Source organism: Delftia sp. PE138 (assembly GCF_018320755.1).
GTDB classification, from domain to species: Bacteria; Pseudomonadota; Gammaproteobacteria; order Burkholderiales; family Burkholderiaceae_C; genus Comamonas; species Comamonas tsuruhatensis.
The window spans coordinates 164,723-278,195 of record NZ_JABEPN010000004.1 but is presented as its reverse complement, the minus strand read 5'-3'; the positions used below and the strand labels follow the sequence as shown (position 1 = coordinate 278,195).

The window sequence follows — 113,473 nt, the reverse complement described above, 5'->3', positions numbered from 1 at the left end:
GTGGCCACGGCCATCGCCATTTTGGACATCGATGCGGAACGGCGGGCGCTGGACATGTTGCGCCAGAGCGAGGAAAGGCTGGATGCGCTGGTGCGCTCCTCCTCGGAGGTGCGCTACTCCATCAGTGCGGACTGGAGCGAGCTGCACCAGCTGGCAGGCGGCGGGTTCATCCCCGACACGCAGGCGTCCAACACGAACTGGCTGGAAGACTACATCCCCCCGGAGGACCGCGACCTGGTGCGCGCGGAGATCGCGCGGGCCATCCGCACGAAGACGGACTACGTGATCGAGCACCGGGTGAACCAAGTCGATGGCAGCGTGGGCTGGGCGTTCTCGCGCGCCGTGCCGCTGTTCGATGCCGCAGGCGCCATCACCGGCTGGCTGGGAGCGGCCTCCGACATCACCGAGCGCAAGCAGGCCCAGGCCGCGCTGGAGCGCTTGAATGCCACGCTGGAGGAACAGGTGGCAGAGCGCACGGCCGACCGCAACGCGCTGTGGCAGTTGTCTTCCGACATCATGATGCGCTGCACGTTCGAGGGCATCATCACTGCGGTCAACCCGGCCTGGACCGAGGTATTGGGCTGGCGTGAAGACGAGCTGCTGGGCACCACGCTTTTTCATCTCATCCATCCGGAGGATCTGGCGCGCACCATCCAGGACACGCAGGAGCTGGCCACAGGCATGGCGCATGCCCGGTTCGACAACCGGTACCGCCATCGGGACGGGAGCTACCGCTGGATCTCCTGGTCCACCCGTTCGGCGGCAGGCCGCATCAATGCGGTGGGCCGCGACATCACCTCCGAAATGGCCAAGGCCGAAGCGCTGGCCAAGGTGCAGGAGCAACTGCGCCAGTCGCAGAAGATGGAGGCCGTGGGCCAGCTGACGGGTGGCCTTGCGCACGACTTCAACAACCTGCTGGCGGCCGTCATGGGCAATCTGGAGCTGCTGCAGCGGATGCTGGCGCGCGGCCAGGTGGACAACCTCACACGCTTCATCCATGGAGCGCAGGGGGCGGTGCGGCGCGCCGCCACGCTCACGCAGCGGCTGCTTGCGTTCTCGCGCCGGCAGATCCTGGACTCCAAGCCCACCGATATGGCCGCGCTCCTGGCCGATTGGGAGGACCTGCTGCGCAGGACGGTGGGCGCCAGCGTGGACATCGACATCGTGCCGGCAGCCCATCTCTGGCACGCGCAAATCGATGGAACGCAGCTGGAGAACGCCATCCTGAACCTGTGCATCAACGCCCGCGATGCCATGCCCGAAGGCGGCCGGCTGACCATCAGGACAGCCAATATCGAGCTTGAAGAGGCGGCAGCCCGGGAGTGGGACCTTCCGCCGGGCAGCTATGTGTCGCTGTGCGTCACCGATACGGGCACCGGCATGTCGGAGCAGACCATTGCGCGCGCCTTCGAGCCGTTCTACACCACCAAGCCGGTGGGCCATGGAACAGGGTTGGGGCTGTCGATGATCTACGGCTTCGCGCGGCAATCGGGAGGAGCGGTCAGGATCTTCTCCCAGCCGGGCCAGGGCACCACGGTCTGCCTGTATCTGCCCAGGTGCGACGCCGCGCCCGTTGCAGAACGCGCGGTCGATGCGGCACGGCAGGTAGTCGTTCCTGCCCAAAGGACCTTGCTGGTCGTGGATGACGAAGCCCCGATCCGCCATCTCATCGACGAGGCGCTTGTCGACCTGGGCTACACGGTGCTTGCCGTGGCCGATGCAGCCGCCGCGCTGCAGGTGCTGCGTGCCGGAACCCGGGTGGACATGCTGATCACGGACATGCGGCTGCGCGGCGGAATGAACGGCAAGCAGCTTGCCGACGAGGCACGCCTGGCCCGTTCCGACCTGCCGGTGCTCTTCATCACCGGGTTCACCGAGGCATCGCCCCTCAGCCAGGAAAACCTGCACCCCGGGACGCAGCTTCTGACCAAGCCGTTCACATTGGAGGCGCTGGCGCTCAAGGTGGCGGAGATTCTGGGCAGTACCGACGCTGTGCCATCGGACTGACTTGTGCGGCTGGCGCTGGCGAAATGGGGCCTGTAGAGTCCGGGCGCCTGTCTCTCAGCGCGAGCCCTGTCCTGCCATAACCCTCACCCTCTCAATAAACGCCTGCAGCACCGCCGCAGGCTGGTCCGCCCGCCAGGCCATAACGGCGGGCGTCATGGCCTGCTGCGGACCGCGCAGGGGCACGAACACCACGCCGTTCATGCCCACGCGCTGCATGCAGCTGGGCACCAGGGCCACGCCCTGCTCTGCCGAGACCAGGGCCATGACGGTGAGCCACTGGCGCGCGGCGTGGCGTGTGTGGGGGTGGATGCCGGCCTGCTGCAGGCAGGCGATGACGTTGTCGTAGTTGGCCGGGGCCACTTCGCGGGCGAACATGACGAAGGTGTCGCGGGCCAGTTCGCGCAGGTCGATGTCGGGCTGCTGCGCCAGCACATGCGTGGCGGGCAGGCAGCAGACAAAGGGTTCCTCGCCGATCGACAGGGTCTGCAGGCCGTCTGGCGGGGTGCCTATGTTGAGAAAGCCGCAGTCGATCTGGCCGCTGGCAATGGCCTGCAGTTGCTCGCGCGTGGACATTTCGTGCAGGCAGACTTCGACCAGGGGGCGCTCTGCGCGGAAGGCGCGGCAGAAGTCGGGCACCTGGCGGTAGACCATGGAGCCGGTGATGCCCACGTCCAGCCGGCCCTGCATGCCTTCGGCCACGCCACGCACCACGTCGGCCGCGTGCTGCAGCTGGGCGAGCACCTTGCGTGCCTCGACCAGAAAGGCCTCGCCCGCAGGGGTGAGGCGCACGTTCTTGGCGTCGCGGTCCATGAGGCTGGCGCCCAGGTCCTGCTCCAGGGTCTTGAGCGCCATGCTCAGCGGCGGCTGGGTGATGCACAGCCGCTGGGCCGCGCGGCCGAAATGGCGTTCCTCGGCCAGGGCGACGAAATAGCGCAGCAGATGGGTCTTCATGAGAGGCGGCGGATGGGGAGCTAGCGAGATGGCATCTTGCACCATGGCTACCTCTGAAATACAGATTGATAAATCATGGGACTTCAGATGGTTCGCAGCCACAAAACCCGCGCACCTCAACTTTGAGACACCGAGGAAGGGCCGCCCCGCACCGAGGGTGTCGTCCCCCTCCGCGCAGCGAGAAGGGGGAAGGCGCGAAACGACTCAGGGGGTCAATACGATTTAGGCAAGCCCAATACCTTTTCGGCGATGAAGCACATGATGAGTTGCGGGCTGACGGGCGCCAGGCGGGGGATCCAGGATTCGCGCATGTAGCGCTCCACGTGGTATTCCTTGGCGTAGCCCATGCCGCCGTGCGTGAAGATGGCGGTTTCGCAGGCCTTGGCGCAGGCTTCGGCTGCCAGGTACTTGGCGGCGTTGGCCTCGGCGCCGCAGGGCAGGCCCCTGTCGTAGAGGAAGGCGGCCTTTTGCACCATGAGGTGGGCCGCCTCAAGCCCCATCCAGGCCTGGGCCAGCGGGTGCTGTATGCCCTGGTTCTGGCCGATGGGGCGGTCGAAGACCACGCGCTCCTTGGCGTACTGGGTGGCGCGCGCCAGGGCAGCGCGGCCCAGGCCCACGGCCTCGGCGGCGATGAGGATGCGCTCGGGGTTGAGGCCGTGCAGGATGTACGAAAAGCCCTTGCCCTCTTCGCCGATGCGGTCCTCGGCGGGGATGCGCAGGCCGTCGATGAACAGCTGGTTGGTGTCCACGCATTTGCGGCCCAGCTTGTCGATCTCGCGCACTTCGATGCGTTCGCGGTCCAGGTCGGTGTAGAACAGGCTCAGGCCTTCCGTGCCCTTGCACTCTTCCACGGGCTTGGTGCGTACCAGCAGCAGGATCTTGTTGGCGACCTGGGCGGTGGAGATGAAGACTTTCTGGCCATGAACCACGTAGACGTCGCCATCGCGCACGGCGCGGGTCTGCAGCTTGAGGGTGTTGAGGCCCGCATTGGGCTCGGTGACGCCGAAGCAGGCCTTGTCCGTGCCCGCGATCAGCGGGGGCAGCCAGCGGCGCTTTTGCTCGTCCGTGCCGAAGACGACGACGGGGTGCAGGCCGAAGATGTTCATGTGCACGGCCGAGGCGCCCGACAGGCCCGCGCCCGTGGCCGAGATGGTGTGCATCATGAGCGCTGCCTCGCTGATGCCCAGGCCTGCGCCGCCGAACTCTTCAGGCATGGCAATGCCCAGCCAGCCCGCGTCGGCCAGGGCCTTGTGGAAGTCGTGCGGGAAGCCGCCTTCATGGTCCTTGCGCAGCCAGTAGTCGGCATCGAAGGGTGCGCAGGCGCGCTCGACGGCGTCGCGTATCTGTTCCTGTTCTTCGTTCCACAGAAAGTCCATGGTGTGTTCTCCGTTGCTTGTAGCTGTTCGCTTGTTGTGTCTGTGGGGTGACGGCGCTCAGGCTGCCGGCCGGCGCACGCGCTCCGGGTTCTCGCCGTACGGCGGGCTGTAGAAGACCAGCAGGCGCACGGGCTCGGCGCTGGTCACGCGGAAGATGTGCATGCAGTCCTCGGGGAAGAAGCAGGTGTCGCCGGGCTGCATGGCAAAGCGTTCCTTGCCGTCCGGGGTGTCGATTTCCACTTCGGCCGTTCCGGCCAGCAGGTAGCAGGCCTGCTCCATGCCGGGGTGGGCATGGGGCAGCGCACCGCCGCCCTGCTCCAGCGTGCCCAGCACCAGCTCCATGTGGCGCGCGCCCACGTTGGCGGCACTGACCAGGCGCCGGTTGACGGTGCCGTGGTGGTTGGCGGGGCTGTAGCCGGGCACGTCTTGTTCACGGATCAGGTAGCGGGGCATGGGCGGTTTCCTTCTGTTTGTGTTTGTGTTTGTGCTTGTGTTTGTGGTGGGGCGTCTTGCAGCGCGGCAGCCTGGCTGCAGGCGCGGCTGGCCTGCAGGGCGGCCAGTTCGGCCTCGGTCAGGCCCGCGTCGCGCAGCACCTGCAGGGTGTGTTCGCCCAGGCGCGGCGCGGGGGCGGCGCGTTCTGCGGGCGGCGTGGCGCTCCAGCGCGTGGGGCTGGCCGTGGTGCGCAGCCGGCCTTCGCTGGGGTGGTCTATCTCGTGCACGAAGCCGGTGGCCTGGTGCTGGGGATCGGCAATCAGGTCCTCGGGCGAGGCCATGGGCATGTTGGGCACATCGGCCGCGTCCAGCAGCGTGCGCCATTCGGCGGTGGTGCGCCCTGCCATCAGCCGCGAGACTTCGGCATAGACGGCATCGATGTGCAGCGCGCGCTGGCTGTGGGTGGCGAAGATGGGCTCGGCCATGCGCTCGGGCTGGCCTATGGCGTTGAAGAAGCTGTGCCAGTGCTTGTCGTTGTAGATGAGAACGCACAGGTGGCCGTCGCTGGTGCGATAGGGCCTGCGGTGGGCCGTGAGCAGGCGCGCATAGCCTGGGCCGCCCAGCTGCGGCTCGAACGACAGGCCCGCCATGTGGTCGCCCAGGATGAACTGGGTCATGGCCTCGAACATGGGCACGACCACGGCCTGGCCCTTGCCGGTCTTCTCGCGCGCATAGAGGGCGGCAGTGACGGCGTAGACCGCGTGCAGGCCGGTGACGCGGTCGCCCAGGGTCATGGGGGCATAGGCCGGTTCGCCGCCGCCGTATTGCTGCGCCAGCCAGGGCACGCCGGTGGCGCCCTGGATGAGGTCGTCATAGGCGGGCCGGGCCGCGTAGGGGCCGCGCTGGTCGAAGCCGCAGCAGCTCACGTGGATGATGCGCGGGTTGCGCGCCGCCACGTCCTCGTAGGCCAGGCCCAGGCGCGCCATGGCCTGGGGCCGCACGTTGCTGACCAGCACGTCGCAGCCTTCGGCCAGGCGCAGCAGCGCCTCGCGCGCGGCGCCCTGCTTGAGGTCCAGCACCACAGAGCGCTTGCCCTGGTTGGCCTGCAGGAAGATGTGGCCCATGGCGGGGTTGCGCATGGGGCCGACGTGGCGCATGTTGTCGCCCTCGGGCGATTCGACCTTGATCACCTCGGCCCCCAGGCCCGCAAGGATCTGGGTGGCAAAGGGGCCCATGACCACCGAGGTCATGTCCAGCACCTTCACCCCTGCAAGAGGGCCTTGCTGCCCTTGCTGCGCTTGTTCCATGCGGCTCTCCTTCACTGCGCCTCGATGCCCGCCTGCTTGACCAGTTGCCCCCAGCGGGCCATCTGGTCCTTCACATAGGTGGCGAACTCGGCAGGCGTGGCCGTGGGCCAGACCTCGAAGCCGACCTGGGCCAGTTGCTCCTGCACGGCCTTGTCCTTGAGGATGGCCTGCAGCTCGGTGTTCAGCCGCTCGGTGATCTCGACCGGCATCCCGGCCGGGCCGAAGATGCCGTTCCACGACGTAATGTCGAAGCCCGGCAGCGTCTTGCCGATGGCCGGCACATTGGGCAGCAGGGTGGAACCCTTGGCCGCCGTCACGGCCAGGGTTCGCACGCGGTCGGTCTTGATCGTGCCCCAGGCCGAGCCCAGGTCGGCCACGTAGACCTGGATCTGGTTGCCCATGAGGTCGGTCAACGCCTGCGGGCTGGACTTGTAGGGCACCGAGGTGATCTGGGCGTGCGTGACGTACTTGAAGGTTTCCGAGGCCACCAGCGAGGTGCTGTTGGGCGTGCCGTAGGACAGGCGGTCGGGATTCGCCTTGGCGTAGTCGATCAGTTCCTGCACGGTCTTGGCAGGAACGGAGGGGTGGACCAGCAGCGCAAACGGCAGCTCGCCCACGCGCGCCACGGGCGTGAAGTCTTTTACCGGGTCGTACTTCAGGCCCTTGACCAGCCAGGGGTTGGCCGAGTGCGAGGTGTTGGTGGTCATGAACAGCGTGTAGCCGTCCGGCTTGGCCTTGGCCACATGGTTGGCGGCAATCTGGGCATTGGCGCCGGCCTTGTTGTCCACGATCACGGGCTGCTTGAGCCGCTCGCCCAGCCGGGTAGCCACCACGCGCGCCACGGCATCGGTTCCACTGCCGGCCGCGAACGGCACGACCAGGGTGATGGGGTTGGAGGGATAGCTGCCCTGGGCCTGCGCAGCGGGCGCTGCAACGACGGCCATGGCACTGAGAGCGCCAAGGGCCAGGGCCCTGCGCAACGGGGAATGCTTCATTTGCTTGTCTCCTGTTTCCTATGGAAGGCGGCGCTGTGTATCCAGCGCTCGCCGCCATGGTGCGGGCGTCAATGATTCAAGTCCAATTCTTTGAAACCAAGCAAGGATTCGATTTATGAATCATTGAATCCCTCTTCAGCCTCCAGATCCCGCCTCTTGCACACGGACTGCATCGGTGCGAGGCTGGCAGCCCTGCACGACACCACGCCAAGGAGTTCCGCATGTCACACACCGTCCACACCATCCGGCTGCACCGCGTCCTCAAGGCGCCGCCGCAGCGCGTGTACCAGGCCTTCACCACGGCCGCTGCCCTTGCAAAATGGCTGCCGCCCCACGGCTACATCTGCGAGGTGCCCGAGTTCGACGCCCGGGTCGGCGGGCGCTACCGCATGGTCTTCGTCAATCTGTCCACGGGCGGGCGCAGCGGCTTCGGCGGGGAGTTCCTGGACCTGGAGCCTGGCCGGCTGGTACGCCATACCGACCGCTTCGACGACCCGCAACTGCCTGGCGAGATGATCACCACCATCACGCTGCGCGAGGTGTTCTGCGGCACTGAAATGGATGTGACCCAGGAAGGCGTGCCCGCCGTCATTCCCGCCGAGGCCTGCCACCTGGGCTGGCAGGAGTCGCTGCAGTTGCTGACCCTGCTGGTGGAGGCCAGCGTGCCGGGCTGAGACCCTGCACAAGCCCCTGCTGTCACACAGCTGCGGTTGATGGATTGCGGTGCTTCGGAGGACAATGGCAGTATTGCCCGCCAACGCCTGGAGGTCCGCCATGGCCACCCCCTTTGCACTGACCGCTCAAGCCATCGATGTCCTGCCGTTTGGTGCGCGACTGGCGGGTGCTCGGACCTGTGCCCTGTTCAAGTCCCAGGACATGGAGGTCATCCGCGTGGTGCTGCGCGCCAGCCAGTCGCTGCCGCCGCACAAGGTGCCTGGCAGCGTCAGCCTGCATTGCCTGGAAGGCGAGCTGGAGGTGATGCTCGGCGAAAGCCGCCAGTCCCTGCAGGCCGGCCAGCTGATGCACCTGCCGGCCAACATGGCGCATGCGGTACGCGCCATCGAAGACACCTCCGCTCTGGTCACCATCGTTCTGTGTGACGAGTCCTGACGCCTGCCGCCTCAGCGCACGGGCAGGAACTGCATGAAGGGTCCCGCCACCAGTCCCTGCCCGTAGCCGATGAAGGAGCGCCTGTAGCGCTCGGTGGTGTAGTTGGCGATCAGGTCCAGCCGGCCGATGATCTTGCCCATCTCGCGCTCGAAGCTCAGGTTGCGCGCGTCGTCGCCCAGGTGGTTGGACAGCAGCAGCGGCCCGCCTGCGGCATTGCGCCGTGAGTTGAGTATCCAGTTGGCCACTTCCACGTTGCGCGCAGCGTTGTAGATCAGCTGCGGGTCCAGCCCATGGACCAGGGTGAAGCTGGTGCGCCCGCCGTGGGCCGTGATGATGGTGTCGGCCAGCGCATGGACGAAGGCGGCCACGCGGTCGCCCTTGAAGTCGGGCTGCAGCGCCAGCGAGAGCGCGGCCACGTCCTGGGCGCCGCGCAGGTCGGCCCAGGGCTGGCGCTCGGTGATGGCGATGCGCACGTAGGCGGATGCGGCCTCGCGGCTTTCGGCGGTTTTCTTCCACTCGGCGGGGTTGCGCAGGTAGAGCTTGTCCATGATGCGCATCAGGCTGTCCAGGTTCTCCTTCATGGCCAGCGTGGCCATGCGGTTGCTGTCGGACTGCACGATTTCGCTGGGCTCGAACGAGGCGCCCTCCACCTTGCCGCGCGGCGCGGGCGTGTCGGCGCAGCCCGCTGTCAGCAGCAGCGCCAGCACGGGCGCCAGGCGGCGCGCAGCGCCACCTCCCGGCCGGGGCTGGCTGTCGTTCACCCCGGCTCTGCGGCCGGCCTCCCCTGGCAAGACAAGCTCAATAGTCATCCCGGAACGATAGCAGCGCGCTACCGGGGCGCCGAGGCCCGATGCCGTGTCTTACATGCCCTGGCGCCGGCAGCGTCAACCTCCCGTCAGGCAGCGTTGCTGCACCATCCGGTCATCCACCACCGCCCCGGTGCTGCGCCAGCAGGTGGCCAAGGATCTTCCAGGTCTGGGGCTGTTCCACCATGGGCACGGGAATGCGCAGCATGCTGCCCGCGGCCTGCCTGGGCGAAAACAGCAGGCCCGGTGCCAGCAGCAGGCCCTGCGGCGCGGCATGGCGGGCCAGCACCTCCGAGTCCACGCCGCAATCCACCCAGGCGAACATGCCGGCCTGCGGCTCGTGCGGCGCGCGGCAGTCCAGGGCCTCGAGCATGCGCAGGCAGCGGTTGCGCGCGCGGTCCACGCGCTCGCGCAGGCGGTCCACATGCTTGCGGTACTGGCCATCGGCCAGCACGCGGTGCACCACCTGCTCGCCCGGCAGCGCCGTGGTCAGGCCGCCCAGCAGCTTGAGGTCGGTCAACCGCCGTATCAGGTCGGTGTGTGCCGCGACATAGCCCACGCGCAGGCTGCCGGCCAGGGTCTTGGAGTAGCCGCCCACCAGGAGCACGCGCTGCAGCCGGTCCATGGCGGCCAGGCGCACGGGCACGCCGGGCAGGAAGTCGGAGTAGGTGTCGTCCTCGGCCAGGTAGAAGTCGTGGCGCTCGGCAATGCGCAGCACCTCATGGGCCACGCCGGCCGACAGGGTCTGGCCCGTGGGGTTGTGCACGGCCGTGTTCAGGATGAAAAGCCGGGGCTGGTGCTGGCGGGCCAGCCGCTCCAGCGCCTCCACGTCGGGGCCGCCGGGCAGGCGGGGCACGCCGACCACGTTCACCCCCAGGGCGTTGAGCCGGCCGAAGATGAGAAACCAGCCGGGGTCTTCCACCAGCACGGTATCGCCAGGGCGCACCAGGCTGCGCACGATGAGGTCCAGCCCCTGCGTGACACCGGCCACGGTCATCAGGTGGGCCTCGGGGTGGGCTGGCACGTCCTGGGCCTGCAGCACCGAGGCGATCTGCTGGCGCAGCGGCAGATAGCCCTGGGGCACGCCATAGGTCAGCAGGCTGGTGCCCGTGCTGCGGCCGACGGCGCGCAGGGCCGAGGCCAGCATCTCCTGATCCAGCCATTCCGGCGGCAGCATGCCGGCGTCGCCCGAATGCTCCGTGCCTTCGCGGAACATGCTGCGTAACAGAAAGGCGGTATCGAAGGCTGCACCCTGCTCCAGCGTGGGCAGGCCCTGGCTGGCGCGCGGCAAGGCCTGGGCCGCGCGCCGGGCGCTGACGAAGACGCCCGAGCCGCGCCGCGAATGCACCAGGCCCTGGGCGGCCAGCCGGTCGTAGGCCTGGACCACGGTATCGCGGCTGACGCCGGCCTGCTGCGCCAGCGCGCGCACCGAGGGCAGCCGCGAGCCCGCGCGCAGGCCATGGTGGCGGATGAGGCTGCCGTAGTGGTCCACGAGCTGCTCGACCAGCGAGAGATCGGAGGAGCGCAGCGGACGCCAGGGCGCAGCGGCCTGGAAAGCCGTATCTGAGGATGCGCGCGGTGCCTGCGGTGTCTGCTGTGCCTGCGCTTGCTTCGGCGTGGCTGCGGGATCAAGTGTCAGGGTCATGTGGGCAGGCCAGTTGGCAAATTGTTCTGGCAAAGTGTACTGCTACTGTACCGAACACTGCCATTAGCATGGCCTGACGGCGCCGCGGCCTGCGGCATGCGCAGACAGGGCGCCGGATGCCCTGTCATGCCTGTTGCCACCATGCCCTTCGATACCGCCCACACCTCGTTCCTGCTGCCACTGGCCATGTTCTCCTTCGTCAGCTCCGTCACGCCCGGCCCCAACAATGTGATGTTGACGGCCTCGGGCGCCACCTTCGGCTACCGCCGCACGGTGCCCCACATGCTGGGCATCACCGTGGGCGTGGTGGTCATGGTGCTGCTGGTGGGCGCGGGCCTGGGCGCGGTTTTCGAGCGCCTGCCGGTGATCTACACCGCGCTCAAGTACCTGGGCGCGGCCTACCTGGTCTGGCTGGCCTGGAAGATCGCGGGCAGCGGCGGCATCGACGGCGGCAACGCGGGTGCCCGGCCCTTCGGGTTCTGGCAGGCGGCGGCCTTCCAGTGGGTCAACCCCAAGGCCTGGATCATGGCCATCGGCGTGATTGCCACCTACACGCCGCGCGAGGATTTCTTCATCAACCTGGTGCTGGCCGCCCTGGTGCTGGGCATCGTGAACTATCCCAGCGTCAGCGTCTGGACGCTGTTCGGCAGCGCCGTGGGGCGCGCGCTGCGCTCGCCGCAGGCACTGCGTCGCTTCAACTGGTGCATGGCGGCCCTGCTGCTGCTGTCGCTGTATCCGGTACTGGCAGATTCACACGCCTGATTCAAACGCCTGATCCACGCGGCTGCTTCATGCGGCTGCTTCATGCGGCCGATGCCCCATCCAGCGCCAGTATCTGGCGCGCCAGCGCGGTGATGCCGGCCTCGCTGAGGTCGTCGGCCTGCACCCTGCGGCGCGTGCGCCACTGCGTGAAATGCCGCTCCTGCGAGCGCTCGTAGTGCGGGTCGTAGTGCTGGGCCATGAGCTCGGAGAACAGCGGCGAGAGGCTGCGCTCATGCGCCCAGGCCTGCCAGCGCGAGATGGTCTCCTTGCCCTGCAGCTCCTTGAGCCAGCCCAGCTTGTCGGCCAGCATCTGCGGATCGTCGCCCAGGTAGGCGTAGTCGCGCAGCAGGTAGGCCAGGCGCGCCTCGGGCGTGGCATCGAGCGCAATCACGGGCGACTGGCGCATGTGCTCGACCAGCACCAGCGGCAGGGACACGCGGCCGATCTTGGCGCTCTCGCCTTCCACGTACACGGTGCGTGCGGTGTCGAAACTCTCCAGCTGCTGGGCCAGCAGCGTCTCGAAGTATTTCTGGCTGGGCTGCTCCACGCCGGGCAGGTTGCCCAGCAAGGAGCCCTTGTGGCTGGCATAGCCCTCCAGGTCCAGCACCTGCTCGCCGGCCTCGGCCAGGGCATGCAGCACGCGGGTCTTGGCGCTGCCGGTGGCGCCGCACAGCACCTGCAGGCGCAGCTGGGGCACCAGGCGGTCGATCAGCTCGATCACATGGCCGCGATAGGACTTGTAGCCGTTGGCCAGTTGCTGGGCATCCCAGCCGACCAGGCGCAGCCAGGTGACCATGGAACCACTGCGCAGGCCACCGCGCCAGCAGTAGACCAGCGGCTTCCAGTTGGCCGGTTTGTCGGCGAAGGTTTCCTGCAGATGGCGCGCCAGATTGGCCGAGACCATGGCCGCGCCCAGGCGTTTGGCCTCGAAGGGGCTGACCTGCTTGTAGATGGTGCCGATCCGGGCGCGCTCCTCGTTGTCGAGCACGGGGCAGTTGATGGCGCCGGGAATGTGGTCCTGCGCGAATTCGGCAGGCGAACGGGCGTCGATCAGGGTGTCGAACTGGTGACGGTCGGCGATGCGGATGGGCTGGCGGTGGGACACGGGCAAACGGTGATCTGGCGATCATGCGGGAGGCAAAAACAACCGGCGCCATGGCCTCTGGGGCTCATGGGCCGGCACCGGAACCAGGAAAGTGGATCGAGCCTCGACACGCACCGGCCCGCCCCGCTTCGCGCCCTGCTTGCGCGAGCCGGGCATGCGGCCGACCTTGGAAGCGGGGATTCTCGCACGCCCGCCGTGCCCGCGCACGGCTGTCAGGGCAAGGCTGTCAACGCAAGGCAGCGGCGACCAGGCCCTGCACGGCCGCCACGCGCTGCACCTGCTGGGGGCTGTCGTAGTTGCCCATGAAGACGGCATACACCAGCGAATGCTGGGGCACGATCACCAGCCGCTGGCCTCCCAGGCCGATGGCCATGTAGTACGCCAGGCCGGCGCGGGTCTGCCCCACGTACCAGTGGTGGCCGTAGCGCAGGCCGGGCCAGGCGTCCACGCGCGGCTGTATGGATTGCACAATCCAATGCCGGGCCACCAGCGCCCGGCCTTGCCATTCGCCCTGCTGCAGCACCAGCTGGCCGATGCGGGCCAGGTCCCGCGCCCGCAGGCGCAGGCCGGAGGCGGCGGCCGCCTCGCCGTTGGTGCCAGGCGTCCACTCGGCCTTGTCGATGCCCAGCGGAGCAAACAGCTTGTGCCGCGCATAGTCCAACAGGGGCATGCCGCTGCCCTGCGCGATCAGATGGCCCAGCAGGGCCGTCGCCCCGCCGCTGTAGCACCAGCGTTCGCCGGGCGGGGCGACGACGGGCTGCTCCAGCACGTAGCGGTAGCGGTCGCTGCTGCGCTCCATGGCGATTTCGCTGTTGCGCGGGTCGGAATACGGAAGGTCCTCGTCCCATTGCAGGCCCATGGTCATGCCCAGGGCATGGGAGATGAGGATGGCGCGCCGGCGCCCATCGGCCGCCAGATCGCCGTAGGCGGGAAAAGCCTGGACAAGGGGCGTGTCCAGCGCGGGCACCTTGCCCTCGGCCAAGGCCATGCCGTACAGCAGGCCGACGATGCTCTTGCTGACCGAGCGCACATCGTGCAGGGAGTCGGCGTTGAAGGCCACCTTGCCCAGCGGCTCCCCCCAGCGTTCGTCCTCGCCCTCGAAATAGCGCTCCAGCGCCAGCCGGCCGTGGCGCATCACGACGACAGCGTGCAGGTTCGCCAGTTCTCCGCTCTGCACGCCCTGGTCCAGGCGTTCGCCCAGGTCCTCGGCCAGGCCGGTGCCGGTGCCGGTGGAAAATGCACCGCCCTGCCCCACGCTGGCACAGGCCGTGCAGCCCAGCGTCGCCAGGGCTGCGCCCGTCTGCAGCCACCTGCGCCTGTCGGTGCGAAAGCCGTTGTTTGTCATGTCCCTCTCCCTTGCTTAGCTAGTTAGCTACTTAGTTGCTTACGTACTTACTGCCTGGGCGAAGACCCGCTGCCGCGCGGATGGATCAGCATGCGGTCGCCGCGTATTTCCACATCGAACTGGCGCAGGAAGTTCTGGCCCAGCAGCGCATCCCTGTCCGTGCTGCCCGTATAGCCCGTACCCACGCGCAGGCCGCTGACCACCAGGGAGGCCACGCGCACCTGCTCGGCCACCACCATGCGGCCGTCGCGCTCGCCATTGGCGGTGCGAAAGCGAACCGGCTCGCCGCCGTCCAGGCCTGCGCGCTCGGCCAGCGGCTCGGTCACGCCGACCATGCTGGCGCCCGTGTCCACCAGAAACAGCACGGGCTGCCCGTTGACGGCCCCTTCCACGCGGAAATGCCCGTCACGGTCACGCGCAATGGCCACCGTGCCATCGGCCTGGACCTTGACGCCGGCCGGCTTCAGGTACATCTGCATGGCCCAGTACAGCACTCCCATGACCAGCAGCCAGAACAGCAGAAAACCCAGCATGCCGCGCCGGGCGACGGACTGGACACTGGGCTCGGCGGCCGGTGCAGAGGAAGCGGACGGGTCGGACGGATCGGACGGAGGCGGCGTGGACTTGAGGCGCATGGCAATGCAGACGGGATCGACGATGGCAGCACGGTGGCTGCACGGCGGCAGTCGCCCATTCTGCCTGCGGCCCTGTCCCGTCACGGGCAAGCCAATAGCCGCTACAGTGGGCGCCTTCATCACAGCCCGCTCCTGCCATGACCACGACCGCGCAGCCGCCCTTTGTCCTTCACTACATCTTCGACCCGCTGTGCGGCTGGTGCTATGCCGCCGCGCCCCTGGTCAAGGCCGCGCGCAGCGTGCCCGGCGTCACGCTGCGATGGCATGGCGGCGGCATGCTCACGGGCGCCCACACCCGCACCATCACGGCCGACTGGCGCGGCCATGTGATGCCGCACGACCAGCGCATTGCCGAGATGACGGGCCAGCCGTTCGGCCCTGCCTACTTCGATGGCCTGCTCAACGACCTGGGCGCCGTGCTGGACTCGGAGCCGCCCACCACGGCCCTGCTGGCCGCCGAGGAACTGGCGGGCCGGGGCCTGGACATGCTGGCGCGCCAGCAGCAGGCCCACTACGTGGAAGGCCGCCGCATCAGCGACCCCGCCGTGCTGCAGGAACTGGCCCGTGACCTGGGACTGGACGGCGAGGCCTTTGCCCAGGCCTTCCAGCGCTTGTCCGGCGCTGCCACCCAGGCGCATATCACCCAGGCGCGCGAATGGCTGAACCTGGCACAGGGCCAGGGTTTCCCGACCTTCGCGCTGGAGTTCGACCACCCCGAGGCCGAGCAGCCGGGCCAGCGCGCCATCCAGCGCATCGACATCGGTCCCTGGCTGGGAGATGCACAGGGCTGGGCAACGCAGCTGGGCGAGTGGGTGCAGCAGGTGGCGGCCATCACCACCGGCGAGCAGACCGCGCCCCAAGGCGAGGACTGCGGGCCCGATGGCTGTGCGCTGCCCAAGAGCTGACCCGTCAACGCCCGTCAAAGAAAAACCGCGCCCTGGCGCGGTTTTTTCATGGAGCGCGGGCTCCCGTCAATCCATCTTGGAGATCATCACCTCGCCAAAGCCGGAGCATGACACCTGGGTGGCGCCGTCCATCAGGCGGGCGAAGTCGTAGGTCACCTGCTTGCTCTGGATGGCCTTTTCCAGCGCGCTGATGACCAGATCGGCCGCCTCGCGCCAGCCCATGTGGCGCAGCATCATCTCGGCCGAGAGGATTTCGGAGCCCGGGTTCACATAGTCCTTGCCCGCGTACTTGGGGGCCGTGCCGTGCGTGGCCTCGAAGCAGGCCACGGAGTCGGACATGTTGGCGCCGGGCGCAATGCCGATGCCGCCGACCTGGGCCGCCAGCGCGTCCGAGATGTAGTCGCCGTTGAGGTTGAGCGTGGCCACCACCGAGTACTCGGCCGGGCGCAGCAGGATCTGCTGCAGGAAGGCGTCGGCAATCGAGTCCTTGATGACGATGTCGCGGCCCGTGCGCGGGTTCTTGAACTTGAGCCAGGGTCCGCCGTCGATGGGCTGGGCGCCGAACTCGCGCGCGGCCAGCGCGTAGCCCCAGTCGCGGAAGCCCCCTTCGGTGAACTTCATGATGTTGCCCTTGTGGACCAGGGTCACGCTGGGCTTGTCATTGTCGATGGCGTACTGGATGGCCTTGCGCACCAGGCGCTCCGTGCCCTCGATGGACACGGGCTTGACGCCGATGCCCGAGGTCTCGGGGAAGCGGATCTTCTTGACGCCCATTTCCTTGACCAGGAAGTCGATGAGCTTCTTGGCGTTGTCGCTGCGGGCCTCGTACTCGATGCCCGCGTAGATGTCCTCGGAGTTCTCGCGGAAGATGACCATGTTGGTCTTCTCGGGCTCCTTCAGCGGCGAGGGCACGCCCTTGAAATACTGCACGGGGCGCAGGCAGACGTAGAGGTCCAGCTCCTGGCGCAGCGCCACGTTCAGCGAGCGGATGCCGCCGCCCACGGGCGTGGTCAGCGGGCCCTTGATGGAGACCACGTACTCGCGCAGGGCCTGCATGGTTTCCTCGGGCAGCCAGACATCGGGGCCGTAGATGCGCGTGGATTTCTCGCCCGCGAAGACCTCCATCCACTGGATCTTGCGCTTGCCGCCATAGGCCCTGGCCACGGCGGCATCCACCACCTTGATCATCACGGGCGTGATGTCCACGCCGGTGCCGTCGCCTTCGATGAAAGGAATGATGGGCTGGTCTGGCACGTTCAACGACATGTCGGCGTTGACAGTGATCTTCTGGCCCTCGGCCGGCACCTGGATGTGCTGGAAGCGGTTCATGGGGACGGGTCTCCGTTGGCTGGTGCACGAGGCAAGAGTGAATGCCCGGAATGGGCACAAATTTGGTGCAGAAAATTCTAACGACAATCGGGTCGCCTTCCTGTCAACGGCGATACAGTCAGTGCGTTGAGCATCTGCGGTGCATCAACAATGTCGCACCGCTGTCTGGTTCAACTTGGCTTCTACCGCTTTTCTAGGAAATGGCATATATGAAAAAACTCCTCGCTGTCCTGGTCGCCGGTTCGTTTGCCGCAGGCGCCTTCGCACAGGCCGCCGCAGCACCCGAAACGCCGATGTCGGCTCCCACGGCCGCTTCCGCAGCTGCTCCCGCTCACACAGCCAAGAAGGCCAAGGTTGCCAAGAGCGGCAAGCATTCCGGCAAGAAGCACGCCAAGCGTTCCACCAAGAAGGCACACAAGGCCGTGGCCTGATCCAGGCGCCGGGATGCCCGCTGACATCCCCTCAAAAAAAGCCCGCAAGTCAGCAATGCACTGCGGGCTTTTTGCCGCCCGCCCGGCCATGATGGCCCGGCCAGGCCGATTTTTGCGTCCGGCCACGCGCCCCCTGCGACAGAATGTGCAAGATGACGAAGCCTTCGACACCCCTCCACACATCCCTTTCCCGCCGCGCGCTGCAGCGGTTGCTCATGGCTGCCTGCTTGGCCGGCGCCGCCGTATCGGCAGGCGCACAGCCCCAGGGCAGCCCCCAGATGAACCTGCGCCGCGTGGAGTTGACGGCCGGAATCCACCGCATCGATGCCCAGGTGGCCGCCTCGGACCGCGAGCGCGCCATCGGCCTGATGTTCCGCCAGGACATGCCCCAGCAGGAGGGCATGATCTTCGTCTTCGAGGTGCCTGCCGTGCAGTGCTTTTGGATGCGCAACACCCTGCTGCCGCTGACCGCCGCCTTCGTGGCCGATGACGGCACCATCGTGAACCTGGCCGACATGAAGCCCATGACCGAGGACTCGCACTGCTCGGCCAAGCCCGTGCGCTATGTGCTGGAGATGAACCAGGGCTGGTTCGCCAAGCGCGGCCTGAAGGCCGGCGTCAAGCTGGGCGGCAGCCTGTTCACGCCCGCGCCCGCCAAGCCATAATCACGGCCCATGCAAGCGCTTCGCTCCTCGTTCTGGCTCACCCGGCTGATATTGGCCTGGTTTGCCGTGACGCTGGGCGTTGCCGTGGCTTCGCCCCTGGTCCATCCCCAGGGATTCGAGCTGGTCTGCACGGCCAGCGGCGACGTCAAGCTGGTGGCGCTGGGCGACAGCGCAGCCCCGGGCATGGGCCACCACCAGCTCGACTGCCCCATGTGCCTGCCCGCTGGCGCACCGCCGCCGGCCCTGCCGCAGATGGCCGTGCCCCACCAGCAGCCGCTGGCCCACGCGCTGCTGCCGCTGGTGGCGGCGCACATTGCCTCCGTCACACGCGCGCCGCTGCCGGCGCGCGGCCCTCCTCCGCTGACTGCCGTGTTCTCTTGAATCGCCGCCGGGCCTGCTGATGCGCGCCCGGCCCGCCTGCGCCGCATGCGCGGCGCAAGACCCGGAGTCAGTTCGTGAATTCCCTCCCCTTCCCCGCGATGGCAGCGCCGCTGCGCCTGCCTGAAACCCTTTTTCACCCCCATCCCCTGGCCGTAGCGCTGTGCTGCGCGCTGGGCACGGCCTGGACGCCTGGCGTGCAAGCGCAAGCGCAGGCACAGGCCGATATCCCGCTGGCTCCCGTCGAGGTCTCTGACCAGGCCACGGCCGACGCCAACGGCCTGCTGCCGCTGAACAAGACCGTGGGCACGGCCAGCCGCCTGGGCCTGACGGCGCGCGAGACGCCGGCCTCGGTGCACATCGTGGACCGCGCAGCCATCGAGGCGCGTGGCGCCCAGGACACGCAGGAGATCCTGCGCTCCATTCCGGGCGTCACGGCCTACAGCCCGCCCGGCAACATCGGCATCAGCTACCGGGGCTTCGGCACGGGGTCGGTCAGCCAGCTGTTCAACGGCATCAACCTGCAGTACTCCATTGCGGCCCGGCCCGTGGACAGCTGGATTTACGACCGGGTGGAGGCCGTGGGCGGCGCCTCCGGCTTTCTCTATGGCGCAGGCGGCGTGGGCGGCACGCTGAACTACATCACCAAGCTGGCCCAGCGCGACAGCTTCACCGAAGGCCAGCTGCGCCTGGGCAGCTACGGGCTGAAGGAAGCCTCCGTCGGGCTGAACCGCCGCCTGGGCGATGCCACTGACAGCCAGGGCACGACCCATTACCTGCGCCTGGACCTCAACCACCGCGACGCCGGCAGCTGGGTGGGCGGCACGCAGTCGCGCTCCACGCAGCTGGCGACCTCGCTGCTGTCCGACCTGGGTGGCGGCCTGACGCACACCCTTGCCTACGAGGCCCAGCATGAGCGCGTGGACCGCCCCTACTGGGGCACGCCGCTGCTCAACCCGCTGCGCGGCCAGGCGCGCATTGACGAGGCGACCCTAGGCAAGAACTACAACAGCGCCGACGGCCTGTATGCCCAGCGCGTGCAGTGGCTGCGCTCCATCACCGAATGGCGGGCCAGCGACCGGCTCAAGCTGAGCAACACCTTCTACGCCTATGACGCGCTGCGCGACTACCGCAACGTGGAGACCTACCGCTTCACGCCCGACAACACCGCGGTGGTGCGCTCGGCGGCGCTGCTCCAGCGCCATGACCAGCGCATGGTGGGTGACCGCATCGAAGGCAGCTACCTGGGCGAGCTGGCCGGCCGGCGCAGCGAATGGGCTTTTGGGCTGGATGTGAGCGTGAACCGGCAGACACGCTTTCCGAACAGCCTGTCGGGCACGGTGAGCACGGTCAATCCCTACGATTTCACGACAGAGAACTTCTACGACATTCCCGGCATGGCACCCGGCTTCAGGCCTGACCGCGACAACAAGGTCACCACCACCGCGCTCTACCTGGAAAACCGCACGGCCCTCACTCCTGCCCTGCACTTGCTGACGGCGCTGCGCCATGAACGCATCGAGGTGGACCTGACCAACCGGCGCGATGTGACGCCCGCGCTGCCCGCCAGCTACAGCCGCAGCTATAGCCCGACGACCGGGCGCGTGGGCCTGGTCTGGGATGCCACGCCCGAGGCCAATCTCTACGCGCAGTTCTCCACGGCGGCCGATCCGCCGTCGGGCATGCTGATGGGCGCCTCGTTTGCCGACGCCATCAACAACACCGGGCTGACCACGGGCCGCCAGGTGGAGGCGGGCAGCAAGCTGTCGTTCTGGCAGGGCAAGGGAACGGCGGCGCTGGCGGTCTATCGCATCACGCGCCGCAACATCTCCACCCAGGACCCGCAGGACAGCACGCGCACGGTGCTGGTGGGCCAGCAGTCCTCGCGCGGGGTGGAGCTGTCCATGGGCCTGGCGCCCACGCCGCGATGGTCCATCCAGGGCAACTGGAGCCATGTGGACGCGCGCTATGACAACTACCAGCAAGGCGGCGTATCCCTGGCGGGCAAGCGACCCACGAACACGCCCGCCAGCGTGCTCAACCTCTGGACCAGCTACCGCATCACGCCGGCGCTGGAGGTCAACGCCGGGCTGCGCCGCGTGGGAGGCATCTATGCCGATGCGGCCAACACGCTGTCCTGGCCCGCCTACACCCTGCTGGACCTGGGCCTGAGCTACCGCATCGACCCGCGCATGACCGTGGTTGCACGGCTGCGCAATGCCACGGACCGCGTCTACGCCGCCAGCCTGACCAGCACCATGGCCTACCTGGGCGCGCCGCGCACGGCAGACATTTCGCTGCGCGTGGCCTTCTGAGCAGGAGACGCACCATGCGCCTTCACCTCAAACGCTGGCTGTTCCTGCTGCACCGCTGGCTGGGCATTGCCCTGTGCCTGTTCTTTGCGCTGTGGTTTGTCTCGGGCATGGTGATGATGTACGTGGGCTACCCCAAGCTCACGCAGGCCGAGCGGCTGCGCCACCTGCCGGCGCTCAATGGCAACGCCGCCCTGCTCGCGCCCGCCGAGGCGCTGCGCGCGGCCGGCATCGACGGCCCGCTCAAGGACCTGCGCCTGCATGCCGGCAGCGCCGGCCGTGCCAGCTACCTGGTCACGCCCGAGGGGCGGCGCCAGCCCGTGGCCATCGATGCGGCCAGCGGCCAGGTGTTGGGTGCCACCAGCCAGGCGCAGGCCCTGGCCAGTGCCCGCGCCTTCGCGGGGGACGGCACGGGCCTGCACTACCTGGGCACGGTGGATGAGGATGCCTTCAGCCACTCGCGCGCGCTGGACATCCACCGCCCCCTGCACCGCGTGCAGATGGACGATGCCCAGGGCACGCTGCTCTACATCTCCGGCCGGACGGCCGAGGTGGTGCGCGATGCCACGCGCACCGAGCGCGGCTGGAACTACCTGGGCGCCTGGCTGCACTGGCTGTACATGTTCCGGGGCAATGCCTTTGATGGCGCCTGGGCCGACATCGTCAACGTGCTGTCGCTGGTCGGCATTGCCGTGGCCATCACCGGCACCGTGGTCGGGGTGATGCGCTGGCGGTTCAGGCAGCCCTACCGCAGCGGCCTGCGCACGCCCTACCCGGGCCGCGCCATGCGCTGGCACCATGTGGCGGGCCTGCTGTTCGCGCTGACCACGCTGGCCTGGATCTTCAGCGGCCTGATGTCCATGAACCCCTGGCGCCTGTTCGACACGGGCACGCCGCCACTGCACATGGCCCGGTGGCAACAGGGCCCGCTGCGCCTGACCGGGGACGACGCCACGCCGCAGTCGCTGATCGCCGCGGCGGGCGGTCCCGTGCGCGAACTGCGCTGGCTGCGCACCGCAGGCCGCACCGAGGTGCTGGCCCAGCCCGCAGCCGGCACGCCCCTGGTGCTGGACAGCGCCAGCGCCGCGCCCGCAGCCCATTCGCGCGAGGCCCTGCTGGACCGCGCGGCCGTGCTGATCGACGCACCCGTGCTGCGCAGTGAATGGCTGACCGCGCACGACCTGTACTGGTACGAGCGCGCCGAGCACACCATGATGGGCGGCCATGACAAGCCCCTGCCCGTTCTGCGCGTGGTCTTTGGCGATGCCGCGGCCAGCTGGGTGCACATCGACCCGCACACGGGCCAGGTGCTGGGCCGGCTGGACGGCATCCAGCGCCTCAAGCGCTGGCTGTTCGCCATGCTGCACAGCTGGGACTGGCTGCCGCTGCTGCAGCGCCGGCCGCTGTGGGATGCGCTGCTGCTGGCCTTCAGCCTGGGCGGCCTGCTGATGAGCGCCACGGGCGTGGTCATCGGCCTGCGCCGGCTGCGCAAAAAGCGCAGCCACGGAGCCCGGATGCCGGCAACGGCCAAGGCGGGCGCACATGGTTAGCCACCATACTGTATGCTTGCCACATGCAACTCGAACAGAAATACCAGGCCCTGCTGGCCGAGGCCGAGCGCCGCAAGCTGGACGACGTGGACAGCATGCGGCTGTGCTTCCAGACCCTGTCCCTGGCTGCGCGCATCGACCGTGACTGCGCCGCGCTGCTGGCGCCCCATGGCCTGTCCGAAGGGCGCTTCGTGCTGCTGTTCCTGCTGGAATCCGCCAGCGAAGGGCTGGCCCCCAACCACCTGGCCGAGCAGGCCGGCATCACCCGCGCCACCGTGACCGGCCTGCTGGACGGCCTGGAACGCGAGGCCCTGGCCGAGCGCCTGCCCGACCCGGCCGACCGCCGCGCGCTGCGCGTGCAGCTCACCGCCAAGGGCCGCCAGCTGGCGCGCAAGCTGTTTGCCCGGCACAGCCAATGGATCGCCGGCCTGTTTTCCAACCTGTCGCCCGCCGAACGCGGCCAGTTGGGAAAGCTGCTGGCCAAGGCCGCCGCAGGCTTGGAGGCCAGCGCATGAAGGCGCCCGCCCCCCGGCGCAAGGGCGCCAACCGCAAGGTCGATATCACTCCCGAACTGCTGCAGGCCCTGTCCCTGGGCGAGATCGAGACCGCCACGCTGACCGAAAGCCTGGCCGTGGACCAGGCCCGGCTGCTGCAGGCCGTCTTTCCCGACGCGTGGCCGCAACTGGAGGACACGGCGCAGGCGCTGGGCCAGCTTGGCATTCTCAAGCGCATGGAGTGCATTGGCGGCCTGCTGTGGCAGGCGCTGGGCCAGGCCGGCTGGCAGCGCTGCCTCACGCACCGCTCTGACACGGTGCGCGGCTGGGCCTGCTTCATGGCCGGTGCGCAGCCGGGCCTGACCCTGAGCCAACGCCTGGAGCTGGTGCAGCCGCTGGCCGATGACCCGCATTTCGGCGTGCGCGAATGGTCGTGGATGGGCGTGCGCCCGCATCTGGCCAGCGATCTGCCGCAGGCTGTGGCCGAGTTGTCCCGGTGGACAAGGCGGCCCTCCGACCGCCTGCGCCGCTTCGCCAGCGAGGCCCTGCGGCCGCGCGGCGTCTGGTGCAGCCATATCGCGGCGCTCAAGCAGCAGCCGGAGATCGCCCTGCCCCTTTTGCAGCGGCTGCGCGCCGATGCCTCGCCCTATGTGCAGGACTCGGTGGCCAACTGGCTCAACGACGCGGCCAAGAGCCGGCCTGACTGGGTGCGCGCCCTGTGTGCGCAATGGCTCCAGGAATCGCCCGTGCCCGCCACGCGCCGCATCTGCGAGCGTGCGCAGCGCAGCCTCAAGGAGCGGTAGGTGCCTGCCGGCCCGCCAGCCGCTCGCAGTCCGGCTTGACGCAGCGCCCGTAGAGGATGTGGGAGTGCTCCACGATGGCAAAGCCATGCGAGCGCGCCAGCAGCTTCTGGCGCTGCTCGATCACCGCATCGTGGAACTCCTGCACCAGGCCGCAGCGTGTGCAGATCAGGTGGTCATGGTGCTCGCCGTCATCGAGTTCATAGACCGCCTTGCCCGCCGCAAAGCGCTGGTGCCGCAGCAGCCCGGCCTGCTCCAGCTGCGCCAGCACGCGGTAGACCGTGGCCAGGCTGGTGCCCCGGCCCTGGTCATGCAGCTGGCGATAGACCTCCTCCGCCGCCAGATGCCGCTGGTCCCCGTGGCGAAAGATGTCCAGCACCCACAGTCGCGCCAGCGTGGCCTTCAGCCCCAGGTTCTTGAGGTCAGCGGAATCGGACATGCAGCCCTCCCGGCCGGTCAGAACTCATTGTGGATGGCCTTGTAGCCGCGCACCAGTTCGTTGTTGGTGCGGACCACGTCCTCGGAGAAATCGCTGGCGTCGGCGGGCACCTGGGCCAGCGTGGACAGGTCGGTCTCCGGGCCTATGCGCGCGGTGGACGGCACATAAAAGCCTGGCGGCAGGTGGCATCCATCGACCACGGCGTTGTAGCGCACCACGCAGCCGTCATCGACCACGCAGTTGAACAGCACGCTGTTGAAGCCGATGAACACGCCATTGCCCACGGTGCAGGGTCCGTGGACGATGGCGCGATGGGCGATCGAGGTGTGCTGCCCCACGCTGACGCGCGCGCCCGACTTGGAGTGGATCACCACCCCGTCCTGGATGTTGGAGTGGGCACCGATCACGATGGGATCGATGTGGCCGTCCGCATCCATCTCGTCGGCACGGATCACCGCATAGGGGCCGATGAAGACGTTCTCCTCCACGATCACCAGTCCGCACAGGATGGCCGTGGGGTCCACGAAGGCGCTGGCATGGATGCGCGGCAGGTCGCCGCGCGGGTTCTTGCGGATCATCCCTTGCGCCTGTTCTTTGCGCCGCCCTGGCGGGCCTTGAAGCGCGGGTTGCTCTTGCAGATGACGTAGATGCGGCCGCGGCGGCGCACCACCTGGCAGTCTCGATGGCGCAGCTTGGCTTCCTTGAGGGACGAGAGCACTTGCATGGGAAACTCCTTGGGTTGTAGACAAACGGGGGCCGGCTCGCCGGTCATGCCCAGGACACGGCGTCGTGCGGATGCAGGCTCTCCATGTGGCGCACATGCACGCGCGGCTGGGCGTAGCTGCCTTCCAGCGCGGCCTGTATGCGGCGCGCCGCATCCTCGACAAACATCAGGTTGCGGCCGTTGAGCGCGGCAAAGGCCTGCTCGTCGGCGCGCTTGACGGCGGTCTGCACGGGCGTGCCCAGCGCCTGCTCCACGCGGGCGATCAGGGGCAGGATGCCCAGGTCGGGCGCATCACAGGCCAGGTCCACGCTGACCTGGGCCTCGCTGCGCTGGCTGTGTGCCGTGGCCAGCGTGCCGTGCCGGCGCAGCCAGGAAGCCACCTGGTCCGGCTCAACCAGCGGCTCGCCCGCAAAGGCCTGCAAAAATCCCTGCTCCAGCAACTGGCGCGACAGTGCCGCCGAGCAGGGGCAGGTCGAGGAATAGCCCACGCCCACCTGCAGCCGCAGCTGGAACACGCCCTGCGCCAGCGTGGCGTCCAGGCGCACGGGATAGGACTTCCAGCCCGACAGATCGTGGGTGACCAGGGCGGGCCGCTGGGTCAGCAGGTCCAGCGACAGGCGCAGCCGGGCGCTGCGGCTTTGGCAGTCCAGGTGGCTGTCGATCATGGCCTGCAGCGCATGGCGCAGCGCCAGGGCAGACAGCGCGGATTCCTCGGCCAGGCTGTCCAGTTGCCGGTACAGCCGGGACATGTGTATGCCCTTGACATGGGCCGCAGGAAGATCGACCTGCACATCGGCGCGCGCATGCAGCTCGCGCCAGTAGCCGGGCTCGGCCACGGTCACGGGCAGGTCTATGCCCTGCATGCCCACCCATTGCAGCGGGCTGAGGCTGGGCGCGGGATCGGTCAGGGAAACATCGGGAAGAGGTGCAAGCATTCGGGGCTCCAGGGGCCACGCCCGCGAGGGCGGCGCGGCAAGCGTTCAATGTCGGCTCAGGGCCGACTCAGGGCCGGCTCGGTACCGGCCGGGCATCAGTTCCATCCGGGAAAGGGGTTGTCCCACTGCGTCCAGGCCTGCGGGCCCATGGCCATTTCCGCATCGGTCAGCAGGCATTCGTCCAGGAGTGCGCGCAGCGCCTGCTCGTCCATGCCCATGCCGATCAGCACCAGTTCCTGGCGCGCGTCGCCCACGCCATCGACCCATTTGTCCAGGATGCGCTGCACGCTTTCGGGGTCGCGCGGCCAGCGCTCGGCCTCCACGGCGGCCCACCAGTGCCCGGCCGGGCCATGGCGGGCCACGGCGCCGGCCTGCGACCAGGAGCCGGCCAGCGCCGGATGGCTGGCCAGCCAGAAAAACCCCTTGGAGCGCACCACGCCCGGCCATTCGCTTTGCACCAGGCCGAAGAAGCGCCGGGGATGAAAGGGGCGGCGGGCGCGGTAGACAAAGCTGGCAACGCCATAGGCCTCGGTCTCGGGCTGGTGCGTGCCACGCAACTGCTGCAGCCAGCCCGGCGCCCTGGAGGCCTCCTCGAAATCGAACAGCCCCGTATCGAGCACGCGATCCAGCGGCAGCTGGCCGAAGGACGCGATCTCCAGCCTGGCACGCGGGTTGAGCCCGCGCAGGATGGCCATGAGCCGGCTGCAGTCCTCGTCGGTGACCAGGTCGATCTTGTTGAGCACGATCACATCGCAGAACTCCACCTGCTCGATCAGCAGATCGACCACGGTGCGGCGGTCCTCCTCGCCCAGCGATTCGCCGCGCGAGCGCAGGCTGTCACGCGAGCCATAGTCGTGCAGGAAGTTGAAGGCATCGACCACGGTCACCATGGTGTCCAGCCGCGCCACATCGCCCAGGCTGCGTCCGTCCTCGCCCGCGAAGGTGAAGGTCTCGGCCACCGGCAGCGGCTCGGAGATGCCCGTGGACTCGATGACCAGCTGGTCGAAGCGGCCCTCGCCCGCCAGCCGCGCCACCTCCACCAGCAGGTCCTCGCGCAGCGTGCAGCAGATGCAGCCGTTGCTCATCTCCACCAGTTTTTCGTCGGTGCGCGACAGGTCGGCCCCGCCATCACGCACCAGGGCAGCGTCGATGTTGACCTCGGACATGTCGTTGACGATGACGGCCACGCGCCGACCTTCGCGGTTGTGCAGGATGTGGTTGAGCAAGGTGGTCTTGCCCGCGCCCAGAAAGCCCGACAGTACGGTCACCGGCAATCGGGCATGCGGCGGCTGAACCGGCGCTACGGTATGCATCATGGAATCTCTCAAGCAGGGAAAGGGAGCACGCTGCTGGCACTGCAGCCGCGTGCGGCAGGCAGGGCCTCAGGCATGCAGCGCAGTGCAGGCAGAGCACTTGCCATGCAGCTCGATGTTCGAATGGGCCAGCGCAAATGCATGGCCATGCGCCCAGCTGCCCAGGCAGCGGTTGAGCGCGTCGTCGACAAACTCGTCCACCTGCCCGCAGCTGTCGCAGATCGCAAAGGCCGAGAAGTCATGGCTGCCCTCATCCGGGTGCGAGCAGCACACATAGGCGTTCAACGACTCCAGGCGGTGCACCACGCCCTGCTCGGCCAGCTTGTCCAGCGCGCGGTAGACCTGCGTGGGGGCGCTCAGCCCGTGGTCACGCAGCTGGTCGAGCAGTGCATAGGCCGTGCGCGGTGCACCGGCCTGGCGCAGGGCGTCGAGCACCCGTTGCTGGTTGGCGGTCAAAGGGGTGGGCATGGTGATTTCCTGTTCCAGAAAACGGTTGGCGATGTTGCGCCACATCAGAATTGTGACGTTATAACATAACAAAACAACGGCTGTCAGGCAGGTTTTTACAATTAAAAAGAATATTAAGTTGCGTTTAAATATTCAACAGGATATAGTCAGCACCGTTGTCGAGACCCGTACCCAGTACCTGAGTCGGCAACCACATCTCCCGCGCAACGGCTTGCCAGCCGCTTCCTGCAGGATGTGTTTCGCGACCTTTGTCGCCCAGTTGGTCTGTAGAGCTGCAGCCAACCGAGTTCCTAGATGCTCACGCAGGCCTTTTCAAGGCTGCGAACCTGACTGAACCACATTTCAAACACCGGCATTCCCATGGGCAAGTACGTCGTCTCGCCCTCGACACACCCGACCGACTGCGGCCGCTTCCGTGCCTCCTTCTCGGTCCATCGCTCCCAGGGCAACGGCAGCTACTGCCGCGTATTCCGTTTCGACAAGGCATTCGCCTCCAGCGAAGCGGCACGGCTGTTTGCCGTCACCCAAGGCTGGCTTCAGACCTGCATGCAGCACCCGCCTGCGTGCTGATGGCCCGCTTGCTGCGAACCCCTATCCATTTCCTGCGGCGGATTGCACAGTCCTCCGCCTGCATTCCAACGGTGCGCCCGTTTGCGCACATCTAAGCAAAGAGGTTTTCCTATGACCACCAAAATCTACGTGGGCAATCTGCCCTACTCCGTGACCGACTCCAGCCTGGAAAGCAACTTCGCCGAATTCGGCAGCGTGGCTTCCGCCAAGGTCATGATGGACCGCGAAACCGGCCGCTCCAAGGGCTTCGGTTTTGTGGAGATGGCTTCTGCCGAAGTCGCCCAGGCCGCCATCACCGGCCTGCACGGCATGTCCGTGGACGGACGCTCGATTGTCGTGAACCTGGCGCGTCCTCGCGAAGAAGGCCGCAGCTCGGGTGGCTACAGCCCGCAAGGCTATGCAGGCAAGCGTGCCGACGTCGGCTATGGAAATGGCGGCCACGGCGGCGGTCGCTACTGATAGCGTCCAATTCCAAGAAAACCGGCTCTCTGGGCCGGTTTTTTTTCGCCTGCGGTTTTCTGCCGATGTCGGCATGAAAAAACCGGCCGCCCTTGCGGGCCGGCCGGTCATGCTTCAAGCCTGCCGGGGTCTGGCCCCGGCAAAGGCGAAGTGGCTTACCGCAGCGCGTCGATGGCGGCGTTGAAGGTGGCGCTGGGGCGCATCACGGCGTCCATCTTGGCCACGTCGGGCTGGTAGTAGCCGCCAATGTCCACGGCCTTGCCCTGCACGGCGCGCAGCTCTTCGATGATCTTGGACTCGTTGTCCGCCAGCTGCTTGGCCAGGGGAGCGAACTTGGCGGCCAGCTCGGCGTTCTCGGTCTGGGCAGCCAGGGCCTGCGCCCAGTACAGGGCGATGTAGAACTGGCTGCCGCGGTTGTCCAGCTCGCCGGTGCGGCGCGAAGGCGACTTGTCCTCGTCCAGCAGCCTGCCGGTGGCTTCGTCCAGGGTCTTGGCCAGCAGCTTGGCGCTGTCGTTGCCGTTCTTGATGCCCAGGTCTTCCAGCGACACGGCCAGTGCCAGGAACTCGCCCAGCGAATCCCAGCGCAGGTGGTTTTCTTCCACCAGCTGCTGCACGTGCTTGGGAGCGGAGCCGCCGGCACCGGTTTCGTACATGCCGCCACCGGCCATCAGCGGCACGATGGACAGCATCTTGGCGGACGTGCCCAGTTCCATGATGGGGAACAGGTCGGTCAGGTAGTCGCGCAGGATGTTGCCGGTCACCGAGATGGTGTCCAGGCCACGGGCCACGCGCTCCAGCGTGTAGCGCATGGCGCGGACCTGCGACAGGATGTGGATTTCCAGGCCCGTGGTGTCGTAGTCCTTGAGGTAGGTGTTGACCTTCTTGATCAGCTCGGCCTCATGCGGACGGTAGGGGTCCAGCCAGAACACGGCAGGCATGCCGGAGTTGCGGGCACGCGTGACGGCCAGCTTGACCCAGTCGCGGATGGGCGCATCCTTGACCTGGCACATGCGCCAGATGTCGCCCTGCTCCACGTTCTGGCTCATCAGCACTTCACCGGTGGCCAGGTCGACGATGTTGGCAACGCCGTCTTCCTCGATCTCGAAGGTCTTGTCGTGCGAGCCGTACTCTTCGGCCTTTTGCGCCATCAGACCCACGTTGGGCACGGTGCCCATGGTCTTGGGGTCGAAGTTGCCATGCCACTTGCAGAAGTTGATCATCTCCTGGTAGATGCGGGCAAAGGTGGACTCGGGCATCACGGCCTTGCAGTCGTAGGGCTTGCCGTCGGCGCCCCACATCTTGCCGCCCTGGCGGATCATGGCGGGCATGGACGCATCGACGATCACGTCGTTGGGCGAGTGGAAGTTGGTGATGCCCTTGGCGGAGTCCACCATGGCCAGCGCGGGACGGTGTTCCTGGCAGGCGTGCAGGTCACGGATGATCTCTTCGCGCAGCGAGGCGGGCAGCGTCTCGATCTTCTCGTACAGCGTGGACATGCCGTTGTTGACGTTGACGCCCAGCTCGTCGAACAGCTTGCCGTGCTTCTCGAAGGCTTCCTTGTAGTAGATCTTCACGCAGTGGCCGAACACGATGGGGTGCGAGACCTTCATCATCGTGGCCTTGACGTGCAGCGAGAACAGGATGCCGGCGTCGCGGCAGTCGTCCAGTTCCTTTTCGTAGAAGTCGCACAGCGCCTTCTTGCTCATGAACATGGAGTCGATGATCTCGCCGGCCTGCAGCGCGACCTTGGGCTTGAGCACCACGGTCTTGCCGCTCTTGGTGGTCAGCTCCATCTTGACGTCGCGGGCCTTGTCCAGGGTCATGGACTTTTCGCCGTGGTAGAAGTCGCCGTGCTCCATGTGCGAGACATGGGTTTGCGACCACTGCTTCCACTCGCCCATGGAGTGCGGGTGCTTCTTGGCGTAGTTCTTGACGGCGGCGGGAGCGCGGCGGTCGGAGTTGCCTTCACGCAGCACGGGGTTCACGGCCGAGCCCAGGCACTTGCCGTAGCGCGCCTTGATGTCCTTTTCCTGGTCGTTGGACGGGTTCTCGGGGTAGTCGGGCAGTGCGTAGCCCTTGCCCTGCAGCTCCTTGATGGCAGCCGTCAGCTGGGCCACGGAGGCGCTGATGTTGGGCAGCTTGATGATGTTGACATCGGGCTCCAGCGTCTTCTTGCCGAGCTCGGACAGGGTGTGGGCCACGCGCTGGTCTTCGGCCAGGAATTCGGAGAACTCACCCAGGATGCGGTGGGCCACGGAGATGTCGGCGGTCTCGACATTCACGCCGGCGGGTGCTGCAAAGGCGCGCACCACAGGCAGGAAGGCACTGGTGGCCAGGCGCGGGGCCTCATCGGTCAGGGTGTAGATGATGGTGGGTTGCTGCGTGCTCATCTCTTGTCTCAGGTAGTGAAAAAGGTAGGGGTCGCGCCGCAGGCCGTCGAACCGGGCATCCGCTAGGGGAAACTGGCCGGTGCAGCCTGACGCTGTAGGACCGTCACGCAATGCCCCGTCGCGCCAGCATGCTGCCCCGGCGTTTTCTGCAATGCGATCCCACAATACAAAATTCTAAGCGGAACCTGCCGGATTTTTTAAGTCTTGTAGAAGACTTAGGGTTTTACAGCGGCATTCAGGCCCTGTTTTCACAGGGAAACGGCTTGGAGCCCCTGCGTTTTCTGCCATGCAAAAAATGCTGTGGCGTGACGAACACGCAAGCATGGCAGAGCACCGGGCCACACCCAGAGCCGATACATCCACAACGATTCATCGTGCGCGAAGCGGCGGGCAAACACCCCCGGCGAAAACCCCGTGATCAGGCGCTGATCAAGCGCTGTTCACGGCACACACAGGCCGGGTCGGAAACGCCCCCGGCCAGCACCGGCGTCTGGGGCAGCAATCGCACGCCAATGCCCGGGAACACGGGTAAACGTGGCGACATATTGCGCCAAGTCATCTACAAAGCACGCCAATTACGCCAAATTGTCATCCATCCGCCTTTATTCTGTCTTTTTGACTAGAACTACTGGACTGGAGACGATTTGAGTACCCTGGCAATCGTGATTTCACTGGCGGGACTGATGTTCCTGGCCTACCGAGGCATCTCCGTGCTGCTGCTGGCCCCCCTGATGGCCGCCGTGGCCGTGCTGCTGTCCGGCGACCTGGGCCATATGCTGCCGCTGTACACCAGCACCTTCATGGGCGCACTGGGCAACTACATGCTGCAGTTCTTCCCCGTGTTCCTGCTGGGCGCGCTGTTCGGCCAGTTGATGGCCGACTCGGGCGCGGCCACCGCGATATCGCACTGGATCATGCGCGTGCTGGGCGAGAAGCACGCCATCCTCACGGTGGTTCTGGCCTGCGCCGTGCTCACCTATGGCGGCGTGTCGCTGTTCGTGGTGGCCTTTGCCATCTATCCGATTGCCAAGTCGCTGTTCCGCGCGGCCCATGTGCCCAAGCGGCTGATACCGCCCACCATCGCGCTGGGCTCGTTCACCTTCACCATGACGGCGCTGCCGGGCACGCCGTCCATCCAGAACGCCATTCCCATTCCCTACTACGGCACGAACGTGTTCGCGGCGCCGGGCCTGGGCATCATCGGCGGCATGACCATGCTGGCCCTGGGCCTGTGGTGGCTGCAGTCGCGCGCGGCCAAGGCGCGCGTGGCCGGCGAAGGCTACGGCGACCATGACGATGCCGTCGAGCAGGGCCTGCATGACGAAAGCGGCCCCCCCCTGCACAGCCGCCGGGACCTGCCGCTGCTGCTGGCCCTGCTGCCGCTGGTGCTGGTGATCGCGGTCAACGCGCTGCTGACCTACGGCGTGTTCCCGCAAATGGATTTGGGCTTCCTCAAGGACCGTTTTCCTGCCGTGAACCCGGCCAAGCAGACGGGCCTGTGGGCGCTGATCCTGTCCCTGGCCGTGGCCTGCGCCGCACTGGTGCTGCTGGGCCTGGGCCGCTGGCGCAATCTCAAGGAATCGGTGAACAAGGGCGTGCTGGGCTCCATGCTGCCCATCTTCAACACCGCCTCGGAAGTGGGCTACGGCGCCGTCATCGCGAGCCTGGCCGGTTTTGCCATCATCCGCGAGGCCGTGCTCAACGTGGCGCCCCACAACCCGCTGATCTCCGAGGCCGTGGCCATGAACGTGCTGGCAGGCATCACGGGGTCGTCGTCCGGCGGCCTGTCGATTGCACTGTCCACGCTGGGCAAGGACTACCTGGCCATGGCCGCCCAGCTGGGCATCAGCCCCGAGCTGCTGCACCGCGTGGCCGTGATGGCGGCCGGCTGCTTCGACACCCTGCCGCACAGCGGCGCCATCATCACGCTGCTGTCCATCTGCGGCCTCACGCACCGCCAGTCGTACGGCAACATCGCCATCATGACCATAGGCGCGCCCCTGCTGGCCCTGGTGCTGGTGATCACGCTCGGCACCATGTTCGGGTCCTTCTGAGGGACCAGGGCGCAGAGCGCGCGCGGGAAATACCACGGCATCGCGCCCGCCACAACCGGCATATGACGTATATGCGCGGGGCGGGTGCATGGCAACAATGCATGCACGGCGATAAGGCATCGCCCCGCTTCATTCCCGCATCACCGACAAGACGACATCCGCTGCCAAAGCTGCCAGCGCCGATGTCGGGCAACAAGGCCCGAACCGCTCCCTGACCTGGAGCGGTTCGGGCCTTTTTTTGTTGGCCGGGAATCGAAGGGGCAGCGATGCCGCACGCCGCCCCCTCAACCCCTTCAGGAGCAGCAGCATGAGACACGGAGATATTTCCAGCAGCAACGATTGCGTCGGCGTGGCAGTGGTCAACTACAAGATGCCGCGCCTGCACACCAAGGCCGAGGTGCTGGACAACTGCCGCAAGATCGCGGACATGCTGGTAGGCATGAAGCGCGGCCTGCCGGGCATGGACCTGGTGATCTTTCCCGAGTACTCCACGCACGGCATCATGTACGACGCCAAGGAGATGTACGACACGGCCAGCGCCATCCCGGGCGAAGAGACCGAAATCTTTGCCGACGCCTGCCGCAGGGCCAATGTCTGGGGCGTGTTCTCGCTGACCGGCGAGCGCCATGAGGAGCACCCCAACAAGGCGCCCTACAACACCCTGATCCTCATGAACAACCAGGGCGAGATCGTGCAGAAGTACCGCAAGATCATGCCCTGGGTGCCCATCGAGGGCTGGTACCCGGGCGACTGCACCTATGTGAGCGAAGGCCCCAAGGGCCTGAAGATCAGCCTCATCATCTGCGACGACGGCAACTACCCCGAGATCTGGCGCGACTGCGCCATGCGCGGCGCCGAGCTCGTCGTGCGCTGCCAGGGCTACATGTACCCGGCCAAGGAGCAGCAGATCATGGTCTCCAAGGCCATGGCCTTCATGAACAACTGCTACGTGGCCGTGGCCAATGCGGCGGGATTCGACGGCGTGTACTCGTACTTCGGGCACTCGGCCATCATCGGCTTCGACGGCCGCACCCTGGGCGAGACCGGCGAGGAGGAAATGGGCATCCAGTACGCCGAGTTGTCCAAGCACCTGATCCGCGATGCGCGCAAGAACGGCCAGTCTCAGAACCACCTGTTCAAGCTGGTGCACCGGGGCTACACCGGTACCATCAACTCCGGCGACGGGGACAAGGGCGTGGCCGCCTGCCCCTACAACTTCTACAGCCAGTGGGTCAACGATCCCGAGGGCACGCGCGAGATGGTGGAGTCCTTCACGCGCACCACCGTAGGCACGCCCGAATGCCCCATCGAAGGCATTCCGCACGAGGCGCCCAGGCACCGCTGACAGCGTCCTGCCTCCGAGCCTGCAGGCCTGGGGGCAGGCCCGCATATGAACACGGAAAGGTGAAGAGTGAAGATGAGCACGACAACAACCACAGGCCCGCTGCACGCTCCTGCCAACCAGGCCGCCGACCCGCTGGCGGCCTACCGCATCGAGGAAGAGCCCTTCTACCGCCCCTCGGGCCGCGAGGTGCAGCTGTACCGCCAGGCCTACCAGCACCGCATGCCGCTCATCCTCAAGGGCCCCACGGGCTGCGGCAAGACGCGCTTTGTGGAGTACATGGCCTGGGCGCTCAAGCGCCCCCTGGTCACGCTGGCCTGCAACGAGGACATGACGGCCTCCGACCTGGTGGGCCGCTACCTGCTGGATGCCGACGGCACGGCCTGGCACGACGGCCCGCTGACCCTGGCCGTGCGCCACGGCGGCATCTGCTACCTGGACGAGGTGGTGGAGGCCCGCCAGGACACCACGGTCGTCATTCACCCGCTGACCGATGCGCGCCGTGCCCTGCCGCTGGACAAGAAGGGCGAGGTGGTGCATGCCCATCCCGACTTCCAGCTGGTGGTCTCCTACAACCCCGGCTACCAGAGCAGCGCCAAGGACATGAAGCCATCGACCCGCCAGCGCTTCGCGGCCCTGGACTTCGACTACCCGGCGCCCGAGATCGAGGCGGACATCGTGGCCCACGAGACCGGCATTGCCCCGGCCACCGCTCGCAGCCTGGTCAGCCTGGCGCGCAGCACGCGCGAACTGCGCCACCGGGGCCTGGACGAAGGCGCCTCCACCCGCATGCTGATCTACGCGGGCCTGCTGATCCGCGACGGCGTCTCGGTGCATGACAGCTGCGACATGACCATCACCAGCGCCCTGACCGACGACCCCGACACCGCCGCCGCGCTGCGCCAGCTGGTCGAAGCCGAGTTCGGCGCCTGAGGGCCGCGCGCCATGGCCATCGTCTCCGCTGCCTTGCCCGAAGAGTCCCGTCTGCTGCACACGCTGGGCCTGCTGGCCAGCGGCCTCGCGCGCCAGCCTGTCGCCGTGCAGGCGCTGGCCAGGGCGCCGGCCAGTGCCCCGGCGCCGGGCCAGGCCCACGCCCTGCCGCCGCGCGCCGTGCTGATCAGCCAGCCTGCCCGGCTGCTGATTCCCGCCAACTTGCCCATTCAGGCACACCTGCACGCAGCGACGATGGCCCATGCCGCAGCCCACCTGCGCTTTTCGCCCGCCCGCCAGGACAGCAGCGCCCTCAAGCCCATGGGCCAGGCCGTGGTGGCCGCACTGGAAGATGCGCGCGTGGAACGGCTGCTGTGCCTGCAGCACCCCGGCGTGCGCCGCTGGTTCGAGGCCTGCATCGCCCCCGAGCCCGACCCATCGGACCTGGGCTTTGCCTCCTTCATGGCCCGGCTGGACCGCATCCTGCTGTGGCCAGAGCGCATGGACGGCAACCACTGGATCCACAAGGCCCGTGACCTGTTCGAGGACACCGCCACGCGCCATGGCCTGGAGGACTACGCCGCATTCCGGGCCATTGCCTCCATCCTGGCCAACGACCTGGGCCAGATGCGCGTGCGCATGGACCCGCAGCACCATGCCGTGCCCAGCACCTACCGTGATGACAACAGCTATCTCTGGCAGCATCCGGAGTCGCCCCAGGGCGAGGAAGACACACTCGCGCTGCAGCAGTCCGCTGCGCGTGCGGCCCCTCCTCCATCGGCCGGCGCAGGACAGCAGTCCGATGCACAGGAAGGCCAGTCGCTGGACCTGGACCCAGGCCTGGAACTGTCCCGCCACAGCTACCCCGAATGGGATCGCAGGCTGGAGCGCCTGAAGACGGACTGGTGCACCGTCATCGACACCCTGCCCGCATGGCAGGCCGAGGCTCTGGCCGGCAAAGGCTCCCAGGCCGGCAGACAGACACTGCCGCCCCTGCCGCTGCCGCCCGCACGCCAGCTGGACCGGCGCCAGCGCCTGCGCCGCCAGTGGGAAGGCGACGACCTGGACTTCAACGCCGCCATCGAGGTCCAGGTGGACCGCCGCCTGAACCTGCGCCCGGAACCACGCCTTTTCATGCGGGCCGGCAAAGGCCCGCGCCCCACCAGCGTGCTGGTGCTGATGGACGCTTCCGAATCGGTCAACACGCCCGGCCTCCACGGCGCCAGCCTGCTGGAGCTGGAGAAACAGGCGGCCCTCATGCTGGCCGAGTCGCGCGCAGGCCGCAGGACCGGCGTGGACCGCCTGGCCATCCACGCCTTCTCGTCCAACACGCGCGCCGAAGTCCGCTACCTGCGCCTGCTGGACTTCGGCCAACCCTTTGCCGCAGCAGCGGCCACCCGGTTGCAGGCACTGCAGGGGCGCCATTCCACACGCCTGGGCGCCGCCCTGCGCCACGCCAGCAGCCTGCTGGCGGCCGAGCCTGCCGGCCAGCGCCATCTGCTGGTGATCACCGATGGAGCACCCGCCGACATCGACGTGCATGACGACCGCTACCTGATCGAAGACGCGCGCTGCGCCGTGCAGCAGGCCCGCGCCGCAGGCATACGCATCAGTTGCCTGGCCGTGGACAGCCAGGCCGACGGCTATGTGCGCCACATCTTTGGCGGGCGCAACTACGGCATTGCCGACGACGCGCGGCATCTGCCAAGGCGGCTGTCCCAGATGGGCGCAAGGCTCGCAGCCGGCCGCTGACCACGGCAAGCGCCACGGAAATCTCGATTAACCTGAAGCCTGCAAAGAACGCACGCCAGCACTTGGCACAGAAGGAACCCATGAACGACCCCGTCAGAGTCGGCATTCTTTACTCGGCCACCGGCACCACATCGACCATCGGCCAGTCCCAGCTGCAGGGCGCGCAGCTGGCCATCGACGAAATCAACGAGGCGGGCGGCCTGCTGGGGCGTGAACTGGTCGCAGTGCGCTACGACCCGGCCTCCACGCCGGCCCGCTATGCGGCCCTGGCCGAGCAGCTCATCGTGCGCGACGGCATCAACGTCATCTTCGGCTGCTACATGTCCAGCAGCCGCAAGGCCGTCATCCCCATCGTCGAGAAGTGGAACCGGCTGCTGTTCTATCCGACGCTCTACGAAGGCTTCGAGTTCTCGGGCAATGTCATCTACACCGGCGCCGCGCCCAACCAGAACAGCGTGCAGCTGGCCGACTACATGACCAGCAGCTTCGGCGCGCGGGTCTACCTCATCGGCTCGGACTACATCTATCCCTACGAGTCCAACCGCATCATGGGCGAGCTGGTCATGCAGCACCCGGGCAGCGACAAACTCGGTGAACACTACCTGCCGCTGGATGCCACCGAGCGCGACTACGCGGCCATCATGCAGGACATCCGCGCAAGGCAGCCGGACTTCATCTTCTCCACCGTGGTCGGCGACTCCACGGCCAGCCTCTACCGCGCCTATGCAGAGGCGGGCTTCAATCCGCAGACCATGCCGATTGCCAGCCTCACCACCTCCGAGGCCGAGATCGCCCAGATGGGTGCCGACGTGGCGGCCGGCCACTTCACGGCCGCGCCCTACTTCCAGTCCATCGATTCACCGGCCAATGCGCGCTGCCTGGCCCGGCTGCGCCAGCGCCTGGGCGACGACTGCCGGCCCAACCTGTGCTGGGAAGCCGCCTACTTTCAGATGCACCTGTTCGCCAACGCCTTCCGCCAGGCCGGCAGCGACCGCATCGGCGAGCTGCTGCCCCATCTGCTGGGCAGCGAGTTCGACGCGCCCCAGGGCCGCATCCGACTCGATCCCGGCAACCACCACACCTGGCTGTACCCGCGCGTGGGCCGCGCCAATGCCCAAGGCGGCTTCACCATCGTGCGCCAGGCCACCCGGGCCGTCTCGCCCGACCCCTATCTGGTCACCCATTCACTGGGCGACTGGACCGCCAGCCTCGGTGCCCTGGAGAACTGAGCGTGGATGCCGAACCGAACAAGGAAACCGGCAGCGCTGCCACAGGCCGGCCGCTGCTGGAAAGAAAGCCGCTGCTGCGCGCCACCTCGCCCCAGCTCAAGGAACTGCGCCAGCTGCGCATTGCCATCGTCCACCCCGACGACGCGGACGGCCGACTGCTGGCCCAGCAACTGCAGCGCATAGGCTGCCAGGTCCAGGCCATCTGGCCGCCCCAGCCCAGCCTGCCCGAAGGCACGGACGTGGTCTTCCTGGCCGTTCGCCCCGACCACCTGCAGTTGAACTACACCTGGACCCAGGGCGAGGGAGAGAGCCCGCCCACCGCCATCGCCGTGGTCAACTACGAGAACCCCACCATCGTCTCCGCCGTGCTGGAACTGCAAGTGCAGGCCATCCTGCCCACGCCCATCCGCTCCTTCGGCCTGCTGTCCACCCTGGTGCTGGCGCGCAGAAACCACAAGGAATCACGCCAGCAGCAGCAGCGCATCGCCAAGCTCCAGGCCAAGCTGCTGGGCCAGCGCCGCGTGGCCGAAGCCAAGGCCATCCTCATGCAGACCCACCAGATCAACGAAGACCAGGCCTACGACATGATCCGCGCCCAGGCCATGAGCCGGCGCAGCTCGGTGGAGGAGATTGCCCAAGCCATCGTGCATGCGAGCGAAATACTGTCGCTGGGCAAGGGCGTGGGCGGGTAAATCACGCAGGACTCCTGCCGCCAGCAGCCATGGTTTGGCCCCGGGGAACCAGGGTCCTCTTTCTTTTGAACGCATGCAGCGTGTCAAGAAAAGTGCCCCCGACGCCGAGGCTGTCGGGCTCGGCACGACGTGCTGATGCTCGCTAACTGAGGCTTCACATGGTCGGTTGATAGCAGAGTGCTTTCGCCTACAAGAGAAGCCTCTCAGCAACCTTACTTTGTCGCGGCCAGTTGGCTGATTCTCTGCATTGCGTTGTAGATTTCGCCAGCCATATACGAAGAAATCTCTTCACTGCTCAAACCAGGAACGATGGCAGCGCTTCCCTTGTCAGCGGAGGCAATCCAATGCAGTTTAAACAAAAGCTCCTTCAGATCGGCAGTTTCCATTACATCGGACATCCACCCGTGAAACTCCAGGATGACCTCCGTACGTTTATCGCCATCCTTCGCCAGCTTGCAAAGCTGCTGAAACCAAGACGCATCACGCAGGCATTCTAAGAATTCAAGCACTTCCGGTTGATATACACCCTCCTGTCCATCAGCCAAGAACTCTTTCGTCGGCGCAAATGTATCACGGTAGCGGAGGAGCGCCTGCAATTCACCAGCATTGATGTCAAAATCCAACGCTGCTAACTTCTTACGCGGCCCTTTTAACCAGCGCAGTTTCACCTCATGCAAGTCGCTTGCAATGAGCCGCGGAATCTGACTCACATCCTTCTCATACATCTGAATATCCTGAACGAGCAAAGGACGCGTCCCCAGTAAAGTGGTTCTGGCGGCCTCACCAGCGCGGATGATCCAATAAGCTTGTTCCTTATCTTTGGCACTGAAGCTCTTGGAACTCTGAGCAATGAACTGAATGTACTCAGCCATTTTCCAGGCCATCACCGCCCAATAGCGGTGATCTGTCAGCTTTTCTCGGGAAGGCGATTCGTCATGAATATACTCATTCCATGGACCGCTGGGCACAGTTCCGATGGCGGCAACCACTGCGGTCTTTTCACGGGTTCCCAGCCATCCATAGCCATGAGCCTTGCCCCCCTCGAAAACACATAGAGCGTAGTCTTTACTGCTCTCCTCTGATTCAAAACGGACGAAGCTTCCATCTCGCACAAAAGCAGCCAGCGCCTCAAACTGTTCGGATACCTGTTTGGTTATTTTTTCAACATCAATCTCATCAATTATCAGCAGAGTTTTTTGATATTTTCCATGCCAGCCAATAGCTGCCATTGCGGCATCCAACGGCATATCCTCGGCAATCCATCCCTTGTCCTGCAGAAGCTTGGAAATCTCCTTGCCTTGCTTCTTGGCAATCTTGATGTTGATTTCAGTCTGACGAAAAGCGATACCCATTGCCAATTTCCTCTGAATATTTATCGCAAGCCTTGACACAGCTTCAGGCGCACGCATGAAACCCCCTCCCAGGCGCATGCGTTCAAGTTACGAACGCAGCTTCCCGCAGACGGAATATAGCCTCAGAGCACCCTCCGGAAGTTGACGCTTTGTCCAGTCATCACCACCTGCGGATCTATTCTCAAGCGAAGCCTGCCATTCAGAAACGATCATTCCTCGGGCACCGAAGAGTTCGAATAATGGCTCTCAGTCCTGCCGTATTTCTTGGCAGTCGCAGTGAGCGCACAAGGGCCGTGGGCCGCTCGGACGCCCTGCGTTCCGCGCAGACCTCGCTGCGTACCGCCTCCTTGCGTACCGACTGCTCGGCCTTGTCCTGGATGCGACCCGACAGCATCCAGCTCCAGTCATCACTCTCAGCGCGCTTGCGGATCGCCCCCCTGGCTGATGTTCTGCTCTGCTGCGATCTGCCTCAGGCCCTTGATGCCGGCCCTGTAGTCCAGCTTGATGCGTTCCCACTGCGGAAACTGCCTGTATTCCGTGCTCATCCCTCGAAGCTGGCAGGCTTGGGACGACCACCGCAGGGCCAGGCCGCCTAGCCGGAGTAACTACCAAGTTTCAGTGATAGACACAATATACACAAATTCATACAATTTGCAGCGCGTTTGGTCATCAAACAAAAGTTCAGCAAACAGAGCTAGAGAGATTGCGCCGATCTCCAAAGTAAGGGAACAACATGTCTTCTGGGGTTTTCCGCACATGGGTGCTAGGCGGCATCTTTGCTCTTGTCACCTACACCGGCTCTGCAAGCGCACAGCTGACCTTGTCCGTGTCCCACACCGATGCCTCTTGTAACGGGGCAAACAACGGCACGGCCACTGCCCAAATCACCCAGAACGGTGTTGCGCCCTTCAGCTACGCATGGAGCCCCTCTGGAGGCACAAACGCTACCGCAACAGGGCTCACAGCAGGCACCTATACAGTTACGGTTACTGACAATAACGGCCTGCAAGGAACAGCTTCTACGACCGTTGGACAGCCTGAAACATTGTCAGGCACGCAGTCGCAGATCAATCCCGTTGGAGGCAACAACGGTAGCGCAACAGTTGTCGCGACAGGGGGGACTCCTGGCTACGCTTACTCATGGACCCCCTCCGGTGGCGCAGCGGCAACCGCGACAGGACTGGCTCCCGGTCAATATTCGGTGACCATCACAGACTCCAAAGCGTGCCAAACCACGCTGAGCTACACGCTTGTAGCTCCTGCCGCCTCAGTGCAATCAGTAAGCGTCCCCCCCGACGGAACCTATAGTGCTGGACAGAACCTGCAGTTCACTGTGACCTACAGCGCTCCCGTGACCGTAACAGCTGGCGGCACGCCCTCAATTCTTTTGACGATTGGTTCAACTCTGCGGCAAGCGAACTTCGTCGGTGGCAGCAACAGCTCCGCCCTGACCTTCATATATACCGTGCAGCCAGGTGATGTTGACGCAAATGGAGTGTCGTTAGGAACCGCTATCGATCTCAACGGGAGCACGATGACGAGCGGTGGCGCCAACGTTGTGCTGAATTTGGCGAACGTAGGCGCCACGACCGGCGTACTGGTGAATGGACAGCAAAACCAGAACATCACGTTCCCAAACCCCGGCGACCAAACTTTCGGCACAACGCCAACACTGACCGCGACGGCCAGCTCCAGCCTGCCGGTGGCCTTCAGCGCAAACACAACTGCGGTGTGCACGGTCACCACGGGCGGCACGCTGACTTTTGTGAACACAGGCTCTTGCACCGTTGATGCGAACCAAAGTGGTAGCGCAAGCTACCTGCCTGCATCACAGGTGTCTCAAACCTTCATGGTGAATGCAGCGGCACCCGGAGCCCCCACCATCGGCAACATCGCTGCAGACGACGGGCAGGCTGCGGTGACTTTCACTGCACCTGCTTCCAATGGCGGCGCGCCCATCACAGGCTATACCGTGATCGCGACCCCCGTGGCCGTGCCCGGTGCGCCTGGTGTGATCACTCAGCAAGGAACGACATCCCCCATCGTCGTGGCTGGCCTGAGCAATGGCTTCACCTATAACTTCACGGTCGCAGCCTCCAACGGGACAACCGGTGCAGCCTCTGCAAGCACACAAGCCACGCCACGCAAACTGCAACTGGTGAGCGCGCCCGGCAGCGTGCCTGGCATGACCGGCATACCGTCTGCCACGATGTCCGGCGGCGGCACCACTTGCACGCTGCAACCTGGCGGCGGCTTCGGACCTGTGACCTCCACCCCTCCGAACCTGCAAGCACCCAGCGGACAATTCGCTTTCAGCGCCGAAAACTGCACCGGATCTGTGACGATGACTCTCACCTATCCCAGCGCTCTCCCCGAAGGCGTGCAGTTCCGCAAGCCCGATGGTGTCGGCGGCTGGTTTGACCCTGCGACCGCGCTGAACGTGATCGTGGACAGCGCGCGCACCACGGTGACCTACACCATCACGGACAACGGCCCTGGTGACACCAACCCTGCCGTGGGCGTGATCGCCGATCCGCTCGTGCCCGTGCTGGCAGCAGCCCCAGCAGGCGGCGCAGCAGCCGTTCCCACGCTCAGCGAATGGGGCGCCATCCTGATGTCTGCCCTGCTGGCAATATTCGGCCTGCGCCGCATGCGCCGCCAGCGCTGATGCAGGCCTGACCTGAAAAAGCAAGGCCCGCAACTGCGGGCCTTTCCTTTGTCCGGGCGTCTACAGGCGGCGCGCGGCGATCAGCAGGCGCTCGGCCAGCGTGGGCTTTGCAGCCAATCGTCCTGCCGTTCCCAATACACCGTCGCGGCCCGTGGCTGCGCGCGCTATCAGTGCCGTGCCCAGCGCACCACTCACAAGGCGGCCCATGCCACTTTCCGCGCGCCGGGCATGGCGCAGCGCCAAGAGGCCGGCACCGAGCACAAGCCAATGCTCTCCCGTGAATCCCTTGCGAGAGTCATCCCACTTGCGCAGGTCCTGGATCTTTTCTGAAATCGCCATTCATTGCTCCTGTTGCTTCAGAGCTGTCATGGTGTGCCAGCAACAGGCTGCAGGCTGTCGGTCCCTGGGCAAGATTCCGGTGGCGAGAGTCCTACGGACGCGCAGCGAGGACCGGCTCCAGCAATCCCGCTTGATGCGCTCCCACTGCGGCGCCTGCATGTGTTCCTTGCTCATCCTGCCGAAGGTGGCAGGCTTGGTAGGCACGAAGTCGAGATTTACGCCAAGTGACCATCCGTGTTTCCACGTATATCCAGATATTACTCTTGCCAGGCGTGATTTTGATAATAAATTATCAAAATCAATTACTTTGTCAAATTTTGCATCAATTGAAATATCGGGCGGCTTTCATAATAACATTTCATGCTCAAGAATTGGCATGGTGGCGCCAATAATAAATCACAGCACAGCGAGGCATAAAATGATCGAAGGCGGATGGTGGAAAGCCTATACAAAAAATGGCCGGTATATAGGAATAATCGAAGGAGATGAATTCATAGTCGGAAAAACGAGGATTTTATATAGAATAAGCAAAAACAAGCTGTATTCAACAGAAGTACCGCCTTCACTTATAGCTGACATATCAGAAAAACAAGCAATTACAACCAATGGAGAAATTCTACTCAAATTCTCAAAAACAACCAGAGAGCGAAGGCTATAAAAAACTGGATCAAGTCCAGACCAAAATAATTACTCAATCCAATCAAACAGCCGTCGCTACAGCACGAATTGGAAACTTTCGACCAAGATCAACACGCAATTGCATTCTGCGTATCAACTCTGGCGTCAAAACTCGACCTGCTGTAAGCAAGACCAAGCCTTCCCTCGATACGAAGTCTTGAGCCAAAATCATCCCTGGCCTCAGTTCCGAACAGGGGACATTAATTGGAGCCGGGTCGGGAGCAGGGGTCGCCTGAATCACAATTTGCAAGAAAGCATCCACAACCTCTGGATCAAATTGTGCTCCTCTACTATGCGAAATGAGCGTTCTTGCCTCTGCGCAAGTTAGCGGCTTACTGCTCAAATGCCCCACCATCAGGTCATCGTAAAAATCAGCAACCGCAATTATGCGAGCACCTATTGGAATATCCTTCCCCTTTAGGCCATCAGGGTAACCTGCCCCATCGAATCGCTCATGGTGAGACCTGACTAGAGTAGCGACAAGATGCGCATCATCTATCGACAGAAGCAGCTGCTCCCCCAAACTGCTATGGTTTCTATACTTATCCAGTTCCTCATGACTTAAACTTGGGACGGGCTTGCTCAACATCCCATCGGGAAGAGTAATATGAGCGATATCATGAATGAGCGCAGCGACAAAAGCATTCTGCTGCTCTGCTTCACTTAGCTGCATAATACTTGCGGTTCGGCGGGTTAGATCCGCAACGCGTCTTGAATGTCCGGCAAGTATCCCCCCTCGCCACTCAAGCAGATTTGAAAACATTCGGATCGATGCGACGAAGCTTTTTTTAAGTTTCCTATGTGCCTCCAACAATTCGTCGTCATGCTCATGGGCAGTCAGCTCAACAGTTGCATTTAGTTCTGCCAACTCCTTCGTCAGCGCTCTATTTTTTTGCTCTAGCCGAATATTCTCATAGCGTGTAATTTTTTGATCATTCAGTTGCTCAATGACAGCCAAAAATTGCTCACTATTCCAAGGTTTGACTATATGGCGGTGCAAGCCCAGCAACCGACCAAGGCCTTTCGTAATTGCCACGGGACTGCATTCCGAAAGAAAAATCACGAACAGATCAGGGGACTGCCCAAGGAGATTTTCCAGCCACTGCCCACCATCCTTGTCAATTACACGCGTATTGCATATCAACAAGTCAATTCGTCCACCAGCAAACTCAGCCAACGCTTCCGGCGCACTTGCCGCCATTCGCGTATCATATCCAGCCTGACTGAGCAACAGGCCCAACCCTGAAAAATCTTCCACCTCGCAATCAACCATCAATGCTTGCAACCGCGATTGCGGCGCGAATGATTCTTGCCTCTCTCTAACATTCATTTGGCGTGCCTCCATTTGTCTTATTCGATGCATGGCCTCGCCAATATGCCATCGAAAAGCAATGTGCAGATAGAAATTCTTTACCAACACCAAATGAATGAAGATCAAATTTATCCGCTTCTCGCCACTCACTTACATCTAGCTACCATTACCCCAGTTTCGCGCAATGGATGAAATTTGCTCCAGGGAGAGCTCTCACTTGAATTCAAGGCAGTCTTGCCGGCCACGCTTGAAGCCCGGCCGCGTAGGCGGGCACCTGCGTGCGCAGCACGCTTGAGCCTGGCGCGGCCCAGCACCTGCAGCGGCGCATCAATGCCGCGCGCGGCCGAAGCATGCAGGAAGACCTGGCGCAGCCACACCATGTCATTGAGCACGGCGGCGGGCTGGCGTCGTCTTCCGTGCGCCGCTGCTTGGTGTGGCCCATCAGATCCTGCACCGTGAGCTTGGCGGCCTGGAGGTCGGCCCGACCAGAGGCCTGCAGTCGCGCGATGCCGGCCTTTTTGCAACGGCCCCACTCAGTCACGTTTTTGACCGCACTGACATAATCCCGCAGTAGCTCCCCCACTGAAATTTTCTTGTGCACGGCCTGGCGCCTGGCCAAAAGCGTGCTCCTGGTCCATCTCGTGCTCGCGCCTGCGCAGCCACTCATTGGCCAGCACTTTCCGACGGTAGGCCTGGCTTTCGCGGTGGACAAACATGCCGTTCTCCATCAGCCGGATCTGTGCGGTGCAGGCAAGCGAGCAAGCAAGCAAGCCGTGTGCGCGCTTGCGTGAAGTGATGGTTCCATCTGTTTTGCGACAGGTGAAGGATGTGGCAAAGCCAGCGAGAAAGTCAGCAAAAACGGGGTTGGATGGCGAAGAACCAGGCAACGACGCCAGAGCAAAAAACCCAATCAGATCAATGACAAACGTAGAAAACCAAGCACCTGCCAGCATGTGGCGCATGTCCGTTGCACCCATGATGGACTGGACTGACAAGCACTGCCGCTACCTGCACCGACTGCTGAGCCGCCATACCCTGCTGTATACCGAGATGGTGACCACGGGCGCACTGCTGCACGGTGATGTGCCACGGCATCTGCGGTTCGAGGCCGAGGAGCATCCGGTGGCGTTGCAGCTCGGCGGCAGCGAGCCGTCGGATCTGGCGCAGGCTGCGCGGTTGGGAGCGCAGTGGGGATATGACGAGATCAATCTGAACTGCGGCTGCCCCAGCGAGCGGGTGCAGCGCGGTGCATTTGGCGCCTGCCTGATGAATGAGGCGCCGCTGGTGGCCGATTGCGTAAAGGCCATGGTGGATGTGGTGGACGTGCCTGTCACGGTGAAGCACCGCATCGGCATCGACAAGGACGAGAGCTACGAATTCGTGCGCGACTTCGTGGGCACGGTGGCCGATGCGGGATGCCGCGTGTTCATCGTTCACGCACGCAATGCCTGGCTCAAAGGCTTGTCTCCCAAGGAAAACCGCGAGATCCCGCCGCTGCGCTACGAGATCGTGGCCCGGCTCAAGCAGGATTTTCCGCAGCTGACCATTGCCATCAATGGCGGCATCAAGGCCGACGCCACCGTGCAAGAGCTGCTGCAGCAGGTCGATGGCGTGATGGTGGGGCGTGAGGCCTATCACAACCCCTGGTGGCTGGCCTCGTGGGATGCGCTGTACTACGGCGATGCTGGCGTGGAGCACACGCGCGAGTCCATCGAGGAGCAGATGGTGGCCTACATGGAGCGAGAGGCGCGCACGCACGGCACGCACTGGTATTCGATAGCCCGCCATATGTTGGGGTTGCGCAACGGGCTGGCAGGTGCGCGGCGCTGGCGCCAGGTGTGGAGCAACCACCAGTTCAAGCAGTTGCCGCCTTCAGAGGTGATGCGGCTTGCGCGCACCAAACCGGCCGAAGCGGCGCTTGCCGCCTAGCGCGCCGCACTGCATTGCAGGAATGCCGGGGGCTGGGCGGCCGCCAGCTTACAACCATCAGTCAAGCTATCACTTAAGCGACAGCATTAGAGGGGTTTTACTACCAATTTTCTTAGCGTGCTGCTGATATATTGCACTGCAACAAATCCAAACAACCCCTTGTATCCATGCTCTATCAGCTCTACGAAATCCAGCGCGCCATGGTCGAGCCCTTTGCCGATTTCGCGCAGGCTGCAGCCAAGCTCTACAGCAACCCCCACTCGCTGCTGAGCCAGGGTCCGATGTCCCAGCGCATGGCCGCCGGGTTCGACCTGTTCTACCGCCTGGGCAAGGATTACGAAAAGCCCGAGTTCAACCTGCGCAGCGTCGATGTCGGCGGCGTGGACGTGACGATCCGCGAGCGGGTCGAAGTGGACAAACCGTTTTGCGAGCTGCGCCGCTTCAAGCGCTTCTCCGACGACACCGAGACACTGCAGACCATGCTGAGCCAGCCCGTGGTGCTGATCGTCGCGCCGCTGTCGGGCCACTACGCCACGCTGCTGCGCGATACGGTGCAAAGCATGCTGGGCGACCACAAGGTCTACATCACCGACTGGAAGAACGCCCGCCTGGTGCCGCTGGCCGATGGCGAGTTCCACCTCGACGACTACGTGAACTATGTGCAGGAGTTCATCCGCTACCTGCAGGGCAAGTACGGCCAGTGCCATGTGGTCAGCGTCTGCCAGCCCACGGTGCCGGTGCTGGCGGCCGTGTCGCTGATGGCCAGCCGTGGCGAGACGCCTCCGCTGTCCATGACCATGATGGGCGGCCCCATCGATGCGCGCCGCTCGCCGACCTCGGTGAACAACCTGGCGCAGAACCGCAGCTTCGAGTGGTTCGAGAACAATGTGATCTACCGCGTGCCCGAAGGCTATCCGGGCGTGGGTCGCCGCGTCTACCCCGGCTTCCTGCAGTACTCGGGCTTCGTGGCCATGAACCCGGATCGCCACGCCAAGAGCCACTACGACTACTTCAAGGACCTGATCAAGGGTGACGACGCCAGCGCCGAGCACCACCGCAAGTTCTATGACGAGTACAACGCCGTGCTCGACATGGATGCCGACTACTACCTCGAGACCATCGCCACGGTGTTCCAGGACTACAAGCTGGTCCATGGCACCTGGGAAGTGCGTTCGCCCGAGGACAAGGTTGAACTGGTGCGCCCGCAGGACATCAAGGGCAGCGCCCTGCTGACCATCGAGGGTGAGCTGGACGACATCTCCGGCTCCGGCCAGACGCGGGCTGCGCACGATCTGTGCACGGGCATTGCCGCGGATCAGCGCAGGCACCTTGAAGTGCCGGGCGCGGGACACTACGGGATTTTCAGCGGCCGCCGCTGGCGAGAGATCGTCTATCCGCAGGTGCGCGAATTCATCAGCACCCACCAGCCCGAGAGCGCCACCGCCGCCAGCGCTGCAGGCCATGCCAGCAGCCTGAGCGATGACGCGCCAACGGCCGCCGAGCAGCCACGCAAGCGTGGCGCCAAGGTGCAGGCAGGCTGATTCCCGAGCAAGCCCGCCACGCCATGTCCTCCACCGCCATGCTCGCCCGCGACGATCTGGCAGCGCGCATAGACGCCGCGCTGCCGCAGACGCAGTGCACGCGTTGCGGCTACCCTGACTGCGCCAGCTACGCCCAGGCCGTGGCCTCGGGCGAGGCTGGCATCAACCAGTGCCCACCGGGCGGCGCTGCGGGCGTGGAGCGGCTGGCCGCATTGACGGGCCGGCCCGTTGTTGCGCTGAGCGCCGAGCACGGCATGGAAGCCCCGCGCACCGTGGCCGTGATCGACGAGGCCTGGTGCATCGGTTGCACCCTGTGCATCAAGGCCTGCCCCACGGATGCCATCCTGGGGGCCAACAAGTTCATGCACACGGTGATCGCAGCCCACTGCACGGGATGCGAACTGTGCATTCCCGTGTGTCCGGTCGATTGCATCGAACTGCACAACGCCAGCGGCCCGGCCACAGGCTGGTCTGCCTGGAGCCCCCAGCAGGCCGAGCATGCGCGCCAGCGCTATGTGCTGCACCGCGAGCGTGAAGTGGAGCGCGAGCGTTTGAGTGCAAGCCGGGCAGCGACGCCTCTTGCGCAGGCAGAGCAGGCAGCAGCCGACGACGCCAGCCCTCACGCCCCCTGCCCCGCACCTCCCGTGGCCGAGAGCAAGCAGGCCACCATCGCCGCCATCCTGGCCCGCGCACGTGCCCAGCGCGCGGGCGGCGGTTCATCGCCGAACGCGTGCCAGTGAAGCCCGCCAGGCGGCAGTCTGCCTTCCACGCCAAGGCTATGCCGCCAGCGCCAGACTCTTGTAGACGCCGCATCCCCAGTACAGCCCGCCATGCTTGCAGACGAAGGACATCTTGGTCTGCACCTGCTGCGTGGCCGGGTTTCTGAAGTCGTACTCCACCCAGCCCGGCCCGCGCTCGGCCTGGGCAATGATGTCGGCCAGCAGCTGCTCACCCCGCACGCCTGGCAGCTCCTGCACGCGCACGCCCACACGCGCAGGGTTGCCGCCAAAGGCGCGGTAGCTGCCGTCGGCGGCCAGGGCGAAAACGTACATATCGCGGTCATGGAAGGGCTGGCCGGGGTCGTTTACGGCGGCCAGCAGTGCCTCGGTGGCCACTCCGCGCCGCGCCAGACCCAGGGCCGACTCGACCAGGGCCACGGCCTCCTCCGCCGTGCCCTGCTGCAGCCGAAAGCGCGACACCGCCCCTGACAGCATCTGCGCGCGCTGCTGCAGCGCGCGTGCCTGGTCCAGCGCGTGGCCCACCATCTGCGCGTTGTGCTGGGTGATCTCGTCGATCTGGTGCACGGCGCGGCTGATCTCGGCCAGGCCCGTGCTCTGGCTGCCGGTGGACTGCGACAGCTCTCCCATGTGCTCGGCCACCTGCCGAATGCCTTCGGTCACGCGCTCCATGCCACGTCCGGCCGTGCGGATCAGTTCGGTGCTGTGCTCCACCTGGGCCAGCGCATCGCCGATCAGGTGGCGGATCTCGCGGGCCGCCTCAGCCGAGCGGCCGGCCAGGGAGCGCACCTCGCTGGCCACCACGGCAAAGCCGCGGCCCTGCTCGCCCGCACGCGCCGCCTCCACGGCAGCGTTCAGCGCCAGGATGTTGGTCTGAAACGCAATGCCGTCGATCACACCGATGATCTCGCGCATGCGGCCGGCGCTGCTTTCAATGGTCTCCACCGACTCCACGGCGCGGCCCATGGCCACCACGCCTTCATCGGCGGCGCCGCGCACGGCGCTGGCCTGGTGATGGACCACGCCCACCACATCGGCGTTGTGCTGCACGGCGCTGCTCAACTGCTCCACGCTGACCACGGTCTGGGCCAGGTTGGTGGCCTGCAGCTCGGTGCGATCGGACAGCGCCTGGTGCTCGTTCACCAGTTGTTGCCCGGCCTGCGCCACCAGGGCCGCATTGCTGCGCACATCGGCCACCATGCCCGACAGCGAGGTCACCATGCCGCCCAGCAAGGCCTTGGGCGTCTGGACGTCGCCTGCGCCCTCCTGGGAGGCCGCAGCCTCCACGGCCACGCGCTGGCTCAGGTCTCCCTGGGCGATGCCCTGCATGGCCTGCTGCAGCAATTCGCGCTCGCCGATCACCCGCGACCAGAGCCTGTGCATGCCGCCCAGCAGCAGCCCGGCCCACAGCAGCAAGGCTGCCCAAACCCAGGGCCCCAGGCCCATCGAATCGGCCACCAACGCCAGCGCCGGTCCCGCCAATGCCCACACCGTGCATACGAGGAAGCCGGCACCTGGGCCGGATGTATGCTTACGATGCCTGCTTCCATCTTTTTCCATGCCAGCGCCTGCCTGCATAGCTGTCTGCCTCTCTTGTCATTGGTATCTGGAATTCACCGTTTGCGAGGCCCCGCCACACGAGTTGGCATGGCCCCAGTCGAGACCATGCCAGAATAGGTAACAGAATGCAAAAAAGCCAGCGTGCAGACCCGCAGTCCTCTGTGACAACGGCATGCCGAAAGCGCATCAATCCATAATGCGAGCCCATGAATCCCCTGCTCTCCCGACTCCAGCCCTACCCGTTTGAGCGTCTTCGCAAACTGTTCGCCGGGGTCCAGCCACCGGCGGGCGTGCGCCCCATCAGCCTTGGCATCGGAGAGCCCCGCCATGCCACGCCGCCCTTCATCGAACAGGCGCTGAGCGCCGACCTGGGCGGCCTGGCCAAGTACCCGGCCACCGCCGGCGAGCCCGCGCTGCGCGAAGTCTGCGCCCAGTGGGCGCGCCAGCGCTACGGCATTGCGCTGGACGCCGCCGCCCAGGTGCTGCCGGTCAACGGCTCGCGCGAGGCCCTGTTCTCCTTCACCCAGGTCGTGGTGGACGCCAGCCAGGACGGCGCGCGCGTGATCTGCCCCAACCCGTTCTATCAAATCTACGAAGGCGCCACCCTGCTGGCCGGCGCCCAGCCGTACTACGCCCCCAGCGATGCTGCGCGCAATTTCGCAGTGGACTGGGACAGCGTTCCCGCCGACGTGTGGGAAAAGACCCAGCTGATCTTCGTGTGCTCTCCCGGCAACCCCACAGGCGCGGTGATGCCGCTGGCCGAATGGGAAAAGCTGTTTGCGCTGTCCGACCGCCATGGCTTCGTGATTGCCAGCGACGAGTGCTATAGCGAGATCTACTTCGACGGCACGCCTCCACTGGGCGGACTGGAAGCCGCGCAGCGCCTGGGCCGCACGGACTACAAGAACCTGCTGATGTTCACCAGCCTGTCCAAGCGCAGCAATGTGCCTGGCCTGCGCAGCGGTTTCGTGGCGGGCGATGCGGCCCTGATCAAGGCCTTTTTGCTGTACCGCACCTACCACGGCGGCGCCATGAGCCCCGTGGTGCAGACGGCCAGCATCGCGGCCTGGGCCGACGAGGCCCATGTCGAGGAGAACCGCCGCCTGTACCGCGAAAAGTTCAACCAGGTCACCCCCGTGCTGGCGCGCGTGATGGATGTGCGCCTGCCCGATGCCAGCTTCTACCTGTGGGCCGGCATTCCCGAATCGCTGGGCCTGGACGACGCCGACTTTGCACGCGAGCTGTATGCCGCCACCGGCGTGACCGTGCTGCCCGGCAGCTACCTGGCGCGCGAAGCCAATGGCCGCAATCCGGGCGCCGGGCGCGTGCGCATGGCCCTGGTGGCCGAGACCGCCGAATGCCTGGAGGCGGCCCAGCGCATTGCACAATTCATAGAATCACGCCAGCGCTGAGCCACGCCTGGCCACCCCTTTCCTCACAAACCCTTTGATCACCAAAGCCATATGACGCAACAGCTGCAATCCATCATCGACACCGCCTGGGACAACCGTGCCAGCCTCTCCCCCGCTGCCGCGCCCAAGGAAGTGACCGAGGCCGTGGACCACGTGATCGAAGCCCTGAACAACGGCCAGCTGCGCGTGGCCACGCGCGAAGGCGTGGGCCAGTGGACCGTGCACCAGTGGATCAAGAAGGCCGTGCTGCTGTCCTTCCGCCTCAAGGACAACGTGCTGATGCAGTCCGGCGACCTGAACTTCTTCGACAAGGTCCCCACCAAGTTCGCCGGCATGACCGAAGCCGAGATCGCCGCCACCGGCGTGCGCGTCGTGCCTCCGGCGGTGGCCCGCCGTGGCAGCTTCGTGGCCAAGGGCGCCATCCTGATGCCCTCCTACGTGAACATCGGCGCCTACGTGGACGAAGGCACCATGGTCGACACCTGGGCCACCGTGGGCTCCTGCGCTCAGGTCGGCAAGAACGTGCACCTGTCCGGCGGCGTGGGCCTGGGCGGCGTGCTGGAGCCGCTGCAGGCCAACCCGACCATCATCGAGGACAACTGCTTCATCGGCGCGCGTTCCGAAATCGTCGAAGGCGTGATCGTGGAAGAGAACTCGGTGATCTCCATGGGCGTGTACATCGGCCAGTCCACTCCCATCTATGACCGTGCGACCGGCGAGACCAGCTACGGCCGCGTGCCCGCCGGCTCGGTGGTGGTGTCGGGCAACCTGCCCAAGGACAACGGCCGCTACAGCATGTACGCCGCCATCATCGTCAAGAAGGTCGATGCCAAGACACGCTCCACCACGAGCCTGAACGACCTGCTGCGCGATTGACCTGCATCCGGACCGCGCCAAAGGCGTGGTTGCGGCGCCAAAACATCCCCTGTTCAGGGGATGGACCAAGGCATACTCTCGAGGGCGTCCCCGGCCACCAGGCAGCGGACGCCCGTTTCACGTCAAAAGCGCGTGACAACGATCCAAGAACAGCGACAGCACACGAATTTGGGGGAACACATGGGCACGATGGAGAGGATTTTGCGCCTGATGGGCGAGAAGCAGGCGTCCGACGTCTACCTGGCGGTCAACGCGCCGGCGCTGATCAAGATCAACGGCGAATGCGTCCCCATCAACAACCAGCTGCTGCCGCCCGATGCGCCGCGCAGCCTGCTGGCCGAGATCGTGCCGGCCGAGCGCCTGCAGGAGCTGGACGAGACGGGCGAGCTCAACATGGGCGTGCCGCTGCGCGGCGTGGGGCGTTTCCGCGTCAGCGCCATGCACCAGCGCGGCAGCTGCGCCGTGGTGATCCGCTTCATCGCCCAGCACATCCCGCCCATGGACACGCTGAACCTGCCGCCCGTGCTGGGCGAGCTGATCATGCAAAAGCGCGGCCTGCTGCTGGTCGTGGGCTCCACGGGCTCGGGCAAGAGCACGACGCTGGCCTCGATGATCGACGCGCGCAATGAAAAGCTCACGGGCCACATCCTCACCATCGAGGACCCCATCGAATACCAGTTCCGCAACAAGCGCTCCATCGTCAACCAGCGCGAAGTGGGATCCGACACGGCATCGCTGCAGGTTGCGCTCAAGAATGCGCTGCGCCAGGCGCCCGACGTGATCCTGATCGGCGAGATCCGCGACCGCGAGACCATGTCCTCGGCCATGGGCTTTGCGCAGTCGGGCCATTTGTGCCTTGCCACGCTGCACGCCAACAACAGCTACCACGCGCTCAACCGCATCCTGTCCTTCTTCCCCGAGGAAATCCGGCCGACCATGCTGGGCGAGCTGTCGGCAGCGCTCAAGGGCGTGATCTCCCAGCGCCTGGTGCGCACCGTGGATGGCGGCCGCATGCCGGCCGTCGAGGTGATGCTCAACACCAAGCTGATCGCCGACCTGATCGAGCGCGGCAACTTCTCGGGCGTCAAGGAGGCCATGGAGAAATCCATGGCCGAAGGCTCGCAGACCTTTGAAGAGGCGCTGGCCCAGCTGATCCGCTCGGGCCGCATCGACCGCGCCGAGGGACTGGCCTTTGCCGACTCGCCCACCAACCTGATGTGGCGCCTGGAAAACGACGTGGTCAAGGCCGGCCATGCCGCGCCGTCCAGCCAGTTCGCCGAACTGGCCACGCCCGGCGAGGACGACATGCCCTCGTTCACCGAAATCATGCTGGAAGTCAAGCCGAACTGAACGGCCGGGCCTGCAGCGTTCACAATGTCGGAGCACGCTGGCGCCAGCCAGCCCTCCGACTTTTTTGTTTTTTGACCTTCCCACCATGTCCCGCACCTTGCAACTGACCGAGCAGCTGATCAGCCTGCCATCCGTGACCCCGGAAGACGCCGGCTGCCTTGAACTCCTGGCCGATGCCCTGCTGCCCATGGGCTTTGCCTGCGAGCGCATCGACAGCGGCCCCGACAGCTTTCGCGTGCGCAATCTCTGGGCCAGGCGCTCCGGCGCAGGCAACGACCGGCCCGTGCTGGTCTTTGCCGGCCATACCGACGTGGTGCCCACCGGCCCCCTGGAGCAGTGGAGCAGCCCGCCCTTCGTGCCCACGCACCGCGGCGGCAAGCTATACGGCCGCGGCGCCAGCGACATGAAGACCTCCATCGCCGCCTTTGTCGTGGCACTGGAGGAGTTCCTGGCCGAGACGCCAACTCCCTCCTTCGACATTGCCCTGCTGCTGACCAGCGACGAGGAAGGCCCTTCGGTGGACGGCACCAAGGTCGTGGTCGAGTTGCTGCGCGAGCGCGGCGAGCGCCTGGACTGGTGCATCGTGGGCGAGCCCACCTCCGTGGACCGCACGGGCGACATGATCAAGAACGGCCGCCGGGGCACCATGAGCGGACGCCTCACCGTCAAGGGCATCCAGGGCCACATCGCCTACCCGCAGCTGGCGCGCAACCCCATCCACCAGGCCCTGCCGGCCCTGGCCGAACTGGCCGCCACGCGATGGGACGAGGGCAACGCCTTCTTCCCGCCCACCAGCTGGCAGATCAGCAACATGCATGGCGGCACGGGCGCATCCAACGTCATCCCCGGCCATGTGACCATCGACTTCAACTTCCGTTTCTGCACCGAGTCCACGGCCGAATCGCTGCAGCAGCGCGTGCACGCCGTGCTGGACCGCCATGGACTGGAGTACGAGCTGGCCTGGACCATCGGCGGCCAGCCCTTCCTGACCACGCCGGGCACGCTGGTGAATGCCGTGCAGGCGGCCATCCGCGCCGAGACCGGCCTGGAGACCGAGCTGTCCACCACGGGCGGCACCAGCGACGGCCGCTTCATCGCCCAGATCTGCAGCCAGGTCGTGGAAGTGGGCCCGCCCAACGCCAGCATCCACAAGATCGACGAGCACATCGTGGTGGCCGACATCGAGCCCCTCAAGAACATTTACCGCCGCACGCTCCAGGAGCTGCAGCGCCAGCAGGCCGCCTGAACGCGCGCCCAAGGAGCCGACGATGACATCCGCCCCCACCCCTGCCAATATTCCCGCCATCTCGGGCAGCACCATCGCCGACCTCGTGGCCTCGGGCGCCGCAGCGCTCACGGCGGCCGGCGTGGCCTTTGGCCACGGCACGGCCACGGCCGAAGACGAATCGGCCTGGCTCACGCTCTGGAAGCTGGGCCTGCCACTGGACAGCGAACTGGCGCCGGGCGCGCCCGAGTCCCTGGCCAGCCAGCCGGTGAGCGCCGAGCAGCAGGCCGAAGTGGCCGAGCTGTTCGCAGAGCGTATCCGCACACGCAAGCCCGCCGCCTACCTCACGCGCGAGGCCTGGCTGCAGGGCGTGCCCTTCTACGTGGACGAGCGCGCCATCGTGCCGCGCAGCTTCATTGCCGAACTGCTGGCCGACGGCAGCATCGACGGCTGGCTGTCCGACCGCACGCGCCGCGTGCTGGACCTGTGCACCGGCAACGGCAGCCTGGCCTGCCTGGCGGCCATGGCCTGGCCCGAGGTCGAGGTCACGGGCGCCGACATCTCGGCCGACGCGCTGGCCGTGGCGCGCATCAACGTGGACCGCCATGAGCTCGCCGAGCGCGTGCAATTGCTGGAGAGCGACGGCCTGGCCGCCCTGCCCGGCCCCTGGGACCTGGTGCTGTGCAACCCGCCCTATGTGAACGCCGACAGCATGTCGCGCCTGCCCGCCGAGTACCAGGCCGAGCCCGAGCTTGCGCTGGCCGGCGGCGCCGACGGCATGGACTTCATCCGCCGCCTGCTGCAGGACCTGCCCTCGCGCCTGGCCAAGGAAGGCGTGGTCGTGCTGGAGATCGGCAATGAAAAGGACTTCTTCGAAGCCGCCTTCCCCGACCTGCCCGTGTTCTGGCTGGACACCAGCTCGGGCGACGAGCAGGTGCTGCTGATCACCCAGGAGGCACTGCGCGCCTGGACCGAAGGCGATATCGAGGCCCTGCGCCCGCAATACCGCCCCCTGGGCTGAGATGGACCTGCGGGCGCTGCGCTACTTCATCGCCGTGCTGGAGGCTGGCAGCCTCTCGCGCGCCGCGCACTCGCTGTACGTGGCCCAGCCCGCGCTCACGGCGCAGATCAAGAAGCTGGAAGGCGAGCTGGGTGCGCAACTGCTGGAGCGCAGCCACGCCGGCGTGACCCCTACCCCGGCCGGCGCGCAGCTGTACGAGGATGCCCGCCGCCTGCTGTCCGACGCCGATGCCATGCGCGAGCGCATACAGCGCCTGCCCCAAGGCCCCGAAGGCTCGGTCACCATCGCCCTGCCCTTTTTGCTGACCAGCCTGCTGGCAGGCCCCCTGATTGCCAGCCTGCGCCACAGCCACCCGCGCATACGCATCTTCGTGCTCGACGACCTGAGCCTGATGGTGCAAAAGGCCATGCTGGACCGGCGCGCCGACTTGGCCATTCTTGTGGACACGGCCAGCCTGCATGACCTGCAGGTGCAGCCCATGGCCGAGGAATCCATCTACGTCTGCGGCCAGGATGGCGATGGCAGCGTGGCCCCGCTGCTGCGCCCGGCGCCGGACGGCGGCCTGCCGCACATGGACTTTGCCCATGCCTGCCAGCTGCCGCTGGTGCTGCAGTCGCGCCGCTTTTCCATCCGCCAGACCGTGGAGGCCGCCGCCGATGCGCGGGAGCTGCGGTTGAACATCGTCCACGAACACGATTCCGCCCGCGTCATCCGCTCGCTCTACCACTGCGGCGCGGGCTTCACCTTCACGCCCGCCTGCTCGCTGAGCGATGCGCCCGCCTGGCTGCGCGAGGGCGCCAAGGCGGCGCCCACGGGCCTCCAGCCCGGCTGGATCGTGGCCCAGGTCGCGGCGCCCGCGCTGCTGCGCCGCTACTTCCTGGCCGTGCAGGCCAACCGCGGCGGTGACCCGGCACTGCAGGTGGTCCGGCAGGCACTGCTGGACCAGGCCCGGCAACTGATCACGGCGGGCCTCTGGCAGGCGCGCTGGCAGCATCCGCAGCAGATGTGATGCAGCAGCCCAGCGTAGTGCGGCAGTCCGATGGTCATCAGCAAAAACGGCAAGGGTTGGTCTGGACATCAATTTTTCTGATGCAACTGAATCACTAATCGGTATTTCCCCGGCCCGGTCCTCTTCTGCAACAGTGCATGGCACGCCGCGCAAAACGCGCGGCTTCAGCCAAGGAATGCCATGCACGAGACATCCCGGCCCACCGCAGGCCACCCCCATTCCCTCCCCATACCCAACGTCGGCGAACTCGTCGCACGCAGCTGCAGGGCCCATGCCGAGCAGCCTGCGGTGACCAGCGCCGCGCGCAGCATCAGCTACGCAGAGCTTGAGCAGCGCTCCAACCGCGTGGCGAACGCCCTGCTTGCCCAGGGGCTGGCCCGCGGCGACCGCGTGGGCATCTACCTGCCCAATTGCGTGGAAATCGTGGAGATCGAGATCGCCTGCTACAAGGCCGGGCTCATCAAGGCGCCCTTCAACGCACGCCTGTCTCCACGCGAAGTAGGCGATATCGCGGCCAACAGCGATGCTTCCATCATCGTGACCACGGCCGCGCGCGCCGAGGCCTTCAAGCCGCACCTGCAGTCTGCCGACGTGCGCCTGCTGCTGCTGGACGGCCCTGCCGACAGCAACTACGAAGCGCTGCTCGCCCGCGCCAGCGACCGCTTCCAGCCCGTGGACGTGCACGAGCACGAGGTGGCCGTGCTGCACTACACCTCGGGCTCGTCGGGCGTGCTCAAGGCCGCCATGCAGACCTTCGGCAACCGCCTGGCCCAGCTGCGCAAGTTCCTGATGCGCGGCGAGGGCATGCAGGCCGGCCATGTGCTGGGACTGGTGGGGCCGGTCACCCACGCCTCGGGCATGCAGATGGTGCCGGCGCTGTGCACGGGCGCCACCATCCACCTGTTCTCGGGCTTCGAGCCTGGCGCCTTCATGGCCGAGATGCAGGCGCGGCGCGTCACCCATACCTTCATGGTGCCCACCATGATCAACATGCTGCTGGCCGAGATCGGCGGCCGCTACCGCCCGCTGCCCGACCTGCAACGCCTGGGCTACGGCGCAGCGCCCATGGCGCCCGCGCGCATCCTGCAGGCCATGGACGTGTTCGGCCCCATCCTGTCCCAGGGCTACGGCGCGGGCGAGACCACCTCCGGCGTCTGCGGCCTGACGGTGCAGGACCACCTGCAGGCACGCGCGTCGCGGCCCGAGCGGCTGGCATCCTGCGGCCGGCCCTTTCTGGAATCCCTGGTGGAGGTGGTGGACGACGAAGGCCGCCGCGTGCCCGAGGGCGAGATCGGCGAGATCGTGGTCAGCGGCGCCGATGTCTTCGCAGGCTACTGGCGCGCGCCCGAGCTGACGGCCGAGGTGCTCAGGAACGGCCGCTACCACACGGGCGACCTGGCCCGCATGGACGAGCAGGGCTTTGTCTACATCGTGGACCGCAAGAAGGACATGGTCATCAGCGGCGGCTTCAACGTCTATCCGTCCGAGGTGGAGTCCGTGCTCTACGAACATGCCTCGGTGGCCGATGCCTGCGTGTTCGCCATCCCCGACGACAAATGGGGCGAGGCCGTGGCCGCCCACATCGTGCTCAAGCCCGGCCTGGCCGGCGACAGTGCCGCGCTGGACAGCTTTTGCGCCGAGCGCCTGGGCGGCTTCAAGCGCCCGCGCCACATCGAATTCGTGCAGCAGCTGCCCAAGAACCCCAACGGCAAGGTCATGCGCCGCGCCGTGCAGGCGCCCTACTGGGCCAACCACGCCCGCAAGGTGAACTGAGATGAACGCCAAAGACACACTCCCCACCGCCAACGCTGCCCTGCTGGAAATGCCCTTTGAAGGCTCCGAGCGCGCAGCCGGCCTGATCGACGCGCTCAACGCCTTCATCCACGGCGAACTGGCCGACCTCGCCCGCGCGCATGGTGTGGACCATGAAAACAGCGCCTCCACCGATTTGCTGCGCCAGGTCTGGAAGCTGTCGCATGCGCGCGGCTTCTACGGCATGACCCTGCCCGAGGCCATGGGCGGCGCCGGCCTGTCCGTGCTCGACCAGGTGCTGGTCAAGGAGGCCATCTACGCCACGGGATCGCCCTTCGCGCCCCATGTGCTGGGCGAACTCAGCGGCCCGCCGCGCATAGGCGCGCTGATCCGCAAGGCCACGCCCTTGCAGATGGAGCAGTTCATCCTGCCCGTGGCACGCGCCGAAAAGTCCATCTGCTTTGCGCTGACCGAGGCGGCGGCCGGCTCGGACGCGGGCGCGCTGGAGACGCGCGCCGTGCTGGAAGGCGACCATTACGTGCTCCACGGCCGCAAGCGCTTCATCTCGGGCTCGCCGTTTGCCGACTTCGCCGTGCTCATGGCCTCGACCGCGCCCGAGGGCAGCCCGCAGCGCGAGATCAGCGCCTTCTTCGTGGACCTGCATGCACCGGGTGTGCAGGTGGTCAGCGGCTACAAGACCATGGCCGGTCAATCGAGCACGGGAGACATCGTGCTCGACGGCTGCCGCGTGCCCGCTGCCCAGTTGATCGGCGAGCCGGGCCGGGGCCTGGCCCTGGCGCTGGGCCGCATCACCGTCAACCGCCTGCTGCACTGCCCGGCCATGATGGGGCTGGCGCAGGTGGCGCTGCGCGATGCGCGTGACTATGCGCTGGGGCGCCAGCAATTCGGCCGCAGCATTGCCCAGTTCCAGTCCATACAGCACATGCTGGCCGACATGGCCACCGAATGGATGGCCGCGCGCGCGCTGATGGTGCAGACGGCCCGCGCCATCGACGCCGGCATCGACGCGCGCGCCCAGGCCTCGATGAGCAAGCTGTTCTGCTCGGAGACGGCGTTCCGCATCGCCGACCGCGCCGTGCAGATCCATGGGGGCGAAGGCATCGTCCAGGGCCGGCGCGTGGAATTCCTGTTCCGCATGCTGCGCATGTACCGCGTGCTCACGGGCACCAGCGAGATACAGCGCAACACCATCGCCAAGGAGCTGCTGGAGCGGGCCGGCGCCTGAGGCTGACCGGCAGCCCCAGCACTCCCCCAGCAAACAGAAAAGACAAAAGACCAGGAGACAAAGCCATGCCACACATCACCAGCAGCGGCCAGGACCGCCGCCAATTCCTGCGGGCTGCAGGCGCCGCATCGCTTGCGGCAGGCCTGCCCTGGGCCGCCACAGCCTCCGCGCACGACAGCGCCTGGCCCACGCGCCCCATCAAATGGGTGGTGCCCTACCTGGCCGGCACCAGCCCCGACACGGCCGCGCGCATCGTGGCCGAGGCGCTGTCGGCCCAGCTGGGCCAGCCCGTGGTGATAGACAACCGCGCCGGCGCGGGCGGCAACATCGGCGCCCGCCAGGTGGCCAAGGCACCGGCGGACGGCTACACCCTGTTGTACTCGGGCTCGCCCATGGCCGCCGCCATGCGCATGTACAAAAGCCCCGGCTACGACGTGTTCAAGGACTTCCGCCATGTGCTGGGTATGTCGCGCTCGGACATCCTGGTCGTCGTGCATGCCGACTCGGGCATGCGCACGCTGGATGACCTGGCCGCCCGCGCCAAGGCCAGGCCGGGCGCGCTGGACTATGCCTCGGGCGGCGTGGGCACGCCATCGCACCTGGGAGTGGAGATGCTGGCCTCCAGCATGGGCCTGCAGGTCAACCATGTGCCCTACAAGGGCGCGTCCGAGCTGGTCAATGCCGTGCTGGGCCAGCAGGTGGCCTTCGGCGCCCCGCTGTTTTCCGTGGCCTATCCCCAGGTGCTGGCGGGCAGGCTGGTGCCGCTGGCCATTGCCGGCCCCCAGCGCAACGCCAAGCTGCCCCAGGTGCAGACCCTGGCCGAGCTGGGCGTGCCCGACGTCAACCTCACGTCCTGGGGCGGTGTGTCCGTGCCGGCCGCCACGCCCGAGGCCATCGTCCAGCGGCTGCGCACGGCACTGGAGGAGGTGCTCAGGCAGCCCAAGGTCATCGCCTTGCTGGAGCAGGAAGGCGGCAAGGTCGCCATCACCAGCGCCGAAGCCTATGCCAAGGGCTTCGAGCGCGAGATCCAGTTCACCCAGTCCATGATGCAGCGCGTGGGCATACAGCCGATCTAGGGCCTGGTACCAGGGCTTTGCACCGTGGCTGGGCACGGGCATGGCGGGCGGCAATCCTGCCCTGGCGCAATCGCTGGGATAATCCTGCCCATTCATGATCAGCCTTCGCAACATTACCCTGCGCCGCGGCACCCGCGTGCTGCTGGACAGCACCTCCGTCTCCATCAACCCCGGTGAAAAAGTCGGCCTTGTCGGACGCAATGGCGCCGGCAAGTCCAGCCTGTTCGCCCTGCTCAACGGCAGCCTGGCCGAGGACGGTGGAGAGTTCTCCATCCCTTCTCAATGGCGCCTGGGCCAGGTCGCGCAGAACATGCCCGAGACCTCGGAGACGGCCACCCAGTTCGTGCTGGACGGCGACACCCGCCTGAGCGAGCTCAACGCCCAGCTCGCGGCCGCCGAGGCCAGCGAGGACGGCATGGCCATCGCCCACGCCCACGTGGACCTGGCCGATGCCGGCGCGCACGACGCCGTGCCGCGCGCACAGGCCCTGATCCTGGGCCTGGGCTTCAAGGTCTCCGAGCTGGAGCACCCCGTCAACAGCTTCTCCGGCGGCTGGCGCATGCGCCTGCAGCTGGCGCGCGCGCTGATGTGCCCCTCCGACCTGCTGCTGCTGGACGAGCCCACCAACCACTTGGACCTGGACGCCCTGGTCTGGCTGGAAGCCTGGCTCAAGCGCTACCCCGGCACCCTGGTCGTGATCAGCCATGACCGCGAATTCCTGGACGCCATCACCAACACCACGCTGCACATCGAAAACGCGCAGGTCACGCGCTATGGCGGCAACTACAGCAAGTTCGAGGAACTGCGCGCCCAGCAGATGCTGCTGCAGCAGGCTTCGTTCGAGCGCCAGCAGGAAAAGATCGCCCACCTGCAAAAATTCATCGACCGCTTCAAGGCCAAGGCCTCCAAGGCCAAGCAGGCGCAAAGCCGCGTCAAGCAGATCGAGCGCATGGAAAAGGTCGCGCCCATGCTGGCCAGCGCCGATTTCACCTTCGAGTTCAAGCCGCCGGCCAACCTGCCCAACCCCATGCTGGCGATCACGGACGCCGCATTCGGCTACCTGGACGACGAAGGCCAGGCGACCACCATCCTGCGCGGCGTCAACCGCTCGGTGCTGGCGGGCCAGCGCATCGGCATCCTGGGTGCCAACGGCCAGGGCAAGTCCACCCTGGTCAAGACCATCGCGCGCGAGATGAAGGCCCTGGCCGGCACCGTGACCGAAGGCAAGGGCCTGAACATCGGCTACTTCGCCCAGCAGGAACTGGACGTGCTGCGCCCCGGCGAAAACCCGATGGAGCACATGATCCGCCTGGCACGGGACACCGGCGCCACCGGCCCGCAGGCGCGCGAGCAGGACCTGCGCAGCTACCTGGGTACGTTCAACTTCAGCGGCGACATGGTCAAGCAGGCCGTGGGCAGCATGAGCGGCGGCGAGAAGGCGCGCCTGGTGCTGGCCATGATCGTCTGGCAGCGCCCCAACCTGCTGCTGCTGGACGAGCCCACCAACCACCTGGACCTGGCCACGCGCGAGGCCCTGGCCATGGCCATCAACGACTTCGACGGCACCGTCATGCTGGTCAGCCACGACCGCGCCCTGCTGCGCTCGGTCTGCGAGGACTTCTGGCTGGTCGGCCGTGGGGTGGTCGGCCCCTTCGACGGCGACCTGGACGACTACCAGCGCTACCTGCTGGAAGAATCCCGCCGCCTGCGCGAGGAAGCCCGCAAGGCCGAACAGGCGGCTGCGGCCACCAGCAAGGCGGCAGCGCAGGTGGAGCCCGCAGCAGCTGCAGCACCTGCAGTGCAGGCCCCCGTGGCTGCTGCGCTGGCCCCGGCTCCCGCTGCCCCGCCCACGCCGCCGGCCGCCAGCGCCGGAGACCAGCGCGAGCAACGGCGCCTGGCCGCCCTGGCCCGCCAGCAGATGGCCGAGAAGACCCGGCCGTTCAAGAAGGAACTGGAACAGCTGGACAAGCGCCTGCCCCAGCTGCAGGCCGAACGCACGCGGCTGGAGGGCCTGCTGAGCCAGCCCATCTCGCCCGCCGAGATGGCCGAGGCAGGCCGCAGCCTCAAGGCCTGCAACGAGGAGATCGACAGCCTGGAGGAACGCTGGCTGGAACTGAGCGAGCAGATCGAGCAGCTGTCGGCCGCGATGTCCGACTGATTCCAGTCGTTCTCGAAAACCAGGCGGTCCCATTGGACCGCCTGCCACAAGCGTCGTCCTGCGTGAAGACGGCGCTCCACTTCGGCCCAGCCGAAGTGCGCCCCTGAGGCCCCTCCCTCTCCCAACGCCCCCGCACTCCCCCGCAGCCAGCGGAACGCATGGATCGTTCGGTTCAGGGTTTCCCCTGAATGAAAGATTTCATTCCTAAAAAATAATGGATGAAAGAGACCATTCAATTTCATTCATTCATGGAACTCCACCCCCACCCCGCCGTACAGGAACTGCTGCGCGCCAGCGTCGATGGCTCGCCCGCCGTCGCCCGGGTCGGCCGCTGGATGGCCGCGCATCCGGTCCTGGCCGTCACGCTGAGCGCCGAGGAAGTGGCCAATGCCTGCGGAGGCTCCCTGGCTGCCGTCAACCGCTTCGCCAAGCACGCCGGCTACGAAGGCTTTGCCGATCTGCGCCTGCACCTGGGCCGCCAGCTGCAACAGGCCCTGGAGCCCGTGAACAAGCTGCGCGCGGCGCACGAGCCTGCCGCAAGCGCCTTGGGAGCGCAGGCCTTCGAGCACACGCAGCGCAATCTGCAGGCGGCCGCACAGGCCTGCGACCCCGGCCTGCTCGATCAACTGGCCCAGCGCATCTGCCGCGCGCGGCGCGTCCTGTTCATGGGCTTTGGCAGCTCCCACCATGTGGCAGCCTTTGGCGCCGACGCGCTGCAGCCCTATCTGCCCCAGGTGCTGGAAGTGGCCTGCGCAGGCGGCACGGAGCAAGCCGTCCGGCGCATGACGGGGCTGACGGAGCAGGACGTGCTGATCGCGATCTCGCTGCCGCGCTACTCACGCGAAGCGGTGGAGCTGACGGCGCATGCGCGCCAACGGGGCGCCCTGACCATCGCCATCACCGACGAGGCCACCAGCCCGCTGGCCGGCCAAGCCGACTACGTGCTGCTGGCCCCTGCCGCCCACCCTCTGCTCCCATCGTCGGTGCTGGCGGCCATGGCCATGGTCGAAGCGCTGGCCACCCAGGTCATCCGCTCCACGCCCCAGGCAGTGCGCAGCCTGGTCGAACTGTCCGAGTCGGTGCTTCCCTACCTGACACCGGACAGCAGCCCCGCTTCACCTGCGGCGAGCAAGCCGCAACCCCAGGCCCCCCATCCCGCCGCAAAGGACTCCGCATGAATGCCCCTGCCCGTTTCCGCTCTCTTTTCGCCTCGATGGCCGCCGCGGCCACGCTCGCTGCCGCGCCGGCCCACGCAGGCAAGACGCTGGATGGCATCAAGCAGCGCGGCGCCGTGGCCTGCGGTGTGCACACGGGGCGCGCAGGCTTTGCGCTGGCCGACGGCAGCGGCAACTGGTCCGGGCTGGACGTGGATCTGTGCCGCGCCGTGGCGGCCGCCACCCTGGGCGACGCCACCAAGGTGAAATTCATCCCCACCAGCGGCCAGACACGCATCACGGCGCTGCAGTCCGGCGAGATCGATCTGCTGGCACGCAACACTACCTGGACTTTCACACGCGACAACGGCCTGGGCCTGATGTGGGCGGGCATCAATTTCCACGACGGCCAGGGCTTCATGGCCAGGAAGAAGCCCGGCCTGAACAGCGTCAAGCAGCTCTCTGGCGCCACCATCTGCGTGATCAGCGGATCCACCACGGAAAAGACCCTGTCGGAGTACTTTCGCGCCCACAAGCTCAACTACAAGGCGGTGGTGTTCGACAACCCCGAAGCGGCCCTGCAGGCCTTCAGCAGCGGACGCTGCCAGGCCTATACAGGCGACCTCGGCGCCCTGGCCGTGCTGCGCGGCAAGGAGCTGGCCAACCCCGACGACTACGTGATCCTGCCCGAAGTCATCTCCAAGGAGCCGGCCGGCCCGGCCGTGCGCCGCGGTGACGACGAATGGTTCGCCGTCGTGCGCTGGACACTCAACGCCATGATCGAGGCCGAGGAACTGGGCATCACCCAGGCCAATGCCGACGAGCTCAAGACCCGCTCCGACAGCATCCAGGTCAAGCGTTTCCTGGGCCAGAGCGACGACCTGGGCAAGCAGCTGGGGCTGGACAGGGAATGGGCGCTGCGCATCGTCAAGGCCGTGGGCAACTATGGCGAGAGCTATGAGCGCAACCTGGGCGCCAGGTCGGGCCTGAACGTGCCGCGCGGCAAGAACGCGCTGTTCACCAAGGGCGGCCTGATGATGTCGCCGCCGATGAACTGACGCGCCGAGGGCACCCTGCCATGAACGCCGCGAACGCTGTGGATGCTGCGAAAGCCGTGAATGCCATCGACGCCGGGGCACGGCAGCCACCGGCCCCCACCCGGCCACGCTGGGGCCGGCTGGCCTTGCAGCTCGCCATCGGCTGGCTGCTGATATTGCTGCTGGGCTGGCTGGCGCACAACGCCAGCCGCAACATGGCCGCGCGCGGCATTGCCGGGGGCTTCGGCTTTCTGGAGCAGACGGCCGGCTTTTCCATCTCCGAAGGGCTGCTGCCCTACGAGCCCGGCGACAGCTACCTGCGTGCGGTCGCAGCCGGCGTGGCCAACACGGTTCGCGCCGCCGTGCCCGCGCTCGTGCTGGCCACCGTGCTGGGCCTGCTGCTGGGCGTGGCCGCCGTGGCAAGGCATCCGCTGCTGCGCGGCGCCGTGCGCCTCTATGTCGATGTGGCGCGCAACATCCCGCTGCTGGTGCAGGTGCTGCTGTGGTATTTCGCGCTGACTTCGCTGCTGCCCGATGAGGACCACCCTCTGGCCATCGGCCCCCTGGGCTTTCTGAGCAAGGCGGGGCTGGCCCTGCCCGGCCCGGTGTACGACAGCGCGGCGGGCTGGCACTGGAGCTCGCCGCAGCCGGGCATGTTCGGCATCGACGGAGGACTGGCGCTGACGCCGGAATTCCTGGCCCTGGTGGGAGCCCTCGGCCTGTATGCCGCCGCCTATTGCGCGGAAATCGTGCGCGCCGGTCTGCAGGCCGTGCCGCGCGGGCAATGGAATGCCGCCTCGGCCCTGGGCATGCGCCGCGGCCAGCAGTTGCGCCTGGTCGTGCTGCCGCAGGCCCTGCGGGTGATCATTCCCCCCTATACCAACCTGGCGCTCAGCACCATCAAGAACTCCTCGCTGGCCGTGGCCATCGGCTACCCCGACGTGGTGATGGTCGCCAACACCGCCATGAGCCAGACCGGCCAGGCCATCGAATGCGTGACCATCATCGCGGTGGTCTACCTGGCCATCAACCTGCTGACCTCGCTGGCATTGAATGCCTTCAACCAGCGCAGTGCCTTCATCACACGCTAGCCGGGAAAGACCTGCCCATGAGTGCCGTACTCCGCGCACCGGCCCTGCCGGTGGCCCCGCCCCGGGTTCCGCTGGCACAGCGCCTGCGCGCCAGCCTGTTTCCAGATGCGCTCTCCGGGCTCATCACCGCCACGCTGCTGCTGGCCGCGCTGTGGGCAGGCTGGAAGCTGCTGGCCTGGGGCCTGCTCAACGCCGAAACCGCAGCCAACCCCGACACATGCCGCGCTGCGGCCGGCGCCTGCTGGGGCGTGGTGCGCGAGAAATACCGCCTGGTATTCCTGGGCCGCTATCCCGTGGCAGAGCAATGGCGCCCCGTCGCCGCCAGCCTTTGGCTGCTGGGCAGCGTGGGCGTGGCGGCGCTACCGCGCTTCTTCGGCCGCGCCGGCATGGCAATGCTGCTGGCCGGGTTGACCGGCTTTGGCGCGCTGATGGCGGGCGGTGTGGCCGGCCTGGCACCCGTGCCCAGCGATCTGTGGGGCGGCCTGCCGCTGACCCTGTTCCTTGCCGTGATCGCCTGCCTGGCCGGCGTTCCGCTGGGCATCCTGCTGGCGCTGGGCCGGCGCTCCAGCCTGCCCTTGATCCGCATCCTGTGCACGGGCTTCATCGAGGCCGTGCGCGGCGTGCCCCTGATCACACTGCTGTTCTTCGGGGCCTTCGTGCTGCCCATGCTGGTGCCCGCGCAATGGAGGGTAGACCCCATGGTCCGCATCGCCGTCTGCCTGGCGGCCTTCAGCGCGGCCTATCTTGCCGAGGTGTTTCGCGGCGGGCTGCAGGCCGTGCCCCAAGGCCAGGTCATGGCGGCCCAGGCCATGGGCTTCACCAGGGTGCAGGTGCTGCGCCACGTGGTCCTGCCGCAGGCGCTGCGCGTGACCATCGCGCCCACGGTGAGCAACTTCATCGGCGCGGTGAAGGACACCTCCCTGGTGGCGATCGTGAACATCTACGACATCACTGGCTCCCTGAAGATGGCCATGAGCGCCCCCCACTGGATTGCGTACTTCGTGGAGATGTACATGGTGGTCTGTGCCGTCTACCTGCTCATCGGCCTGGGCATCGCCCGCTATGGCCGCTTCCTGGAATCGCGCTACGCACTCCAATGAACATGCCCCAGAACTCCCGAAAATTTTCCATTGCCGTGCACGGCGGCGCAGGCACCGTCATCCAGGGCCAGGCCGACGAGGCCCCTTACCACGCCGCGCTGGCCCAGGCGCTGGAGGCGGGCGCCGCCCTGCTGCGGCGCGGCGCCAGCGCGCTGGACGCCGTCCAGGCCGCGTGCCAGTCCCTGGAAGACTGCCCGCTGTTCAATGCCGGGCGCGGCTCCGTCTACACACGCGACGCGCGCCACGAGATGGACGCCGGCCTGATGGACGGCAGCAACCTGCGGGCCGGCGCAGTCGCTTCCGTCAGCCAGGTGCGCAATCCGATTGCGCTGGCACGGCATGTTCTTGACGACGGCCAGTGCGTGCTCCTGGTCGGCGAAGGGGCGCAGCGGTTTGCCGATGAGCGCGGGCTGGCGCGGATGGATGCAGGCTACTTCGAATCTGCCGAGCGCCTGGCACAGCTGCGCCGGGTGCAGGCGCAATCCGGCCAGACCGCGCTGCTGGACCACGACGCCAGCGGACTGGCGGCGCACCCTGCTCCGCTGAACGAGAACGGCAAGATGGGCACGGTCGGCGCCGTGGCGCGCGATGTGCATGGCAACCTGGCCGCGGCGGCATCCACCGGCGGGCTGACCAACAAGCGCCCCGGGCGCGTGGGCGACACGCCTGTGGTGGGCGCAGGTTTCTACGCCGACAGCACCACCTGCGCCGTGGCGGCCACCGGAACCGGCGAGCATTTCCTGCGCGCAGCCATCGCGCACGACATCCATGCGCGCATGCGCTACCTGGGGCAAAGCCTGGAACTCGCAGCCGACGCCGCAGTGCGGGGCACGCTGACACACATCGGTGGCCAGGGCGGCGTGGTGGCCGTGGACAGCGACGGACGCGTGCACTGCCCCTTCAACAGCGCCGGCATGTACCGCGGCTACATCGTGGACGACGCGCCTGCCGTGACCCTGATTTTTGCCTGATGGACGTTTTCACCCCGGGTTGACCTGTGCCCACGCATTGCGGGCAACGAGGCGTAACAGCATCGACATCGGCCCGCCACGCCCGTAAGCCTCTGTCAGGAAACGGATTTTTTCTCACCTCGCCAGAAATCTGTCTTCAAACTGACAGATCCCCACCTCCAGGCTTGCAATTGCTTGCGTCCTGGGGCAATCCCTGAGTCAACCTGCCGCCACTGCCCCGCGTTGAACACGCAAAGGAGTGACTGCAATGACCGACATCTTTTCCCACACCGCCCTGCAGACCCGCTTTGCAGCCGCTGCGCTGGCCCAAGCTGTCTGGCCATGGGATGACCGTGACCGCAAGCGCGGCCCCCGCAGCGCTTGAAAACCGGGTCACGAAAAAGTTTCGACTTCCTTCGAAAATTTTTTAAAAACCTGTCAACCAGCTGAATCCAGCCCGCGTTAAGAGAGCAATACAGGAGAAGTTTCCATGCAAACGAACGCCATCATGTCCATCTGGCCCGAAGACGAACGCGATCGCAAGCGCTGAGGCGCTGGCTGGCGCACTCGGTGCCCCAGTCTCTGACACCACCGGTCTGACGGCCTTCCGTGCAGACCCCCTCTTCCACAGAACCCGCTTCAGCGGGTTTTGTCATTTCTGGGCCATTTGCCGCGGGGCTGCCCTACAAAAAAGGAGCCCGGAGGCTCCTTTGCAGTGCGAACCCTTGCAGGTTCAATGCATGTGCAGGCCACCGTTGACCGAAAAATCGGCGCCGGTGGAATAGCCGCCTTCCTCCGAAGCCAGCCAAGCGATGATCGATGCGATCTCGCTGGGCTCGCCCAGGCGCTTGACGGGGATGGTGCCCACGATCTTCTCCAGCACGTCGGGACGGATGGCCTTGACCATGTCGGTGCCGATGTAGCCGGGGCTCACGGTGTTCACGGTCACGCCCTTGGTGGCCATCTCCTGCGCCAGCGCCATGGTGAAGCCGTGCATGCCCGCCTTGGCGGCCGAGTAATTGGTCTGCCCGGCCTGGCCCTTGGCGCCATTGACCGAGCTGATGTTGATGATGCGGCCCCAGCCCTTTTCCACCATGTCGCCCACGACCTGCTTGGTCACGTTGAACATGGAGTTGAGGTTGGTCTCGATGACGGCCTGCCAGTCTTCGGGCGTCATCTTGATGAACATGCGGTCACGCGTGATGCCGGCATTGTTGACCAGCACATCGATGCTGCCGTGCTCGGCCTTGGTCTTGCTGAAGGCTTCGACGGTGGAAGCCCAGTCGCCCACATTGCCCACCGATGCATGGAAGGTGAAACCCAGCGCCTTTTGCTCGTCAAGCCACTTCTGGAAGTCGCGCGACGGACCACAACCTGCGATGACCTTGAAGCCTTCCTTGTGCAGACGCTGGCAGATGGCCGTTCCGATGCCTCCCATTCCCCCTGTGACATACGCTACTTTTTGAGCCATTCTTCTCTCCTGTCAATCAATGGTTGCTTCAGATCAATCTATCCATGACAACCGGAACATTGACGCCGGTTATCGCCAAGGGTGCCTGAGCCTCTGGGCCCGGCCCCCTCGCATGGCTAGTATGCAGCGCGTGCGCTGCGCCCCTCTTCGGGCAGGCCCTAGTCAAGCCTAGGATCTACCCTGAAAGCTTGCTAACGTTTTCCCGGAGCCTTTCAGACGCGCTCCACGGTCATGGCCACGCCCATGCCGCCGCCGATGCACAGGCCGGCCAGACCCTTCCTGGCGCCGCTGCGCTGCATCTCGTGCAGCAGGGTCACCAGGATGCGGGCGCCCGATGCGCCGATGGGGTGGCCGATGGCAATGGCCCCGCCGTTGACGTTGACCTTGGCCGGGTCGATGCCCAGCTCCTGGTTCACCGCACAGGCCTGTGCCGCGAAGGCTTCGTTCAGCTCGAACAGGTCCACGTCCTGCGCAGACCAGCCGGCGCGCTGCAGCGCCTTGCGCGAGGCGAACACCGGGCCCAGGCCCATGGTGGCGGGGTCCAGACCGCTGGTGGCATAGGAGACGATGCGCGCCAGCGGCGTCAGGCCCAGGGCCTTGGCCTTGGAGGCGCTCATCACCACCACGGCGGCGGCGCCGTCGTTCAGGCCCGAAGCATTGCCGGCCGTCACCGAGCCGGCCTTGTCGAAGGCCGGACGCAGGCCTGCCAGCGCCTCGGCGTTGGTCTTGCGGTTGATGTACTCGTCGGCCGCAAAGACCACGGGATCGCCCTTGCGCTGGGGAATGCTGACGGGAACGATCTCATCCACGAACTTGCCGGCGTCCTGCGCGGCCGTGGCCTTTTGCTGGCTGGCCAGGGCCAGGGCGTCCTGCTGTTCGCGGCTGACGCTCTTTTCCTTGGCCACGTTCTCGGCCGTGATGCCCATGTGGTACTGGTTGTAGACGTCCCACAGGCCGTCCACGATCATGGTGTCGGCCATCTTCCACTCGCCCATGCGCTGGCCGTCGCGCGAGCCCGGCAGCACGTGGGGGGACAGGCTCATGTTCTCCTGGCCGCCGGCCACGACGATCTCGCTGTCGCCCGTAGCCACGGCCTGGGCCGCCAGCATCACGGCCTTCAGGCCCGAGCCGCAGACCGCGTTGATGGTCAGGGCCGGGGTTTCCTTGGCGATGCCGGCCTTCATCATGGCCTGGCGTGCAGGGTTCTGGCCTGCGCCAGCGGCCAGCACCTGGCCCATGATGACTTCACCGACCTGGTCGGTGCCGACCTTGGCGCGGCTCAGAGCCTCGCGGATCACGATGGAGCCCAGTTCGGTGGCGGGGATCTTGGCAAGGGTGCCGCCGAACTTGCCAACGGCAGTGCGGACAGCGGAAACGATGACGATGTCTTCCATGATGACGGACCTTTCTTTGGACTCTTGAAGGGATGCCCGGGCACGCACTGCCGAAGCTGCGGCAGCGGCACCCTGCATTCAAGCCGCAGCGTTATTGCGCTGCAGCATCGAAACGATTGTGCCTCAGGCCTTGGCCAGCACGTAGCGGCCCGGGGCCGGCTCGATGGCCGTGTATTCCCTGCCCTTGCCGTACTGCTTTGGCGCCGCAACCAGCTTGCCGCCGTGCTCGGCCAGCCAGGGGCTCCAGTCGGCCCACCAGCTGCCGGGGTACTCGTCGGCGCCGGCCTGCCACTCCTTGAGCGTGGGCGGCAGCTGGCCGTCCTCGCGCAGCCAGTAGCTGCGCTTTTTCTTGGCCGGCGGATTGATCACGCCCGCGATGTGGCCGGATGCGCCCATGACGAAACGCTTGTCGCCACCCAGCACCTGGGTCGATGCATAGGAGCCGCCCACGGGCACGATGTGGTCCTCGCGCGAGCCGTAGATATAGGCCGGCAGGCGCAGCTGGTGCATGTCGATGCGCTCGCCGCAGACGGTCAGCGCACCGGGCTGGACCAGCTTGTTTTCCAGGTAGAGGTTGCGCAGGTACCAGGCGTAGTACGGGCCGGGCAGGTTGGTGCAGTCGCTGTTCCAGTACAGCAGGTCGAACGGCGGCGGTGTTTCGCCCTTGAGGTAGTTGCCCACCACGTAGTTCCAGACCAGATCGTTGGGACGCAGAAAGCTGAAGGTCGATGCCAGGTCCTGGCCCTTCATGAGGCCGCCCTCGCCCATCTGCATTTCGCGGAAGCGCACCACGGACTCATCGATGAAGACATCGAGGATGCCGGTGTCGCTGAAGTCGATGAAAGTGGTCAGCAGCGTGACGCTGGCCACGGGAAATGGCACGCCGGCCGGCGCCGTGGCGCGGGCTGTGGATGTGCGGGCGGCGCTGCGGCTGCCAGCCGCGCGCTTGGCTGGAGCCGCCTTGGCCGCCGGAGCAGCAGCTGCGCCATGCTCGCGGTCGTGGCGTGCCTGCAGCACGGCCAGCGCGGTGGACAGCATGGTGCCGCCCACGCAAAAGCCCAGCACGTTGATCTGCTCGGCTCCTGCGATCTCGCGTGCCACGCGGATGCCGGTGAGCACGCCGTCTTCGATGTAGTTGTCCCAGGTCTTGTGCGCCAGGCTGTCGTCGGGATTGCGCCAGCTCATCACGAAGGTGCGGTGGCCCTGGCTGACGGCATAGCGGATCAGCGAGTTGTCGGGCTGCAGGTCCAGGATGTAGAACTTGTTGATGCACGGCGGCACCATGAGGAAGGGACGCTCGTGCACCTTGTCCGTCAGCGGCTTGTACTCGATGAGCTGGAACAGCTCGTTCTCGAACACCACGGCGCCTTCGGTGGTGGCAACGTTCTTGCCCACGGTGAACAGGCTCTCGTCGGTCATGGAGACATGGCCCTGGCGCATGTCGGCCAGCAGGTTGGCCACGCCCAGGGCCAGGCTCTCGCCCTGGGTTTCGATGGCCTTCTTCTGCGCCTCTGCATTGAGTGCCAGGAAGTTGCTGGGCGACATGGCCGCCAGCCACTGTTCCACAGCGAAGCGCACGCGGTTGCGGGTCTTCTCGTCGGCCTGCACGGCCTCGGCCAGGCCCATGAGCATGCGGCTGTTGAGCAGATAGGTGGCTGCGGTGGCCGCCGTCAGCGGGTTGTCGGCCCAGGATTGGGTGTTGAAGCGCTTGTCCTTGGCCAGCAGCGCCTGGGCGCCGCCCTGCTCGCACATGGCCTTGGCGCCGTCCAGGTACTGGCGTTGCAGCTCCAGCAGCTTTTCGGGGTCCAGCGACAGCGCGTTCTCGGGCAAGGCGCCGGGTTCGGGGACTGCAGCCTTCCAGGCCTGGGCCATGTCCGGCATGCCCGCGCCCTGTGCTCCCGGCATTCCCGGTGATCCCATCTGCTGCAGTATCTGCAGCGTCCGGCTCCATTGCTCGTTCCAGAATTGCTGGATGGGTTGGCCTGGCAGGCCTGCGAGTGGGTCAAAATTCATGCTGCATCCTTGTTCGCGGATGCCGTTCGCAATAGCCTGGGGCTTGCGGGGCATCCGTTTTGATTGTGACCCAGGCGAGCCCCCCGTTGCCCGGCACAGCCCTCCACAAAAACCCGTGCCCGGTGCGCCTTTTTCGAATCGACCATGTATCTCGTTGTTATCGCCTGGTTGTATGTCACGCTGATGATGGCCGTGGCCGAAGCCGCCAGCCCCACGGGCAGAATACTCGGCGCCCTGGTCACTTTCGCACTGTATGGACTGCTGCCGCTGTCCATCGTGATCTACATCATGGGTACGCCCGCGCGCAACCGAAAGCGCCATGCGCGCGAACTGGCCGAGCGCCAGGCCTGGCTGGCGCAGCAGCAGGTCTCGCAGGGCACGGCGGACGCACCGGACGCGCCCGCGCCCTCAGTCCTTCCAGATGCAGGCGGCGAATCGGCCGCTGCTGCCCAGGCGGGCAGCGTCGCGCCGGTGCGAAAAGAACCGTGAGTCGTTGAGCACCGTGCACCATGCGTCGCTGCCGTCATTGCCATGGATGGCAGTGATGCCCAGCGCCGCCAGGCGCTGGCGCGCAAGCCCGGCCAGGCTGGCCAAGTACTTGGGGGTGCCCTCGCCCGCCTGAGGTATGGCGGTGAAATGCGCGGCGGCGGCGGCGTCATGCGCGATGAAGGCAGCTCGCACCTCGGCACCGACCTCAAAGGAACGCGGACCGATGCAAGGGCCCAGCCATGCCAGGGTCTGCGGCGCCACCTGCTCGGGCGCGGTCCGGAGCTGATCGGCAAAGCGCTTGAACAGAGACTGCAGCACACCGCCTGCCAACGGCTGACCCGCATGGCCAGGCGGCATTCCGGCCAGACCGCGCCAGCCCGCATGGGCCGCGCCCACCACGGCGCCGCTGCGATGGGCCAGCAGCACGGGCAGGCAATCGGCCACCATGATGGTGCAGACCACGCCCGAGGCGCTGGTCACGCAGGCATCGAAGGCCTGGCCCTGCGCGCTGCCTGCATCCAGTGCGATGACATCCACGCCATGCACCTGCTGCAGGAACACCGCGCAGGCATCCGGCGTATCCGCACGCACGATCTCCTGCAGGCGCTGGCGGTTGGCGCGCACGGCCTGGGGGTCGTCGCCCACATGGTCGCCCAGGTTCAGGCTGCCCCAGGGCGCCGTGCTGACGCCGCCTTCGCGCGAGGTGCACAGCGCGTGCACGCCGGGCGGCGCGGGCCAGTCGGGCACCAGCCAGGATGCGGGGATGGTGCCGGGGATGGAGTCAGGCCGGGCCGCGCTCATTCCGCGTCGGGGCAGGCCGAGGGATGGGCCTTCTGGAAGGCCGGCAGCGCCTCGCAGCGATCGACGATGGCCGCCAGGCGCGGCAGGCCGTCCAGGCTCACGTTGAAGCGGCGGCCGTTGAAGATCTGCGGCACCAGGCAGCAATCGGCCAGCGTGGGCGTGTCGCCCCAGCAAAACAGCGAAGGCGGCAGGCCGGCCGCCTCGCGCTCGGCGGCCAGCAGGTCCAGCTGGCGCTCGAAGGCCTCCAGGCCCGATCGCACCCAATGCACGTACCAGCCGCTCTTGGCCTCGTCGGAGACACCCAGGTTGCGCACCAGGTACTTGAGCACGCGCAGGTTGTTGAGCGGATGGATCTCGCAGGCCACCATCTGGGCCAGTGCGCGCACATGGGCACGGCCCAGGGCGTCACGCGGCAGCAGCGGTATTTCGGCATGGGTCTCATCGAGATATTCGATGATGGCCATGGACTGGGTCAGCCAGTGGCCGTCCTCGGTCTCCAGCGCCGGCACCAGCGCATCGCCGACATGCTGGGCATAGGCCGGCGCCTTGTGGTCGCCGCGCAGCAGGTGCACGGGTACGGATTCATAGTCCAGGCCCTTGATCTGCAGCGCAATGCGCACGCGGTAGGAGGCCGACGAGCGGAAGTAGGTGTGGAGCTTCATAGACCGCAAAGCATACCGTGCAGCAGCGCCGATGCATGGCACACTTGCGGCGGCGCCCAAGAGACAAGGCGCCAGAGGAACACCGACATGAGCTACGTTTTCAACCCGCCCGCCGTGGCCAGCGTACCCGTCCTGGGCCGCCCCGAGCGCTTCCCCGTGCACCGCATCTACTGCGTGGGCCGCAACTACGAAGAACACGCCAAGGAGATGGGCTTCACCGGCCGCGAGCCGCCCTTCTTCTTCCTCAAGCCTGCCGACGCCATCGTGCCCGTCGAGGCCGGCACCACGGGCACCATGCCCTACCCCACGCTGACCTCCAACCTGCACCACGAGATCGAGCTCGTCGTGGCCATCGGCAAGGCGGGCAAGAACATCCTGGCAGCCGATGCGCTGGACTACGTCTGGGGCTACGCCGTGGGCCTGGACATGACGCGCCGCGACCTTCAGAACGACATGAAGAAACAGGGCCGCCCCTGGTGCATCGGCAAGGCCTTCGAGCATGCCGCACCCATCGGCCCCATCACCCCGGCAGCCGAGGCCGGCGACATCGCCAAGGCCGCGATCTCGCTGCAGGTCAATGGCGCCGACCGCCAGCGCAGCGACATCGGCAAGCTGATCTGGAACATTGCCGAGACCATCGAGCACCTGTCGGCGGCCTGGGAACTGCAGCCCGGCGACCTGATCATGACGGGCACGCCCGAAGGCGTGGCCGCCGTGGTGCGCGGTGACCTGCTGGAAGGCCGCATCGACGGGCTGAGCCCCTTGAGCGTCAAGATCGCCTGAGTTTTCTCTGAGCCTGGCGACAGGCCGGCAAGGCAGCAGGGAGCACGCTCCCCGGCCTGCCGGCCTTTGTGTTTGAACCTACGGTCCGCCGCACGGAATGCCTTACTGCCTTCCGTCTGGCGGCGCTTTCACTTTCATGGTGTCGGCATGATTTTTCGCAGCCCCATCAAGTTCTGCCGAGCCTGCGGCACGGCGGTGGTCTACCGCCTTCCTGACGATGGCGACACGCGCGAGCGCGCCGTGTGCCCGCACTGCCACACCATCCACTACGAGAACCCGCTGAACGTGGTGGGCACCATCCCCGTGACCGACGACGGCCGCGTGCTGCTGTGCAAGCGCAACATCGAGCCGCGCCGGGGCCTGTGGACCCTGCCCGCAGGCTTCATGGAACTGGCCGAGACCACGGCACGCGGTGCCCAGCGCGAGACCGACGAGGAAGCCGGCGCCGACATCGAGATGGGGCCGCTGTTTTCCATCGTGGACGTGCCCAAGGTCAGCCAGGTCCATCTGTTCTACCGCGCCCGTCTGCGCAGCGAGCAGTTCTATCCCGGCCCCGAGACCATGGAGGCCCGCCTGTTTGCGCAGGCCGATGTTCCCTGGGAGGAACTGGCCTTCCGCACCGTGCGCGTGACGCTGGAGCGCTACTTCGCCGACCGGGCTGCCGGCCTGCTGGACGCGCACCGGGTGCACTCCATCGACCTGAGCCTGTAGGCCTGCACGGCCACCAGGCACCACCGTGCTGCACGGGGCGCCGGCGTACGCACTGCGGTGATGCCGGGCCATGCCCCGGTGTGGCACCGGACGGGCTGCGTGCGGGGTGCAGGCGGCGGTCCGTCACCCCTATGTCACCTTGCAGACACATTTAGTCACAAACTGGCCTCCTTCTTGCTCTTTGCATAGGGCTTTTCCCTGAGCGGAAAAGTTGGTTTACCGAACCTGAACCTGACTGCGGAGCGCCCCATGGCCACATCCCTGCCCACCGACCTGATTCTTCCCCACCTGCGGGAACTCAACCGCAACGCCGCCGACCTGCGCGAGATCCGGCTCATGTGGCGTCTCATCGAGGCTTCGGCCCGCATGCAGGCCTCGCAGCAGGGACAGGCCCTGGTGTCCATGCTGACCGACACGCGCCAGGGGTTGGAGCAGCTGGAGCAAGGCCTGCTGCAGTCGCAGCTGGCCCAGTCCGCGCAGGAAGCCATGGCCCAGCTGGGCATGCAGTCCAGCCATGCCATCGACCTGCTGGTGCGCAGCCTCTACGAGCGCACGGCCGATGTCGGCTTCCTGGCCGCCGATTCCGTGCTGTGCGAGGCCATGGCCCAGCTCGGCGATGGCGACATCCTGCTGGACATGGCCGCGGGCGGCCTGCACGCCTGGCAGGCTCCGCTGCAGCTGCACCTGCAGGCCTACCGTGCCAAGTACACGGTCTACGACGACATCCTGCTGCTGGACACCCAGGGCCAGGTCTGCGCACGCGCCCAGGCAGGCGACAAGCCGCTGCCGCCCTGCGCCGAGGGCTGGTTCCAGCAGTGCCTGCAGCAGGCCGGCCATGTCAGCCATTTCGGCGCCAGCTGCGTGCTGCCCGGCGCAGACCGCCTGATCTACGCGCAGCGCCTGCTGCATCCACGCACCATGGCGGTGCTCGGCGTGCTGTGCCTGAGCTTCGACTTCGCGGCCGAGATGCAGGCCATCTTTGCCTCGGGCGGGCCGCGCGCCCAGGTGGGACTGCTGCTGGATGCGGCTGGAGTGGTCATTGCCAGCAGCGATGACCACTGGATCGCCCCCGGCAGCCGCGTGCCCATGCACCACGGCGATGCCGTGCAGCCGCTGATCCACGCCGGCCGCACCTATCTGGTGCGTACGGCCCGCGCCCTGCCCTACCAGGGCTATGCGGGCCCCGAGGGCTGGCAGACCCAGGTCATGGCGCCGCTGGACCTGGCCTTCGCCACCCAGCAAAGGCCGCAGGTCCTGCAGGCACTGGAGCCTGCCATCGCCGAAGGACTGATGGCCCAGTCCCGGGGCTTTTGCCCGCCCCTGCACGCCATGGCACGCGCGGCCGACGACATACGCCGCGTGGTCTGGAACGGCCAGGTGCTGGCTGCCAGCCAGGCGCCGGAGTCCCCCGTGCAGGGCACGGCCCACCCGGACCCGCTGCAGGCCGTGCTGGAGCAGATGAGCGAGACCGGCGACCTGACCCATGCCGTGTTCACGCGCGCCATCCACGGCCTGCACGAGACGGCGCTGTCCACGCGGCTGCAGGAGCACACCACGCTGAACCGGCTGCTGATGGACCTGCTGGAGCGCAATCTCTACGAACGCGCCAACGATTGCCGCTGGTGGGCCCTGACGCCAGGCCTGCAGAAAGTGCTGCAAGACAACAGCGGCTGCCTGGCCCTGTCGGTACAGGCACACGACGCCGCGCAGCGTCTGCTGGAGCAGCTCAATGCGCTGTACACCGTCTATGCGCGCATTGCGCTGTATGACGCCCAGGGCCTGGTGCTGGCCTGCAGCCATGAGGACGAACCCGGTCTGCCGCTGTCACCCGGCGTGCGCGTGCAGGCCTCGGCACTGCAGGCCACCATGGCGCTGCGCGATGCCCAGGCCTATCACGTGCAGGAGCTGGACGATGGGGGCCTGCCCGTCCACGTCTACCACGCCGCATTGCGCGCCCCCTCAACCACCAATGGACATGGGCATGGGCAGGGCGCAGATCAGGGCCCCGCCATCGGCGGCATTGCCCTGCTGTTCCACACGCGCCGAGAACTGCAGGCCATGCTGCAGGCCGCTGCACCGGAGCAGTCCGAAGACGCCGGCCCCGAAGACCACGGCCTGCCCCGTTTGCCGATGGAGGCTTTCTACGTGGCACGCGACGGCCGCATCATCGCCGCCAGCCACGGCGGTCGGCCGCTGGGCAGTTGCATAGAAGGCGTGGCCGGGCTGGCAACGCTGGCCGATGGAGAGGTACGCAGCAGCATCGAGGAAATCGAAGGCCACTACTGCATCGTCGGCATGGCCGCCGGGCGCGGCTACCGCGAGTTCCGGCTGGACCAGGGCGCGGCACGCGATGCAAAGGAAAGCGCAACGGAGGACACACTGGCCGGCCTCGTCAGCCTGAGCCTTCAGCGGCTGGGGCCCGTGCATGCCGATGCGCGCAACCGCGCACTGCGCCTGGCGCCGGCCACGCGGCTGGATGGCTCGCGTCCTGTCGCGCGTGCGCTCGCCGCGCACGGCGGTGGCGATGCGCCGGTGGAACTGGCCAGCTTCTACGTGGGCGCCAGCCTGCTGGCCCTGCGCGCGGGCGATGTCTGCGAGGCCCTGCCCGCCAGCGCCATCTCGCCCGTGGCGGCAGGGCGGCTGCCGTTTTGCGTGGGTGCGCTGGCGCGGCGCAGCCAGGGCAGCGTCAGCGGCTATGTCTGGGTGTTCGACCTGGCCGCGCTGCTGCAGGGCCGGCCCGGCGTGGTCACCGAGCAGTCGCAGGTCATCGTGGTCCAGCACGGCGGCCTGCGCGTGGGGCTGCTGGTCAGCGCGCTGCAAGGCGTGCACCGGCTGCCGGCCAGCGCGCTGGTGGAATCGCCCATGCTCAGCGTGGCCTCCACGACGCCGGCCCTGGTGCGGGAGCTGGTGCATGCCGGCGCGGGCCTGCCGCTGATCCAGTGCCTGGATCCGGCTGCATTGATGCAACGGCTGCAGCCTTCGCGCGGCGCGGCGGCCAACGCAGACCGCAGCGCGGCAGCAGTGGAGCGCGAGGCGGCCTGGGATGCCCAGGCGGCATAGGGCGCGTTCCTCCGGGGCCTCACAGACCCCAGTGGCGCAGGCCGGGCAGCGCGGCCTGCGCCGCCTCGTAGCCTTCGTCGATGGCCTCGCGGGCGCGGTGGAAGTCCAGCAGGCCCAGGTGGGACAGGCGCGGGGCGATCACCAGCTCGGGCGGGTCGCCCGCCATGCGGCTGCGCGTGATGCGCATCTGCATGATGTTGACGCTGGTCATCACCACGTCCAGCAGCGAGGGCGGCCGGGGCGGGGGCTCGGTCTCGCGGCCTGCCTCATCGCGGTGGTGGCCGGGCATCCACCCCATCACGCCGCGCTGCAGCCGGCGCATCCAGGCCGAGCCGGCCACGGCGCTGGCCTGGCCCGATAGGTCCTCGGGCGCCACGCCCTGCTCCACGGCGGGCGGGGCCTCCTCCAGCGGCGGCGCAGCGGCCATGGCGGCAGCGGGCGCCAGCGGCCGCATGTGGCGCCGCATGATGTCGGCATTGAGATCGACCGCGATCACGATGTCCGCGCCCATGGCGCGCGCCAGCGAGGCGGGCACGGGGTTGACGATGCCGCCATCGACCAGCAGTCGCCCTTCGCGCTGCACGGGCGTGAACAGGCCGGGCAGCGCGATGGAGGCGCGCACGGCATCGGCGATGGAGCCCTTGCGCAGCCAGACCTCGGCACCCGAATGCAGGTCGGTGGCCACGGCGCCGAAGGGAATCTTCAGATCCTCGATGGCCGAGTCCACGAAATGCTCGCGCCAGAACGAGATCAGCTTCTCGCCCTTGAGCATGCCGCCCGCGATGTTGAAGTCCATGAAGCCGAAGACCTTGCGCATGCCCAGGCCCAGCACCCATTCCTCGAAGCGCTGCATTTCACCGGCCGCATAGGAGGCGCCTACCAGGGCGCCGATGGACGAGCCGCAGATGATGTCGGGCCGCAGGCCCGCATCCTCCAGCGCGCGCAGCACGCCGAAATGCGCCCAGCCGCGCGCCGACCCGCTGCCCAGCGCCAGGCCGACCACGGGTTTGCGCGGACTCAGCGCCATCAGCCCTGCTCCGCTGCGGCTGCAGCAGGGGGGTCACCCGCCAGCAGGGCCAGCATGCCGGCCTCGTCCAGCACGGGCACACCCAGTTCCTCGGCCTTGGCCAGCTTGCTGCCGGCCTCGGCGCCCGCGACCACGTAGCTGGTCTTTTTGCTGACCGATCCGGAGACCTTGGCGCCAGCGGCCTCCAGCATCTCCTTGGCCTGGTCGCGGCCCAGCGTGGGCAGCGTGCCGGTGAGCACCACGGTCATGCCGGCCAGGGGCTGGGCGGTCTGCTCGCGCGCCGCGCCCTCTTCCCAGTGCACGCCGCAGGCACGCAACTGCTCGACCACCTCGCGGTTGTGGGGCTGCGCGAAGAAGGTGTGGATGCTCTCGGCCACGATGGGCCCGACGTCGCGCACCTGCAGCAGTTGCTCGACGCTGGCGTCCATGATGGCGTCCAGCTGGCCGAAATGGCGGGCCAGGTCCTTGGCCGTGGACTCGCCGACCTGGCGGATGCCCAGGCCGAAGAGGAATCGCGACAGCGTGGTCTTCTTGGATTTCTCCAGCGCATCCAGCACGTTCTGGGCCGACTTCTCGGCCATGCGGTCCAGCGATGCCAGGGCCACCAGGCCCAGGCGGTAGAGGTCGGGCAGCGTGCGCACCACATGGCCGTCCACCAACTGGTCCACCAGCTTGCCGCCCAGGCCCTCGATGTCCATGGCGCGCCGCGCGGCGAAGTGCAGGATGGCCTCCTTGCGCTGCGCCGGGCAGAACAGGCCGCCCGTGCAGCGGTGGTTGGCCTCGCCCTTGGGGCGCAACACCGCGCTGCCGCAGATGGGGCATGCAGCGGGCATGCGGAAGTTGGGCACATAGGCCGGCCGGTCGCCGGGCACGCGGCCCACGACTTCGGGAATCACATCGCCGGCGCGGCGCACGACCACGGTGTCGCCGGTGCGCACGCGCTTCTTGCGGATCTCGAACAGGTTGTGCAGCGTGGCATTGGTGACGATGACGCCGCCCACGGCCACGGGCGCCAGGCGCGCCACGGGGGTGAGCTTGCCCGTGCGGCCGACCTGTATGTCGATGCCTTCCATGCGCGTGGGCATTTCCTCGGCCGGGTACTTGTGGGCCACGGCCCAGCGCGGCTCGCGCGAGACAAAGCCCAGCTGGCGCTGCTGGGCCAGGCTGTTGACCTTGTAGACCACGCCGTCGATCTCGTAGGGCAGCGTGGCGCGCTCGGCGCCCATGCGCTGGTGGAAGGCCACCAGCTCGGCCGCGCCCTTGGCAATGCAGACCTGGGGCGCCACCGGGAAGCCCCAGTCGCGCAGCGTCTGCAGCATGGCGTAGTGGGTGCCGAAGTCGGGGCCGCCCTGCGCGGCCGGCGTAATCTCTCCCAGGCCATAGGCGAAGAAGGACAGCGGGCGCTGGGCCGCAATGCCCGAGTCCAGCTGGCGCACCGAGCCTGCCGCCGCATTGCGCGGATTGGCAAAGCTCTTGCCGCCGGCGGCCTGCTGGCGTTCGTTGAGCCGGACGAAGTCGGCGCGGCCCATGTAGACCTCGCCGCGCACCTCGACCACGGGCGGCACGCCCTTGCCTTCGGGCAGGGACAGCGGAATTTTGCGGATGGTGCGGATGTTGTGTGTGACGTCCTCGCCCACCTCGCCGTCGCCGCGCGTGGTGGCCTGCACCAGGCGGCCGTTCTCGTAGCGCAGGTTCATGGCCAGGCCATCGAACTTGGGCTCGGCCACGTATTCCACGGGCGGTGCGCCTTCGGCCAGTTCCAGCTCCTTGCGGATGCGTGCGTCGAAGGCCTCGGCACCCGTGGCCTCGTTGTCGGTCTCGGTGCGGATGCTGAGCATGGGCACGGCATGGCGCACAGGCATCAGGCCGTCGAGCACGGCGCCGATCACGCGCTGCGTGGGCGAGTCCGGGGTGACCAGTTCGGGGTAGGCACCTTCCAAGGCCTGCAATTGCTGGAAGACGCGGTCGTACTCGCCGTCGGGCACGGTGGGCGTGTCCAGCACGTAGTACTCATGTGCCCATTGGTTGAGCTGGGCGCGCAGCGCCTGCACCTTGGCCAGCACCTTGTCGGGGGCGGCCCCGGACTCCGGCGCCGCGGGGGCTGCGCCGGAGAAGAGATCCAGATTGTCGTTCATGGGGTTGAGGCCAGGAGCCTGTTGTGCACCAGGGGCACCGCGCCGCGTCAGCTGAACAGTCGCCGCGCCAGCATGGAGCCCGCCGACAGCTCGCGGCTGTCGAGCTTGTCATAGAGTTGTTCCAGGTCGTGCTGGATGGGGTCCAGCGCCATGGCCGGCAGCAGGTAGCCGTTCTGGTCGCAGAGCACTCCATCCATGGTCTGGCACAGGCGCTCGGCCACCTGGCGCAGCTGCACGAAGGCCTGCTCGCCGCGCGGCACCTGGGGCACGTCCAGGCTCAGCAGGAACTCGCGCACCACCGAGGTGTCCAGGTCGTCGGCCATGGCCGCCTGCGGGTCGTAGTTGAGCACCAGCACCGGCGGCATGCCGGGCGTGGGCGAAGGCAGGGCCATGCGCCCGGGCATGGAGCCCGGCAGAAAGCCCTGGCGCGATGCGTTCTGCTGCACATAGCCCGCGCTCCAGGAGGCCTGGCGTGCGCGCAGCATGAAGGTGAGCTGGGCATCGTGCTCGCTGGCGAACTGGTCGAGCTCGCGCGCACGCGCCACTTCCTGCAGCATGTCGGGCACGTCGGGCGTGGCGCCCAGCGCGTCGGCAAAGCGCTGCACCTTGGCAACGAACTCGGAGAACTCGATCTCGTTGAGCGCACCCGTGCGGTTGGCCAGCTGCACGCCGGCCTGGAAACCCAGGTAGCGCTGGCCGGGCTGCAGCGGCTCCCACTGGTGGGTGGACTGGTTCATGCCTTCGATGGCAAACGGCTTGTTGCCCGCGCGCCGCGTGGCCGGCTGGGCCTGCAGCGCCAGCTCGCCAGGCACGGCCTGGCCGACCTGCACGGGGGCAATGGCATCGATCAGCGCATCCAGGCCCGGCCGGCTGGCCGCAGCGCTGGTCAGGGCCGCGTCGTTGAGGGAAGGCTCGATGGACTGCGGTGCCAACGGGGATGGCGCAGGCACTGACGCAGATGCGGGTGCCGATGCGCTGGCGTCTTCAGCCGCCTGCAGGGCATGGGCAGCCTGCGCGGTCTGCACCGCCTGGGCTGCCTTGGCCGCCAAAGCGGCCTGGGCCTCGGCCTGGCGCTGCTGCTCTTCGAGCTGGACCAGATGGGCCAGTTCGGCATCGGTTTCGGCAAAGCGGTCCACGGCGGCAGGGCTCTGGCCCGGGGCTGCGGTGCCGAAGTCGCCCAGCACGGGCTCGCGCAGGCTGTGCGTCAGGTCCGGGCCGTGGCCCACGGTGTCCATGCCGGGTTCATGGCGCGAGGGATCGCGCTGCGCCTCTTCGACGGGGTCGGCGCGCTTGGGTGCGTTGCGGCGTGCGGACCAGCTGTTGTAGGCAATGATCAGGGCCAGCACCACAAAGCCCAGGACGGCCAGACTGATTTGCAGGTTACTCATGGAATGAAGGAATGAAACGTCGTTCCAGCAAATGGGTTCGGAAGGTTGCGGACATGCTCAGGATAGCTCAGCCATGGACAGCGCGGACTCCATGTCCACGGCCACGATGCGGGACACGCCCTGCTCCTGCATGGTCACGCCGATGAGCTGCTGCGCCATTTCCATGGCGATCTTGTTGTGGCTGATGAACAGGAACTGCGTGCCCTTGCTCATGCTGGCCACCAGCTTGGCATAGCGCTCGGTGTTGGCGTCGTCCAGCGGCGCGTCCACCTCGTCCAGCAGACAGAACGGCGCCGGGTTGAGCTGGAAGATGGCGAAGACCAGGGCAATCGCCGTCAGCGCCTTTTCGCCACCGGACAGCAGGTGGATGGTCTGGTTCTTCTTGCCGGGCGGCTGCGCGATCACCTGCACGCCCGAGTCCAGGATTTCATCGCCGGTGATCACCAGCTTGGCCTGGCCACCGCCGAACAGCTCGGGGAACATGCGCCCGAAATGCCCGTTCACGGTCTCGAAGGTGCCCGACAGCAGCTCGCGCGTCTCGGCGTCGATCTTGCGGATGGCATCTTCCAGCGTGTTCATGGCCTGGGTCAGGTCCTCGGTCTGCGCGTCAAGGAAGGTCTTGCGCTCGCGCGCCAGCTTCAGCTCGTCCAGCGCCGCCAGGTTGACGGCGCCCAGGGCGGCGATCTCGCGGTGCAGCCGGTCGATTTCGCCCTGCAGGCCGTGCATGCGCACATTGGCCTCGGCAATGGACTGGGAGACGGCGGCCAGGTCGGCACCGGCCTCCTCCAGCAGGGTGGAGTACTGCTCCAGGCCCAGGCGCGCGGCCTGCTCCTTGAGCTGGAATTCGGTGATGCGCTGGCGCAGCGGGTCCAGCGCCTTCTCCAGCTGCTGGCGGCGTTCGTCGCTGGCGCGCAGCTTGTTGGTCAGGTCGTCATATTCGCTGCGGCGCGCGGCCACGGCCTGCTCGCGCTGCATCTTCAGATCCAGCGCGTCCTGCAGGCCGCCCTGGGCGGCGGCATCGGTCAGGCGCGTGAGTTCGTCCTGCGCGCGCTGCTGCTCGTCGGCCAGCGAGCGGGCCTGCTGGCTGGCCGTCTCTATGGTGCGGCTGAGTTCGCCCCGGCGCGCCTCCAGGCTGCGCCGCGAGAAGGTGGCCTCCTGGGCCTGGCGCTCCAGCGTGCGCAGCTGCTCGCGCGATTCGTTCAGGCGCCGCTCGGACTCCAGCACCTTGTCGCCCAGCTGGGCATGGCGCTCCTGGCTGTCGGCCAGCTGCATGTCCAGTTCCTCGAAGCGGGCTTCGGCCGCCACGCGGCGCTCCTCGATGTCGGACAGTTGGGCCTCGACCTCGGCCAGGTCGGCGCTGATCTGGGCATTGCGCGCGCGGGCCTGCTCGGCCAGCTGCGACAGGCGCAGGGTCTCGACCTGCAGCTCATGGGCGCGGCCTTGCGATTCGCTGGCCTCGCGCCGGGCGCTGACCAGGCGCTGCGAGGCCTCGGCATAGGCGCTTTCGGCACGCACCAGGGCCGTGCGCGATTCGTCGGAGATCAGCGCCTGGGCGCGCACTTCCTTTTCGAGGTGCTCGATTTCCTGGGCGCGTGCCAGCAGGCCGGATTGCTCCGAGTCCTGCGCATAAAAGCTGACGCTGTGGCTGCTGACGGCATGGCCCGTGGGCACATAGACCGTCTCGCCGGGCCGCAGCTCGCCGCGGCGCGACAGCGCCTCTTCCAGCGTGGGCGCCGTGTAGCAGTCCTGCAGCCAGTCGCCGAGCACGGCGCGCAGGCCGGCATCGTTCACGCGCAGCAGATCGGACAGGTGCTGCCAGCGCCCCGGCGCGGGCGCGGGGGCGCCCTGCGGCGGGCTGAAGAAGGCCAGGCGCGCGGGCGGCGCATCGTGCCCGCCTGCGCCCAGGAAGCCGCGCACCATGTCGAGCCGGCCCACTTCCAGCGCGCCCAGGCGTTCGCGCAGCGCGGCCTCCAGCGCGTTTTCCCAGCCGGGTTCGATGGCAATGCGGCTCCACAGGCCCTGCATGCCGTCCAGGCCGTGCTTGGCGAGCCAGGGCTGGAGCTTGCCGTCGGTCTTGACCTTTTCCTGCAGGGCCTTGAGGGCTTCCAGACGCGCCGACAGGTCGGCATGGCGCGCGGCCTCGGCATTGACGGCCTGCTGGCGCGTGCGACGGTCCTCATCGAGCTGGGGCACGGAGTCCTGCAGCTCGTTGAGCACGGCATCGGCCATTTCAGCCAGTTCGCGGGCCTCGTCCAGCTGGGACTGCAGATTGTGGAGGCGGGCCTCGTCGGGTGTCTCCAGCGCATTGCGGTCGGCGCGCAGTCGCTCGAAGCGGGTCTCGAACTGGCGGCGCTGCTCGTCCAGGCTGCGCTGCTCGGCGGCCAGCACCTGGATCTGCTGCTGCACCTGCACCACGCTGGCGCGCTGGTCGGCATCGGCCTTCTGGGCATTGCGCAGCGCCTCTTCCAGGTCGGGCAGGCGCATGCTCTGCTCCTCGACCTGGGCGGCCAGCATCTCGGCCTGTTCCTCGGCGTCCATACCGGCGCCGTCGAGATTTTCGATTTCGGCTTCGGCCTCCTCGCGGCGGCTGTTCCACAGCAGCACCTGTTCGGACAGCTGCTGCAGCCGCTGCTGCACGCGCTGGCGGCCTTCGAGCACGTAGCGGATCTCGGCCTCCAGCTTGCCGACCTCGGCCGTGGATTCGTAGAGCTTGGCCTGGGCCTGGTTGACCTGGTCGCTGGCGTCGTAGTGGGCCTGGCGCAGGGTTTCGAGTCCGCTTTCGTTGTTGCGGATGTCGGCCATGCGCTCTTCCAGCTCGTTGACGGCCTTCAGGCCCTCCACGCGCACGCGGTCCTGCTCGGCCTCGGCCTCGGCGCGCTTGAGAAACCACAGCTGCTGCTGCTTGAGCGTGACCTGGGACTGCAGCGCGTTGTACTGCGCCGCCACCTCGGCCTGCTTCTCCAGCCGGTCAAGGTTGTTGTTGAGCTCGCGCAGGATGTCCTCCACGCGCGTGAGGTTCTCGGTGGTGGCCGAGAGTCGGTTCTCGGTCTCGCGCCGGCGCTCCTTGTACTTGGACACGCCTGCGGCCTCTTCCAGGAACAGGCGCAGCTCCTCGGGGCGCGACTCGATGATGCGGCTGATCGTGCCCTGGCCGATGATGGCGTAGGCGCGCGGGCCCAGGCCCGTGCCCAGGAACACGTCCTGCACGTCACGGCGGCGCACGGCCTGGTTATTGATGAAGTAGCTGCTGTTGCCCTCGCGCGTGAGCACGCGCTTGACGGCGATCTCACCGAATTGGCCCCACTGGCCGCCCGCACGGTGGTCGCTGTTGTCGAACACCAGTTCCACGCTGGAGCGGCTGGCCGGCTTGCGGTGCGTGGTGCCGTTGAAGATCACGTCCTGCATGGACTCGCCGCGCAGCTCGCTGGCCTTGCTCTCGCCCAGCACCCAGCGCACCGCATCCATGATGTTGGACTTGCCGCAGCCGTTGGGGCCCACCACGCCCACCAGTTGACCCGGCAGCATGAAGTTGGTGGGCTCGGCGAAGGACTTGAAGCCGGACAGCTTGATGGAATTCAGGCGCACGATGCAGGCACAAAGCGGTCCGCGGCGAACGGACAAACAAGGAGATGGGGAAAGAACAAGGCAGCTCGGGATGATACCGCGCGCCACCCCCTCTCAAGAATGGAAAGCGGCCCGGGCGGGGCCGCTGCGAATGTCAAGAATGGTTTGAAGGGACCTCTGGCCCCGTGCTGGCGTCCGTGCATTCCACCACTTCGGGCCGGTGTTGCGCCGGCGGGGTCAGGCATGCGGGGCTCAAGGCCGGGGGGCGCTGCAAGGGGGCGGCCTCGCGCACCAGGGCCTCGAAGCTGCGCACGGGCACGGGCGGGCTGAGCAGGTAGCCCTGCCAGACGTGGCAGCTCTGGTCTTCGAGGAATTGGCGCTGCGCCTCGGTTTCCACGCCTTCGGCGATGACCTGCAGCCCCAGGCTGGTGCCCAGGGCGACGATGGTGCGCGCAATGGCCGCGTCGTTGGGGTCGCTGAGCACGTCGCGCACGAAGCTGCGGTCGATCTTGAGCTGGTCCAGCGGCAGTCGCTTGAGATAGGCCAGCGAGGAATAGCCTGTGCCGAAGTCATCCAGCGAGAAGCCGACACCGTGGGCCTTGAGCGTGGCCATCTTGGCGGCCGTGTCGTCCACGTCGGCCAGCAGCAGGCTTTCGGTCAGCTCCAGCTTGAGCAGGCGCGGGTTGGCGCCGTGCTCCTTGAGCGCCTGCAGCACCTGCTCCACGAAGCGCGCCTGGTGGAACTGGCGCGGGCTGACGTTGACGGCCAGCACCATGCAGGCCATTTCGGGGTCCGCCGCCCATTGCGCCAGCTGCCTGCAGGCCTCGCCCAGCACCCATTCGCCCAGTTGCTGGATCAGGCCGGTCTCCTCGGCCAGCGAGACGAAGAGCGAGGGCGGCACCAGCCCTTCGCGCGGGTGGTTCCAGCGCAGCAGGCCTTCGGCGCCCACTATGCGTCCGTGCGCCATCTGCGGCTGGTAGTACAGGACGAACTGGCTGCGCACCAGGCCCTCGCGCATTTCCTGCTCCATGGCCGTGCGCGAGCGCAGCACGGCCTGCAACTGCGGATCGAAGAATTGCAGCGTGTTGCGCCCCATGCCCTTGGCCTGGTACATGGCCATTTCGGCGCGGCGCAGCACCTCGTCGGCGCTCAGTTCCTGCTCGCCGAACAGGCTGGCGCCAATGCTCATCGTGATGTGGCAGGACTGGCCTGCCAACTGCAGCGGCTGCTGCAGCAGCGAACGCATGCGCTGGACCTCGCCTTCCAGTTGCGAGGCCGCATGCATGGAGTCCTTGCCCAGGTCCTCCAGCAGCACGACGAAGTCATCGCCGCTGTGGCGGGCCAGCGTGGCCTCGGGCCCCAGGGACTGCGCCAGGCGCTCGGCAATCATGCGCAGCAGCACATCGCCAAGCTCCAGCCCCAGGCTGTCGTTGAAGGCCTTGAAGTTGTCCACGTCCAGCAGCATGACGGCGCCGCAGCGCCCGCGCCGGCGGCTGGAGGCTAGCGCCTGCTGCAACCGGTCCACCAGCAGGCGGCGGTTGGGCAGGCCGGTGAGCGCGTCGTGGAAGGCCAGGCGGCGGATTTCCTCTTCGGCGGTCTTGCGCTGGCTCTGGTCCTGCAGGATCAGCAGGCAGCCTTCGTCCAGCAGCATGCCGCCTATCGATACGGAACGCGTGCGGCCATCGCTGCCCATGAGCTGGTATTCCTCGCAGTTGAGGGTGCCGCAGCTGTCGGACTCGCCGCTGTGCAGGCTCTGTGCCACGCGCGCCCTTGCCTGCGCGGCCTCGAAGCGGCGCTGCATGCGCAGGCGGCGGGCTTCATCGGGACACATGTTGCACCACCAGCCATCACCATCCATGCCGGCCGTGGCACCGTGGCCCGCCAGGCGCATGAATTCCTCGTTCCAGTAGGCGAAGCGGCCATCGTCCTGAAGCATGGCCAGGCCCAGAGGCAGGCGCTGGATGACCATGCGCAGATGGCGCGATCCATCGCGCTGCATCTGCTGCAGGTGGCGCCGCGCGCTGATGTCCTGCACCAGCGCCATCAGCCGCCGGGACGGGCCATGGCCCAGCGCGGAGATATGCAGCTCCACCCAGACCAGGGTGCCGTCACGGCGCCGCAGCTGCCGCTCGATCTGCAGCGCCCCGCGCTGGCCCGCCGTCAGCTCCTGCAGCAGCACCCGGTCGCCCTCCAGGGTTTCGGCCGCCAACAGGGCCAGCAGGGGCCGCTGGCACAGCTGCTGCGCCTCATGGCCGGTAATGTCGCAGTACCTGCGGTTCACATGCAGGACGTTGCCGCTGGCCGCATCGACCTGCACCACGCCCACGGCAGCCTGCTCGAACAGGGCCTGAAAGCGGGCATCGCTCTCGCGCATGCTGCGGGAGGAGGCGCGCAGCTGGGCCCAGCTGGAAGGATGGCGCCGCCACCAGGCCGCCGCCAGCGACGCCAGCAGGGCCGACACGAGCATGCCCAGCGCGAAAAGAACCAGGGGCTGGACACGCTCGGTCCAGGACAGGGCCGTCCCCATGGGAATGAAGTTCAACCGCCACAGCCGGTCCTGGGCCTGCAGCGTCTGCTCCAGCACCACCTGGCCGGTGTCGCCCATGCCGGCCGCCTCCTGCCCGCGCTCCGGCCAGGCCGCGCCCAGGTACAGCGGCAGCGGCGATATGCCGGCCGGCGGCAGGGGCGAGGTCGGGCCTGCGTCATGCATGGCCAGCGCAAGCCGGCGCAGAAAGCCGCGTTCATGCAGGTCCTGCACCAGGTCGTGCACGCGCACGCTGACGTCTGCAGTCCCCAGAAACAGCGGCTGCGCGGCCTCCCCGTCCGGGGACTGGTGGTCCACAAGCGCAAAGACAGGCGCACGCACCAGCACGGCGGTGGCATGCTCGCCGGGCTGCTTCAGCGCAAACGGTGCCGAGACCACGGCGGCCGCGCTGTCGCGGCTGCGCACCATGCTGGCCATGAGGCTGGGGCGGTCGTGCATGTCCAGGCCGGCAATGGACTCGTTGCCCTCCAGCGGCCAGAGATAGTCGATGAAGAAATAGTGGGGCCCGGGCCGGGCGGTGAAGGCCTGATCCTGGCCGGGCAGACCGCGCTGCGTTGCGGCCCGTGTAAAGGACAGCGCCTGCATGCCCGGCTGCGCCTGTATGCGCAGCGCCTGCGCCATGCGCGCGAAGGCCGATTGCCCCATCTCGGGAGAGGCGGCCAGCTGGTTGGCCACATGCTGGACCATGACCGCGTAGGCATCCAGGCGCATCTCCAGCGCCTGGCGGGCCGACTGGGCCTGCTGGGTATGGCGCTGCAGGTCGATACGCTCCAGCGCCCGCTGCTGCTGCAAGGCAAGCACAGCGCTCAGGCACATGCCCACCGCCATGACGGTTGCGGCTGGCCAGGCGGCCCGGATGGCTACAAGCGTGCGCTGGGCAAAAACTGACATGGAGCGGCTAAGGCGGAATAGGCGGTCACGGGAAATCGGTCCAGGAGCACGGAACCGCTCGTTGCCAGCCCCATGGCAGGTTCACCGGAAAGGGCAGTACAGGCCATGTGGAGCAGAGCGCGAGGATAAATGGATTTCGGCACGCGGCAGGCGAACCATGGATAAGACAAATCCTACAAACACCCTTCCTCTATCGTCTGCAAGCACACTTGCTGAAGGCTGGCCCGGGCAAACCCTAGAGAGCTCCGCAGGCCGGCGTGGGACTGGGGGACCGAACCGTTGCACGCTCCCTCATCCATGAAATCAAAAGCAGCAATTTTGAAACAACAGTGAAACGAATGTTGCGGCGGCAGCCAGCACCTCAGTGCACACGCCCTGTGCTGGCGCGCTGCAAGGCTTGCACGGGTTTTCCCTTGATGCGGATGGCATGGCGCTTGCAACAAACCTGGCCTACTGCCATCGCCTGACACCGCAGGGGACACCGTCCATGGGCATCAACCGCCGCCAGAGGCTGCGCGCTCCGGCGATCGGCAGACCGCAAGAACAGACACAGATACGAACAACAGCACAGGAGGCCTGAGATGGGCGCGATCCCCGAAACCTTTCTTCCCCAGTTGCGCATCCCTGCCACCTACCTGCGCGGCGGCACCAGCAAGGGCGTGTTCTTTCGCCTGCAGGATCTGCCCGAGGCGGCCCGGCACCCCGGACCCGTGCGCGACGCCATCCTGTTGCGCGCCCTGGGCAGCCCCGACCCGTACGGCAAGCAGATCGACGGCATGGGCAATGCATCGTCCAGCACCAGCAAGGCCGTGATCCTGGCTCCCAGTACGCGGGAAGGCCATGACGTGGACTATCTGTTTGGCCAGGTCGCCATCGACCAGCCGTTTGTGGACTGGAGCGGCAACTGCGGCAACCTCTCGGCCGCCGTGGGGCCCTGCGCCATCCACATGGGACTGATAGATCCCGCGCGCATTCCTCGCAACGGCACGGTCACCATTCGCATCTGGCAGGCCAACATCGCCAAGACCATCGTGGCCCATGTGCCCATCACGCAAGGCCAGGTCCAGGAGACCGGCTCCTTCGAGCTCGATGGCGTGACCTTCCCGGCCGCCGAAGTGGCGCTGGAGTTCCTGGACCCCGCCGATGAAGGAGACGATGGCGGAGCCATGTTCCCTACAGGCCACCTCGTGGACCGGCTGGACGTGCCCGGCGTGGGCAGCCTGGCGGCCACGCTGATCAATGCGGGTATTCCGACCATCTTCCTGAACGCCCAGGACCTGGGCTACACGGGCTGCGAGCTGCAGGACGCCGTCAACACGGACGACGAGGCCCTGGCCCGCTTCGAGGCCATACGCGCCCACGGCGCGCTGCAGATGGGGCTGATCAAGGACCTGGCCGAGGCCGCCAGACGGCAGCACACGCCAAAGATCGCCTTTGTGGCGCCACCGGCCGCCTACACGGCATCCAGCGGCAAGCGCATTGAATCGGGTGACGTGGACCTGCTGGTGCGCGCCCTGTCCATGGGCAAGCTGCACCACGCCATGATGGGCACGGCTGCCGTGGCCATCGGCACCGCAGCGGCCGTGCCGGGCACGCTGGTGAATCTGGCGGCAGGCGGCGGCGAGCGCAGCGCCGTGCGCTTTGGCCACCCCTCCGGAACGCTGCGCGTGGGCGCCGAGGCCCGTTTGGTGAACGGCCAGTGGCAGGTGACCAAGGCCCTGATGAGCCGCAGCGCACGCATCCTGATGGAAGGCTGGATCAGGGTCCCCGGCGAGGTGTTGAACGCCGCATGAATGCGCGGGCCGGGACTTCAGGCCGCAGCCGTGCTCACGCCTCGGCTGCCAGCGCCGCCCCACGCCACGCCTGGAGCTGCTCCAGCGTGTTCGTCGTGCCGCCGCAGGCCACCACCAGCACGCGCTGGAAGCCTTGCAACGCAGGAGCGCGCCCGTAGGCCAGGGCCAGCGCGGCGCCACAGGCCGGCTCCACATGCAGGCGATGGTCGTCAATGAAGCGCAGGCAGGCCTGCAGCGCCTGCGCATCCGTCACCACGGCGCTGCGCACGGGGTGCACCTGCGCCAGATCGAAGGCCCGCTGGCAGACCTGGCGCGCGCCCAGCGAAGTAGCCACGCTGGTGAGGCGGTCCAGCAGTACGCGGCGGCCCTGGGCCAGGGACTGCGCCAGGGAATCGGCGCCGGCCGTCTCCGCCGCGATCACGGGCACATCGGTCCAGCCATGGCGCTCCAGACCCTGCACCACGCCGGCCAGCAGGCCGCCGCCGCCCACAGCCAGCACCACGGCGTCGGGCTTGAAGCCGGCTGCGGCCAGTTCGTCGACGAGGGTGGAATGCCCGGCCCACAGCAGCGGATCGTCAAACGGGTGGACAAAGGCATCGTCGGCACCCAGCAGGGACTGGGCCAGCGCATTGGCCTCGTCCCAGACGGCGCCATGCACGATCAGCTCGGCGCCCTGGGCGCGGATCAATGCCCGTGCATGCTCGGTCGTGGTCTGGGGAACGACCACGGTGACGGGCATCGACAGCTGCCGTCCCGCATAGGCCACGGCAATGCCGGCATTGCCGCCCGACGAGGCCACAAAGCGCTTCTTGCCCTGGCCCGCCAGGGTCTCGCAGGCATGGCCTATGCCGCGCAGCTTGAATGATCCGCAAGGCTGCAGCGCGTCCAGCTTGAGCCAGATGTTCTGGCCGCTGGCCTGCCCCAGGGCATGGGATTCGATGAGGGGAGTGGAGGTGTGCAAAGGCATGGAGCGGCAGTGTAGAACCGGGCTGCCATCGCGATAATCCTCCGGTATTCCAAATATTCTTTGCGCCATGAGCACAAATCAAGCCCTGCCCCTGTTCGGAGAAATGGCCATCTTCGTCAAGGTGGTGGACACGGGCAGCTTCTCCAAGGCCGCGCGCCAGCTGGGCAGCACGCCATCGGCCACCAGCCGGGGCGTGGCGCGGCTGGAAAAGGCGCTGGGCCTGCGCCTGCTGGAACGCACCACGCGCAAGCTGCGCCTGAGCGAGGCCGGCCGCGAAGTGCATGCGCGCTGCCTGGACATGGTGGGCGCCGCGCAGGCCGTCATGGCTGCATCCCTGCTTCAGGACGCGCAGCCGCGCGGCCTGGTGCGCATCAGCGTGCCCAAGGCCGTGGGCCGTACCGTGGTCCACCCCCACATGCCCGATTTCCTGGCCCTGTATCCCGAGGTCGACGTGCAAATGCGGCTGGAAGACCGCTACATGGACCTGATCGATGACCCCGTGGACCTGGCCATACGCATCACCAACCACCCGCCGCCAGGCCTCATGGGCCGCCATCTGATGGACATCGACCATCTGCTGTGCGCCTCGCCCCAGTACCTGGCCCGGCACGGCACGCCCGCGCATCCGCTGGACCTCAAGGCCCACAGCTGCATCTACCTGGGGGAGGAGCCCGGCGACGCGCACTGGAAGCTGCGCGGCCACGGCAAGACCGTCACCGTGGCCGTGCGCGGGCGCTATGCGGCCAACCACACCGGTGTGCGGCTGGACGCCGTGCTGCAGCACATCGGCATCGCCAGCCTGCCCCGCTTCACGGCACGGCAGGCCCTGGCGGACGGGCGCATCGTGCAGGTGCTGCCGGACTGGAGCTTCCTGCCCAACTACAGCGGCCAGCTGTGGATTCTTCACCCGCCCACCAGACATCTGCCACTGAAGCTGCGCGTACTGATGGATTTCCTGGCCGAGCGGCTGGGTGGCCATGCACCCTGATCAGTCCGGCGCCTTGAGCCTGCGCCACAACGTGGCCCGGCTGATGCCCAGGATCTCGCAGGCGCGGCGCTGGTCGCCCTGTACCTGCTCCAGCACTTCGCGCATGCGCTGGCGCTCGGCATCGCGCCGGGCCTCGCGCAGTTGCAGTTGCCGCTGCTGCGCTGGCAGGGCCTGAACGGTACCCTGCCCAGCCCCGCCGCATTCAGGAAACAGCTCCCGCAAGCGGCCCATGTCCACGCGGCCCGCGCTGTCGCGCAGGTCGTGGCGGCAGGCCAGCAGGCGTTCCACCCAGTTGTCCAGCTCTCGCGCATTGCCGGGCCAGCGGTGGCCGGATGCCAGCTCCAGCAAGGCCGCCAGCAAGGGCTCCAGCGATGGCCCTTCCGCCTGCAGCGACTGCGTGCGCAGGCGCCGCGCCAGCATGGCGCGGGCCAGGGCCTGGACATCGGCCGGGCCGCGTTCGTGCAGTCCGGGCATGTACAGGCGCAGCACGGCCAGGCGGTAGAACAGGTCACGCCGGAATTCACCGCACTCGACCAGGGCCGCCAGATCGGCGTGCGTGGCGGCGATGACGCGCAGGTCCACCGGCACGGGCGTGGTGGAGCCCACGCGCAGCACTTCGCGCTCCTGCAGCACGCGCAGCAGGCGGGACTGCAGGGCCAGCGGCATGTCGCCGATCTCGTCCAGGAACAAGGTGCCCGTATGGGCCGCCTCGATCAGCCCGGTCTTGCCGCCGCGCCGCGCGCCGGTGAAAGCGCCTTCGTCGTAGCCGAAGAGTTCGCTCTCCAGCAGGCTTTCCCCCAGGGCCGCGCAGTTCACCGCCAGGAAGGGCTGGGCCGCGCGCCGGCTGGCGCGGTGCATGCCCTGGGCCAGCAACTCCTTGCCCGTGCCGCTGTCGCCCTGGATGAGCACGGTGGCATCGCTGGCCGCGAACTGGCGCGCCAGGCGGCGCACGCGCTGGGCGGGTTCGCTGTCGCCCGCGTAGTCTTCGATGCGCCAGCGCACGCCCGCGCCGCGCAGGCTGCGGTTGGCGCGCAGGTGGCGGTCGGCACGCTGGATGGTGGCCGGGTCGCGGCAGACCAGCAAGGCGCCCGTGAGCTGGCCGTTTTCCACGATGGGCGCACGCCGCACGACCAGGGTGCGCATGGCCAGCTGGACCACGTCTTCACTGCCTTCGGGCTCCAGGGACTGCGACTGCAGCGCCTGTGCCAGTGCCAGCGCGGGTGCCACCTCGTCCAGCAGCCGGCCATGCAGCGCATTGGCGGGCGCGCCCAGCAGCGCGGCCATGGTGGGGTTCAGGGCCTGGATGCGGCCTTGCGTGTCCACGGCGACCACGCCGTCCTGCAACTGGCCGAGCACGGTTTCCAGCCGCTGGTGGCGGGCGCGCTCGGCATGGCGGTGGCGGGCCAGCAGCACGGCGTCACGCAGGGCCTGCAGCACGGCGCCATCGGAGTACAGCAGCACGCTGGGAATGCCGGCCTGCTCGGCCAGGTCGGCCACCAGGCCGGGCGCGACGACGGCGCCCACGCCGGCGGCCTGCAGCGCACGCACGCAGGCCTGGGCATCTTCGGGTCCGTGGTAGCTGAACTGCGCAATGCCGGCGCCGAACAGCGCGTCGAACTGGGCCAGATGCGGCGAGGGATGGTCGAACGACACCAGCCCGATGCGCGGCGTGCCGCCGGACTGTGCCAGTGCACGTGCGCTGGCCAGCGCCTGCAGCAGATCGAACCCGCGCACCTCGATCATGACGACGGGGATATCGACCCGCTCGCGCACCCAGGCGCCGCTGGCCCCTGCGGCCACCAGGGCGTCTATGGGCTCGACCGCCTGCAGCGCACGCACGGCCTGCACGGCATCGTCAAAGGCCGCGCTGACATGCTCCACGCGCACCTGGTCGCCCACGGCCAGCGACATGCGCTCCAGCACGCGGCCGATGCGGTGGCGGCCCACGGTGACGACGCGCGGCCAGGCTGCGCGGGGGCCGGCAGGGGTGGCATGCGTGGAAGGCACAACTGATTCATTCATGCAACCGATTATTTCATTCATGCAACACCGCACCGGGCGAATCGGTGAATGCCTGCAGAGCAGACTTTTCAAGAATCACAAAACCCATTCACATCAACAACTTGCGATATCAAGGGTTTACCCTTTGATCCGGTGGCATGCCACTTGCAAACAGGCCAGGCGTTTCAATCATTTCAAGCATTTCCAGGAGACCCCATGAACCAGCCATCCCGCCTGCCCCGCCGCACCGCCCTGGCCACCCTGCTTGCCGCCGCGCTGCCGCTGGCCGGCGTGACCTGCTCCTTCGCTGCACGGGCTGCCGGCGCCGCCGATGCCTGGCCCACCCGCCCCATTCGCCTGGTGGTGCCGTTCTCGGCAGGCGGCGCCAATGACCTGATGGCACGATCGGCTGCCGAAGGCGCGTCCAGGATCCTGGGCCAGCCCGTGGTGGTCGACAACCGCGCGGGTGCGGGAGGCACGGTGGGCGCCGACATCGTGGCCAAGGCGCAGCCCGACGGCTACACCCTGCTGGTGAGCGCGGCCGGCGTGATCTCCAACAGCATGATCAAGAAGACCATGCCGTTCAAAGACGATGCGCTGGTTCCGGTGGCCATGATCGGCCTGGCGCCGTCCGTGATCGTGGTTCCCAAGAACGCGCCCTACCAGAACCTGCGCGATTTCGTCGAGGCATCGAAGAAGGGCCAGGGCTTCAACTTCGCCACGGCCGGCACGGGCAGCACGCCGCATTTCGTGGCCGAGATGCTGAACGTGAAGTACGGCGCCCAGCTGCAGCCCGTGCCCTACAAGAGCGGGTCGGAGAGCACGACGGCCGTGCTGGGCGGGCAGGTGGAGGGCACGTCGGAGGCCAGCATCATCGCCCTGCCCCACATCCTCAACGAAGGCAAGTTCAAGGCCCTGGCCACCACCTGGACGCAGCGCATCTCGGCCTATCCGCAGCTGTCCACCGCCGTGGAGCAGGGCTTTGCCGAGCTGCAGATCGCGCACTGGGCCGGCATCCATGCGCCCAAGGGGACGCCGCCCGCCATCCTGGACAAGCTGGCCGCCGCCGTGGACAAGGCCATGAAGGAGCCCGCCACCGTGGAAAAGCTCAAGGGCCTGGGCATCGAACCCATCGGAGGCACGCGCGCCGAGTTCGTGAAGTTCACAGACGCCGAACGCAAGCGCCTGGGCGAGATCGTCAAGGCCGCGAACATGCAGGAAAAGTGAACCGCTTGCGCCATCACCACCGATCCCAACCGAGACAAGACACCATGAATACCCGCCGCAACACCCTCCGCCTGGGCATGGGCCTGGCCCTCAGCGCCATCGCCGCCGCTGCCGCCCTGCTCGCTGCCCCCGCCACCGCCGTGGCCCAGGGCGCAGATGCCTGGCCCTCGCGCCCCATCAAGTTCATCGTGCCCTATGCGGCCGGCGGCTTTGCCGATACACGGGCCCGCAAGATCGCCGACAAGATAGGCCAGAGCCTGGGCCAGCCCATCGTGATCGACAACCGCGGCGGCGCGGGCGGCGTGACGGGCACGGATGCCATCGCCAAGGCCACGGACGGCCATACCTTCGGTTTCGGCTCGCCGGGTCCGCTGGTGACCAATCCCATGCTGATGAAAAAGCTGCCCTACAACGCCGCACGCGACCTGCAGCCCATCATCCTGATCGAAGAGGCGCCGCTGATCCTGACCACGGCGCCCAACCAGCCGTTCAAGACCGTGGCCGAACTGGTCGCGGCAGCCAAGGCCAAGCCCGGCACGCTGACCTATGGATCGTCGGGCGTGGGCGGTGCCCACCACCTGTCGGGCGAGCTGCTGGCCTTCCAGACGCGCACGGACATGGTCCATGTGCCCTACAAGGGCGGCGCGCTGGCAGCCACCGACCTGATGGGCGGCCACCTGGCCTTCATGTTCGAGATGGGCTATGCGGCCCTGCCCGCCATCCAGGGCGACAAGGTCAAGGCCCTGGCCGTGTCCAGCAAGCAGCGCCTGAAAGTGCTGCCCGGCGTGCCCACGCTGGATGAGGCGGGCATCAAGGGCTTCGAGTCGTACAACTGGCTGGGCATGATCGCGCCGGCCAGCACGCCGCCGGCCGTGATCGAGCGCCTGAACAAGGCCGTGAACGAGGCCCTCAAGGACGCGGAGGTGCGCGCCATGATGGAGAACACGGGCGGCATGGTCATGGGCGGCACGCCCCAGGCCTACGGAAAGTTCATCGAGGCCGAGCGCGCCAAGTGGGGCCCGGTGATCAAGAACGCCAACATCACGCTGGACTGAGCGCCAGCCCGCGCATCGCTTTTTCCCATTCGACAGAACCATCCATGAACACCAAGCAACAACTCAAGGCCCTGGCCGAAGCGCGCCGCGGCGTGCTCGTGCCCGGCGCATTCAACGCACTGTCCGCGCGCGTCGTGGCCGATCTCGGCTTCGAGGCCATCTATGTGACCGGCGCCGGCGTGACCAATATGTGGTTCGGCCTGCCCGACCAGGCCTTCATGGGCCTGACCGACATCGCCGACCACACGGCCCGCATCCGCGACGCGGTGGATCTGCCGCTGATCGTCGATGCCGACACCGGCTTCGGCAACGCGCTCAACACCTACCATGCGGTGCGCACGCTGGAGCGCGCGGGCGCCGACTGCATCCAGATCGAGGACCAGATCAGCCCCAAGCGCTGCGGCCATTTCAATGGCAAGGAAGTGATTTCCACCGAGGAAATGCTGGGCAAGATCAAGGCCGCCGTGGACGCGCGCCGCGACCAGGGCACGCTGATCATGGCGCGCACCGATGCCTGCGCCACGCAGGGCTTCGAGGCTGCCGTCGAGCGCGCCCAGCGCTTTGCCGAGGCGGGAGCCGACATCCTCTTCGTGGAGGCCGTGACCCAGGCCGAAGAAATCCGCGCCCTGCCCCAGCGCCTGTCCACGCCGCAGCTGATGAACATGGTGATCGGAGGCAAGACGCCCATCACCGACGCGGGCGAACTGGCAGACCTGGGCTATGGCCTGGTGCTGTATGCCAATGCCGCGCTGCAAGGCGCCGTGGCCGGCATGCAAAAGGCGCTGGGCCAGCTGCGCAACGAGCGCAGGGTGGACGAGAACCCCGCCGTGGTCGCCCCCTTTGCCGAGCGCCAGCGCCTGGTCAACAAGCCGTTCTGGGATGCGCTGGAAAAGAAGTACGAGTGAAGCACGAGCGAGGGCGGTCAGCCCCTCGCAGGCGCCTTCCACCCCTTGAGCGTCAGCTCCAGCGCCTGCAGCGCCTGCGGCAGGCGTTCGGGGGGCGCCCCTTCCTCGGCAATCCAGAATGCCGACTCCACCAGGCAGCCATTGAGCAGGCGCGACATGGCCAGCGGATTGGCCCGCACGATCACGCCGCGCTCCATGAGCTGCTCCAGGTAGCCGGCCACGAAGGCGATGCAGGCACGGTGCTGCTCGCCCTGGTCCGTGCCCGTCAGCACGGCGCGCGCATCCTGCAGCACGATGCGGCGTATCTCGCCCTCCTGCGCCATGGCCAGGTAGGCACGGCAGTAGGCCAGGAACCCCTCCCAGGGATCTGCATGGTCGGCCAGCACCTGCTCAAGGCGTGCGTCCATCTCGGCATCCATCTGCGCCACCACGGCGGCCAGCAGGCCCGGCTTGCCGCCGAAATGGTGGTACAGCGCGCCGCGCGTCAGGCCGGCCTTGGCCGTCAGTTCGTCCATGGAGGCCTGGGCATAGCCCTGGCTGCCAAAGGCCTCGCGCGCAGCCTCGATGAGCTTGGCGCGTGTCTCCTCGATCATGCTGGCCCGGCTTTTGCGCATGGCGCACTCCATTCACATACAAAACGTATGCCAATGATACGGCGCGTCATGGGCAACCCGTAGAATCGCTGACATACGCCGCGTATGTGATTGCAGCGGCCTGTCCGTCTTCCGAGGTTTCCATGTTCCACGCCTACCGCCAGCTGTTCTCCCGGCCCGGCACGGCCGCCTTTGTGCTGGCCGGTCTCCTGGCCCGCCTGCCCCTTTCCATGACGGGTATCGGCCTGATCACCATGCTGTCCCAGCAGCGCGGCGCATACACGCTGGCCGGCGCGGTCGCTGCCTGCTTTGCGCTGTCCATCGCGGTGCTGGCGCCCCGCATCTCGGCCCTGGTGGACCGCCATGGCCAGCGCAAGGTCCTGCCCTGGGCAGCGGCCGTGAGTGCTGCCGCCATGTTTGCGCTGCTGGCGTGCGCGCATTGGCAGGGACCGGAGTGGCTGCTGCTGGTGCTGGCAGCGCTGGTGGGTGCCCTGCCCAGCATGCCGGCCATGGTGCGTGCGCGCTGGACCGTGCTGCTGCGCGGCACGCCACAACTGCAGACGGCCTATGCGCTGGAGGCCGTGCTGGACGATGTCTGCTTCATCGTCGGCCCGCCCCTGTCGGTCGGCCTGAGCATGGTGCTGTTCCCCGAGGCCGGGCCGCTGGCCGCCTCCTTGCTGCTGCTGGTGGGCGTGGCGCTGTTCGTAGCCCAGCGCCGTACAGAGCCACCCGTGGACACATCGCAGCAGCGCACGCGCCAGCAGTCGCTGGCCCGCCATCCCGTGGTGCGCACGCTGGCGCTGTTCATGCTGGCCCAGGGCATCATCGTGGGCACCATCGACGTGGCCAGCGTGGCCTTTGCCACGCAGCAGGGCCAGCCGGCGGCGGCCAGCATCGTGCTCTCGTTCTATGCGTTGGGCTCCTGCGTGATGGGACTGGTGTTCGGCACGCTGCGCCTGAAGGCGCCGCTGCACCGCCAGATCGCCTGGGTGGGCGCCTCGGTCTGCATCACGGCCGTGCCCCTGCTGCTGGCCACCAATGTGTTCACGCTGACCCTGGCCGTGCTGCTGGCCGGCATTACCTTCGGCCCGACCATCACCGTGGCCATGGGCCTGGTGGAGCAGCAGGTGCCGCCCCAGCGCCTGACGGAGGGCATGACCTGGCTGCTGACCGGCATTGCCATGGGCGTGGCCCTGGGCGCGGCCGCCGCCGGCTGGGCCACCGACCTGTGGGGCGCGCGCATCTCCTTCGTGGTGGCGCTGCTGGCCGGTGCTGTCATGTGGGCCCTGGGCGTGCTGGCCGCACGCCAGGCACGAGCGAAAGAGAGCCCTCCTGCCGAAGACGCAGCCGCTGCCTGCACCTGAACACGGCCCCAACGCCCGCGCCAGCCCAGACCGCTCAGGCCGTGGCCATCAAGGCCAGCAGCTCGGCCAGGCGCTGGCGCATCCACAGCGCTTCGACCCCGGGCGCCAGCCCTTCCAGCCAGAGCATGCGCACGGTCAGCGGCGGCAGCGCCAGCCCCTCGCAGGCGCGTTGCCGCAGATGCGGGCGCAGATCGCCGAACTCGGCAATATTGACCGGCAGGATGGCCCAGCCCAGGCCGTCGGCCACCATGTCGGCAATCACATAGAAGCTGTTGGAGCGCCAGACGGCGGGACTGAGCACGGTGTCCTCCACGCCCTCGATGTGCATCAGCAACTGGCGGTGCGCGGCCAGCTGCCTGCGCGTCAAGGGCTCTGCGCCATCGAGCACATGGCCCTTGGCCACGCAAATGGTCTGCGGCACGCTGCCGATATGGCGCTGGGCACAGGTGGCCGGCGCAGGCGCTCGGTCGAACTGGAAGGCGACCTGGGCACGCTGCGCCGCCACATGCTCGGCCACTTCGGAGGCCGTGCCGTTCAGCACGGTCAGCTCCATGGCCGGAAAGCGTGCCGCCAGCTCCTTGAACAGCTGGGCCAGCGGCACATAGGGCAATGCCTCGTCCAGCGCAACGGCCAGGCGCGCCTGGCCGCCTGCGGCCAGGGCGCGTGCGCGGTGGTCCATGGCCTGGGCCTGGTGCAGCAGGGACCGGGCCTCCAGCAGCATGACCTCGCCTGCGGCCGTGAGCCGCACATGGCGTCCCACACGGTCGAACAGCTCCAGCCCCAGATCGGCCTCCAGCAGGCCGATGGCCGTGCTCACGGCCGATTGCGCACGGCCCAGGCGGCGCGCAGCCTCGGTCATGGTGCCGGCCTCGGCCACCGCCACGAAATGCCTCAGTCTGTCCAGTGTCCATTCCATCCATCAATTTTATGGATTGAATCAAACTTTGATAAAGCATTTTATTGATGGAAACTGCGGCTTTCATCCAAAGGAAGCTCCGGCCCACAAGGCCAGGGGCAAACAGGTGCTTTATGGCGTTCACGACGCAAACCCGGGTCCTCGCTGCGGGGCATCCCTCCAAATCTCTGGCGGCCGACCCGCGCCGCTGGCTGGTGCTGGCCATCGTCTCGGTGGCGCTGCTGCTCATCGTCATCGACATGACGGTGCTCTACACGGCACTGCCGCGCCTCACGCATGACCTGGCGGCCACGGCCTCCGCCAAGCTGTGGATCGTCAATATCTATGCCCTGGTGGTTTCCGGCCTGCTGCTGGGCATGGGCACGCTGGGCGACAGGCTCGGCCACAAGCGGCTGTTCATGGCCGGGCTGTGCGTGTTCGGCCTGGCATCGCTGTGCGCGGCCTTTGCGCCCTCGCCCGCCCTGCTGATTGCGGCGCGCGCGCTGCTGGGCGTGGGCGCGGCCATGATGATGCCGGCCACGCTGTCCCTGATCCGCCTGAGCTTTGCCGATGAGCGCGAGCGCGCGCTGGCCATCGGCATCTGGGCCTCGGTGGCATCGGGCGGTGCGGCCTTCGGTCCCGTGGTGGGCGGGCTGCTGCTGGAGTATTTCTGGTGGGGCTCGGTGTTCCTGATCAATGTGCCCATCGTGCTGCTGGCCCTGCCCCTGGCCTGGTGGCTGATTCCCGCAGGCGGCGCCACCTCGCAGCGGCCCTGGGACTTTGTGGGCTCGCTGCAGGTCATGGCAGGCCTGGTGGCAAGCACCTACGCGATCAAGGAGGCTGGCAAGCAATCGCCCGACTGGGCCCTGGCCGCCGTGACCCTGGTGCTGGGCCTGGGCTTTCTTGCCCTGTTCGTGCGGCGCCAGCGGCGCAGCAGCGACCCGCTGCTGGACTTCGCCCTGTTCCGCAACCCGGCCTTTGCCACGGCCGTGGCCTCGGCCCTGGTGGCTGCGGCAGCGCTGATCGGCATGGAACTGGTCTTCAGCCAGCGCCTGCAGTTGGTGCAGGGCCTGTCTCCGCTGCAGGCGGGCCTGGCCGTGCTGCCGCTGCCGCTGGCCGCCTTTGTGGCCGGCCCCGTCGCAGGCCACTGGCTGCCGCGACTGGGTGGGGCCCGCATGCTGCCGGCCTCCCTGTTGCTGTCGGGCCTGGGCATGGGCGGCTACCTGCTGGTCCATGACATGGGCTGGTGGCCGCAGGCGGGGGCGCTGGCCCTGCTGGGCCTGGGCATAGGCGCGGCCATGACCACGGCGTCGAGCACCATCATGCAAAGCGCTCCCGCAGACCGTGCAGGCATGGCGGCTTCGGTCGAGGAGGTGTCATACGAGCTGGGCGGCGCCCTGGGCGTGACGCTGATGGGCAGCCTGCTGTCGGCCGTGTACGCAGGCTCTTTGCGCCTGCCTGAGGGGCTGGGCCTGGCCCTGCCCGATTCCGTGCGCGACAGCCTGGACGAAGCCCTGCTGGCCGCCGAACAGCTGAGGCCTCAGGCCGCGCACCAGTTGACCGAACTGGCACGCACGGCCTTCGGCCAGGGTTTCAGCGCCGTGATCGCCGGCGCCACGCTGCTGCTGGTGTGCACGGCGCTGTGGACGGGGTGGCGGCTGCGCGGTCAGCGCCGCTGAACGGCGGCCCCCCGGCCTCAGCCAGAAAGCCAAAAAGCCCCTTTCGGGGCTTTTTGGGCGCTGCGTGCACGTTGCGCGTGCACATTGCTGGCAGGTGCTTCGATCAGGCGAAGTTCTGCTCGGCAAACTTCCAGTTCACCAGCTTGTCGAGGAAGGTCTCGACGAACTTGGGACGCAGGTTGCGGTAGTCGATGTAGTAGGCGTGTTCCCAGACGTCCACGGTCAGCAGGGCCTTGTCTTGCGTGGTCAGGGGCGTGCCGGCGGCGCCGGTGTTGACGATGTCCACCGAGCCATCGGCCTTCTTCACCAGCCAGGTCCAGCCGGAGCCGAAGTTGCCCACGGCCGACTTCACGAAGGCTTCCTTGAAGGCGGCATAGCTGCCCCACTTCTTGTTGATGGCGTCAGCCAGGGCGCCGGTGGGCTCGCCGCCACCGTTGGGGGCCATGCAGTTCCAGAAGAAGGTGTGGTTCCAGATCTGGGCTGCGTTGTTGTAGATGCCGCCGGAAGACTTCTTGACGATCTCTTCCAGGGTCATGCTTTCGAATTCGGTGCCCTTTTGCAGATTGTTCAGGTTCACCACATAGGCGTTGTGGTGCTTGCCATGGTGGTACTCCAGCGTTTCCTGGCTGTAGTGGGGCGCCAGCGCGTCAATCGCATAGGGCAGAGGGGGCAAGGTATGTTCCATGGTGTTTCCTTCGTGGTTGAAATCTTTTAGGACGGGCCAGCACCTGTTGCGCAGAGCGCCTGCAGCGCCTGCCGTGACCGTCGCGCGGGGCCTGCATTGCGCGCATTGCTGCGAGCCCTGGCCCTCACGCACCCGAACGGGCATTGTAGGAACAAGTTCGTGACCCTGCGGCGAAAGCGCGCTCCAAATCGGCCATCTTGGCCCGCTGCCGCGAGGGTGGATGTGAATTGACCGCAATCCGGCCAATCGGCCTACACGGATACCGCCTGCCGCCCGCCACTCCCTGCACGCCGAACGCTGCACACAACGGGCCGCAGTTCAGAGCAGGCGCGGCTGCGTCACCACCAGGTCCAGGCTGCCGTCCGCCAGTTGCGCCTGCAGCGCCGTGCCCGGTGGCGCACGGCGCGCCTCGGTCACGGGATGGCCCTCGGTATCGGTGAGCAGGGCATAGCCGCGCTGCAGCACCAGGCGCGGGTCCAGCAGTTGCAGGCGAAGCTCCATGCGCGCCAGGTGGTCCGCGCGCCTGTCCAGGCCGCGGCGCATGCCCGCAGGCAGCTGCGCCTGCAGGCCCTGCCCCGCGTGGTCCATGCGCTGCAGCCTCAACTGCATGGCATGGCGCAGGCGCTGCGCCTGCCGGCTGAGCTGCAGCCGGCTGCGCGCCAGCTGTTCGCTGGGCCGGCCCAGGCGCTGCGACGCCAGGTCAAGGCGCTGCTGCTGGCGGTCCAGCAGCCGTTGCACCCCGTCCTCCAGCCGGCCCTGCATGAGCTGCAGCGCACCCAGCCAGACTTCGCGCGGCTGGCTCACCAACTCTGCCGCCGCCGTGGGCGTGGGCGCGCGCAGGTCGGCGCAGAAGTCGGCAATGGTGAAGTCGGTCTCGTGCCCCACGCCGCTGATCAGCGGCACCGGGCTTTGCACGATGGTGCGGGCCAGGCGCTCGTCATTGAAGGCCCAGAGGTCTTCGATGGAGCCGCCGCCGCGCACCAGCAAGATGGTGTCGATGTGCGGCGCGCCGGCCACCGATCCCGCGCCTTCCTGCGCCAGCCCATAAAGCCTTCGCAGCGCGTCGATCAGCGAGGCCGGTGCCTGCGCGCCCTGCACCAGGGCCGGCACCAGCACTACGGGGATGTGGGGCACGCGGCGGCGCAGCGCGGTGATCACGTCGTGCAGCGCGGCAGCCCCCGGCGAAGTCACCACGCCAATGCCGCGCGGCAGCGGCGGCAGGCTGCGCTTGCGCGCCGCATCGAAGAGGCCTTCGGCCTCCAGCTGCGCCTTCAGCCGCAGGAACTGCTCGAACAGTGCGCCCTGGCCTGCACGCTGCATGCTTTCGACGACCAGTTGCAGATCACCGCGCTGCTCGTAGACACCCAGCCGGCCCCGCAACTCGACCAGCTCGCCATCGCGCGGCGAAAAGTCCATGAGCTGGGCCGCGCGCCGGAACATGGCGCAGCGGATCTGCCCGCCGGCGTCCTTGATGCTGAAGTAGCAATGGCCGCTGGCCGCACGCGAGAAGCCGCTGATCTCGCCGCGCACCGCCACCGGATTGAAGCGCGCCTGCAAGGCATCGCTCACGGCGCGGCACAGCGCGCCGACTTCCCAGACCAGCGGCGCCGCTGCTGGATTCATTGCGCCAAATGCACCGCTCATGCGGGCTCCCGGTCAGCATGCAGTGCAACATTCTCCACAGGCCGGCAGATGCAGCCTTGAAGAGGCACTTTGGCGATGATTTGCACAAGCAATCTCAAGAATACCTCGCAAGCATTTGATTAATAAAAGATTTTTTGCTGAAACAAAGAATTCACATTTGTCACAGTGGTCATTCGCCGTCGCCGCCGCATCTGCGCAGGCAGCTTGATAACAAAGTTATCCACAGAAAATTGTGCTATATGAGCAAGCCCGAGGCCGGAAACCGGGACACCGCCCGTTGCCTGGATGCTGCGCCCGGTCACAGTTTTAGGCCGATCGCGCAGCCGGGACGCCTGGACCGGCCACATGGCTGGGCCATAATCGTCGGCTGCAGTTAAACGCGGGGGGAAAACAACTTGCTGTCGATCATACAAGCCGCAGGCTGGCCGATCTGGCCACTGATTGCCTGCTCCATCCTGGCTCTGGCCCTGGTCTTTGAACGCTTCGTGGCGCTGAAAACAGCCCGTGTTGCGCCGCCTGCCCTGTTGGGCGAGGCGATTTCCGTGTCCTCGCGCGGCCTGCCCAGTCAGGAAGTCGTGCAGCAACTGGCACAGAACTCCACGCTGGGCGAGGTCCTGGCCAGCGGGCTGCGCGCACTGCAGGCCCATCCGGACAGCAGCGAGGAAGAGCTGCGCGCGTCCATGGAAGGCGCCGGCCGCGCCGCCGCCCACACGCTGGAAAAGCACCTGAGCGCGCTGGCCACCATCGCCTCTGCCGCCCCTTTGCTGGGCCTGCTGGGCACGGTGATCGGCATGATCGAGATCTTCGGCTCGCAAGGCGGCGCATCGGCCACCGGCGGCAGCAACCCCGCCCAGCTGGCGGCCGGCATCTCCATCGCCCTGTACAACACGGCCTTCGGCCTGATCGTCGCCATTCCGGCCCTGATCTTCTGGCGCTACTTCCGCGCCCGCGTCGACGGCTACCTGCTGGGCATGGAGCTGGCTTCCGAACAGTTCGTGCGCCACCTCACCCGCGTCGGCGGCAAGTGAACCAGCACGCGAGAGACCTGACATGAACTTCCGTCCCCGCCGCCGTGACGAGCCCGAGATCAACCTGATCCCGTTCATCGACGTGCTGCTGGTGGTGCTGATCTTTCTGATGCTGTCCACCACCTACAGCAAGTTCACCGAGCTGCAGCTGACCCTTCCGGTGGCCGACGTCGAGCAGCAGCGCGACCGGCCCCGCGAAATCATCGTCGCCATCGCAGCCGATGGCCGCTATGCCATCAACAAGACCGCCGTGGAAGACCGCAGCGTCACCGGCCTGACCCAGGCGCTGGCCGCAGCGGCCGTCGCCGGCAAGGACAGCGTGGTCATCATCAGCGCCGATGCCACTGCGCCGCACCAGTCCGTGGTATCGGTGATGGAAGCCTCGCGCCGCGCCGGACTGTCCCAGATCACCTTCGCCACGCAGACCTCGGCCAGCGCCGGGCGCTGAAGGCAAGGCCGCCATGCCCCGGACTGGTCCTGCCCCCGCAGCCCGGGGGCTTCGCGCGGCCTGGCGCCGCCGCGGTCCGCTGGCCTGCGCGCTCCTTCCCCTGTCCCTGCTGTACCGTGCCCTGCTGGCCCTGCATCGGCTGCCATATGCACTGGGCTTCAGGCGTGGGGGCCAGGCCGGCATTCCGGTCATCGTCGTCGGCAACGTGATTGCGGGCGGCGCCGGAAAGACCCCTGTCACGCTCGCCCTGGCCCGCCATCTGCGCGATGGCGGATGGAGTCCCGGCATCGTCTCGCGCGGCTATGGCCGCAGCACGGACGACTGCCGCGAAGCCCGTCCTGACAGCGCCCCCGCCGACGTGGGCGATGAACCCGCGCTGCTGGCGCGTGCCAGCGGCGTGCCGGTCTTCGTGGCCCGCAAGCGCATCGAGGCCGTCCAGGCCCTGCGCGCCCGCCACCCGCAGGTGGATGTGGTCATCAGCGACGACGGCCTGCAGCACCTGGCCCTGGCCCGCGACATCGAGCTGTGCGTCTTCAATGACGACGGCATCGGCAACGGCTGGCTGCTGCCGGCCGGCCCGCTGCGCGAGCCCTGGCCGCGCCCCGTCACCGCCGTGCTGCATGCAGGCGCAGCCCCCGACACCGACGCCCCCGCGTTTGCCATACAGCGCCAGCTGTCCAGCGAAGCCGTCAATGCCCAAGGCGAGCGCATCGCACTGTCCTCCCTGCGTGCGCAGCCCGTGGAGGCCGTGGCGGCAGTGGCCCGGCCCGAAGGCTTTTTCTCCATGCTGACCCGCGAGCAAGGCCTGACGCTGGAGCATGTCCAGGCGCTGCCGGATCACTATAATTTTGAGAGCTTCCAGCGCCTGGGGCGCAACGAAGACCCGCTGGTCTGCACCGAAAAAGATGCCGTCAAGCTGTGGCGCACCCATCCCCAGGCCTGGGCGGTTGCGCTGCAATTGCAGCTGCCGGCGGATTTCTGGGCTCTGCTGGATGAGCGGCTGCAGGCACTGCGCCCCTGCCCCGCCTGACTATCATCTCCGTCTCGGCTGGCTGCCACGGCCCGCCCTTTCCCTTCAAAACACAGGATCCGCCATGGACGCCAAACTTCTCGAACTGCTGGTCTGCCCCGTCACCAAAGGCCCGCTGCGCTTTGACCGCGAGCACCAGGAACTGGTCTCGCGCAGCGCGCGCCTGGCCTACCCGGTGCGCGACGGCATTCCCGTGCTGCTGGAAACCGAGGCCCGCACGCTGGACGACGACGAGATCGAGGACTGATTTTTCCCATCACCTGCGCCGCCCCACGCCTTCGCCTCACTCCTGCACGCACCATGTCCTCCGCGCCCTTCACGGTTCTGATTCCCGCCCGCCTGTCTTCCAGCCGCCTGCCGGGCAAGCCCCTGGCCGACATTGCAGGGCTTCCCATGGTCGTGCGCGTGGCACAGCGCGCCAGCCGCAGCGGCGCCGCACGGTGCGTGGTCGCAGCCGATGACGAAAGCATCTTCGCCGCCTGTGCCGCGCATGGCGTGGCGGCCGTGCTCACGCGCAACGACCATGCCAGCGGCAGCGACCGACTGGCCGAGGCCTGCGCGCTGCTGGGTCTCGATGGCGATGACATCGTGGTCAATGTCCAGGGCGACGAGCCGCTGATCGCCCCCGAACTCATCGACGCCGTGGCCGCCCTGCTGCCCCGGCAACCTTCGGCCAGCATGGGAACGGCGGCGCATGCCATTGACAGCCTTGCCGACTTCGTCAACCCGAACGTGGTCAAGGTCGTCTGCGATGCCCAGGGCATGGCCCACTATTTCAGCCGTGCGCCCATTCCCTTCGCGCGCGAGCATGCGGACCAGGCATGGTGGGAGACGGCATCGGCAGCGTTGGGCCACCCCGGCTTCGCACCGCTGCGCCACATCGGCATCTACAGCTATCGCGCCGGCTTCCTGCGCAGCTTCCCCCAGCTTTCCCAGGCACCCACCGAGGCACTGGAGGCCCTGGAGCAGTTGCGTGCGCTGTGGCACGGCCACCGCATCGCCGTCCATGTCACACCCCATGCACCCGGCCCTGGCGTGGACACGCGCGAGGATCTGGAGCGGGTGCGCGCCCAGCTGTCCAACCCGCCGGCCTGAATCGGCCGGCCGCTGAAAACGCACAAATGGCGATGCCGGGCATCGCCATTTGCAGCAACGCCGCCCATGCGGTTTTGTCGGACAGCAAAACGCAGGTTTTGGCGATTGCACAGGCGACAGTTTTGCCCCGTGCGTGTAAGCCAGTGTTGGCCCTGTGCGTGCTATCCTTGCCCGCGACAAAAATATGACGCATGGACTGTCCGCCCCGGTGGGCCGATCCGGCAGACAAGAATTTCTACTCTCCTCAAGGACTTCCATGAAACTGATTTTGTTGGGCGCACCCGGCGCCGGCAAAGGCACGCAAGCCGCTTTCATCTGCCAGAAGTACGGCATTCCCCAGATCTCCACCGGTGACATGCTGCGTGCCGCCGTCAAGGCCGGCACGCCCCTGGGCCAGCAGGCCAAGGCCGTGATGGACGCCGGCCAACTGGTCAGCGACGACCTGATCATCAATCTGGTCAAGGAGCGCATTGCCCAGCCCGATTGCGCCAACGGCTTCCTGTTCGACGGATTTCCCCGCACCATTCCCCAGGCCGACGCCATGAAGGCCGCCGGCGTGAAGCTGGACTACGTGCTCGAGATCGATGTGCCCTTCGATGCCATCATCGAGCGCATGAGCGGCCGCCGCTCCCACCCCGCTTCGGGCCGCACCTACCACGTCACGTTCAACCCGCCCAAGGTAGAAGGCCTGGACGACGTGACCGGCGAGCCGCTGGTGCAGCGCGAGGACGACAAGGAAGAAACGGTCAAGAAGCGCCTGGACGTCTACAGCAGCCAGACCCGCCCGCTGGTGGACTACTACCGCGCCTGGGCCGAGAAGGAAGCCGCAGCAGCCCCCAAGTACCGCGCCATCAGCGGCCTGGGCTCGGTGGAAGACATCACCCAGCGCGCCCTGGCAGCACTGGCTGAATGACGCAGGCCATGCGCCAGACCCCAGAAAAGCACCCGCCGGGTGCTTTTTTGTTGCCCGCCTGCATCTGAAGCGCCGGCGACGCCCGGAGGATCAGTCGCGCGGCTGCGCGGCCAGCGCCAGCATCATGGCAATCCGCGCCTTGGCCACGGGCAGTTGGACCAGATCGGCCTCTGCGGGGTCCGTGCCAAGCCCCGAGGCAACGGGCAGGCCTTCGGCGCAGCGCGTGCCCCGCCAGATCCAGACGCCTTTGTCGCGCGCACGCAGCAAGGCCGCTTCCATGCTTTCGTGAACGGTCGCATTGCCCGTGCCGGCCACCACGATGCCGCGCACGCCTGCGGCCACCAGCGCATCCACGCCGCAGGCACGCGCCAGGGCACCGCTGAACACCACCTCGACCCAGGGCAGCTCATCCAGCGCCAGCAGGTCAGACAGAGCGGGAGCGGAAATCACCATCCGCGCAACGGGGGCGACCGGCGTGACCGGCGCATCAGGCACCAGCCAGCGCACGCGTCCTTCCTCCACCACGGCCTGCGGGCCACCTTCCATGGAGCGCATGGCCTGCAGTCGGTAAGGGTGGACCTTTTGCACCTGGGCCGCCGCATGCACCTCGCCGCCGGCCACCACCCACACACCGCTGCGCCCGCCGCTGGCGGCCACGGTCACGGCATCGCGCAGATTCTGCGGTCCGTCGGCCAGCAGGGCCGTGGCCGGGCGCATGGCGCAAGTGAGCACTATGGGCTTGGCGGCAGGCAGCAGGCTGTGCAGCAGCCAGGCCGTCTCTTCCAGCGTGTCCGTTCCATGCGTGATCACCACGGCGCGTGTGTCCGCATCCTCCAGCGCCTGCGTGCAGGCACGCAGCAACGCGCGCCACACGGGCCAGTCCATATCCTTGCTGTCCACCTGCGCGATCTGCTGCGTCTGCACAGGCCCCAGCGCCTGCTGCTCCAGATCCGGCACGGCATCGAGCAGCGACTGCACCGTGATCTGTCCGGCCTTGTATCCCACTGCCTGCGACTGCG

General features: G+C 67.1%; 99 protein-coding genes and 1 pseudogene (2 of these 100 cut by a window edge). 59 read left to right on the top strand and 41 right to left on the bottom strand.

Features of this window, described 5'->3' with window-relative positions:
- Window positions 1-2,007 carry the 3' portion of a hybrid sensor histidine kinase/response regulator gene (locus HFGMBDPB_RS16265; protein ID WP_212645785.1) on the top strand. It extends 486 nt beyond the left edge of the window, so 2,007 of the gene's 2,493 nt are visible here — the last part of the coding sequence; its start codon lies beyond the left edge, outside the window; its stop codon occupies window positions 2,005-2,007.
- Between the two features lie 54 nt (window positions 2,008-2,061).
- Here HFGMBDPB_RS16265 and HFGMBDPB_RS16260 read toward each other — a convergent pair whose 3' ends face one another.
- The 5 genes from HFGMBDPB_RS16260 to HFGMBDPB_RS16240 form a co-directional block, all read right to left on the bottom strand.
- Entirely contained in the window at window positions 2,062-3,003 is a 942-nt protein-coding gene (locus HFGMBDPB_RS16260) for a LysR family transcriptional regulator (RefSeq protein ID WP_212645784.1), read from the bottom strand.
- A gap of 167 nt (window positions 3,004-3,170) precedes the next feature.
- On the bottom strand, window positions 3,171-4,334 hold the full coding sequence (locus tag HFGMBDPB_RS16255) for an acyl-CoA dehydrogenase family protein (RefSeq protein WP_012205503.1): 1,164 nt from the start codon (window positions 4,332-4,334) through the stop codon (window positions 3,171-3,173).
- Window positions 4,335-4,391: 57 nt separating this feature from the next.
- The gene (locus HFGMBDPB_RS16250; protein ID WP_012205502.1) at window positions 4,392-4,787 is read right to left on the bottom strand and encodes a cupin domain-containing protein; all 396 of its coding nucleotides are present in this window, start codon (window positions 4,785-4,787) and stop codon (window positions 4,392-4,394) included.
- Entirely contained in the window at window positions 4,772-6,073 is a 1,302-nt protein-coding gene (locus HFGMBDPB_RS16245) for a CaiB/BaiF CoA transferase family protein (protein WP_212645783.1), read from the bottom strand. The genes HFGMBDPB_RS16250 and HFGMBDPB_RS16245 overlap by 16 nt, the downstream gene beginning before the upstream one ends.
- Before the next feature lie 11 nt (window positions 6,074-6,084).
- Complete coding sequence (locus HFGMBDPB_RS16240; protein ID WP_016454640.1) at window positions 6,085-7,068, bottom strand: Bug family tripartite tricarboxylate transporter substrate binding protein; 984 nt, start codon at window positions 7,066-7,068, stop codon at window positions 6,085-6,087.
- Window positions 7,069-7,289: 221 nt separating this feature from the next.
- Between HFGMBDPB_RS16240 and HFGMBDPB_RS16235 the strand changes: the two genes are divergently transcribed.
- Both HFGMBDPB_RS16235 and HFGMBDPB_RS16230 read left to right on the top strand, forming a co-directional pair.
- Window positions 7,290-7,742, top strand: coding sequence for an SRPBCC family protein (locus HFGMBDPB_RS16235; RefSeq protein ID WP_212645782.1), 453 nt, complete (start codon window positions 7,290-7,292; stop codon window positions 7,740-7,742).
- Between the two features lie 100 nt (window positions 7,743-7,842).
- A complete protein-coding gene (locus tag HFGMBDPB_RS16230) occupies window positions 7,843-8,178 on the top strand; it encodes a cupin domain-containing protein (protein WP_016445980.1) in 336 nt (111 codons plus the stop codon).
- Window positions 8,179-8,189: 11 nt separating this feature from the next.
- Here the strand turns inward: HFGMBDPB_RS16230 and HFGMBDPB_RS16225 are convergent, their stop codons facing one another.
- Window positions 8,190-8,987, bottom strand: a complete 798-nt coding sequence (locus HFGMBDPB_RS16225) for a hypothetical protein (protein ID WP_373681058.1) — start codon at window positions 8,985-8,987, stop codon at window positions 8,190-8,192.
- A 112-nt stretch (window positions 8,988-9,099) separates the two neighbouring features.
- Window positions 9,100-10,629, bottom strand: coding sequence for an aminotransferase-like domain-containing protein (locus HFGMBDPB_RS16220; protein WP_046986440.1), 1,530 nt, complete (start codon window positions 10,627-10,629; stop codon window positions 9,100-9,102).
- Window positions 10,630-10,755: 126 nt separating this feature from the next.
- On the opposite strand from HFGMBDPB_RS16220, the gene HFGMBDPB_RS16215 reads away from it, so the two are divergent.
- Window positions 10,756-11,391 (top strand): LysE family translocator, encoded by a 636-nt coding sequence (locus HFGMBDPB_RS16215; RefSeq protein ID WP_212645781.1) that lies wholly within the window; start codon window positions 10,756-10,758, stop codon window positions 11,389-11,391.
- A gap of 40 nt (window positions 11,392-11,431) precedes the next feature.
- On the opposite strand, the gene mnmH is transcribed toward HFGMBDPB_RS16215, so the two are convergent.
- The 3 genes from mnmH to HFGMBDPB_RS16200 form a co-directional block, all read right to left on the bottom strand.
- On the bottom strand, window positions 11,432-12,496 hold the full coding sequence (mnmH, locus tag HFGMBDPB_RS16210; protein WP_034367412.1) for a tRNA 2-selenouridine(34) synthase MnmH: 1,065 nt from the start codon (window positions 12,494-12,496) through the stop codon (window positions 11,432-11,434).
- A 226-nt stretch (window positions 12,497-12,722) separates the two neighbouring features.
- Window positions 12,723-13,841: a serine hydrolase domain-containing protein gene (locus HFGMBDPB_RS16205; protein ID WP_212645780.1), complete on the bottom strand. Its 1,119-nt coding sequence runs from the start codon at window positions 13,839-13,841 to the stop codon at window positions 12,723-12,725.
- 47 nt (window positions 13,842-13,888) lie between these two features.
- Window positions 13,889-14,476: a retropepsin-like aspartic protease family protein gene (locus tag HFGMBDPB_RS16200; protein WP_249343465.1), complete on the bottom strand. Its 588-nt coding sequence runs from the start codon at window positions 14,474-14,476 to the stop codon at window positions 13,889-13,891.
- Window positions 14,477-14,613: 137 nt separating this feature from the next.
- Here HFGMBDPB_RS16200 and HFGMBDPB_RS16195 point away from each other — a divergent pair, with 137 nt between their 5' ends.
- Complete coding sequence (locus HFGMBDPB_RS16195; protein WP_133073735.1) at window positions 14,614-15,381, top strand: DsbA family protein; 768 nt, start codon at window positions 14,614-14,616, stop codon at window positions 15,379-15,381.
- Window positions 15,382-15,447: 66 nt separating this feature from the next.
- Here the strand turns inward: HFGMBDPB_RS16195 and icd are convergent, their stop codons facing one another.
- The gene (icd, locus tag HFGMBDPB_RS16190) at window positions 15,448-16,710 is read right to left on the bottom strand and encodes an NADP-dependent isocitrate dehydrogenase (protein WP_012205489.1); all 1,263 of its coding nucleotides are present in this window, start codon (window positions 16,708-16,710) and stop codon (window positions 15,448-15,450) included.
- A gap of 209 nt (window positions 16,711-16,919) precedes the next feature.
- Between icd and HFGMBDPB_RS16185 the strand changes: the two genes are divergently transcribed.
- The 7 genes from HFGMBDPB_RS16185 (at window position 16,920) to HFGMBDPB_RS16155 (ending at window position 23,343) form a co-directional block, all read left to right on the top strand.
- Window positions 16,920-17,141: a hypothetical protein gene (locus HFGMBDPB_RS16185; protein WP_016445972.1), complete on the top strand. Its 222-nt coding sequence runs from the start codon at window positions 16,920-16,922 to the stop codon at window positions 17,139-17,141.
- Window positions 17,142-17,356: 215 nt separating this feature from the next.
- Complete coding sequence (locus HFGMBDPB_RS16180; RefSeq protein WP_016445971.1) at window positions 17,357-17,806, top strand: DUF192 domain-containing protein; 450 nt, start codon at window positions 17,357-17,359, stop codon at window positions 17,804-17,806.
- 9 nt (window positions 17,807-17,815) lie between these two features.
- The gene (locus tag HFGMBDPB_RS16175) at window positions 17,816-18,187 is read left to right on the top strand and encodes a DUF2946 family protein (RefSeq protein ID WP_013802509.1); all 372 of its coding nucleotides are present in this window, start codon (window positions 17,816-17,818) and stop codon (window positions 18,185-18,187) included.
- A 98-nt stretch (window positions 18,188-18,285) separates the two neighbouring features.
- Window positions 18,286-20,499, top strand: a complete 2,214-nt coding sequence (locus tag HFGMBDPB_RS16170; protein WP_212645898.1) for a TonB-dependent receptor — start codon at window positions 18,286-18,288, stop codon at window positions 20,497-20,499.
- Window positions 20,500-20,513: 14 nt separating this feature from the next.
- Entirely contained in the window at window positions 20,514-22,046 is a 1,533-nt protein-coding gene (locus tag HFGMBDPB_RS16165) for a PepSY domain-containing protein (protein WP_212645779.1), read from the top strand.
- A gap of 23 nt (window positions 22,047-22,069) precedes the next feature.
- Window positions 22,070-22,561, top strand: coding sequence for a MarR family winged helix-turn-helix transcriptional regulator (locus HFGMBDPB_RS16160; RefSeq protein ID WP_016445968.1), 492 nt, complete (start codon window positions 22,070-22,072; stop codon window positions 22,559-22,561).
- Window positions 22,558-23,343: a DNA alkylation repair protein gene (locus tag HFGMBDPB_RS16155; protein WP_017405060.1), complete on the top strand. Its 786-nt coding sequence runs from the start codon at window positions 22,558-22,560 to the stop codon at window positions 23,341-23,343. Before HFGMBDPB_RS16160 ends, HFGMBDPB_RS16155 begins: the two co-directional genes overlap by 4 nt.
- Here the strand turns inward: HFGMBDPB_RS16155 and fur are convergent.
- From fur to HFGMBDPB_RS16125, 6 genes are all read right to left on the bottom strand, one after another.
- Window positions 23,330-23,779, bottom strand: a complete 450-nt coding sequence (gene fur / locus HFGMBDPB_RS16150) for a ferric iron uptake transcriptional regulator (protein ID WP_016454632.1) — start codon at window positions 23,777-23,779, stop codon at window positions 23,330-23,332. The two genes, HFGMBDPB_RS16155 and fur, sit on opposite strands and share 14 nt — an antisense overlap.
- A gap of 17 nt (window positions 23,780-23,796) precedes the next feature.
- Window positions 23,797-24,357 carry a gamma carbonic anhydrase family protein gene (locus tag HFGMBDPB_RS16145; protein WP_016445965.1) on the bottom strand — a complete coding sequence of 187 codons (561 nt, stop codon included), beginning with the start codon at window positions 24,355-24,357 and terminating at the stop codon, window positions 23,797-23,799.
- The gene (ykgO, locus tag HFGMBDPB_RS16140; protein WP_013802515.1) at window positions 24,354-24,503 is read right to left on the bottom strand and encodes a type B 50S ribosomal protein L36; all 150 of its coding nucleotides are present in this window, start codon (window positions 24,501-24,503) and stop codon (window positions 24,354-24,356) included. Before ykgO ends, HFGMBDPB_RS16145 begins: the two co-directional genes overlap by 4 nt.
- Before the next feature lie 44 nt (window positions 24,504-24,547).
- Window positions 24,548-25,438, bottom strand: coding sequence for a GTP cyclohydrolase FolE2 (gene folE2, locus HFGMBDPB_RS16135; protein ID WP_016445964.1), 891 nt, complete (start codon window positions 25,436-25,438; stop codon window positions 24,548-24,550).
- Window positions 25,439-25,533: 95 nt separating this feature from the next.
- Window positions 25,534-26,754, bottom strand: coding sequence for a zinc metallochaperone GTPase ZigA (zigA, locus tag HFGMBDPB_RS16130; RefSeq protein ID WP_026062298.1), 1,221 nt, complete (start codon window positions 26,752-26,754; stop codon window positions 25,534-25,536).
- 66 nt (window positions 26,755-26,820) lie between these two features.
- Window positions 26,821-27,264, bottom strand: coding sequence for a Fur family transcriptional regulator (locus HFGMBDPB_RS16125; protein ID WP_017405058.1), 444 nt, complete (start codon window positions 27,262-27,264; stop codon window positions 26,821-26,823).
- 315 nt (window positions 27,265-27,579) lie between these two features.
- Between HFGMBDPB_RS16125 and HFGMBDPB_RS16120 the strand changes: the two genes are divergently transcribed.
- Window positions 27,580-27,789, top strand: a complete 210-nt coding sequence (locus tag HFGMBDPB_RS16120; protein ID WP_016445961.1) for a hypothetical protein — start codon at window positions 27,580-27,582, stop codon at window positions 27,787-27,789.
- A 111-nt stretch (window positions 27,790-27,900) separates the two neighbouring features.
- Window positions 27,901-28,248, top strand: a complete 348-nt coding sequence (gene rbp / locus HFGMBDPB_RS16115) for an RNA-binding regulator (protein ID WP_016445960.1) — start codon at window positions 27,901-27,903, stop codon at window positions 28,246-28,248.
- 155 nt (window positions 28,249-28,403) lie between these two features.
- Here rbp and HFGMBDPB_RS16110 read toward each other — a convergent pair whose 3' ends face one another.
- Window positions 28,404-30,638 (bottom strand): NADP-dependent isocitrate dehydrogenase, encoded by a 2,235-nt coding sequence (locus HFGMBDPB_RS16110; RefSeq protein WP_016454629.1) that lies wholly within the window; start codon window positions 30,636-30,638, stop codon window positions 28,404-28,406.
- A gap of 110 nt (window positions 30,639-30,748) precedes the next feature.
- Between HFGMBDPB_RS16110 and HFGMBDPB_RS16105 the strand changes: the two genes are divergently transcribed.
- From HFGMBDPB_RS16105 to HFGMBDPB_RS16075, 7 genes are all read left to right on the top strand, one after another.
- Window positions 30,749-31,261 carry a hypothetical protein gene (locus tag HFGMBDPB_RS16105; protein ID WP_212645778.1) on the top strand — a complete coding sequence of 171 codons (513 nt, stop codon included), beginning with the start codon at window positions 30,749-30,751 and terminating at the stop codon, window positions 31,259-31,261.
- 21 nt (window positions 31,262-31,282) lie between these two features.
- Entirely contained in the window at window positions 31,283-32,692 is a 1,410-nt protein-coding gene (locus HFGMBDPB_RS16100; protein ID WP_212645777.1) for a GntP family permease, read from the top strand.
- Window positions 32,693-32,999: 307 nt separating this feature from the next.
- Window positions 33,000-34,037 (top strand): aliphatic amidase, encoded by a 1,038-nt coding sequence (locus tag HFGMBDPB_RS16095; RefSeq protein ID WP_043791758.1) that lies wholly within the window; start codon window positions 33,000-33,002, stop codon window positions 34,035-34,037.
- A 72-nt stretch (window positions 34,038-34,109) separates the two neighbouring features.
- Window positions 34,110-34,967, top strand: coding sequence for a CbbQ/NirQ/NorQ/GpvN family protein (locus HFGMBDPB_RS16090; RefSeq protein ID WP_212645776.1), 858 nt, complete (start codon window positions 34,110-34,112; stop codon window positions 34,965-34,967).
- A 12-nt stretch (window positions 34,968-34,979) separates the two neighbouring features.
- Window positions 34,980-36,716 carry a nitric oxide reductase activation protein NorD gene (locus tag HFGMBDPB_RS16085; protein WP_212645775.1) on the top strand — a complete coding sequence of 579 codons (1,737 nt, stop codon included), beginning with the start codon at window positions 34,980-34,982 and terminating at the stop codon, window positions 36,714-36,716.
- 80 nt (window positions 36,717-36,796) lie between these two features.
- Window positions 36,797-37,945, top strand: a complete 1,149-nt coding sequence (locus HFGMBDPB_RS16080) for a transporter substrate-binding domain-containing protein (protein ID WP_047219025.1) — start codon at window positions 36,797-36,799, stop codon at window positions 37,943-37,945.
- A gap of 2 nt (window positions 37,946-37,947) precedes the next feature.
- Complete coding sequence (locus HFGMBDPB_RS16075; protein ID WP_212645774.1) at window positions 37,948-38,637, top strand: ANTAR domain-containing response regulator; 690 nt, start codon at window positions 37,948-37,950, stop codon at window positions 38,635-38,637.
- Window positions 38,638-38,849: 212 nt separating this feature from the next.
- On the opposite strand, the gene HFGMBDPB_RS16070 is transcribed toward HFGMBDPB_RS16075, so the two are convergent.
- Together HFGMBDPB_RS16070 and HFGMBDPB_RS29910 are read right to left on the bottom strand one after the other, a co-directional pair.
- Window positions 38,850-39,989: an SH2 domain-containing protein gene (locus tag HFGMBDPB_RS16070; protein ID WP_249343463.1), complete on the bottom strand. Its 1,140-nt coding sequence runs from the start codon at window positions 39,987-39,989 to the stop codon at window positions 38,850-38,852.
- Window positions 39,990-40,402: 413 nt separating this feature from the next.
- Window positions 40,403-40,534, bottom strand: coding sequence for a hypothetical protein (locus HFGMBDPB_RS29910; protein ID WP_283248050.1), 132 nt, complete (start codon window positions 40,532-40,534; stop codon window positions 40,403-40,405).
- Between the two features lie 188 nt (window positions 40,535-40,722).
- Between HFGMBDPB_RS29910 and HFGMBDPB_RS30050 the strand changes: the two are divergent.
- A pseudogene (locus HFGMBDPB_RS30050) lies at window positions 40,723-41,133 on the top strand (hypothetical protein); the annotation flags it as partial.
- A 189-nt stretch (window positions 41,134-41,322) separates the two neighbouring features.
- Complete coding sequence (locus HFGMBDPB_RS29730; RefSeq protein WP_349305375.1) at window positions 41,323-42,657, top strand: IPTL-CTERM sorting domain-containing protein; 1,335 nt, start codon at window positions 41,323-41,325, stop codon at window positions 42,655-42,657.
- A 60-nt stretch (window positions 42,658-42,717) separates the two neighbouring features.
- Here the strand turns inward: HFGMBDPB_RS29730 and HFGMBDPB_RS16055 are convergent, their stop codons facing one another.
- Window positions 42,718-42,996: a hypothetical protein gene (locus HFGMBDPB_RS16055; RefSeq protein WP_016445950.1), complete on the bottom strand. Its 279-nt coding sequence runs from the start codon at window positions 42,994-42,996 to the stop codon at window positions 42,718-42,720.
- A gap of 130 nt (window positions 42,997-43,126) precedes the next feature.
- On the opposite strand from HFGMBDPB_RS16055, the gene HFGMBDPB_RS16050 reads away from it, so the two are divergent.
- Window positions 43,127-43,654, top strand: a complete 528-nt coding sequence (locus HFGMBDPB_RS16050) for a hypothetical protein (RefSeq protein ID WP_212645771.1) — start codon at window positions 43,127-43,129, stop codon at window positions 43,652-43,654.
- A 42-nt stretch (window positions 43,655-43,696) separates the two neighbouring features.
- Here the strand turns inward: HFGMBDPB_RS16050 and HFGMBDPB_RS16045 are convergent, their stop codons facing one another.
- Window positions 43,697-45,112 (bottom strand): response regulator, encoded by a 1,416-nt coding sequence (locus tag HFGMBDPB_RS16045; protein WP_249343461.1) that lies wholly within the window; start codon window positions 45,110-45,112, stop codon window positions 43,697-43,699.
- Window positions 45,113-45,519: 407 nt separating this feature from the next.
- Entirely contained in the window at window positions 45,520-45,948 is a 429-nt protein-coding gene (locus HFGMBDPB_RS16040) for a hypothetical protein (RefSeq protein ID WP_158530088.1), read from the bottom strand.
- Between HFGMBDPB_RS16040 and dusA the strand changes: the two genes are divergently transcribed.
- The 3 genes from dusA (at window position 45,938) to rsxB (ending at window position 49,196) form a co-directional block, all read left to right on the top strand.
- On the top strand, window positions 45,938-46,915 hold the full coding sequence (gene dusA / locus HFGMBDPB_RS16035; RefSeq protein WP_016445948.1) for a tRNA dihydrouridine(20/20a) synthase DusA: 978 nt from the start codon (window positions 45,938-45,940) through the stop codon (window positions 46,913-46,915). The genes HFGMBDPB_RS16040 and dusA overlap by 11 nt on opposite strands.
- Window positions 46,916-47,082: 167 nt before the next feature.
- Window positions 47,083-48,456 carry a polyhydroxyalkanoate depolymerase gene (locus HFGMBDPB_RS16030; RefSeq protein WP_016445947.1) on the top strand — a complete coding sequence of 458 codons (1,374 nt, stop codon included), beginning with the start codon at window positions 47,083-47,085 and terminating at the stop codon, window positions 48,454-48,456.
- 23 nt (window positions 48,457-48,479) lie between these two features.
- Entirely contained in the window at window positions 48,480-49,196 is a 717-nt protein-coding gene (gene rsxB / locus HFGMBDPB_RS16025; protein ID WP_043792611.1) for an electron transport complex subunit RsxB, read from the top strand.
- Between the two features lie 36 nt (window positions 49,197-49,232).
- Here rsxB and HFGMBDPB_RS16020 read toward each other — a convergent pair whose 3' ends face one another.
- Entirely contained in the window at window positions 49,233-50,771 is a 1,539-nt protein-coding gene (locus HFGMBDPB_RS16020) for a methyl-accepting chemotaxis protein (RefSeq protein ID WP_034363912.1), read from the bottom strand.
- A gap of 188 nt (window positions 50,772-50,959) precedes the next feature.
- Between HFGMBDPB_RS16020 and dapC the strand changes: the two genes are divergently transcribed.
- From dapC to HFGMBDPB_RS15945, 15 genes are all read left to right on the top strand, one after another.
- Window positions 50,960-52,165: a succinyldiaminopimelate transaminase gene (gene dapC, locus HFGMBDPB_RS16015; RefSeq protein ID WP_212645770.1), complete on the top strand. Its 1,206-nt coding sequence runs from the start codon at window positions 50,960-50,962 to the stop codon at window positions 52,163-52,165.
- A 51-nt stretch (window positions 52,166-52,216) separates the two neighbouring features.
- On the top strand, window positions 52,217-53,041 hold the full coding sequence (dapD, locus tag HFGMBDPB_RS16010) for a 2,3,4,5-tetrahydropyridine-2,6-dicarboxylate N-succinyltransferase (protein ID WP_012205450.1): 825 nt from the start codon (window positions 52,217-52,219) through the stop codon (window positions 53,039-53,041).
- A 180-nt stretch (window positions 53,042-53,221) separates the two neighbouring features.
- Window positions 53,222-54,391, top strand: coding sequence for a PilT/PilU family type 4a pilus ATPase (locus tag HFGMBDPB_RS16005; protein ID WP_016445943.1), 1,170 nt, complete (start codon window positions 53,222-53,224; stop codon window positions 54,389-54,391).
- Between the two features lie 85 nt (window positions 54,392-54,476).
- Window positions 54,477-55,637, top strand: a complete 1,161-nt coding sequence (gene dapE / locus HFGMBDPB_RS16000) for a succinyl-diaminopimelate desuccinylase (protein ID WP_212645769.1) — start codon at window positions 54,477-54,479, stop codon at window positions 55,635-55,637.
- Window positions 55,638-55,659: 22 nt separating this feature from the next.
- Complete coding sequence (gene prmB / locus HFGMBDPB_RS15995) at window positions 55,660-56,637, top strand: 50S ribosomal protein L3 N(5)-glutamine methyltransferase (RefSeq protein ID WP_046238306.1); 978 nt, start codon at window positions 55,660-55,662, stop codon at window positions 56,635-56,637.
- A 1-nt stretch (window position 56,638) separates the two neighbouring features.
- On the top strand, window positions 56,639-57,646 hold the full coding sequence (locus HFGMBDPB_RS15990) for a LysR family transcriptional regulator (RefSeq protein WP_016445940.1): 1,008 nt from the start codon (window positions 56,639-56,641) through the stop codon (window positions 57,644-57,646).
- Window positions 57,647-57,826: 180 nt separating this feature from the next.
- Window positions 57,827-59,419, top strand: coding sequence for a class I adenylate-forming enzyme family protein (locus tag HFGMBDPB_RS15985; protein WP_212645768.1), 1,593 nt, complete (start codon window positions 57,827-57,829; stop codon window positions 59,417-59,419).
- Between the two features lies 1 nt (window position 59,420).
- Window positions 59,421-60,644, top strand: coding sequence for an acyl-CoA dehydrogenase family protein (locus tag HFGMBDPB_RS15980; protein ID WP_160852512.1), 1,224 nt, complete (start codon window positions 59,421-59,423; stop codon window positions 60,642-60,644).
- Between the two features lie 65 nt (window positions 60,645-60,709).
- Window positions 60,710-61,720, top strand: coding sequence for a tripartite tricarboxylate transporter substrate binding protein (locus tag HFGMBDPB_RS15975; protein ID WP_126312840.1), 1,011 nt, complete (start codon window positions 60,710-60,712; stop codon window positions 61,718-61,720).
- A gap of 94 nt (window positions 61,721-61,814) precedes the next feature.
- Window positions 61,815-63,878: an ABC-F family ATP-binding cassette domain-containing protein gene (locus HFGMBDPB_RS15970; protein ID WP_203399435.1), complete on the top strand. Its 2,064-nt coding sequence runs from the start codon at window positions 61,815-61,817 to the stop codon at window positions 63,876-63,878.
- Window positions 63,879-64,126: 248 nt separating this feature from the next.
- Window positions 64,127-65,056 carry a MurR/RpiR family transcriptional regulator gene (locus tag HFGMBDPB_RS15965; protein WP_239009378.1) on the top strand — a complete coding sequence of 310 codons (930 nt, stop codon included), beginning with the start codon at window positions 64,127-64,129 and terminating at the stop codon, window positions 65,054-65,056.
- Window positions 65,053-66,090 carry an amino acid ABC transporter substrate-binding protein gene (locus HFGMBDPB_RS15960; RefSeq protein WP_203399437.1) on the top strand — a complete coding sequence of 346 codons (1,038 nt, stop codon included), beginning with the start codon at window positions 65,053-65,055 and terminating at the stop codon, window positions 66,088-66,090. Before HFGMBDPB_RS15965 ends, HFGMBDPB_RS15960 begins: the two co-directional genes overlap by 4 nt.
- A 20-nt stretch (window positions 66,091-66,110) precedes the next feature.
- Window positions 66,111-67,160 (top strand): amino acid ABC transporter permease, encoded by a 1,050-nt coding sequence (locus tag HFGMBDPB_RS15955; protein WP_212645767.1) that lies wholly within the window; start codon window positions 66,111-66,113, stop codon window positions 67,158-67,160.
- A 17-nt stretch (window positions 67,161-67,177) separates the two neighbouring features.
- On the top strand, window positions 67,178-68,260 hold the full coding sequence (locus tag HFGMBDPB_RS15950) for an amino acid ABC transporter permease (RefSeq protein WP_212645766.1): 1,083 nt from the start codon (window positions 67,178-67,180) through the stop codon (window positions 68,258-68,260).
- Window positions 68,257-69,231 carry an isoaspartyl peptidase/L-asparaginase family protein gene (locus HFGMBDPB_RS15945; protein ID WP_046982572.1) on the top strand — a complete coding sequence of 325 codons (975 nt, stop codon included), beginning with the start codon at window positions 68,257-68,259 and terminating at the stop codon, window positions 69,229-69,231. The genes HFGMBDPB_RS15950 and HFGMBDPB_RS15945 overlap by 4 nt, the downstream gene beginning before the upstream one ends.
- A 712-nt stretch (window positions 69,232-69,943) precedes the next feature.
- Here HFGMBDPB_RS15945 and phbB read toward each other — a convergent pair.
- The 3 genes from phbB to HFGMBDPB_RS15930 all read right to left on the bottom strand — a co-directional run bounded on the left by phbB (window position 69,944) and on the right by HFGMBDPB_RS15930 (window position 74,088).
- Complete coding sequence (phbB, locus tag HFGMBDPB_RS15940) at window positions 69,944-70,681, bottom strand: acetoacetyl-CoA reductase (RefSeq protein ID WP_016445929.1); 738 nt, start codon at window positions 70,679-70,681, stop codon at window positions 69,944-69,946.
- A gap of 212 nt (window positions 70,682-70,893) precedes the next feature.
- Complete coding sequence (locus tag HFGMBDPB_RS15935) at window positions 70,894-72,075, bottom strand: acetyl-CoA C-acetyltransferase (protein ID WP_016445928.1); 1,182 nt, start codon at window positions 72,073-72,075, stop codon at window positions 70,894-70,896.
- Between the two features lie 123 nt (window positions 72,076-72,198).
- Window positions 72,199-74,088, bottom strand: coding sequence for a PHA/PHB synthase family protein (locus HFGMBDPB_RS15930; RefSeq protein WP_046982577.1), 1,890 nt, complete (start codon window positions 74,086-74,088; stop codon window positions 72,199-72,201).
- Between the two features lie 144 nt (window positions 74,089-74,232).
- Here HFGMBDPB_RS15930 and HFGMBDPB_RS15925 point away from each other — a divergent pair, with 144 nt between their 5' ends.
- Window positions 74,233-74,577, top strand: a complete 345-nt coding sequence (locus HFGMBDPB_RS15925) for a hypothetical protein (RefSeq protein ID WP_212645765.1) — start codon at window positions 74,233-74,235, stop codon at window positions 74,575-74,577.
- Here HFGMBDPB_RS15925 and HFGMBDPB_RS15920 read toward each other — a convergent pair.
- Together HFGMBDPB_RS15920 and maiA are read right to left on the bottom strand one after the other, a co-directional pair.
- Entirely contained in the window at window positions 74,497-75,378 is an 882-nt protein-coding gene (locus HFGMBDPB_RS15920) for a purine nucleoside phosphorylase YfiH/LACC1 family protein (protein ID WP_212645764.1), read from the bottom strand. The genes HFGMBDPB_RS15925 and HFGMBDPB_RS15920 overlap by 81 nt on opposite strands.
- Window positions 75,375-76,040 carry a maleylacetoacetate isomerase gene (gene maiA, locus HFGMBDPB_RS15915; protein ID WP_016445924.1) on the bottom strand — a complete coding sequence of 222 codons (666 nt, stop codon included), beginning with the start codon at window positions 76,038-76,040 and terminating at the stop codon, window positions 75,375-75,377. Before maiA ends, HFGMBDPB_RS15920 begins: the two co-directional genes overlap by 4 nt.
- Window positions 76,041-76,127: 87 nt before the next feature.
- On the opposite strand from maiA, the gene HFGMBDPB_RS15910 reads away from it, so the two are divergent.
- From HFGMBDPB_RS15910 to HFGMBDPB_RS15900, 3 genes are all read left to right on the top strand, one after another.
- Complete coding sequence (locus tag HFGMBDPB_RS15910; protein ID WP_046982570.1) at window positions 76,128-76,823, top strand: fumarylacetoacetate hydrolase family protein; 696 nt, start codon at window positions 76,128-76,130, stop codon at window positions 76,821-76,823.
- A 147-nt stretch (window positions 76,824-76,970) separates the two neighbouring features.
- Complete coding sequence (locus HFGMBDPB_RS15905; RefSeq protein ID WP_016453500.1) at window positions 76,971-77,534, top strand: NUDIX hydrolase; 564 nt, start codon at window positions 76,971-76,973, stop codon at window positions 77,532-77,534.
- Window positions 77,535-77,783: 249 nt separating this feature from the next.
- Window positions 77,784-80,594 (top strand): chemotaxis protein CheW, encoded by a 2,811-nt coding sequence (locus HFGMBDPB_RS15900; RefSeq protein ID WP_047218127.1) that lies wholly within the window; start codon window positions 77,784-77,786, stop codon window positions 80,592-80,594.
- 19 nt (window positions 80,595-80,613) lie between these two features.
- Here HFGMBDPB_RS15900 and HFGMBDPB_RS15895 read toward each other — a convergent pair whose 3' ends face one another.
- The 5 genes from HFGMBDPB_RS15895 to HFGMBDPB_RS15875 form a co-directional block, all read right to left on the bottom strand.
- Complete coding sequence (locus HFGMBDPB_RS15895; RefSeq protein ID WP_016445920.1) at window positions 80,614-81,621, bottom strand: patatin-like phospholipase family protein; 1,008 nt, start codon at window positions 81,619-81,621, stop codon at window positions 80,614-80,616.
- Window positions 81,621-83,756 carry an NAD-dependent DNA ligase LigA gene (ligA, locus tag HFGMBDPB_RS15890; protein ID WP_074922308.1) on the bottom strand — a complete coding sequence of 712 codons (2,136 nt, stop codon included), beginning with the start codon at window positions 83,754-83,756 and terminating at the stop codon, window positions 81,621-81,623. Before ligA ends, HFGMBDPB_RS15895 begins: the two co-directional genes overlap by 1 nt.
- A 47-nt stretch (window positions 83,757-83,803) precedes the next feature.
- Window positions 83,804-85,144, bottom strand: coding sequence for a cell division protein ZipA C-terminal FtsZ-binding domain-containing protein (locus HFGMBDPB_RS15885; RefSeq protein WP_016445918.1), 1,341 nt, complete (start codon window positions 85,142-85,144; stop codon window positions 83,804-83,806).
- A gap of 57 nt (window positions 85,145-85,201) precedes the next feature.
- Window positions 85,202-88,729 carry a chromosome segregation protein SMC gene (smc, locus tag HFGMBDPB_RS15880; protein WP_074922310.1) on the bottom strand — a complete coding sequence of 1,176 codons (3,528 nt, stop codon included), beginning with the start codon at window positions 88,727-88,729 and terminating at the stop codon, window positions 85,202-85,204.
- A gap of 133 nt (window positions 88,730-88,862) precedes the next feature.
- Window positions 88,863-92,144, bottom strand: a complete 3,282-nt coding sequence (locus tag HFGMBDPB_RS15875) for a bifunctional diguanylate cyclase/phosphodiesterase (protein ID WP_212645763.1) — start codon at window positions 92,142-92,144, stop codon at window positions 88,863-88,865.
- A 581-nt stretch (window positions 92,145-92,725) separates the two neighbouring features.
- Here HFGMBDPB_RS15875 and prpF point away from each other — a divergent pair.
- Complete coding sequence (prpF, locus tag HFGMBDPB_RS15870) at window positions 92,726-93,937, top strand: 2-methylaconitate cis-trans isomerase PrpF (RefSeq protein WP_212645762.1); 1,212 nt, start codon at window positions 92,726-92,728, stop codon at window positions 93,935-93,937.
- A gap of 34 nt (window positions 93,938-93,971) precedes the next feature.
- On the opposite strand, the gene HFGMBDPB_RS15865 is transcribed toward prpF, so the two are convergent.
- Entirely contained in the window at window positions 93,972-94,904 is a 933-nt protein-coding gene (locus tag HFGMBDPB_RS15865; protein ID WP_212645761.1) for a pyridoxal-phosphate dependent enzyme, read from the bottom strand.
- Between the two features lie 67 nt (window positions 94,905-94,971).
- Between HFGMBDPB_RS15865 and HFGMBDPB_RS15860 the strand changes: the two genes are divergently transcribed.
- Window positions 94,972-95,892 carry a LysR family transcriptional regulator gene (locus HFGMBDPB_RS15860; protein ID WP_212645760.1) on the top strand — a complete coding sequence of 307 codons (921 nt, stop codon included), beginning with the start codon at window positions 94,972-94,974 and terminating at the stop codon, window positions 95,890-95,892.
- Here the strand turns inward: HFGMBDPB_RS15860 and prpR are convergent, their stop codons facing one another.
- Window positions 95,893-97,914 (bottom strand): propionate catabolism operon regulatory protein PrpR, encoded by a 2,022-nt coding sequence (gene prpR, locus HFGMBDPB_RS15855; protein WP_212645759.1) that lies wholly within the window; start codon window positions 97,912-97,914, stop codon window positions 95,893-95,895.
- Window positions 97,915-98,109: 195 nt separating this feature from the next.
- On the opposite strand from prpR, the gene HFGMBDPB_RS15850 reads away from it, so the two are divergent.
- Genes HFGMBDPB_RS15850 through HFGMBDPB_RS15840 form a run of 3 tightly spaced genes read left to right on the top strand, consistent with a single transcriptional unit; the run spans window position 98,110 to window position 101,080 of the window.
- On the top strand, window positions 98,110-99,120 hold the full coding sequence (locus HFGMBDPB_RS15850) for a tripartite tricarboxylate transporter substrate binding protein (RefSeq protein ID WP_016445911.1): 1,011 nt from the start codon (window positions 98,110-98,112) through the stop codon (window positions 99,118-99,120).
- 44 nt (window positions 99,121-99,164) lie between these two features.
- Window positions 99,165-100,175, top strand: a complete 1,011-nt coding sequence (locus HFGMBDPB_RS15845; protein WP_212645758.1) for a Bug family tripartite tricarboxylate transporter substrate binding protein — start codon at window positions 99,165-99,167, stop codon at window positions 100,173-100,175.
- Window positions 100,176-100,219: 44 nt separating this feature from the next.
- Complete coding sequence (locus tag HFGMBDPB_RS15840; RefSeq protein WP_016445909.1) at window positions 100,220-101,080, top strand: isocitrate lyase/PEP mutase family protein; 861 nt, start codon at window positions 100,220-100,222, stop codon at window positions 101,078-101,080.
- Window positions 101,081-101,097: 17 nt separating this feature from the next.
- On the opposite strand, the gene HFGMBDPB_RS15835 is transcribed toward HFGMBDPB_RS15840, so the two are convergent.
- On the bottom strand, window positions 101,098-101,694 hold the full coding sequence (locus HFGMBDPB_RS15835; RefSeq protein WP_016445908.1) for a TetR/AcrR family transcriptional regulator: 597 nt from the start codon (window positions 101,692-101,694) through the stop codon (window positions 101,098-101,100).
- Window positions 101,695-101,816: 122 nt separating this feature from the next.
- Here HFGMBDPB_RS15835 and HFGMBDPB_RS15830 point away from each other — a divergent pair, with 122 nt between their 5' ends.
- Complete coding sequence (locus HFGMBDPB_RS15830; protein ID WP_212645757.1) at window positions 101,817-103,037, top strand: MFS transporter; 1,221 nt, start codon at window positions 101,817-101,819, stop codon at window positions 103,035-103,037.
- Window positions 103,038-103,071: 34 nt separating this feature from the next.
- Here the strand turns inward: HFGMBDPB_RS15830 and HFGMBDPB_RS15825 are convergent, their stop codons facing one another.
- Complete coding sequence (locus tag HFGMBDPB_RS15825; RefSeq protein WP_016445906.1) at window positions 103,072-103,953, bottom strand: LysR family transcriptional regulator; 882 nt, start codon at window positions 103,951-103,953, stop codon at window positions 103,072-103,074.
- Between the two features lie 113 nt (window positions 103,954-104,066).
- Between HFGMBDPB_RS15825 and HFGMBDPB_RS15820 the strand changes: the two genes are divergently transcribed.
- Window positions 104,067-105,611, top strand: a complete 1,545-nt coding sequence (locus HFGMBDPB_RS15820; protein WP_249343459.1) for an MFS transporter — start codon at window positions 104,067-104,069, stop codon at window positions 105,609-105,611.
- Between the two features lie 103 nt (window positions 105,612-105,714).
- On the opposite strand, the gene HFGMBDPB_RS15815 is transcribed toward HFGMBDPB_RS15820, so the two are convergent.
- Window positions 105,715-106,296, bottom strand: coding sequence for a superoxide dismutase (locus tag HFGMBDPB_RS15815; protein WP_016445904.1), 582 nt, complete (start codon window positions 106,294-106,296; stop codon window positions 105,715-105,717).
- A 318-nt stretch (window positions 106,297-106,614) separates the two neighbouring features.
- Window positions 106,615-107,940, bottom strand: coding sequence for an exodeoxyribonuclease VII large subunit (gene xseA, locus HFGMBDPB_RS15810; RefSeq protein WP_212645756.1), 1,326 nt, complete (start codon window positions 107,938-107,940; stop codon window positions 106,615-106,617).
- 395 nt (window positions 107,941-108,335) lie between these two features.
- Here xseA and HFGMBDPB_RS15805 point away from each other — a divergent pair, with 395 nt between their 5' ends.
- The 6 genes from HFGMBDPB_RS15805 (at window position 108,336) to adk (ending at window position 112,454) form a co-directional block, all read left to right on the top strand.
- A complete protein-coding gene (locus tag HFGMBDPB_RS15805) occupies window positions 108,336-108,968 on the top strand; it encodes a MotA/TolQ/ExbB proton channel family protein (protein WP_016445902.1) in 633 nt (210 codons plus the stop codon).
- Window positions 108,969-108,990: 22 nt separating this feature from the next.
- On the top strand, window positions 108,991-109,416 hold the full coding sequence (locus tag HFGMBDPB_RS15800; RefSeq protein ID WP_012205405.1) for an ExbD/TolR family protein: 426 nt from the start codon (window positions 108,991-108,993) through the stop codon (window positions 109,414-109,416).
- A gap of 13 nt (window positions 109,417-109,429) precedes the next feature.
- Window positions 109,430-110,446, top strand: a complete 1,017-nt coding sequence (gene lpxK, locus HFGMBDPB_RS15795; protein ID WP_212645755.1) for a tetraacyldisaccharide 4'-kinase — start codon at window positions 109,430-109,432, stop codon at window positions 110,444-110,446.
- 64 nt (window positions 110,447-110,510) lie between these two features.
- Complete coding sequence (locus HFGMBDPB_RS15790) at window positions 110,511-110,693, top strand: Trm112 family protein (protein ID WP_016445900.1); 183 nt, start codon at window positions 110,511-110,513, stop codon at window positions 110,691-110,693.
- Between the two features lie 53 nt (window positions 110,694-110,746).
- Entirely contained in the window at window positions 110,747-111,541 is a 795-nt protein-coding gene (kdsB, locus tag HFGMBDPB_RS15785) for a 3-deoxy-manno-octulosonate cytidylyltransferase (protein WP_212645754.1), read from the top strand.
- Window positions 111,542-111,797: 256 nt separating this feature from the next.
- A complete protein-coding gene (gene adk, locus HFGMBDPB_RS15780; RefSeq protein WP_016445898.1) occupies window positions 111,798-112,454 on the top strand; it encodes an adenylate kinase in 657 nt (218 codons plus the stop codon).
- A gap of 90 nt (window positions 112,455-112,544) precedes the next feature.
- On the opposite strand, the gene HFGMBDPB_RS15775 is transcribed toward adk, so the two are convergent.
- Window positions 112,545-113,473: the 3' portion of an asparaginase gene (locus tag HFGMBDPB_RS15775; protein WP_212645753.1), read on the bottom strand. The gene runs 61 nt beyond the window's last position; the window shows 929 of its 990 coding nt (coding positions 62-990); its start codon lies off the right edge, out of view; it ends in the stop codon at window positions 112,545-112,547.

Coding starts and splice junctions, on each gene's coding strand:
- HFGMBDPB_RS16260 (WP_212645784.1), bottom strand. CDS start 3,003: ATGGTGCAAGATGCCATCTCGCTAGCTCCCCATCCGCCGCCTCTCATG.
- HFGMBDPB_RS16255 (WP_012205503.1), bottom strand. CDS start 4,334: ATGGACTTTCTGTGGAACGAAGAACAGGAACAGATACGCGACGCCGTC.
- HFGMBDPB_RS16250 (WP_012205502.1), bottom strand. CDS start 4,787: ATGCCCCGCTACCTGATCCGTGAACAAGACGTGCCCGGCTACAGCCCC.
- HFGMBDPB_RS16245 (WP_212645783.1), bottom strand. CDS start 6,073: ATGGAACAAGCGCAGCAAGGGCAGCAAGGCCCTCTTGCAGGGGTGAAG.
- HFGMBDPB_RS16240 (WP_016454640.1), bottom strand. CDS start 7,068: ATGAAGCATTCCCCGTTGCGCAGGGCCCTGGCCCTTGGCGCTCTCAGT.
- HFGMBDPB_RS16235 (WP_212645782.1), top strand. CDS start 7,290: ATGTCACACACCGTCCACACCATCCGGCTGCACCGCGTCCTCAAGGCG.
- HFGMBDPB_RS16230 (WP_016445980.1), top strand. CDS start 7,843: ATGGCCACCCCCTTTGCACTGACCGCTCAAGCCATCGATGTCCTGCCG.
- HFGMBDPB_RS16225 (WP_373681058.1), bottom strand. CDS start 8,987: ATGACTATTGAGCTTGTCTTGCCAGGGGAGGCCGGCCGCAGAGCCGGG.
- HFGMBDPB_RS16220 (WP_046986440.1), bottom strand. CDS start 10,629: ATGACCCTGACACTTGATCCCGCAGCCACGCCGAAGCAAGCGCAGGCA.
- HFGMBDPB_RS16215 (WP_212645781.1), top strand. CDS start 10,756: ATGCCTGTTGCCACCATGCCCTTCGATACCGCCCACACCTCGTTCCTG.
- HFGMBDPB_RS16205 (WP_212645780.1), bottom strand. CDS start 13,841: ATGACAAACAACGGCTTTCGCACCGACAGGCGCAGGTGGCTGCAGACG.
- HFGMBDPB_RS16200 (WP_249343465.1), bottom strand. CDS start 14,476: ATGCGCCTCAAGTCCACGCCGCCTCCGTCCGATCCGTCCGACCCGTCC.
- HFGMBDPB_RS16195 (WP_133073735.1), top strand. CDS start 14,614: ATGACCACGACCGCGCAGCCGCCCTTTGTCCTTCACTACATCTTCGAC.
- icd (WP_012205489.1), bottom strand. CDS start 16,710: ATGAACCGCTTCCAGCACATCCAGGTGCCGGCCGAGGGCCAGAAGATC.
- HFGMBDPB_RS16185 (WP_016445972.1), top strand. CDS start 16,920: ATGAAAAAACTCCTCGCTGTCCTGGTCGCCGGTTCGTTTGCCGCAGGC.
- HFGMBDPB_RS16180 (WP_016445971.1), top strand. CDS start 17,357: ATGGCTGCCTGCTTGGCCGGCGCCGCCGTATCGGCAGGCGCACAGCCC.
- HFGMBDPB_RS16175 (WP_013802509.1), top strand. CDS start 17,816: ATGCAAGCGCTTCGCTCCTCGTTCTGGCTCACCCGGCTGATATTGGCC.
- HFGMBDPB_RS16170 (WP_212645898.1), top strand. CDS start 18,286: ATGGCAGCGCCGCTGCGCCTGCCTGAAACCCTTTTTCACCCCCATCCC.
- HFGMBDPB_RS16165 (WP_212645779.1), top strand. CDS start 20,514: ATGCGCCTTCACCTCAAACGCTGGCTGTTCCTGCTGCACCGCTGGCTG.
- HFGMBDPB_RS16160 (WP_016445968.1), top strand. CDS start 22,070: ATGCAACTCGAACAGAAATACCAGGCCCTGCTGGCCGAGGCCGAGCGC.
- HFGMBDPB_RS16155 (WP_017405060.1), top strand. CDS start 22,558: ATGAAGGCGCCCGCCCCCCGGCGCAAGGGCGCCAACCGCAAGGTCGAT.
- fur (WP_016454632.1), bottom strand. CDS start 23,779: ATGTCCGATTCCGCTGACCTCAAGAACCTGGGGCTGAAGGCCACGCTG.
- HFGMBDPB_RS16145 (WP_016445965.1), bottom strand. CDS start 24,357: ATGATCCGCAAGAACCCGCGCGGCGACCTGCCGCGCATCCATGCCAGC.
- ykgO (WP_013802515.1), bottom strand. CDS start 24,503: ATGCAAGTGCTCTCGTCCCTCAAGGAAGCCAAGCTGCGCCATCGAGAC.
- folE2 (WP_016445964.1), bottom strand. CDS start 25,438: ATGCTTGCACCTCTTCCCGATGTTTCCCTGACCGATCCCGCGCCCAGC.
- zigA (WP_026062298.1), bottom strand. CDS start 26,754: ATGATGCATACCGTAGCGCCGGTTCAGCCGCCGCATGCCCGATTGCCG.
- HFGMBDPB_RS16125 (WP_017405058.1), bottom strand. CDS start 27,264: ATGTGGCGCAACATCGCCAACCGTTTTCTGGAACAGGAAATCACCATG.
- HFGMBDPB_RS16120 (WP_016445961.1), top strand. CDS start 27,580: ATGGGCAAGTACGTCGTCTCGCCCTCGACACACCCGACCGACTGCGGC.
- rbp (WP_016445960.1), top strand. CDS start 27,901: ATGACCACCAAAATCTACGTGGGCAATCTGCCCTACTCCGTGACCGAC.
- HFGMBDPB_RS16110 (WP_016454629.1), bottom strand. CDS start 30,638: ATGAGCACGCAGCAACCCACCATCATCTACACCCTGACCGATGAGGCC.
- HFGMBDPB_RS16105 (WP_212645778.1), top strand. CDS start 30,749: ATGCCCCGTCGCGCCAGCATGCTGCCCCGGCGTTTTCTGCAATGCGAT.
- HFGMBDPB_RS16095 (WP_043791758.1), top strand. CDS start 33,000: ATGAGACACGGAGATATTTCCAGCAGCAACGATTGCGTCGGCGTGGCA.
- HFGMBDPB_RS16090 (WP_212645776.1), top strand. CDS start 34,110: ATGAGCACGACAACAACCACAGGCCCGCTGCACGCTCCTGCCAACCAG.
- HFGMBDPB_RS16085 (WP_212645775.1), top strand. CDS start 34,980: ATGGCCATCGTCTCCGCTGCCTTGCCCGAAGAGTCCCGTCTGCTGCAC.
- HFGMBDPB_RS16080 (WP_047219025.1), top strand. CDS start 36,797: ATGAACGACCCCGTCAGAGTCGGCATTCTTTACTCGGCCACCGGCACC.
- HFGMBDPB_RS16070 (WP_249343463.1), bottom strand. CDS start 39,989: ATGGGTATCGCTTTTCGTCAGACTGAAATCAACATCAAGATTGCCAAG.
- HFGMBDPB_RS29910 (WP_283248050.1), bottom strand. CDS start 40,534: ATGAGCACGGAATACAGGCAGTTTCCGCAGTGGGAACGCATCAAGCTG.
- HFGMBDPB_RS16055 (WP_016445950.1), bottom strand. CDS start 42,996: ATGGCGATTTCAGAAAAGATCCAGGACCTGCGCAAGTGGGATGACTCT.
- dusA (WP_016445948.1), top strand. CDS start 45,938: ATGTGGCGCATGTCCGTTGCACCCATGATGGACTGGACTGACAAGCAC.
- HFGMBDPB_RS16040 (WP_158530088.1), bottom strand. CDS start 45,948: ATGCGCCACATGCTGGCAGGTGCTTGGTTTTCTACGTTTGTCATTGAT.
- HFGMBDPB_RS16030 (WP_016445947.1), top strand. CDS start 47,083: ATGCTCTATCAGCTCTACGAAATCCAGCGCGCCATGGTCGAGCCCTTT.
- rsxB (WP_043792611.1), top strand. CDS start 48,480: ATGTCCTCCACCGCCATGCTCGCCCGCGACGATCTGGCAGCGCGCATA.
- HFGMBDPB_RS16020 (WP_034363912.1), bottom strand. CDS start 50,771: ATGCAGGCAGGCGCTGGCATGGAAAAAGATGGAAGCAGGCATCGTAAG.
- dapC (WP_212645770.1), top strand. CDS start 50,960: ATGAATCCCCTGCTCTCCCGACTCCAGCCCTACCCGTTTGAGCGTCTT.
- dapD (WP_012205450.1), top strand. CDS start 52,217: ATGACGCAACAGCTGCAATCCATCATCGACACCGCCTGGGACAACCGT.
- HFGMBDPB_RS16005 (WP_016445943.1), top strand. CDS start 53,222: ATGGGCACGATGGAGAGGATTTTGCGCCTGATGGGCGAGAAGCAGGCG.
- dapE (WP_212645769.1), top strand. CDS start 54,477: ATGTCCCGCACCTTGCAACTGACCGAGCAGCTGATCAGCCTGCCATCC.
- prmB (WP_046238306.1), top strand. CDS start 55,660: ATGACATCCGCCCCCACCCCTGCCAATATTCCCGCCATCTCGGGCAGC.
- HFGMBDPB_RS15990 (WP_016445940.1), top strand. CDS start 56,639: ATGGACCTGCGGGCGCTGCGCTACTTCATCGCCGTGCTGGAGGCTGGC.
- HFGMBDPB_RS15985 (WP_212645768.1), top strand. CDS start 57,827: ATGCACGAGACATCCCGGCCCACCGCAGGCCACCCCCATTCCCTCCCC.
- HFGMBDPB_RS15980 (WP_160852512.1), top strand. CDS start 59,421: ATGAACGCCAAAGACACACTCCCCACCGCCAACGCTGCCCTGCTGGAA.
- HFGMBDPB_RS15975 (WP_126312840.1), top strand. CDS start 60,710: ATGCCACACATCACCAGCAGCGGCCAGGACCGCCGCCAATTCCTGCGG.
- HFGMBDPB_RS15970 (WP_203399435.1), top strand. CDS start 61,815: ATGATCAGCCTTCGCAACATTACCCTGCGCCGCGGCACCCGCGTGCTG.
- HFGMBDPB_RS15965 (WP_239009378.1), top strand. CDS start 64,127: ATGGAACTCCACCCCCACCCCGCCGTACAGGAACTGCTGCGCGCCAGC.
- HFGMBDPB_RS15960 (WP_203399437.1), top strand. CDS start 65,053: ATGAATGCCCCTGCCCGTTTCCGCTCTCTTTTCGCCTCGATGGCCGCC.
- HFGMBDPB_RS15955 (WP_212645767.1), top strand. CDS start 66,111: ATGAACGCCGCGAACGCTGTGGATGCTGCGAAAGCCGTGAATGCCATC.
- HFGMBDPB_RS15950 (WP_212645766.1), top strand. CDS start 67,178: ATGAGTGCCGTACTCCGCGCACCGGCCCTGCCGGTGGCCCCGCCCCGG.
- HFGMBDPB_RS15945 (WP_046982572.1), top strand. CDS start 68,257: ATGAACATGCCCCAGAACTCCCGAAAATTTTCCATTGCCGTGCACGGC.
- phbB (WP_016445929.1), bottom strand. CDS start 70,681: ATGGCTCAAAAAGTAGCGTATGTCACAGGGGGAATGGGAGGCATCGGA.
- HFGMBDPB_RS15935 (WP_016445928.1), bottom strand. CDS start 72,075: ATGGAAGACATCGTCATCGTTTCCGCTGTCCGCACTGCCGTTGGCAAG.
- HFGMBDPB_RS15930 (WP_046982577.1), bottom strand. CDS start 74,088: ATGAATTTTGACCCACTCGCAGGCCTGCCAGGCCAACCCATCCAGCAA.
- HFGMBDPB_RS15925 (WP_212645765.1), top strand. CDS start 74,233: ATGTATCTCGTTGTTATCGCCTGGTTGTATGTCACGCTGATGATGGCC.
- HFGMBDPB_RS15920 (WP_212645764.1), bottom strand. CDS start 75,378: ATGAGCGCGGCCCGGCCTGACTCCATCCCCGGCACCATCCCCGCATCC.
- maiA (WP_016445924.1), bottom strand. CDS start 76,040: ATGAAGCTCCACACCTACTTCCGCTCGTCGGCCTCCTACCGCGTGCGC.
- HFGMBDPB_RS15910 (WP_046982570.1), top strand. CDS start 76,128: ATGAGCTACGTTTTCAACCCGCCCGCCGTGGCCAGCGTACCCGTCCTG.
- HFGMBDPB_RS15905 (WP_016453500.1), top strand. CDS start 76,971: ATGATTTTTCGCAGCCCCATCAAGTTCTGCCGAGCCTGCGGCACGGCG.
- HFGMBDPB_RS15900 (WP_047218127.1), top strand. CDS start 77,784: ATGGCCACATCCCTGCCCACCGACCTGATTCTTCCCCACCTGCGGGAA.
- HFGMBDPB_RS15895 (WP_016445920.1), bottom strand. CDS start 81,621: ATGGCGCTGAGTCCGCGCAAACCCGTGGTCGGCCTGGCGCTGGGCAGC.
- ligA (WP_074922308.1), bottom strand. CDS start 83,756: ATGAACGACAATCTGGATCTCTTCTCCGGCGCAGCCCCCGCGGCGCCG.
- HFGMBDPB_RS15885 (WP_016445918.1), bottom strand. CDS start 85,144: ATGAGTAACCTGCAAATCAGTCTGGCCGTCCTGGGCTTTGTGGTGCTG.
- HFGMBDPB_RS15875 (WP_212645763.1), bottom strand. CDS start 92,144: ATGTCAGTTTTTGCCCAGCGCACGCTTGTAGCCATCCGGGCCGCCTGG.
- prpF (WP_212645762.1), top strand. CDS start 92,726: ATGGGCGCGATCCCCGAAACCTTTCTTCCCCAGTTGCGCATCCCTGCC.
- HFGMBDPB_RS15865 (WP_212645761.1), bottom strand. CDS start 94,904: ATGCCTTTGCACACCTCCACTCCCCTCATCGAATCCCATGCCCTGGGG.
- HFGMBDPB_RS15860 (WP_212645760.1), top strand. CDS start 94,972: ATGAGCACAAATCAAGCCCTGCCCCTGTTCGGAGAAATGGCCATCTTC.
- prpR (WP_212645759.1), bottom strand. CDS start 97,914: ATGAATGAATCAGTTGTGCCTTCCACGCATGCCACCCCTGCCGGCCCC.
- HFGMBDPB_RS15850 (WP_016445911.1), top strand. CDS start 98,110: ATGAACCAGCCATCCCGCCTGCCCCGCCGCACCGCCCTGGCCACCCTG.
- HFGMBDPB_RS15845 (WP_212645758.1), top strand. CDS start 99,165: ATGAATACCCGCCGCAACACCCTCCGCCTGGGCATGGGCCTGGCCCTC.
- HFGMBDPB_RS15840 (WP_016445909.1), top strand. CDS start 100,220: ATGAACACCAAGCAACAACTCAAGGCCCTGGCCGAAGCGCGCCGCGGC.
- HFGMBDPB_RS15835 (WP_016445908.1), bottom strand. CDS start 101,694: ATGCGCAAAAGCCGGGCCAGCATGATCGAGGAGACACGCGCCAAGCTC.
- HFGMBDPB_RS15830 (WP_212645757.1), top strand. CDS start 101,817: ATGTTCCACGCCTACCGCCAGCTGTTCTCCCGGCCCGGCACGGCCGCC.
- HFGMBDPB_RS15825 (WP_016445906.1), bottom strand. CDS start 103,953: ATGGAATGGACACTGGACAGACTGAGGCATTTCGTGGCGGTGGCCGAG.
- HFGMBDPB_RS15820 (WP_249343459.1), top strand. CDS start 104,067: ATGGCGTTCACGACGCAAACCCGGGTCCTCGCTGCGGGGCATCCCTCC.
- HFGMBDPB_RS15815 (WP_016445904.1), bottom strand. CDS start 106,296: ATGGAACATACCTTGCCCCCTCTGCCCTATGCGATTGACGCGCTGGCG.
- xseA (WP_212645756.1), bottom strand. CDS start 107,940: ATGAGCGGTGCATTTGGCGCAATGAATCCAGCAGCGGCGCCGCTGGTC.
- HFGMBDPB_RS15800 (WP_012205405.1), top strand. CDS start 108,991: ATGAACTTCCGTCCCCGCCGCCGTGACGAGCCCGAGATCAACCTGATC.
- lpxK (WP_212645755.1), top strand. CDS start 109,430: ATGCCCCGGACTGGTCCTGCCCCCGCAGCCCGGGGGCTTCGCGCGGCC.
- HFGMBDPB_RS15790 (WP_016445900.1), top strand. CDS start 110,511: ATGGACGCCAAACTTCTCGAACTGCTGGTCTGCCCCGTCACCAAAGGC.
- kdsB (WP_212645754.1), top strand. CDS start 110,747: ATGTCCTCCGCGCCCTTCACGGTTCTGATTCCCGCCCGCCTGTCTTCC.
- adk (WP_016445898.1), top strand. CDS start 111,798: ATGAAACTGATTTTGTTGGGCGCACCCGGCGCCGGCAAAGGCACGCAA.